The sequence below is a fragment of the Psychrobacter cibarius genome, from assembly GCF_904845955.1.
GTDB classification, from domain to species: Bacteria; Pseudomonadota; Gammaproteobacteria; order Pseudomonadales; family Moraxellaceae; genus Psychrobacter; species Psychrobacter cibarius_B.
In genome coordinates, this window is record NZ_CAJGYX010000002.1 from 57,672 (window position 1) to 173,014 (window position 115,343).

General features: G+C 42.9%; 99 protein-coding genes, 4 pseudogenes and 1 other annotated feature (2 of these 104 cut by a window edge). Of the genes and pseudogenes, 35 read left to right on the top strand and 68 right to left on the bottom strand.

Annotated elements, in window-relative coordinates; all coding sequences use genetic code 11:
* The 15 genes and pseudogenes from JMV76_RS03670 to fmt form a co-directional block, all read right to left on the bottom strand.
* Positions 1-515, bottom strand: the 5' end (the start) of a protein-coding gene (locus JMV76_RS03670) for a metallophosphoesterase (protein ID WP_201501683.1). Its footprint begins 628 nt before the window's first position; the window shows 515 of its 1,143 coding nt (coding positions 1-515); its start codon is at positions 513-515; the stop codon falls past the left edge of the window.
* 156 nt (positions 516-671) lie between these two features.
* Positions 672-1,745, bottom strand: coding sequence for a metallophosphoesterase (locus JMV76_RS03675; protein WP_201501684.1), 1,074 nt, complete (start codon positions 1,743-1,745; stop codon positions 672-674).
* Positions 1,746-1,893: 148 nt separating this feature from the next.
* Positions 1,894-2,355, bottom strand: coding sequence for a thiol-disulfide oxidoreductase DCC family protein (locus JMV76_RS03680; RefSeq protein ID WP_201501685.1), 462 nt, complete (start codon positions 2,353-2,355; stop codon positions 1,894-1,896).
* Positions 2,356-2,380: 25 nt separating this feature from the next.
* Complete coding sequence (locus JMV76_RS03685) at positions 2,381-3,232, bottom strand: fatty acid desaturase family protein (RefSeq protein ID WP_201501686.1); 852 nt, start codon at positions 3,230-3,232, stop codon at positions 2,381-2,383.
* A gap of 115 nt (positions 3,233-3,347) precedes the next feature.
* Positions 3,348-3,794 carry a hypothetical protein gene (locus JMV76_RS03690; RefSeq protein WP_045453899.1) on the bottom strand — a complete coding sequence of 149 codons (447 nt, stop codon included), beginning with the start codon at positions 3,792-3,794 and terminating at the stop codon, positions 3,348-3,350.
* Between the two features lie 83 nt (positions 3,795-3,877).
* The gene (locus JMV76_RS03695) at positions 3,878-4,843 is read right to left on the bottom strand and encodes a TIGR01777 family oxidoreductase (RefSeq protein WP_201501687.1); all 966 of its coding nucleotides are present in this window, start codon (positions 4,841-4,843) and stop codon (positions 3,878-3,880) included.
* A gap of 23 nt (positions 4,844-4,866) precedes the next feature.
* A complete protein-coding gene (locus JMV76_RS03700) occupies positions 4,867-5,367 on the bottom strand; it encodes a hypothetical protein (RefSeq protein WP_201501688.1) in 501 nt (166 codons plus the stop codon).
* Positions 5,368-5,484: 117 nt separating this feature from the next.
* Positions 5,485-6,438, bottom strand: a complete 954-nt coding sequence (locus JMV76_RS03705) for a fatty acid desaturase family protein (protein ID WP_201501689.1) — start codon at positions 6,436-6,438, stop codon at positions 5,485-5,487.
* Between the two features lie 152 nt (positions 6,439-6,590).
* The gene (locus JMV76_RS03710) at positions 6,591-7,109 is read right to left on the bottom strand and encodes a GbsR/MarR family transcriptional regulator (protein WP_194620509.1); all 519 of its coding nucleotides are present in this window, start codon (positions 7,107-7,109) and stop codon (positions 6,591-6,593) included.
* A gap of 122 nt (positions 7,110-7,231) precedes the next feature.
* Positions 7,232-7,862, bottom strand: a pseudogene (locus JMV76_RS03715) (L-threonylcarbamoyladenylate synthase).
* A gap of 344 nt (positions 7,863-8,206) precedes the next feature.
* Positions 8,207-9,442 (bottom strand): annotated as a pseudogene (gene dprA, locus JMV76_RS03720) (DNA-processing protein DprA).
* 76 nt (positions 9,443-9,518) lie between these two features.
* Positions 9,519-10,616, bottom strand: a complete 1,098-nt coding sequence (locus JMV76_RS03725; RefSeq protein WP_227690087.1) for a LysM peptidoglycan-binding domain-containing protein — start codon at positions 10,614-10,616, stop codon at positions 9,519-9,521.
* 372 nt (positions 10,617-10,988) lie between these two features.
* Positions 10,989-12,410 (bottom strand): threonine synthase, encoded by a 1,422-nt coding sequence (thrC, locus tag JMV76_RS03730; protein WP_201501690.1) that lies wholly within the window; start codon positions 12,408-12,410, stop codon positions 10,989-10,991.
* Between the two features lie 41 nt (positions 12,411-12,451).
* Positions 12,452-14,026 carry a transcription antitermination factor NusB gene (locus tag JMV76_RS03735; protein ID WP_201501691.1) on the bottom strand — a complete coding sequence of 525 codons (1,575 nt, stop codon included), beginning with the start codon at positions 14,024-14,026 and terminating at the stop codon, positions 12,452-12,454.
* Positions 14,027-14,096: 70 nt separating this feature from the next.
* Positions 14,097-15,149, bottom strand: a complete 1,053-nt coding sequence (gene fmt, locus JMV76_RS03740) for a methionyl-tRNA formyltransferase (RefSeq protein ID WP_374190046.1) — start codon at positions 15,147-15,149, stop codon at positions 14,097-14,099.
* A gap of 361 nt (positions 15,150-15,510) precedes the next feature.
* Between fmt and JMV76_RS03745 the strand changes: the two genes are divergently transcribed.
* Complete coding sequence (locus JMV76_RS03745; RefSeq protein WP_201501693.1) at positions 15,511-18,342, top strand: response regulator; 2,832 nt, start codon at positions 15,511-15,513, stop codon at positions 18,340-18,342.
* Between the two features lie 67 nt (positions 18,343-18,409).
* Here JMV76_RS03745 and JMV76_RS03750 read toward each other — a convergent pair whose 3' ends face one another.
* The 8 genes from JMV76_RS03750 to rpmH form a co-directional block, all read right to left on the bottom strand.
* Positions 18,410-19,084: a riboflavin synthase gene (locus JMV76_RS03750; protein ID WP_201501694.1), complete on the bottom strand. Its 675-nt coding sequence runs from the start codon at positions 19,082-19,084 to the stop codon at positions 18,410-18,412.
* Positions 19,085-19,504: 420 nt separating this feature from the next.
* Positions 19,505-20,560 (bottom strand): bifunctional diaminohydroxyphosphoribosylaminopyrimidine deaminase/5-amino-6-(5-phosphoribosylamino)uracil reductase RibD, encoded by a 1,056-nt coding sequence (gene ribD, locus JMV76_RS03755; protein ID WP_201501695.1) that lies wholly within the window; start codon positions 20,558-20,560, stop codon positions 19,505-19,507.
* Between the two features lie 37 nt (positions 20,561-20,597).
* Entirely contained in the window at positions 20,598-21,074 is a 477-nt protein-coding gene (nrdR, locus tag JMV76_RS03760; protein ID WP_045442876.1) for a transcriptional regulator NrdR, read from the bottom strand.
* Between the two features lie 134 nt (positions 21,075-21,208).
* The gene (gene mnmE, locus JMV76_RS03765) at positions 21,209-22,654 is read right to left on the bottom strand and encodes a tRNA uridine-5-carboxymethylaminomethyl(34) synthesis GTPase MnmE (protein ID WP_201502062.1); all 1,446 of its coding nucleotides are present in this window, start codon (positions 22,652-22,654) and stop codon (positions 21,209-21,211) included.
* A 192-nt stretch (positions 22,655-22,846) separates the two neighbouring features.
* Positions 22,847-24,544 carry a membrane protein insertase YidC gene (yidC, locus tag JMV76_RS03770; RefSeq protein WP_055125623.1) on the bottom strand — a complete coding sequence of 566 codons (1,698 nt, stop codon included), beginning with the start codon at positions 24,542-24,544 and terminating at the stop codon, positions 22,847-22,849.
* Positions 24,545-24,755: 211 nt separating this feature from the next.
* Positions 24,756-25,133, bottom strand: a complete 378-nt coding sequence (yidD, locus tag JMV76_RS03775) for a membrane protein insertion efficiency factor YidD (protein ID WP_201501696.1) — start codon at positions 25,131-25,133, stop codon at positions 24,756-24,758.
* 11 nt (positions 25,134-25,144) lie between these two features.
* Complete coding sequence (gene rnpA, locus JMV76_RS03780; RefSeq protein ID WP_201501697.1) at positions 25,145-25,504, bottom strand: ribonuclease P protein component; 360 nt, start codon at positions 25,502-25,504, stop codon at positions 25,145-25,147.
* Positions 25,505-25,704: 200 nt separating this feature from the next.
* Positions 25,705-25,839, bottom strand: a complete 135-nt coding sequence (gene rpmH, locus JMV76_RS03785) for a 50S ribosomal protein L34 (RefSeq protein ID WP_007394757.1) — start codon at positions 25,837-25,839, stop codon at positions 25,705-25,707.
* 624 nt (positions 25,840-26,463) lie between these two features.
* Here rpmH and dnaA point away from each other — a divergent pair.
* The 5 genes from dnaA to JMV76_RS03810 all read left to right on the top strand — a co-directional run bounded on the left by dnaA (position 26,464) and on the right by JMV76_RS03810 (position 34,460).
* Positions 26,464-27,909 carry a chromosomal replication initiator protein DnaA gene (gene dnaA, locus JMV76_RS03790; protein WP_045442885.1) on the top strand — a complete coding sequence of 482 codons (1,446 nt, stop codon included), beginning with the start codon at positions 26,464-26,466 and terminating at the stop codon, positions 27,907-27,909.
* 161 nt (positions 27,910-28,070) lie between these two features.
* Entirely contained in the window at positions 28,071-29,246 is a 1,176-nt protein-coding gene (gene dnaN / locus JMV76_RS03795; protein WP_201501698.1) for a DNA polymerase III subunit beta, read from the top strand.
* A gap of 169 nt (positions 29,247-29,415) precedes the next feature.
* Positions 29,416-30,633 carry a DNA replication/repair protein RecF gene (recF, locus tag JMV76_RS03800; protein WP_201501699.1) on the top strand — a complete coding sequence of 406 codons (1,218 nt, stop codon included), beginning with the start codon at positions 29,416-29,418 and terminating at the stop codon, positions 30,631-30,633.
* Between the two features lie 488 nt (positions 30,634-31,121).
* Positions 31,122-33,737, top strand: coding sequence for a DNA topoisomerase (ATP-hydrolyzing) subunit B (gyrB, locus tag JMV76_RS03805; RefSeq protein WP_201501700.1), 2,616 nt, complete (start codon positions 31,122-31,124; stop codon positions 33,735-33,737).
* 141 nt (positions 33,738-33,878) lie between these two features.
* Positions 33,879-34,460 (top strand): manganese efflux pump MntP, encoded by a 582-nt coding sequence (locus JMV76_RS03810; RefSeq protein ID WP_201501701.1) that lies wholly within the window; start codon positions 33,879-33,881, stop codon positions 34,458-34,460.
* A gap of 124 nt (positions 34,461-34,584) precedes the next feature.
* On the opposite strand, the gene rlmF is transcribed toward JMV76_RS03810, so the two are convergent.
* Both rlmF and JMV76_RS03820 read right to left on the bottom strand, forming a co-directional pair.
* Positions 34,585-35,622, bottom strand: coding sequence for a 23S rRNA (adenine(1618)-N(6))-methyltransferase RlmF (rlmF, locus tag JMV76_RS03815; protein WP_201501702.1), 1,038 nt, complete (start codon positions 35,620-35,622; stop codon positions 34,585-34,587).
* A 65-nt stretch (positions 35,623-35,687) separates the two neighbouring features.
* Positions 35,688-36,425: a LysE family translocator gene (locus JMV76_RS03820; protein ID WP_201501703.1), complete on the bottom strand. Its 738-nt coding sequence runs from the start codon at positions 36,423-36,425 to the stop codon at positions 35,688-35,690.
* Between the two features lie 216 nt (positions 36,426-36,641).
* Here JMV76_RS03820 and JMV76_RS03825 point away from each other — a divergent pair, with 216 nt between their 5' ends.
* From JMV76_RS03825 to drt3a, 4 genes are all read left to right on the top strand, one after another.
* Positions 36,642-37,457, top strand: coding sequence for a crotonase/enoyl-CoA hydratase family protein (locus JMV76_RS03825; protein WP_201501704.1), 816 nt, complete (start codon positions 36,642-36,644; stop codon positions 37,455-37,457).
* A 503-nt stretch (positions 37,458-37,960) separates the two neighbouring features.
* The gene (locus JMV76_RS14745) at positions 37,961-38,311 is read left to right on the top strand and encodes an IS630 transposase-related protein (protein WP_227690088.1); all 351 of its coding nucleotides are present in this window, start codon (positions 37,961-37,963) and stop codon (positions 38,309-38,311) included.
* Positions 38,312-38,324: 13 nt separating this feature from the next.
* A complete protein-coding gene (locus JMV76_RS03830; RefSeq protein WP_265090271.1) occupies positions 38,325-38,804 on the top strand; it encodes an IS630 family transposase in 480 nt (159 codons plus the stop codon).
* Positions 38,805-38,806: 2 nt separating this feature from the next.
* Positions 38,807-39,463 (top strand): antiviral reverse transcriptase Drt3a, encoded by a 657-nt coding sequence (gene drt3a, locus JMV76_RS03835; RefSeq protein ID WP_265090276.1) that lies wholly within the window; start codon positions 38,807-38,809, stop codon positions 39,461-39,463.
* Here drt3a and JMV76_RS03840 read toward each other — a convergent pair.
* Complete coding sequence (locus tag JMV76_RS03840; RefSeq protein ID WP_265090271.1) at positions 39,450-39,929, bottom strand: IS630 family transposase; 480 nt, start codon at positions 39,927-39,929, stop codon at positions 39,450-39,452. The two genes, drt3a and JMV76_RS03840, sit on opposite strands and share 14 nt — an antisense overlap.
* Positions 39,930-39,942: 13 nt before the next feature.
* Positions 39,943-40,293: an IS630 transposase-related protein gene (locus tag JMV76_RS14750; protein WP_227690088.1), complete on the bottom strand. Its 351-nt coding sequence runs from the start codon at positions 40,291-40,293 to the stop codon at positions 39,943-39,945.
* A 269-nt stretch (positions 40,294-40,562) separates the two neighbouring features.
* Here JMV76_RS14750 and JMV76_RS03845 point away from each other — a divergent pair, with 269 nt between their 5' ends.
* On the top strand, positions 40,563-41,003 hold the full coding sequence (locus JMV76_RS03845) for a transposase family protein (RefSeq protein ID WP_201501705.1): 441 nt from the start codon (positions 40,563-40,565) through the stop codon (positions 41,001-41,003).
* 11 nt (positions 41,004-41,014) lie between these two features.
* Complete coding sequence (locus JMV76_RS03850) at positions 41,015-41,395, top strand: transposase family protein (RefSeq protein WP_238069273.1); 381 nt, start codon at positions 41,015-41,017, stop codon at positions 41,393-41,395.
* Positions 41,396-42,478: 1,083 nt separating this feature from the next.
* On the opposite strand, the gene JMV76_RS03855 is transcribed toward JMV76_RS03850, so the two are convergent.
* Entirely contained in the window at positions 42,479-43,309 is an 831-nt protein-coding gene (locus JMV76_RS03855; protein ID WP_227690090.1) for a hypothetical protein, read from the bottom strand.
* A gap of 248 nt (positions 43,310-43,557) precedes the next feature.
* Here JMV76_RS03855 and JMV76_RS03860 point away from each other — a divergent pair, with 248 nt between their 5' ends.
* Positions 43,558-44,736 carry a MalY/PatB family protein gene (locus tag JMV76_RS03860; protein ID WP_201501707.1) on the top strand — a complete coding sequence of 393 codons (1,179 nt, stop codon included), beginning with the start codon at positions 43,558-43,560 and terminating at the stop codon, positions 44,734-44,736.
* 127 nt (positions 44,737-44,863) lie between these two features.
* Here the strand turns inward: JMV76_RS03860 and JMV76_RS03865 are convergent, their stop codons facing one another.
* From JMV76_RS03865 to JMV76_RS03875, 3 genes are all read right to left on the bottom strand, one after another.
* Complete coding sequence (locus JMV76_RS03865) at positions 44,864-46,426, bottom strand: FGGY-family carbohydrate kinase (RefSeq protein ID WP_265090272.1); 1,563 nt, start codon at positions 46,424-46,426, stop codon at positions 44,864-44,866.
* Between the two features lie 29 nt (positions 46,427-46,455).
* Positions 46,456-48,132 carry a glycerol-3-phosphate dehydrogenase/oxidase gene (locus tag JMV76_RS03870; protein WP_201501709.1) on the bottom strand — a complete coding sequence of 559 codons (1,677 nt, stop codon included), beginning with the start codon at positions 48,130-48,132 and terminating at the stop codon, positions 46,456-46,458.
* An 80-nt stretch (positions 48,133-48,212) separates the two neighbouring features.
* Complete coding sequence (locus JMV76_RS03875) at positions 48,213-49,970, bottom strand: FAD-binding oxidoreductase (protein WP_201501710.1); 1,758 nt, start codon at positions 49,968-49,970, stop codon at positions 48,213-48,215.
* Between the two features lie 599 nt (positions 49,971-50,569).
* On the opposite strand from JMV76_RS03875, the gene guaA reads away from it, so the two are divergent.
* The 3 genes from guaA (at position 50,570) to JMV76_RS03890 (ending at position 54,054) form a co-directional block, all read left to right on the top strand.
* Positions 50,570-52,165, top strand: a complete 1,596-nt coding sequence (gene guaA, locus JMV76_RS03880) for a glutamine-hydrolyzing GMP synthase (protein WP_201501711.1) — start codon at positions 50,570-50,572, stop codon at positions 52,163-52,165.
* A gap of 370 nt (positions 52,166-52,535) precedes the next feature.
* The gene (locus JMV76_RS03885; protein WP_201501712.1) at positions 52,536-53,222 is read left to right on the top strand and encodes a zinc ribbon domain-containing protein; all 687 of its coding nucleotides are present in this window, start codon (positions 52,536-52,538) and stop codon (positions 53,220-53,222) included.
* Between the two features lie 349 nt (positions 53,223-53,571).
* Positions 53,572-54,054 carry a hypothetical protein gene (locus tag JMV76_RS03890; protein WP_201501713.1) on the top strand — a complete coding sequence of 161 codons (483 nt, stop codon included), beginning with the start codon at positions 53,572-53,574 and terminating at the stop codon, positions 54,052-54,054.
* A gap of 43 nt (positions 54,055-54,097) precedes the next feature.
* Here JMV76_RS03890 and JMV76_RS03895 read toward each other — a convergent pair.
* Positions 54,098-55,262, bottom strand: a protein-coding gene (locus JMV76_RS03895; RefSeq protein ID WP_201501714.1) for an IS3 family transposase whose coding sequence is annotated in 2 segments (ribosomal slippage) — positions 54,098-55,001 and positions 55,000-55,262 — 1,167 coding nt in all. Because the reading frame shifts where the segments join, the coding sequence is not laid out codon by codon here.
* Between the two features lie 67 nt (positions 55,263-55,329).
* Here JMV76_RS03895 and JMV76_RS03900 point away from each other — a divergent pair.
* Positions 55,330-55,413, top strand: a pseudogene (locus JMV76_RS03900) (IS3 family transposase); the annotation flags it as partial.
* An 87-nt stretch (positions 55,414-55,500) separates the two neighbouring features.
* Here the strand turns inward: JMV76_RS03900 and JMV76_RS03905 are convergent.
* From JMV76_RS03905 to JMV76_RS03925, 5 genes are all read right to left on the bottom strand, one after another.
* Complete coding sequence (locus JMV76_RS03905; protein WP_201502064.1) at positions 55,501-56,505, bottom strand: oxidoreductase; 1,005 nt, start codon at positions 56,503-56,505, stop codon at positions 55,501-55,503.
* 92 nt (positions 56,506-56,597) lie between these two features.
* Positions 56,598-57,575, bottom strand: a complete 978-nt coding sequence (locus JMV76_RS03910) for a zinc-binding dehydrogenase (protein WP_201501715.1) — start codon at positions 57,573-57,575, stop codon at positions 56,598-56,600.
* Positions 57,576-57,716: 141 nt separating this feature from the next.
* Complete coding sequence (locus JMV76_RS03915; RefSeq protein WP_201501716.1) at positions 57,717-58,397, bottom strand: GDYXXLXY domain-containing protein; 681 nt, start codon at positions 58,395-58,397, stop codon at positions 57,717-57,719.
* Positions 58,394-59,602: a DUF4401 domain-containing protein gene (locus JMV76_RS03920; RefSeq protein WP_201501717.1), complete on the bottom strand. Its 1,209-nt coding sequence runs from the start codon at positions 59,600-59,602 to the stop codon at positions 58,394-58,396. Before JMV76_RS03920 ends, JMV76_RS03915 begins: the two co-directional genes overlap by 4 nt.
* Positions 59,595-60,647, bottom strand: coding sequence for a DUF2157 domain-containing protein (locus JMV76_RS03925; RefSeq protein ID WP_201501718.1), 1,053 nt, complete (start codon positions 60,645-60,647; stop codon positions 59,595-59,597). The genes JMV76_RS03920 and JMV76_RS03925 overlap by 8 nt, the downstream gene beginning before the upstream one ends.
* An 857-nt stretch (positions 60,648-61,504) precedes the next feature.
* Between JMV76_RS03925 and JMV76_RS03930 the strand changes: the two genes are divergently transcribed.
* From JMV76_RS03930 to oppF, 5 genes are all read left to right on the top strand, one after another.
* Complete coding sequence (locus tag JMV76_RS03930; protein ID WP_227690091.1) at positions 61,505-63,172, top strand: ABC transporter substrate-binding protein; 1,668 nt, start codon at positions 61,505-61,507, stop codon at positions 63,170-63,172.
* Between the two features lie 301 nt (positions 63,173-63,473).
* Complete coding sequence (gene oppB, locus JMV76_RS03935; RefSeq protein WP_201501719.1) at positions 63,474-64,394, top strand: oligopeptide ABC transporter permease OppB; 921 nt, start codon at positions 63,474-63,476, stop codon at positions 64,392-64,394.
* A 90-nt stretch (positions 64,395-64,484) separates the two neighbouring features.
* A complete protein-coding gene (gene oppC / locus JMV76_RS03940; RefSeq protein WP_201501720.1) occupies positions 64,485-65,390 on the top strand; it encodes an oligopeptide ABC transporter permease OppC in 906 nt (301 codons plus the stop codon).
* 12 nt (positions 65,391-65,402) lie between these two features.
* Positions 65,403-66,653 (top strand): oligopeptide ABC transporter ATP-binding protein OppD, encoded by a 1,251-nt coding sequence (gene oppD / locus JMV76_RS03945; RefSeq protein WP_227690092.1) that lies wholly within the window; start codon positions 65,403-65,405, stop codon positions 66,651-66,653.
* A 3-nt stretch (positions 66,654-66,656) separates the two neighbouring features.
* A complete protein-coding gene (gene oppF / locus JMV76_RS03950) occupies positions 66,657-67,685 on the top strand; it encodes a murein tripeptide/oligopeptide ABC transporter ATP binding protein OppF (RefSeq protein ID WP_201501721.1) in 1,029 nt (342 codons plus the stop codon).
* 481 nt (positions 67,686-68,166) lie between these two features.
* Here oppF and JMV76_RS03955 read toward each other — a convergent pair whose 3' ends face one another.
* The gene (locus JMV76_RS03955) at positions 68,167-68,421 is read right to left on the bottom strand and encodes a DUF2798 domain-containing protein (protein ID WP_045442930.1); all 255 of its coding nucleotides are present in this window, start codon (positions 68,419-68,421) and stop codon (positions 68,167-68,169) included.
* A gap of 260 nt (positions 68,422-68,681) precedes the next feature.
* On the opposite strand from JMV76_RS03955, the gene JMV76_RS03960 reads away from it, so the two are divergent.
* Positions 68,682-69,386 carry an aspartate/glutamate racemase family protein gene (locus tag JMV76_RS03960; RefSeq protein ID WP_201501722.1) on the top strand — a complete coding sequence of 235 codons (705 nt, stop codon included), beginning with the start codon at positions 68,682-68,684 and terminating at the stop codon, positions 69,384-69,386.
* Between the two features lie 25 nt (positions 69,387-69,411).
* Here JMV76_RS03960 and JMV76_RS03965 read toward each other — a convergent pair whose 3' ends face one another.
* The 6 genes and pseudogenes from JMV76_RS03965 to JMV76_RS03990 form a co-directional block, all read right to left on the bottom strand.
* A complete protein-coding gene (locus JMV76_RS03965; protein ID WP_201501723.1) occupies positions 69,412-70,455 on the bottom strand; it encodes an NAD(P)H-dependent flavin oxidoreductase in 1,044 nt (347 codons plus the stop codon).
* 280 nt (positions 70,456-70,735) lie between these two features.
* Positions 70,736-72,145, bottom strand: a complete 1,410-nt coding sequence (locus JMV76_RS03970) for an ATP-binding protein (RefSeq protein ID WP_201501724.1) — start codon at positions 72,143-72,145, stop codon at positions 70,736-70,738.
* Positions 72,146-72,515: 370 nt separating this feature from the next.
* Positions 72,516-72,893 (bottom strand): DsrE family protein, encoded by a 378-nt coding sequence (locus tag JMV76_RS03975; RefSeq protein WP_045442939.1) that lies wholly within the window; start codon positions 72,891-72,893, stop codon positions 72,516-72,518.
* 183 nt (positions 72,894-73,076) lie between these two features.
* Positions 73,077-73,619: an acyl-CoA thioesterase gene (locus JMV76_RS03980; RefSeq protein ID WP_201501725.1), complete on the bottom strand. Its 543-nt coding sequence runs from the start codon at positions 73,617-73,619 to the stop codon at positions 73,077-73,079.
* Between the two features lie 44 nt (positions 73,620-73,663).
* Positions 73,664-74,712 (bottom strand): annotated as a pseudogene (locus JMV76_RS03985) (YheT family hydrolase).
* Between the two features lie 113 nt (positions 74,713-74,825).
* Positions 74,826-75,437, bottom strand: a complete 612-nt coding sequence (locus JMV76_RS03990) for a YigZ family protein (protein ID WP_201501726.1) — start codon at positions 75,435-75,437, stop codon at positions 74,826-74,828.
* Positions 75,438-75,633: 196 nt separating this feature from the next.
* On the opposite strand from JMV76_RS03990, the gene JMV76_RS03995 reads away from it, so the two are divergent.
* Both JMV76_RS03995 and JMV76_RS04000 read left to right on the top strand, forming a co-directional pair.
* Positions 75,634-76,338 (top strand): pseudouridine synthase, encoded by a 705-nt coding sequence (locus JMV76_RS03995; RefSeq protein WP_201501727.1) that lies wholly within the window; start codon positions 75,634-75,636, stop codon positions 76,336-76,338.
* Between the two features lie 422 nt (positions 76,339-76,760).
* Complete coding sequence (locus JMV76_RS04000) at positions 76,761-77,825, top strand: disulfide isomerase DsbC N-terminal domain-containing protein (RefSeq protein WP_201501728.1); 1,065 nt, start codon at positions 76,761-76,763, stop codon at positions 77,823-77,825.
* A 137-nt stretch (positions 77,826-77,962) separates the two neighbouring features.
* Here the strand turns inward: JMV76_RS04000 and JMV76_RS04005 are convergent, their stop codons facing one another.
* On the bottom strand, positions 77,963-78,616 hold the full coding sequence (locus JMV76_RS04005) for a DUF2939 domain-containing protein (protein ID WP_201501729.1): 654 nt from the start codon (positions 78,614-78,616) through the stop codon (positions 77,963-77,965).
* A 442-nt stretch (positions 78,617-79,058) separates the two neighbouring features.
* On the opposite strand from JMV76_RS04005, the gene dnaJ reads away from it, so the two are divergent.
* The 5 genes from dnaJ to JMV76_RS04030 all read left to right on the top strand — a co-directional run bounded on the left by dnaJ (position 79,059) and on the right by JMV76_RS04030 (position 83,932).
* The gene (gene dnaJ / locus JMV76_RS04010; RefSeq protein ID WP_193012577.1) at positions 79,059-80,195 is read left to right on the top strand and encodes a molecular chaperone DnaJ; all 1,137 of its coding nucleotides are present in this window, start codon (positions 79,059-79,061) and stop codon (positions 80,193-80,195) included.
* A 182-nt stretch (positions 80,196-80,377) separates the two neighbouring features.
* Positions 80,378-81,226, top strand: coding sequence for a 4-hydroxy-tetrahydrodipicolinate reductase (gene dapB / locus JMV76_RS04015; protein WP_201501730.1), 849 nt, complete (start codon positions 80,378-80,380; stop codon positions 81,224-81,226).
* 38 nt (positions 81,227-81,264) lie between these two features.
* Positions 81,265-82,599, top strand: coding sequence for an AAA family ATPase (locus JMV76_RS04020; RefSeq protein ID WP_198331004.1), 1,335 nt, complete (start codon positions 81,265-81,267; stop codon positions 82,597-82,599).
* A complete protein-coding gene (locus JMV76_RS04025) occupies positions 82,600-83,097 on the top strand; it encodes a PIN domain-containing protein (RefSeq protein ID WP_201501731.1) in 498 nt (165 codons plus the stop codon). It abuts the gene before it with no gap.
* The gene (locus tag JMV76_RS04030; protein WP_201501732.1) at positions 83,081-83,932 is read left to right on the top strand and encodes a hypothetical protein; all 852 of its coding nucleotides are present in this window, start codon (positions 83,081-83,083) and stop codon (positions 83,930-83,932) included. Before JMV76_RS04025 ends, JMV76_RS04030 begins: the two co-directional genes overlap by 17 nt.
* A 92-nt stretch (positions 83,933-84,024) precedes the next feature.
* Here the strand turns inward: JMV76_RS04030 and JMV76_RS04035 are convergent, their stop codons facing one another.
* The 8 genes from JMV76_RS04035 to erpA all read right to left on the bottom strand — a co-directional run bounded on the left by JMV76_RS04035 (position 84,025) and on the right by erpA (position 92,878).
* Entirely contained in the window at positions 84,025-85,200 is a 1,176-nt protein-coding gene (locus tag JMV76_RS04035; protein ID WP_201502067.1) for a type III PLP-dependent enzyme, read from the bottom strand.
* 164 nt (positions 85,201-85,364) lie between these two features.
* Entirely contained in the window at positions 85,365-85,919 is a 555-nt protein-coding gene (def, locus tag JMV76_RS04040; RefSeq protein WP_201501733.1) for a peptide deformylase, read from the bottom strand.
* Between the two features lie 321 nt (positions 85,920-86,240).
* The gene (locus JMV76_RS04045; RefSeq protein WP_201501734.1) at positions 86,241-86,495 is read right to left on the bottom strand and encodes a GlsB/YeaQ/YmgE family stress response membrane protein; all 255 of its coding nucleotides are present in this window, start codon (positions 86,493-86,495) and stop codon (positions 86,241-86,243) included.
* Between the two features lie 369 nt (positions 86,496-86,864).
* Positions 86,865-88,388, bottom strand: coding sequence for a Mur ligase domain-containing protein (locus tag JMV76_RS04050; RefSeq protein ID WP_201501735.1), 1,524 nt, complete (start codon positions 88,386-88,388; stop codon positions 86,865-86,867).
* Between the two features lie 426 nt (positions 88,389-88,814).
* Positions 88,815-89,453, bottom strand: a complete 639-nt coding sequence (locus JMV76_RS04055) for a copper resistance protein NlpE N-terminal domain-containing protein (RefSeq protein ID WP_201501736.1) — start codon at positions 89,451-89,453, stop codon at positions 88,815-88,817.
* 488 nt (positions 89,454-89,941) lie between these two features.
* Positions 89,942-90,469, bottom strand: coding sequence for a disulfide bond formation protein B (locus JMV76_RS04060; RefSeq protein WP_045454815.1), 528 nt, complete (start codon positions 90,467-90,469; stop codon positions 89,942-89,944).
* A 104-nt stretch (positions 90,470-90,573) separates the two neighbouring features.
* Positions 90,574-92,148 (bottom strand): glutamate--cysteine ligase, encoded by a 1,575-nt coding sequence (gene gshA / locus JMV76_RS04065; RefSeq protein ID WP_201501737.1) that lies wholly within the window; start codon positions 92,146-92,148, stop codon positions 90,574-90,576.
* Between the two features lie 349 nt (positions 92,149-92,497).
* Positions 92,498-92,878: an iron-sulfur cluster insertion protein ErpA gene (gene erpA / locus JMV76_RS04070; RefSeq protein WP_045443732.1), complete on the bottom strand. Its 381-nt coding sequence runs from the start codon at positions 92,876-92,878 to the stop codon at positions 92,498-92,500.
* A 467-nt stretch (positions 92,879-93,345) separates the two neighbouring features.
* Between erpA and JMV76_RS04075 the strand changes: the two genes are divergently transcribed.
* Complete coding sequence (locus JMV76_RS04075) at positions 93,346-95,367, top strand: ABC-F family ATP-binding cassette domain-containing protein (protein WP_201501738.1); 2,022 nt, start codon at positions 93,346-93,348, stop codon at positions 95,365-95,367.
* Positions 95,368-95,478: 111 nt separating this feature from the next.
* Here the strand turns inward: JMV76_RS04075 and JMV76_RS04080 are convergent, their stop codons facing one another.
* Positions 95,479-95,841: a septal ring lytic transglycosylase RlpA family protein gene (locus JMV76_RS04080; RefSeq protein WP_045442968.1), complete on the bottom strand. Its 363-nt coding sequence runs from the start codon at positions 95,839-95,841 to the stop codon at positions 95,479-95,481.
* 572 nt (positions 95,842-96,413) lie between these two features.
* On the opposite strand from JMV76_RS04080, the gene JMV76_RS04085 reads away from it, so the two are divergent.
* Together JMV76_RS04085 and JMV76_RS04090 are read left to right on the top strand one after the other, a co-directional pair.
* Positions 96,414-97,397, top strand: a complete 984-nt coding sequence (locus JMV76_RS04085; RefSeq protein WP_045442971.1) for a DnaJ C-terminal domain-containing protein — start codon at positions 96,414-96,416, stop codon at positions 97,395-97,397.
* Positions 97,398-97,489: 92 nt separating this feature from the next.
* Positions 97,490-97,813, top strand: coding sequence for a chaperone modulator CbpM (locus JMV76_RS04090; RefSeq protein ID WP_060490155.1), 324 nt, complete (start codon positions 97,490-97,492; stop codon positions 97,811-97,813).
* A 92-nt stretch (positions 97,814-97,905) separates the two neighbouring features.
* On the opposite strand, the gene sstT (JMV76_RS04095) is transcribed toward JMV76_RS04090, so the two are convergent.
* From sstT (JMV76_RS04095) to JMV76_RS04115, 5 genes are all read right to left on the bottom strand, one after another.
* Positions 97,906-99,108, bottom strand: coding sequence for a serine/threonine transporter SstT (gene sstT / locus JMV76_RS04095; RefSeq protein WP_055123716.1), 1,203 nt, complete (start codon positions 99,106-99,108; stop codon positions 97,906-97,908).
* Positions 99,109-99,324: 216 nt separating this feature from the next.
* On the bottom strand, positions 99,325-100,527 hold the full coding sequence (gene sstT / locus JMV76_RS04100) for a serine/threonine transporter SstT (RefSeq protein ID WP_045442977.1): 1,203 nt from the start codon (positions 100,525-100,527) through the stop codon (positions 99,325-99,327).
* Positions 100,528-100,739: 212 nt separating this feature from the next.
* Positions 100,740-101,228 carry a DNA polymerase III subunit chi gene (locus tag JMV76_RS04105; RefSeq protein WP_201501739.1) on the bottom strand — a complete coding sequence of 163 codons (489 nt, stop codon included), beginning with the start codon at positions 101,226-101,228 and terminating at the stop codon, positions 100,740-100,742.
* Positions 101,229-101,264: 36 nt separating this feature from the next.
* On the bottom strand, positions 101,265-102,944 hold the full coding sequence (locus JMV76_RS04110; RefSeq protein ID WP_201501740.1) for a leucyl aminopeptidase: 1,680 nt from the start codon (positions 102,942-102,944) through the stop codon (positions 101,265-101,267).
* A 190-nt stretch (positions 102,945-103,134) separates the two neighbouring features.
* Positions 103,135-103,755: a cysteine hydrolase family protein gene (locus JMV76_RS04115; protein WP_201501741.1), complete on the bottom strand. Its 621-nt coding sequence runs from the start codon at positions 103,753-103,755 to the stop codon at positions 103,135-103,137.
* A gap of 564 nt (positions 103,756-104,319) precedes the next feature.
* On the opposite strand from JMV76_RS04115, the gene JMV76_RS04120 reads away from it, so the two are divergent.
* Both JMV76_RS04120 and lptG read left to right on the top strand, forming a co-directional pair.
* Entirely contained in the window at positions 104,320-105,615 is a 1,296-nt protein-coding gene (locus tag JMV76_RS04120) for an LPS export ABC transporter permease LptF (RefSeq protein WP_201501742.1), read from the top strand.
* On the top strand, positions 105,615-106,841 hold the full coding sequence (gene lptG / locus JMV76_RS04125) for an LPS export ABC transporter permease LptG (protein WP_201501743.1): 1,227 nt from the start codon (positions 105,615-105,617) through the stop codon (positions 106,839-106,841). The genes JMV76_RS04120 and lptG overlap by 1 nt, the downstream gene beginning before the upstream one ends.
* A 94-nt stretch (positions 106,842-106,935) precedes the next feature.
* On the opposite strand, the gene JMV76_RS04130 is transcribed toward lptG, so the two are convergent.
* From JMV76_RS04130 to recN, 9 genes are all read right to left on the bottom strand, one after another.
* Positions 106,936-107,544 (bottom strand): class I SAM-dependent methyltransferase, encoded by a 609-nt coding sequence (locus JMV76_RS04130; RefSeq protein WP_045454832.1) that lies wholly within the window; start codon positions 107,542-107,544, stop codon positions 106,936-106,938.
* 593 nt (positions 107,545-108,137) lie between these two features.
* Positions 108,138-109,357 (bottom strand): IS3 family transposase gene (locus JMV76_RS04135; RefSeq protein WP_193837136.1). Its coding sequence is split into 2 segments (ribosomal slippage): positions 108,138-109,081 and positions 109,081-109,357, totalling 1,221 coding nucleotides; the frame shifts between segments, so codons are not numbered across the junction.
* Positions 108,966-109,082: a sequence feature (AL1L pseudoknot), on the bottom strand. (Overlaps the previous gene by 117 nt.)
* A gap of 619 nt (positions 109,358-109,976) precedes the next feature.
* Positions 109,977-110,915 (bottom strand): site-specific tyrosine recombinase XerD, encoded by a 939-nt coding sequence (gene xerD / locus JMV76_RS04140; RefSeq protein WP_201501744.1) that lies wholly within the window; start codon positions 110,913-110,915, stop codon positions 109,977-109,979.
* Between the two features lie 24 nt (positions 110,916-110,939).
* Positions 110,940-112,142, bottom strand: a complete 1,203-nt coding sequence (locus JMV76_RS04145; RefSeq protein WP_201501745.1) for a methyltransferase — start codon at positions 112,140-112,142, stop codon at positions 110,940-110,942.
* Between the two features lie 120 nt (positions 112,143-112,262).
* Positions 112,263-112,589: a sulfurtransferase TusA gene (tusA, locus tag JMV76_RS04150; protein ID WP_201501746.1), complete on the bottom strand. Its 327-nt coding sequence runs from the start codon at positions 112,587-112,589 to the stop codon at positions 112,263-112,265.
* 60 nt (positions 112,590-112,649) lie between these two features.
* Complete coding sequence (locus tag JMV76_RS04155; protein WP_055123704.1) at positions 112,650-113,129, bottom strand: hypothetical protein; 480 nt, start codon at positions 113,127-113,129, stop codon at positions 112,650-112,652.
* Between the two features lie 92 nt (positions 113,130-113,221).
* Positions 113,222-113,749 (bottom strand): Holliday junction resolvase RuvX, encoded by a 528-nt coding sequence (gene ruvX / locus JMV76_RS04160; protein ID WP_055123746.1) that lies wholly within the window; start codon positions 113,747-113,749, stop codon positions 113,222-113,224.
* A 124-nt stretch (positions 113,750-113,873) separates the two neighbouring features.
* Positions 113,874-114,437 carry a YqgE/AlgH family protein gene (locus JMV76_RS04165; RefSeq protein WP_045443003.1) on the bottom strand — a complete coding sequence of 188 codons (564 nt, stop codon included), beginning with the start codon at positions 114,435-114,437 and terminating at the stop codon, positions 113,874-113,876.
* A gap of 147 nt (positions 114,438-114,584) precedes the next feature.
* Positions 114,585-115,343, bottom strand: partial view of a DNA repair protein RecN gene (gene recN / locus JMV76_RS04170; protein WP_201501747.1) — the 3' end only. 921 nt of this gene lie beyond the right edge of the window; only the last 759 of its 1,680 coding nucleotides appear in the window; the start codon falls outside the window, past its right edge; it ends in the stop codon at positions 114,585-114,587.

The window sequence follows — 115,343 nt, forward strand, 5'->3', positions numbered from 1 at the left end:
CTATCTATTGCACCGCTGCCAAACAGTCTCCCGATATGCAAATCGCTAGCGACCGCAATACGTAATGGCTTAGTCAAAGGTTTATCAATATCAATAGATAACTCACGTACTACAGGCGCATAAGCACTATATAAGGCGTAAACAAATAACCCGACAAATATTGCCAATGCCAATATGCGCAACCCAAAATCGACGGTAGCCGGTGTAGCGAGCGCATCACCAGTTAGCGATGTAATTAGCCAATAGCCACCATAAAATAGACTCGTAACTAAAGCCGTCAATAGCATGAAATGCATAACTAACATCCAACCACTGATCCAGCGATAGCTATTTTTAAATGCTCTATTGACACTGAGTAGCAGCAAACCGTTGGTAATAACGAATACAATAACCCATACCGAAGTTTGCAAACCTGCTGTCTGCCAAGGCTGTAACCACCATTGCACGCTTAGAGCAGCGCCAAAACTAAACAGCTGCAATAGCACAAAAATGGTGATAAAAAATGCGTAGCGCATGAAAAATCCTTGAGTATGATGGCAGCCATGCAGTATGTTTTTAGCTGACAATACAAGCAAAATAGCTATCAGCCAGCCTAACAGCAAATAAAAGCCTCTACCATTTAGATATAGTAGAGGCTTTATCATTAGGGTAACACTGTTTATTTAAATGGCTCATACACCAGACTGCAACGTAATTATCCAAATCTCAGAACGCGTTCCCAGTCTAAATGGTACGGGACCAATGCCATAACCAGAGGTCACCAAAAACTGCGTATCGGCTATTTTTTTACTACCATAGTTTAGTGGTGTCAACCAATCCATCAATAGCGTTAACGGAAATATCTGCCCGCCATGGGTATGTCCAGACAGATGCAAATCGACTGGCAGGGCGCTGACCTCATCCATCGCGCTAGGACGATGTTCCAAAAATATCACTGGTTTATCTGTGTCTACTTGCGTCAATAATTCCTCGGCTGACAGTCTAGTACGATCGATATCATCTGAGCGCCCCACCAGCCATACTGAATCATCTAATAGCACACTCTCATTATCAAGCGCTTTGATGCCAGCCTCTTCCACCGCCTGTGTGATCTGTTGGTCATAACCGAAATAATCGTGATTGCCTAAAGTCGCATAGACGCCAAGCGGCGCCTTTAGCTTTGATAGCTGCTCATGCATATTGGTATTATCGTAAGCAATGGTATTGTCATTCATAATGTCACCAGCGATAACCACGACATCGGGATGTTGCGCATCGATAAGGCGCACCATTTTCTTTATCTGCCGATTGCCAAACCATCTGCCCAGATGCGTATCAGAGACAAGCGCTATCTTCATTGGCTTAGCCAGCGGCTTAGCTGTAGTGACCGTCAATCGATGTACTTCGGGAGAGTAGGCATTAAATATAGCTAAGCCAACAATGGCTATATAAATCGTGACAGATAGAGCGCGCAAGAGTATTAGACGAGATTTTTGTTTAAAGAGCCGATAGACAAGGAGCGCAACTACAGCAGTTATCAAACCCGCATAAAACATAAAACCTTGCAAAATACTGATGACTAAATAGACATAAAAGCGTTCGTACCAAAACTCAGTCAAACCATAAATGAGAGCACTATTATTAATAATAAAGACAACAGCTATCAGTGCAGCTTTTGCAGCAGTCGTTTTTGGCTTTACAAACCAGCAGAGAAGCACGCTGGTCATAACAGCTAGCAACTGAGTGAAAACAATAAAGAACCACATAATCAAGTCTGCTTAGATAAAGATAACGCTATCTTACGTGAAAAATTTGATGCTCTGGATATAGCCTCATTTTTTCCACGAAAACTTCATATGCTTTACGCCCAAGGTGCTGTTGCCACAAAACTAAATGGTTGCCACAAAACGTACTTTAACTTTTATCTGGTGCTATTTTACAAACGCCGTTTTCACAAGCCTGCATCAGCGCTTTGCCATAGAGCAGCTTGGTCACCCAATTCGGGATTCTATAGCGATTACGCGCGATATACGGATAAGCGAAGTCACCAAGTTGTTTGACTACTGGCAAAAATAACAACGTTGACAATTTCACGCCGCCCGTTCTGTAGAGCAGCCGCACGGCATCCATATGCGTGTACCAATTGCCGTAGCTGTCTTGCATACACATATACGTCATCGCATCCTTACGGCTGAATCCTGCGGCCGCCAACTCATCAAGCCCCTCTTCCACAGGAACTAAGCGTATCTTCTCGGGCTGACGCACTTGCATATTGTGTGCCTCGGTACTGCATATGACGCAAGCATCATCGTAATACATGGTGATGGATAAATGTGCTTGCTCTCTATAACTGTTGATATGGTTTTGGATAATCATCTTACGACTCCTTTCTGAGTGATAACTAAATATCAAGGTGGCTGGCATTGGATTTTTGAGTCACGCTAGATTGTTGGTGCTCATTGGCTGCGGCTAAAAAGGGAATGACTGGCTGCTGCGTCCATTGCGGTGCGGCAACATCTAAGCGCTTCGCCAGTGTTGGTAAATGATTGGTCGGGACAGCTGGGAACAGATGATGCTCGATGTGGTAGAGCAAATTGAAAGTCAACAGATTAATCAATGGATGGCGCTCACTACGGGCATATACCACCTCATCGCAACCATGATGGACGCTCCATACCGCAAAGAATCCTACCATCGTATTGGCCAATATCATTACCAATACGTGATACATCAAAACTGGATGCATCGTGATAAAAGCGGTGGCGATCACTGCGAAAATGAGCAACAGATCAAAGCCAACGAGTATACGATTGCGGCTACTACCATGCGTCAAGCCAAACCACTGAATCATAAACGAAAAAATACCACCGCCTAATATCGCCTGATACCAAGGCAGACGAGCCCAATTACCCTCGACATCGCTGTCACCCAGTGGATCTCTATGATGATTGAGATGTGTGTGCCGAATAGCATGCGTGCTACAGAGCATCGTGATACTGAGAAAAAACAGCATGGTTTCAGTGGCAAGCTTCTCTACTCCCAACGTTCGATGATAACAATCATGGGCTTGTCTCAGTGCGGCAGTAAAAAAGAAAAATGTCGCCACAAGTGCAAGCAACCACCACCCTTGCCACGCGCTCCACCATGACAATAATAAAAAAGGCAAAGATAAGAAAATATTATAAACAGTCTCGCCAAGACTAAGCTGTCGCAAATCTTGCCATTCAATATTGGCTAACGAAGGATGACGCATGATGTTCTCCTTACTTGGTGATAAGCAGTAGCTGTCTAGCTGGCGCGACCGCTTAATTTAATCGGCTGTTTTAATTTACTTTATTTCTGTTAATAGTGAAATAACTATTTAAATTTTATTTGTATTTAGGTAGTGCGATAAGACCTGTAATTACAGCGCTGGCTCCACCTATCAAGCTAACAACCAATCCAAATATTATTTTCTCTAAAAAAACATCTGTTTCTATAATCCAAACTGCAAATATAAAAGTACTAAAGAATCCAATGAAGAATAATGGTACTATTTTTAGGATGGAATCAAAGACTATCTTCAACTTACATATAGTTAATCCAGCTACTAACGTAGGGAGCAAACCAAAAAAGAATCCGCCTACAATAGAAGCTAATAGCATTTTGAAAATATCTGTTAACTCTTGCCTAAAAATATTACCGTCAATTACAAGCATATATAAGAAGACAATCAAACCACCTATCGCACCTCCCGACAATCCATAAACTCCTATCACCTTACCTTTTGGATAGTTGGTTACAGTAACTGTATCGTTGCTATCAACTTTACTCATAAAAACCCCTCTTTAGGTTTCACATGAAACAAAGAATCCTATGATAAAAACTACGTTTCACATGAAACAACCTTCATAAGTATCTATGACTTCTGCTCTTCTAAAGCTTGCTTAATCGTTGGCTGTTGGAACTCATAACCTGCGTCCTGTAATGCTTGAGGCAATACTTTTTGTCCATCTATTAGTAGCGTCGACATTTCACCAAAAATTAGCTTAAGTAAGAAATTTGGCAAGGTAAAAAAGGTGGGCCGGTGTAGCCATGCTCCAAGCGTTTTGGTAAAAGTATGATTGGTCACTGGATTAGGCGCAGTGAGGTTATACACCAGCACTGGCGTATCATTGATAGTTTCTAACGAGTGCTCATCAGTAGTCTGAGTGTCCGCATAATTAGCAAGATACTTTTCAATGATGAATATCACTGCCCCAACCCAGTCTTCACGGCTGATCCAGCTCATGATTTGTTTGCCATCACCCAACTGTCCGCCGACACCCATTTTAAATGGGGTTAATAACTTACCGAGCATCCCGCCATCAGGATGGATAACCACACCCGTACGCACGATAGCCACAGGCACGCCATGTTCAGTGGCTTTGAGCGCTAACTGCTCCCATTCATGACATAATTGATGGGCAAAATCAGTTTCAAAACCACTGCTTTCGGTAAGAGGTTTATCGCCTTGTGCGCCATACCAGCCAATCGCAGAGCCGCTGACCATTAGCTTGGGCTTAATACTGGTGCGCTTAATAAATGCCAATAAGGATTCGGTAGGCTTGATACGGCTGGCGAGCAACTGCTCTTTGCGCGCATCGCTCCAGCGCGAGTCAGCAATGCCTGCGCCTGCTAGGTTTAAGATAACATCAAAGCTTTTATCCGAACTCGCTAGCTCATCGTAGGTCATCATGCTGATCGCGTCAGGATGCGTTTGGCTGTTATCGCGTGTTAGCCATGTAATGTGTAAGTCCTTATCCTGCGTACGATAGCGTTTGATAAGCTCGTCACTAAAAGCACTGCCTAAAAAGCCTGAGCCACCACTGATTAAAATATTCATGTTCTATTCCCTATATTTTTCGCTTATCGTTTAGTAAAACTTAATCCGTCATAGCCATCGTCTACTTTTTTAGTACTAATATCAAAATGACTTTTACGTACTTTTGGTAAAGCAATGCGGCTGGCAATCGCTGAATTGATTGCGCCAAACAATCCTATACCAATCATAAAGGCCAATAGCACGCCAACCTCTATCCATGAGTTGATGCCTAGATATAGGATGATTGCACCCATATAACCTGCTGACGTTATAAACCCCACTAAAAATGTCGTGCGTAGACTCTTATGATCACCGCGCCATATATTCTTATAAGCGACGATAACACCCGTTAATAAAGCAGGAATAAAACCAAGCAGACCAACATAGAGTAATGGCTGGTAACCAATTTGGGCAAAATCCGCATTCCTAAAAATGAACAATAGAGCCAGCTCTGCAATCAATCCACCAATCATACTACCAAGCCCTGCAAACAAAATAATCACTTGTAGATAAGGATACACACCTAACTCATTATTCCTTTTCATTCTATTTATCCTATTAACATTCGTCGTTAATTAAGTATAAATATGGCGTTGCCAAAGCCAATGAAATTCCTGTGGATAATTGGTGGATAAGTATCTTGATTTTATTTAGCCTACTGATTAAGCAAAACGCTTACGAATAGGACAGTCACTATCATTACTATTTTGAGATTTATTCTTTAATTTGTTCCAACGATGATTAATAAAATCTATGACGTTAACCATACTTGGCAATACATGTGCTTTGGTCAGATGTGGCGCTGCTGCATCTAAACGCTTGGCAAGCTCAGGTAAATGATTGGATGGCACAGCAGGAAAGAGATGGTGCTCTACGTGATATAACAAGTTAAAAGTTAGAAAATTGACCACTGGATTACGCTCAGTTCGGGCGATTGTCTCATCACAATCATGATGCACGCCCCACACCGCAATGATGCCAACGCTAGCATTGGCCAACGTCATGGTCAGTAGGTGATATATCAATACTTGCGCTAACATGGTCAGAGCAGGAACAGTTAAAGGAAATACGGTCAGTACGAAGGCAACCAAGACGACTAAACCAATCAAAGCAAACTCTAGCCACGCCAATTTTTGATTGCGACGGCTACTTAGACGCAATCCTTGACGATAAATATCCAATCGATAAGTTATCCCGTAGAGCAGCGCTTGCCACCATGAGCCTTTTGCTAGACTGCCTTCAATATCACTATCGCCCAATGGATTGCGGTGATGTTCCATATGGGTGGCTCGAATGCTGTGCAAACTGGTCATTAGTAGTACGCTGAGCAACAGTAATATTCCAGTAGTCGTGCTTTTAGCTGTCCCTAAACTATGATGATAACCATCATGGGCTTGGCGGAAAGCAGCAGCAAAAAATAAGTAAGAAGTCCCGCATGCTAAGACATACCATGAGTGGCTGGCGAACCACCAAGACAACAACAAAAATGGATAAGGCAAAATAACGTTGTAAGCGATTTGAGCGCGCGTTAACTGGCACAAGTCTTGCCACTCGACTGCAGCAACAGCCTTTTTAATGGCTGGCTCTTTATTAGCGTGTGTCTGATTGACTGTCATTTTACACATCCATTTGTTATTACTATTTTTTGTTGCTGCTATTTTATAGAAACTTATCTCACTTAAACTCAACTGGCTTTTATATTTATTACATATATTTCTGTCAAAACAGAAATTGTATTGCAAATTTTTTATTTTAAATTACACAGCTATTAACGTAAAACCTTTTTAATACTAGCGCCTAGTTTTAGGACTTTTTTGAGGATGCTTGTGGGCAGTTTAAGCATCTCAGATGACCATGTGGTTAGGGTACTAACGAATTCTTGGGTATCACGAATACGTGACTTTACCTCATTATTTTCATGTTCAAATTCAGGACTGTCCATCAATTCTTGTAAGAACTGTACTGTTGGCTCAAGCTCACGCTTTTGTCGTTCAACCACGATGATGCGTGCCAGCTCCCAAACATCAGTATTGGTTGTGAAGTGATCGCGACGATCACCCAATATAGAAACCTTTTGTACCAAGCCCCAATGCTGCAACTCTTTAATACTGTTTGAGACGTTAGAGCGAGCAACACCAAGTGTGTCGGTAATTTCTTCAGCATTTAATGGCTTACCAATGATGAATAACAACGCATGAATCTGTGACATGGTGCGATTGACGCCCCACTGCGAGCCCATTTCACCCCAATGTAAGATAAATTTTTCGGTCACAGGATTCAGTTTCATGATTAATCTGCACTCTATTTTATAAGTTTTGGTTATTTATTGACTTATCTTGCGCTATTCTTTTATTTCTGTCAATAGTGAAATCAACAGATAACACTCATCACTTGGTTGACTGTCATGCGCTAACGAATCACTAAACCCGTGGTTGCGTCACGCATTCGGCTCGGTAAAGTATAGCCTAATGTTTCAGCCTGCAAGTAGCTGATTTGCTCGCCAAAAATACCCATACGCATCAGTGAAAGTCATAGCAGGCGGTTGCCCTGATGGATTACAGCTTGTGGAAACCAATAGTCCAAATGGGTTTTGAACGTCGACCAGTTGTTGGCACAATTGACGAATCATAGGATGCGCAATAACTCTAACCGCCACTGTTTGATGCTGCCCCGTGATCCAAGGAGGGATAGTCGTTTCAAGTGTCTGAGGGATAGGCAGTAGCCATGTATGGGCTTGCTTACCTTGTAGCTCTATACTGTCAGTATCTGCCTGCCAACTCTTGATGATTTGTTGGCGCAGACCTTCTTCTAAAGGCTCTAGTAACGGCATTAAACGCTCAGCGCTGTCAGTAATGACGATCATGCCTTTGGCTTGTGGACGCTGTTTAATGGATAAAATACATTGAACGGCTGCTTCGTCATAAGCGTCACAACCAATACCCCAAACGCTTTCGGTGGGATAAGCAAGTAGCTGTCCTTCTTTAAGCCATTTGGCAGCTTGAATGACAGAGTCAGTAGTAAAAGATGTGTATTTTTCCATGGCTTGAAGGCTTCAAAAAGGTAGAAATTTAAGCACTCATCATAACATAAGACTAAGAAAAATTAGGGCAGCGAAGTTTAAAGCGACCTTATTAGCAGCTACCTAGGGCGTGTCATCAATTAGCACATTAGTACGTTTAGTGGTCTTAAAATGGCTAAATTTTTCTAAACATCGTCAGAAATTTTGTCAATATGTTCATATTAACGGCAATTTCTTCCTTGTTTATCTACAATTTTTCTCATTTTAAGCCTCACAATCTAATTGATGACACGCCCTAGATTGTACTGTCGTCAATCACTTGGCAGTAGATAGGTGAAAAGCCTAAAGCGATAGAAAGTACAATTTTAGACGCGCAAATACCGTCCGCCTTGCACACTAATGATGCCTAATAATTCAAGCTCCATTAACTGTCCAATCAGCTGCGGTGTGGCAAGTTTGGTAGCGATAATCAGAGCATCTAAATCCTGCCCGTGCCAATCAAGCTGCTCATACACAAGCATCAAATGCTCTGGTACGACGATAGCACTGGGAGAAGGTTTAATATTGGATGATGCTAGCTTGCCAGTATTTGCAGTAGAACTGCTAACGTTTTCTAAAGGGTTTTCTGTCTGACTACGATTCAATGTAGATAAGACATTTGATTGAAATGAATGACTGTTATATGGCAACTGACTATTGATATCCTCTAGCACTTGCTGCGGATGATAAATTAAAGTCGCACCTTCACGTATCAGGTGATGACAGCCTTCTGCATTGCTATTATCAATATGACTTGGAATGGCAAAAACTTGCTTACCCTGCTCCGAGGTTAAACGCGCGGTAATCAGCGAACCACTCTGAATGGTCGCCTCCGTCACAATCGTTGCTAAGCTCAATCCAGCGACCAAACGATTACGCCGTGGAAACGTATGCTTATGTGGCATTGTATGCGGCAATAGCTCACTAATAATACAGCCGCCTTGCTCAATTATTTGGGCAAACAATTTATCATGATGATTGGGATAATTGACCTCAATACCCGTACCCATTACCCCAATCGTTCGACCTTGATATTCAGCGTCTGCCTGTGCTAAAGCGCCTAGATGTGCGCGCTTATCGACACCCATGGCAAGACCACTGGTGATGATATAACCAGCTTGCGCCAAATATTGTGCGATATCAAAGGTGATTTTTTGGGCATGGGCAGTGGGTTTTCGGCTACCGACGATCGCGATTTGCGCTTGACGCAAACGCGATTTATTGCCTCGGTAAAATAATAAAGGCGGTGGGTCATAGATTTGCGAGAGCTGGGCGGGATAATCAGGCTGGTCAGCAAATAGCAGACCGTAGCGCCCTTCGATGAGCGCTTGCTGTATTTTATCGATACTGGCTTGCGTTTGCTCTGTCTGTTAATGACGGGCAAGATGGCTATGATGAATACCCAATTGCCGCCAAGCATCTACTTTGGCGTACCAAGCAAGCTCTGCTGTGCCAAAAGAAGTAATGAGCTTATGATAAGCAGATAATGATGCATTCACCTCAGTCCACAGCGCCAGTACTGCGCGCTGCTCATCTGATAAAGAAGAAGTAACTGCCATCATAATCATCTAGCTCGTATATGCTAAGTTAGTATATCCCGTCCAAAAATAAGCATGTTCTCACTTATAGTGTACTCATTTATAGATATGGCGGTGGTAACAGCTGATCGCCGACGTTTAATGGTAGCTCTGAATCAAGCACATAAGCATAGCTAATATTATCGAAAGTATTGAATACCATGACCATACCGCTTGGCTCATTTGGTAAGCGTACTGGCGTGTCATTGTCTTTGGTATCGCGGATCAAGGCCCCTTTTTGATAGACAGTCAATACATCACCAGGCTTAGCACCATGGGTACTACCTAAGTTGATAGCAACGACACTACCCTTCGCCGCTGAGCTGATTGAGTCCATGACTCGGACAATCATGCCACCACGACTGACAATTGCAGGGGCTGGATAAAACACAGGTGGAATAGAGTTATTCAACTCAACGAATACGCGATCACCTTCACGCACTTCTTTGTCGTAACTGTCGGTGAGCTGCAAACTGCTGACGCCGTTGGTTTCTGTCGAAGTAACCAAACCCGTCGCAACTTGCGTGACCTCTAAACCGATAACTTCTTGGGTTTTTGGCTCAACATATAGCTCTCCTTCACGGTAAATACCATAACGCTGACCGACAATCAGTGGCACACCTTTGGCATACACTTTATCGCCGCTAGCGGTAATTAAGTTGCCTTTTTTAGAGGCCAATATATAAGGCGTGGTATTAAAATCTTGTGGATTAACGATGACTGTCTTATCTAACCAGTGTTGAATAGCAGACCACGGAAGCGGTGGAATACTGTTGGCTGTTGAAGTGACTGAGACTGTGCTAGATACCACGTTACCCGTTAACTGCTTTTCAACCCCAGCACAACCTTCGCCAGTATCAACACCAATCAAGGTTTTACCTTGAATCACACATAAGATAAGGATGTCGTTAGGATAAATAAGATTGGGGTTTTTGATTTGCTTATTGGTTGCCCAGATTTCTTTCCAGCGCCACGGACTGTCTAAATAACGTCCTGATATGTCCCACAACGTATCGCCTTTTTTGACGATATAGCGATTGGGCGCATCCGCTTTGATGGCTGGTGGTGGATTGTTAGCGTGGGCAGCACTCATTAGCATTGCACTACTAAATGTCGTGATTAACAGTGCTTTTGCTATCGTTTTTAAGCTCATCTTCATTGTTATATCCACAATATGTACCGCTGTTGTCGCCACAATTAGTACCATTTAGATCTATTACTTAACCTTAATCTTTGACTGTCATTAAAATAGTGACAAGCAATGAGGGTCGTAAAAGGACTTAACCGTACGATTATCATGACGCTTATAGGGCAGCTGTTCAGTGTAATTGGCTGGTATGATTACTAAAAAAGCGTCTAGCAAAATGATGAGTCGCCGACGCTATTTCTAATACTACAATTATATCTACAATAACACAATCATAAACACTTTATTACAATGGCGTAACTTTTATATGAATATTATTTCTACAGTTCGTCATTGAAATTTATAGAGTTCCTCATGAAAATAAGCATTAAAATCAACTCTGATTTATGCTGGATTTGGTATCACATGCTGACGAATTTGCTCAGCGACTAGCTCAGCGTTGTTATCAAGCACCACCACATGCTGCGGTAACGCTTCTAAGCCTTCGGTATGGGCTGGGCGTGCGATATCTATTGAACCAATGGCTTCAACGATAGTATCTGCAAATTTGACTGGCAGCGCGGTCTCAGCACAGACAATCACCTCGCCTTTGCGCTGTAATTCTTTGGCAACCTTGATGCCATCAGCAGTGTGCGGATCAACCAGTTCGCCATGCTGCTCATACAGCGCTTTAATGGTTTGTAGGCGGTCGCTATGGGTAGATTTGCCCGCAGCAAAACCATAGCGCGTGTTGACCGCATCCATTAGGTCAGACAAATCAAAACCTTGACCAGATTTCACACCTTCAAACAATTCATGAACGCGGGCGCTGTCTTTATCTAATAAGAGATAAACAAAACGCTCAAAGTTAGAGGCTTTAGAGATATCCATTGAAGGACTTGAAGTAATATAGGTTTTTTCAGTCGGACGCGGCTGATAAGCACCTTGATTAAAGAAGTCGTTGAGTACATCGTTTTCGTTGGTTGCGACGATTAAACGCTCAATCGGCAGACCCATCTCTCGTGCTATATGACCGGCACAAATATTACCAAAGTTGCCTGATGGCACGCTAAAGCTCACCTTTTCATCGTTGTTTGAAGTGACGGCAAAATAGGCTTTAAAGTAATAAACGATTTGCGCAAGGATACGACCCCAGTTAATAGAGTTAACCGTACCTAGATTATAAGCCGCTTTAAATTCAGCATCTTGTTGTAATGCTTTGACGATATCTTGGCAATCATCAAACATACCGTCGATGGCAATATTATGGATATTTTTATCAGTCAGGCTATACATCTGCGCGCGCTGAAATTCGCTCATTTTGCCGTGCGGTGACAGCATAAAGACTTCGATATTTTCTTTACCGCGTAGTGCATATTCTGCCGCACTGCCCGTATCGCCACTGGTTGCACCAATAATAGTAATACGCGCGTCTTTTCTCTTGAGCACATATTCAAAGGCGTTGCCCAAAAACTGCATGGCAACATCTTTAAATGCCAGCGTCGGACCATTCGACAAGCCTAAAATATATAAATTGTCTTCAAGTTTGCGGACAGGAACAATCTCGTCAGAGCCAAACACCTCAGTGGTATAAGTGCGTTCAATAATATCCTGCAAATCAGCCGCAGGAATATCCGTGGCAAAGCGCTGCATAATCGCCATCGCAAGCTGTGGGTAGCTCAGCGCACGCCATTCAGTCAGCGTCATACTATCAATATTCGGATAGTGCTCAGGCAACATCAAACCACCGTCTGGTGCAAGACCCATTAATAACACATCACTAAAATCCATCGGCGCTGTCTGACCACGGGTACTGATATATTTCATTAGATTGTCCTGTCTACAATGAGATGATTAATTAAAACAGTTTATTCAGCAGTTTTGTGCAGCAAGGCATAATAAAAACCATCACCGCTCTTGCTATCAATTGGCAAGCACTGGCGACCAATCGCTTGTTTGATACCCCACTTGCAATCGTCGCTAAATTCAATGGCTTCTACATTATTATAATGAGTCATGAAATCCTGCATCTGCTCGACGTTCTCTTGCTTTAGGATAGAGCAAGTAACATACAACAGGTAACCGCCAACCTTAAGTTGCGGCCAAAGGTTATGCAAGATATCGGCTTGCAAAAGTGCGGTTTGTTCGACGTCTTCTTCAGTACGCAAGATACTGATATCAGGATGGCGACGAATCACGCCAGTCGCCGTACAAGGTGAGTCTAATAATATAGCGTCAAACACGAGCTTGCTCTTTTTCTTACCAGCCCCTTGCCATGTCGTCGCGTCAGCACAGACAATATTGAGCTCAATATTTTTCTCAGCTTGCTGTAAGTCGTGCTGACTTAAATTCAAGCGCTGTAAATTATCGTAAATACGCTCGATACGCGGCGCTTCATTATCTATCGCAGTTAGCTTCACTTTCGAAACTAGAGAAACAAATTCATCGTTTTGTTTCACGTGAAACAAAGGCGATTGCTCATCTGAGCTGATTAATTCTAACCAATGAGCAAGCTTACCACCCGGCGCTGCACAGGCATCTAAAATGCGGATCTCGTTGTTGCTCGTATCCATATCGCCGTCTGCATCATCGTTTTTAACACTCAGTTTATTGAGTAGAGCGCTATGGATAAGCGGTGCTGCAAGCTGAGCATGCATATCTTGTACACTAGCCGCCCCGTGGGCAAATTGTGGTAAGGCATTGACTGCAGTGCTTTGATGTAGTCTAAGACCTTTGGTTAATATACTATTAGAAGTGGCTGTATCCGATGAGTTGTCGAGTTGTAAGCCACTTGTTAGCTCAACTAAGTCTACTTCAACTTCAAACTCCACCAATGCTTGCTGGTAATCTTCTACCGAGGTAACCGCTGTATTCACTCGCAAAAACATTGGCGCAGGTTGACGTAGACCCTGCATCAAATCGTCATACTGCTCACTCCAATCTTGCTTAAGCTGATAGGCAAGCCAATTGGGTAAGCTGTGCTTTTTATCACACTTTTTACGGAATTTACTTGGGTTCTTAGCAACCTTACGCAAGATGGCATTGATTAAACCCGTCGCATGCGCAAATTCGATTTCTTTTGCTGCTTCAACCGTTTCATGAATTGCCGCATGGTCAGCCACTTGCAAATAGAGCAGCTGCGTCAAACCTACTTGAATCGTCGTACGTACTTCTTTTTCATCAATCGAGTTATCAGCCAGACTATCGAGTAGACGCTCAAGGGCATACCACTGGCGCAACGTCGTTAGCAATAACGCATGAGCAAAACCTTTATCCCCATCATGCAGACTATTTAGTAACGGATCAAGGACGCTTGCTAGCGACTGACCATTTTGAATGGCCAGCAAAGTGCGAATCACGCGAACGCGAACGCTACCATTCATGATAAGGTTGCTTGACGGTTTGAGCTTGTTATTTCTTGGTGCAGTGCTGGTTTGTCTCATTAAATTGAATTTCCTTGACGTCTAATAGTTAGCGTCTTGTGCGATTTGGATTAGGTATATCTAAATGGAGTTATTTCGTTTCTTTACTAAACTGGTCGCCATCATTAAGCTGATTGCCATGGCAGATTTGTTCGGCGCTCACAGGTTTGCTGCCTGCAAACTGTAGCTGAGTGATCGCTAAAGTACTGGCTTGCGGTTTTTCAACGCCATTATCAGTATCCATATTAACCTTACTGTCATGACCACAAGCTACCAATATCGCTTTGCGTCCAACGCTAATAACTGTACCTGCTTGTTTATCGGTTGGTTGCGATGCATTCACAGGTAAACTGGCTAAAATTTTGACACGCTGACCTGCCAAAAAGGTATAAGCACCAGGCCAAGGAGTTAAGCCACGAATTTGTCGTTCAATCACAGTGGCAGACTGCGTCCAATCAATTTCGCCTTCAGTTTTGACCAGTTTTTCAGCATAATTGGCTTGGCTGTCATCTTGTACTATAGCCTGATCTTGATAGTGTGGTAAATCTTGTAGCACAGTAATAATGGCGGTCGCACCAAGCTCAGCCATTTTATCATGTAGGCTGGCAGCCGTATCATCAGACTCAATACTAGCACTGACTTTATAAAGCATGTCTCCAGTATCAAGCCCTTTATCCATCTGCATAATAGTAATGCCAGTCTCGCTATCACCCGCCAATAGCGCGCGATGAATAGGTGCCGCGCCGCGCCAGCGTGGTAATAAAGACGCATGAATATTGAGGCAACCATAAGTCGGTGTGGTCAATACACCAATCGGCAATATCAAGCCATAAGCCGCAACAATCATCACATCTGGCTGATAACTACGCAGAGTCTCACGTGCGATCAACCCTTCACTACTAGATTTTTTAAAGGTGAGAGGCTGCTCAACGGCAATATCATGCGCCAATGCGACTTGCTTTACTGCAGAGGCTGATAATTTTTGACCCCGTCCTGCCTTGCGATCAGGTTGCGTATACACAGCGACGATGTCTATATTCAATGCTTCTTGCTGGCTGATAAGCGCCTCAAGACTAACGGCGGCAAACTCAGGAGTGCCAGCAAACGCAACTCTTAAGCGCTTACTAGATGAGCAATCTTTCATCGTAGATGGCATGGATAAATCGGAGGCAGAAGCAATTATAGTCATAAACAGGCATTATATAGGGTTGATTGACTCATTATAGGTGAGTTTGCGATGTTGTGCCATGGTTGTAATAACGGTAATCGAGCGTTACCAATGATACGGTTTGTCTTTATAATAGAAAGCAAGCAGGGCGCTCTTATTGATGAGTTTATTTACAAAACAATGCGTGATTGAGCGATATTCCACTGCCATTCACCATTTTTTTCTAGATAATAGCTGTACAACCGTAAAAGACAGAACGGCTTGAATAAACCAGCTACTTTGCCAAACTGATTACTTACTCACTATGTTTCTTGTGTCGATATAGGACCACGCTTTCATGCAACAGTTTCAGTCCTTACAGCGCTTACTCATATTTTATGCACTGACCTTGCTGGTCATGTTGTCTATCTATTATTTTGCGCTGTTTCACGAGATAAAAAAACACAGTGAACAACACAGTATCGATACTTTCCATACATTGCAGTATGAAGTTACTGAACGTGATGATCTTCTAAACCCTGACATTAAAAGGATTTTAGAAAAACCCGTATTTGAAGACATAAGCTATCAGCTGGTTTTTATGATGCCCTCTGGGCAGACTTATATCCATCGCCATACTCAGCCCAATGAGCGTGCTTTTGCTAACGTTACGTTTCCTATCATTAGCTCATCCCCTTCTAATAATGGCAGTCATAGTGCTTATACGCTTAATAATCGCAACTTAACCGGCACCATTAAACTCAAAAGTGGTCATCAGCTTTATATTATATTGCGCCATAAGCCGCTTATCATTGACTGGATATCTTATCGCTACTGGTTGCCATTGATGGCAGCGATCATACTTTTTATTATCGCTTTGCTGTATATGCTCAATCGTCGCACCAATTGGGAACAGCTGCTGATTTATACGGACAATCTAAGTAGCCACGCGAAAGAAGCCTATAGTCCGCCGCCTTTTTTGCAAAAAAAATCTACGCCTGAGTTTTTGCGTTTAGGCCATGCGCTGAGCCGTGTCAGCTACCAGCTGCATAATGACTATCGCCGCATTAAAACCCTAACACACCGTCTTGAACGTTTGGTTGATCAATCCCCTTTACCGATGCTAATGATCATGCGTCATGGTCAAATCAGCTTTTTCAATAAACGCTTTGAACAAATATTCATGTCTTTACCGCAAAGCGATAGCAACTATGAACTGACGGATTTTATCGCGGGTAAAGATGAATCCACGCAACGATTGCTGCAAACGTTATCCAACCTACGCGTCACTCGTACCTTAACAGTCTATGGGTTAGAAAATGAACAGACTTACCAATTGCACGTTACGCCATGGTTTGGTGAACATGGTCAGGTTCACGGCTTTACCGTACTGCTGAATAATGTTAATGAATTTGCCAGTCAAATAGGGCAATTACAGCAACAAAATCAACGGCTACAACGCCAAATTGATGAATTTAATACGATTAAATCGACGATGGGTCATGATTTGCGCCTGCCGTTAGAAGCAATGATTGACACGCTAGAACCGATTGATCCTGAGACATTAACTGCTGCGCAGAATGACATTTTAATATCCTTAATTAAAAGCAGTCAGAGCATGCTAACGACACTTAATGATGTGCTAGACATTGAGGAGATAGCGGTAAGAAAAACCCGCCTAAGCATTGAGCCTGTCGATATTTATAGACTGGGGCAACAGGTCAGTCAGTCATTTATAGAAAGAATAAGGCAGCAAGGACTTGAGCTGCTGTATTTTTTTACACCCGACAGTCCGCGTTGTATTGATACAGACCATCAGCGCCTACAGCAAATCTTGTACGACTTATTAGATAACGCGGTGAAATTTACCACTTCTGGCTATGTATCACTGACCATCGAAACGGTCAGTAATGCAGAGCTACTAGCAACAAAAAACCGAAGCTTAGTAAATCTTAATAAAGACCCTACACTGATTAAAAATAGTCAAATCAATAAAAACAATCCCAATCATGCCTCACACGACTGGATTCGTTTTAGCATAAAAGACAGCGGTATGGGCATCGATATAGCGAAGCAACATCAACTGTTGGTTCAGCTTAATAAAAGCAGCAATCAAAACACCCATCGAAACGTTAATTACATTCAAAAGAATACGACTGGGCAAGGCCTAGGGTTAAATAACGTCAATAGTTTTGCGCGATTATTGGGTGGTTTCATTGAAATAAAAAGCACGATGACTAAAGGCAGCAGTCTGAATCTTTATCTGCCTTGCAGACGTCCAAATTATCAGCCTATTTATCATCATAGTCAGCATTTGACTCATATCCATCTAATAGCAGTGATTAAACAACCACTACGTGCCAAACATCTGCGCGATTTTTGCGCATATTTATCGATGCCAGCTACTATCTATACTTCTATAGATAAATTAGATCTACAACAATTAAACGCAAAACTGGCGCAAGACGAGCAAAGACTCGCCCCTATCTTGCTATTAGATTATGAATATTATGAAACCCTGTCTATTGCTTCCGCAAATCAGGCAATAGGGAATGATGACAGACAACAGGCATTAAATACCCTACTCGATAATCCGTCGCTACCAAAGATACTACTTAGTATGAAACCTGAGCGCCGTATTCCCTCTATATTATTAGATAAATATGAAGGATTCTTGAGCAAACCATTAGATGCGACTTTATTGCTCTCTGAATTACTGCGCTTAACCTTACCAGCGAGACAGAAGCTGGTTCAAGCCATAGAGATAAAAGAAGAGAATAAGCAGCTAGCAAACGAAGCAGATAAAGCTGCCAACGAGAATGTATTGCCACTTATCTTGGTAGTAGAAGACAGTCCAACCAATCAGAAAATAACGTGCAAGATATTGAGTAAACTTGGTTATCGCAGTGTGGTCGCAGAAGATGGTCAGCAAGCGTTAGATATGCTACAACAACAGCGTCAAGATATCTCACTGATTTTGATGGACTGTCGCATGCCTGTCATGGATGGGCTACAGGCTACCCAAGCGATTCGTGCGCAAGGCGATAAAATTGCGATTGTGGCGCTGACTGCGAACAATACCAAAGAAGATCGCGATGCTTGTATAGAAGTAGGAATGGATGAATTTTTAGCCAAACCGATCAACAAAAAAGAACTAGAGTCGGTTTTACAGAGCTTCATAAAATCATGACAATCTGTAAAACCTACTTTTTAGGTTTAAACCAATTAATTCATAAATCAGCTACTTCATAAATCAGCTATTTCATAAAACCATTATCTGCTAAAAATGCTTCTGTAATTTGGCTTTGCGGACTTGGCGTATTCATACCACTGGTTTGCGACTTATTTAACAAACGTTCTAAATAGCGCGCGACGATATCCACTTCGATGTTGACCTTATTTCCAACCAGCCAATGCTTAGCGATATTGGTCACTTGTGCGGTATGCGGAATGATGTTTAAAGAGACAATATTGTCTCGTACAAGGTTGGTCGTCAGACTAATACCATCAACCGTGATAGAGCCTTTGGTCGCTGTATAATGCGCCAGCTCTTGTGGTACCTCAATTTCGATATAGATAGAGCGCGCATCTTGTTGCAGCTTACTGACCACGCCAACGCCATCGACGTGACCCGCGACGATATGACCACCAAAACGCGTGGTTGGTAGCATCGCTTTCTCTAAATTCACTGTGTGACCAGCTTTTAAAGTTTCTAATGCGGTACGAGCGATAGTTTCACGTGAGACATCGACCGAGTAATGATTACTACCTAGGTCTACGACGGTTAAGCAGATACCATTGGAGGCAATAGAATCTCCTAGCTTCACATCACTAAAGTCCAAACCATCAGATTCTATCGTCAAACGTATATCACCGCCCGTAGGCTGCATGGACTTAACCTTTCCAACACTCTCTATAATTCCAGTAAACATATCGACCTCATTTCATTATGATGTTGTCTTTATAGACAATATATTTTGATCTATTAATATTGTGCTAGCATTTGTCTAAGCCAGTTTTTTCAGTGCAACTTGAGCTTAATTGAGCCTATGATGGGATAGATTGTGGATAAGTACTGACAAATCAACTCATAACGTATTAAAACACGCATTTCCGTCAAGTTATCCACAGAAAACAAGATGTTGGCTAATATCAAGAAAGATTAATAGTAAAACCTAAGTTACTGATTACATTAGATTAATATAAATATTTTACAAAAGACCTATTTTTATGTTTCATGTGAAACAAAGTTATACACAGTTTCATGTGGAACCTTGTAAGACACTGGCTGCTTATCCACACTTAGCAAAAATTTAGCCCAAACTGTGGATAAGCTGTTTATAAATAACCAGTTATAGCGGTAATAAAGTCAATTTAAGGTCAGGACTTAATGTTTCATGGCTGAAAATATTAAAACGCAACTGCTGAGCTAGAGACAATGGGTTAAAATCGACCATCGGTCTGGCTTGCGCGCCCAACAAACAAGGCGCCTGATAAACAATCAACTCATCTACCAATTGTTGGCTTAAGAAACTACCAGCAACACTAGCCCCTGCCTCTACCAACACGTCATAACACTGATGATCACGGACTAATTTTTTTAGCAATTCAGTCAAGTTATCTTCGCGCCAATAAATCGTATCCGGTCGACGGCATAATTGATAGTCAGACTGTAAGCTGTGTTCTAAGCGCTGACGCCTATCGAGTATGACAACCTTAGGAGCAGGAACTTGTTCAGGTGGCACAGCTAATTGGTTGGAACGTACATTAAGCTGTGGATTATCCGCGATAACCGTTTCACTGCCGGTAATAATCGCGCCACTTTGAGCACGTAGCTTCTGCACATCTTCGCGGGCAGCCGCTGAGGTAATCCATTTTGACTCGCCAGATGCCATCGCGGTACGACCGTCAAGGCTGGTGGCAATTTTGAGTCGTACATAAGGCATTTGGGTGCGCATTGCCTTTAAAAATCCACGATTTAAAGCTTCTGCTTGTTCAGTTAATATACCGACTGTCACTTGAATTCCAGCCTGCTCTAACAGTTTTACACCGCGTCCTGCCACTTGCGGATTGGGATCAAGCCCTGCGATTACGACACGTTTCACACCGGCATCAATAAGGCCCAAAGCACAAGGTGGCGTACGCCCCGTATGACTACAAGGCTCTAAAGTCACATAGGCGGTTGCACCTAAAGCCCTCGCACCCGCTTCTTTTAGCGCAAATACTTCTGCATGAGGCTGACCAGCTTTCGGATGAAACCCTTGACCGACGATCGCTTCTGCTTGCACGATGACACAGCCTACCGCTGGATTAGGTCTGGTAGTATATATACCCTGTTTGGCTGGTTCGATCGCGAGCATCATAAAGTAGCGGTCTTGCGCATTCTGAGTATGGTTTGAGAGCGTCATAAAGAGATACACTTAATAAAAAAGCAGAGGGTAAAAACTATTTAACGTTATCGTCAGCTTTTTCATTTGGACGAATATTAGCAATCTCTTGATGGAAAGCATCAATATCTTGAAAGTCGCGGTAAACACTAGCGAAGCGCACATAAGCAACATCATCTAACGTTTTAAGCTCACTCATGATAATCTCACCCAACACCTTGCTACTGATTTCGCGCTCACCCATCTGTCTAACACGCTTCTCAATACGGCTTATCATCGCTTCTTGTTCATCAATGGTGATAGGGCGCTTTTGTAGAGGTAATAAGATAGAGCGGCGCAGTTTTTCGTTATCATAAGGCTCAATCTTGCCGCTAGACTTGATGATTCTAGGCATCACAACTTCTACCATCTCAAAAGTAGTGAAACGCTCTTGGCAGCTATTGCATGAGCGGCGACGACGGACTTGCGCACCTTCTGCCGCCAGACGCGAATCAATAACTTTAGTCTCTGACGCGTTACAATACGGGCAATGCATAGCGTTTCCTTATTTCAATATTAGGCGCAAGAATCACAGTCACTATTTATAAGACCGAATGATAAGACCAAACTATAAGACCGTAATTTCTGAGAATTAACGAGCTGTATAAGACAATTCAAAAAATCGGCTGATTATTTTCCAATACAGAAACTACCAAAGATTTTGCCCAACAAGTCATCCGCACTAAACGCTCCCGTAATCTCACCCAAACTGTTCTGAGCTTGGCGTAAGCTTTCAGCGACTAACTCTCCTGCTTGAAAGACCGTTAACTGCTCGTGCGCCTCTGCTAAAGAGTCGGCTGTGCGTCTAAGTGCATCTATATGACGTGTGCGAGCAATTAGGCTGTTTTCTGGCGGATGAAAACCGACCTTAGCACATAAGGCTTCGACTAAATTATCGATACCAGCACCTGTTTCACATGAAACATTAACTTGTTCATAACCACGTTCTTTTATTGCGATTTGCGAGACAGAGGGTATTTGACTGCTACTATCATCTAGTAAATCACTTAACAAATCACTCTTATTAGCAATAATCAATAAGCGTTTATCCTCTGGTAACTCACCAAATAATTGTTCTGCAAGCTGTAACGGTGTATCTTCTTCTTCAAGATCACGAGTCACATCGTAGACCATCAGTAGCATATCAGCTTGGGTAATGGCGGTACGCGCGCGTTCAATCCCAATACGCTCTACCGTGTCTTCTGTGTCACGCAGACCCGCCGTATCGGTAAGATGAAGTGTCAAACCATTGAGCACTACGGTCTCCTGTAGCGTATCACGAGTCGTACCTGCAACGTCAGTAACGATAGCGCGCTCTTGCCCTGCCAGACGATTCAGTAAACTTGATTTACCCGCATTTGGTCTACCTGCTAGGACCACATGGATACCATCACGTAAGAGCTGACCCTGCTTGGCAGTCGCCAATACTTGCTGTATCTTGTCTTGCGTTTGCTCAAGTTTACTTTGTATAACACCGTCTGATAAAAAATCCACGTCTTCTTCGTCAGGGAAATCAATCGCCGCTTCAACATACAAACGCAGATGAATAAGCTGCTCTAATAGTTGATTAATCTTCTTTGAAAACTCACCACTAAGGGAGCGAATGGCACTGCTAGCAGCAGCGGCACTGGTCGCATCAATGGCATCAGCGATAGCCTCTGCTTGTACCAAATCCAATTTATCATTATCAAAAGCACGATAAGAGAATTCCCCAGCACCCGCTTGTTTTGCGCCCAGCTCAAATACCCTTGCTAACAGTTGGTTTTGTAGAATCATACCACCATGCCCTTGCAGCTCAATCACATCTTCCCCTGTGAACGAATGCGGGCCTTTAAAGTACAGCACTAACCCTTCATCGATGACTGTACCATCAGCCTGATAAAAACGACAAAAACTGGCCATGCGTGGCGTAAAAGCAGACTTACCTGTTAGTGTACAGGCAATGTCATAAGCACGCGCACCAGACAGACGTACAACACCAACGCCACCTCTTCCAAGCGGTGTGGCAATAGCCGCAATCGTGGCCAAGCCAGATGCTTTAGGTGGTTCAGATGATTTAGGTACGGTTGACGCCATCTCTAGGGAATCCACAATTACTCTCAATAGCTAAAAACTCCATTATAGACGGCTGGACACAGACTGACAAAGCAAACTTTAAATAGCCATGCTTTGCGCTTATTTTATTTCAAATCAGTGAGCGATAATAGAAATGTCACGCATAAAAAAACCACCGCCGTAGCGATGGTCTTTTATCAATTGATGAGCTACTTAGTCCAATACTTTAACAGTACGACGCTTTTGCTCTTCTTCGACTTTTTTATTGACAATGTATTGCTGAGTCATACTGAACAAGTTGTTGACTGTCCAGTATAGTACGAGACCCGCTGGGAAAAACAGCATGAAAGCAGTAAAGATGATTGGTAAAAACTTCATCACTTTCGCTTGCATCGGATCAGCTGGCTGTGGATTTAGCTGCTGCTGTACAAACATCGAGGCACCCATCAGCAATGGTAAAATAAACCAAGGATCCATCGCCGATAAATCCTGAATCCATAAAATCCAAGGTGCATGACGCAGCTCAACACTCTCAACCAACACCCAATATAGCGCTAAGAAGATAGGCATTTGCATCAAAATAGGCAAACAACCTGCCATTGGATTGACTTTTTCTTCTTTATAAATAGCCATCATTTCTTGCGACATCTTCATTCGATCGTCGCCATGCTCTTCTTTAAGTGCGGCTAATCTTGGCGCAATCGCACGCATCTTCGCCATCGAATAGTAGCTCTTATTCGAGAACCACATCAGAGCAATTTTAACTAAAATCGTCAATACAATGATTGACCAACCCCAGTTACCGATGACTTTATGAATACCGTCCAAAATGGCAAATAAAATTTTCGATATTGGCCATAACAACCCATAATCGACCGTTTTATTAAGGCCTACTGCCACATCTTTTAGCTCAGATTGTACTTTAGGACCAGCGTATAATGTGGCATCTAATGTTACTTGTTTATTCGGCGCAACATTGACAGGTTGACTGTTGAAACCGATGAAGTAATCATCGCCTGTTTCACGGCTAAAGAAAGTAGCGGTAAAGTTTTCAGGTATCCATGCTGATACAAAGTAATGCTGCACAACACCAACCCAACCTTTATCACTACTAACAGCTAGCTCACCATCATTAAAGTCTTTAAATTTGAGCTTGTTATAGGGATCATCAGGGGTACCCCAAGCGCCGCCTAAGTAAGTCGCCATACTAAGCGCACCTTTATCAGACATACCTGGATCTTTACTGTCATCACGTTTCAACTGGGCAAATAGCTGACCTTGCCACGGTTGTGTAGAAGCATTTTGTATTTGATAGCTAATATCAATCGGATATTTATTTTCAGTAAAGGTAAAGGTCTTAGTAACGGTCACGCCATCTTTTTTATAAGTAAGCGGTACTGACAGCGTCTGTTGCCCGGCTTCCATGACGTAATTATTAGCAGTGTGGCTGTATTTGGCACGACCTTCTGCAGTATCAATACCGTTAGGACCAATAAGACCAGACTGAGCCACATACACGCGATTACTATTATTCTCTAGCAATACGAAAGGCTTATCGCTATCGAGTGTTGCGTCATACTGCTTAAGAGCAGCATAAACAATATCGCCGCCTTCTGGGTTGATCTTTATATCATAGCGATCGGTAGTGACCGTGATTAATCCCGTGTCTTTAGCAGGCGTTGCCGTCACAGCATCATTAGCGACTGTATTGTTATCAACAGGCAACGTCTGTACCGGAATATCACCTGCGGCACCAGTTGTCGAAGGGATGTCAGCACCTACTGAAGTAGTGGTTTCTGACACCGCATCTACAGCTGGCGCATCGGCATAATCATCTCGCCATGCCAAAATCAGCAGATAAGCGGTGATTAACATCGCAATGATGATCATCACCCGAAATATCTTTTGCATAAACCTTTCCTAGATTAAAAAATTAGGGAATGAAAAATTAGGGCATGTGTCATGACCGTACAATTATCATCATATGTGACAACAGTATTGCCAGTCATTTACATAAAATGTGCATCATTTTACTAAAAATCTGCCTTAAATGATACCAAGAGTGTGGATAACTTGTGGGTAACTAAATAGATATCCACAACTTCTCAGTCGATGACGAACGCTATGTTAGTTTCATCATATGGTTTAAGCGAGACACATAGCCTTTATTATCTCTAAAAACATATAAACCTTGAACTTTGACACTAGTAGCTAGTTCGCTAAAAGGTACATATTGATAATGATAAGAGGATAACGGTAGCGGCACAAAATCAATGCCGTGTCCACCCAAAGGATGACAACTGCTGATACGTTTTAATAATAACCAACTGCCTGCTCGGACTCCATGCCATGCCAAAGCTTGTTTACCATAATTCGAGCACGTAGGGTAATAGCGGCAACGAGCAGGTAATAGTGGACTTATTAACTTTTGATAAAAAACAATAAAATAATAAATAATTTTATAAAGAATATTATTTAAATTAATAAATAAAAAATTCATTTTATTTTTTTCTACTTTTTAATAATGTTAATTATTTGATTCTTCAATTCTTTATTGTCTATATCTTTTATAGATTTTTTGACAATAAAAACAATATCTTTGTTTTCTAAAGAATGAGCCTTTACACGAAAATGTTCACGTATTTGACGCTTGATTAAATTTCGCGCGACAGCCGTAGGAACTTTACGCTTGGTAATGGCCATCCCGACTCGCGGCTGACCAAGATCATTGGTACGCACAAATGCCATTAGATGGCTCTGATGAAGCTTACGCTCAGGTGCATCAAAAACCTCACGGAAGGCTGCAGGCGTGAGCAAACGCTGCTCTTTAGTGAAGCGGGCATTAGCTGCCGCTGAAACAGTATTGGACATAGCACAACCTAGTATAAGAGCGAATAACGGTAGCGGAAATAATAGCGCAGAAATAACAACAAAGTACAGAGACAAAAAAAGCGCCGATGTGGGCGCTTTTAATATATGGCTAAGTGTCAGTTGTGGTGATTGACTATCGCAATCTATAAATAATAGAAACACAACAAGCACTATAAGCCATGCTTATCGCAATCTACTGATTATACAGTAAGACGATGACGTCCTTTAGCGCGGCGACGAGCTAAGACCTGACGGCCTTTTTTAGTTGCCATACGAGCACGGAAACCGTGAGTACGTTTACGCTTGATCACGCTTGGTTGGAATGTACGTTTCATAACTCACCTATCAAAATAATGGACTAAATTCGTAATAACGGAGGATTATACCACCGCATAGAATCTTGGTCAATGAACTAATTTAATCTATGTCGATGCAGACAGATATTTTGACAGAGGAAATATCATTTTAAATGATTCATCGTGTGTAAATTTCATATTCATAACTAAAAAATAACGACTCAGTTAATTAATTCAGTGATGGATTCCCAAAAGTTACCCACAGTTTTTGTCGAAATCTATAATAATTAATTATTAATATATATAAGTATTGTTGTTATTGGGAGCTCGATTATCTGTGGCTAAGTAAGTTTTCCTTTTTATTATCAACATATTGTACTATGGGTAAACCTGTGGATAACCCTGTGGGCTAAATATGGATAACTCAACTTTTAAAGTTATGCACAAAAGTATCCACAGCCTTATCCCCAAAAAACAAGGTTTTATCCACAGGGTATTTGTGTTAGATTAGCCCCTACTTAATATGTGGCTTCGTATAGTTTATCAACGTAACTTCCAATATGGTTTCCAACGGAAATAATTGCGGAAAATATTAAGGGCTACGCAACAGATCACACTGCTAAAACACAAATATTATTTCAAATTATAGGGTTAGTATTTTTCATGATAGACACAGCAAATATTTGGGATAAATGTCTAAATGACCTACGATATAACGTCAAAGACAACGTATTTACTATGTGGTTGAGACCATTGTCAGCTCATCAAGAGGCGCAAACGCTGACTATACTTGCTCCTAATGATTATTTTGTGACTTACATCAAAAAAAATCACTTGCAAGAGATACAGCAGCTGGTTGCTAAGCACAGTCAGGGAAGTATCGAAGAGGTGGTTGTGCGTGTTGATAACGCTGGCCGCGATAACGAAGACAATCGTCAATTGCAATCAGGGTCTTTGTTTGATGAAGATAAACCCTCCCCTACCCCTGCAGACCATCAGTTTGAAACCATTCATCATAACAATGCAAAAGCAGATATTGATGCCAATATGCGTCACGCAGAATTGGTTGATTCAGCTGATGCCAAGTCGTTAAGTTATCTAAACCCTGACTTTACTTTTGAAACTTTTGTCACTGGCAAATCTAACAATCTGGCTTATAAAGCCTGTTATGAGCTTGGTAAGCGCCAGTCAAAAAATCGACACAATCCTTTATTTATATACGGACCTTCTGGTTTGGGAAAAACGCATTTAATGCATTCTGTAGCACATCGCTATTTAAAAAATAATCAAAGTTTTTATTATTTCACTTCTGAAAAATTTATTAATCAATTGGTTTATTCATTAAGAAATAATAAAATAGAAGATTTTAAAAAGAAAATTAAAAAAGTTGATTTATTGATTGTAGATGATATTCATGTATTGGCAGGAAAAACCAAAAGTAGTAATGAGTTTTTGACATTATTTGCAGATTTTACCAGTGGTGATAAACAACTGATTTTGGCTTCAGATCGTCATCCTTCGCAAATGACCGAATTTGATGAACGTTTTAGATCGCGATTTTCTTGGGGGCTTACTGTAGCAGTTGATCCGCCTGAGATTGATACTCGTGTGCAAATTTTGCAAAAAAAAGCAGCTTCATATGGTATGACACTGCCTAAAGAATGCGCATTATTCATCGCTCAAAACGTGGTTTCAAATGTTAGGCGTTTAGAAGGTGCTCTAAATCAAGTTTTTGCCAATGCTAACTTGACGGGTGCACAGATTACTCTTGAAATGGTGCAATATGCGCTAAAAGACATCGTCGCGATGCGTGTGCAAGCTGTGAATATGGATAATATTCGCAAAGTGGTTGCTGAGTACTATGATGTGACCATCAAAGAGATGATGGGTCGTAAACGCACGCGCAGTATTGCTAGACCGCGTCAAATAGCGATGGCATTATCGCGTGAGTTGACTGGTGATAGTTTTCCTGAGATTGGTCAATCATTCGGTGGTCGCGATCATACAACGGTGATGCATGCTTGCGATAAAGTTAATGAGCTACGAGCAGCAGATCCTGCTTTTGATAAGGATTACAAAACACTGGCATTGATGCTGCAAGCGGGTTAGCAGGTCACGGTATCACTATGTTTTAGTGGATTGATATGGTTTATAATATTAAAAATACGAGTAGACAGACAGCGAATGGATTATAGTCAATAGACAGGGTATGATTAAGCCATTATTGTTAAGTTTTATAATAAAAATCATTTAAATAAGAGTAACCAAGCATGCAATTATCGATTAATCGAGAGTCGTTACTAAAAGCCATTAATTTGATCGCCAAGGCTGCTGATAAACGGCACAATATGGTTATTTTGGGCAATATCAAGCTACAGCTATCCGAATCAACGCTTATTTTGACGGCCTCTGATTTAGAAGTAGAGCTGACATCGACGTTGAAATTGCCTGCTGGTGCTTGTGTTGAAGCTGGTACCACAACTTTACCTGCAACAAAATTAAAAGACATCTGTAAATCATTGCCTGCACAAGCTCAAATTAATTTGGCCACTCAAGAAAATGAACGCTGCTTATTAACCAGCGGCAAGAGTCGCTTCACCTTAGGCACATTACCTAGCGAAGATTATCCGAGTTTAGGTAATCCCGAAAATATCACGCCATTGACCATCAGTCGCAATCGTCTTATCGATTTGATTCATAAAACGCAGTTTGCAATGGCGATTCAAGATGTTCGCTATTATTTGACTGGCATGTTGTTTGACGTGTCGCAACAGCAGCTGACGACGGTTGCAACCGATGGGCATCGATTGGCTTTGGCGCGCAGCGTTATCGATGTCAGTGCTGATTTAAATATGCAGGCTATTTTGCCCCGTAAAGCTGTCATTGAGCTTGAGCGCTTGGCCTCTGAGCTAGGAAAAATGCTTGGTGAGCAAGACAATCAGGTTACCTTGAGCTTCGGTCGTGAGTTTTTGCAAGTGAGCTTACCCTTTGGTGACGTTGATAGTGCAGGACAGGTCAATCAAAACCTGATGGTTATTTTCACTGCGCGTCTGATTGATGGAAAATTCCCTGATTATCGCCGAGTGATGCCAAGTAATACGGATAAACTGGCTTTATTTAATCAAGAAAAAATGACGGACGTACTGCGCCGTGTCGCGATTTTAAGTAATGAAAAATCTCGCGGTGTGGTGTTTAATTTTGCCAGCGATGGCATGGTAGAAGTGCGTGCTAATAATGCAGAGCAAGATGAAGCGGTGGAGATGATACAGGCAAAGTATCAAGGTGAGCCGATGGAGCTGTCTTTTAATGCGGCTTATTTACAAGATGTGCTTGGCGTTATTCAAGGTGACTTGCAAATGCACATGAGCCAATCGAATGCTTCAGTGTTGGTAAACCAGCTGAATGATGAGTTCCATCAGTATGTCATTATGCCAATGCGTATATAGTTTCTGTATGTTTTCAATAGGCTTGAGCACAGAGGCTAAAGACACTCAGTTTGCACTAAAAAATTAAGGTAAGCTGAGTGTCTTTGATTAAAATCCGGTATTTTAAATTCAATAATTATTAAACTTTTGCCTATTTTATAGGTAGCGTCAATAGGCGGCTGTCGGCATTATGATTGAACGTCTACAAATATCGAACCTACGCAACCTGACGGAAGTCAATCTACATGCAACAGCTTGCAACGTCATTATCGGTGCCAATGGCAGTGGAAAAACTTCATTACTCGAAGCCATATTTCTGCTATCAAGAGGAAAAAGCTTTCGTCATCACCAGCCAAAACGCTACATTCAGCACCACCAAAATGCAGTGACTGTGTACGCTAGACTCAATGATAGTAGTACTCTTGCTATCCAAAAACAAGCTGACGCGACCACAATTCTACGTCTGAATCAAACCACTGTCTATAACCAAAGCATCTTAACTGAGCAGCTACCAACGCTACTGATAGATCCATCGACGATGGATATGTTAGAGCAGGGTAGTGCTAGTCGTCGCCAGCTGCTAGATTGGCTAGTGTTTCACATGAAACAAGGCTTTCATCCGCAATGGCTCGCCTATCAGCGTCTATTAAAACAGCGCAATAGTTTACTAAAAAAGACACGTCATTTGACCCAAGTGCAGCTCGCTGAACTAAAATCGTGGGACAAAGGACTTAGCAATCATGCGGCACTGATTCATCATTATCGTGAACGGATATTTGCAGAATGGCAGCCTTGTTTTGCTGAAAGTATCGCGCAGTTATTGCCTACTTATGCGGAGCAATTGAGCCTTAGTTATAATGCTGGTTACGATACGAATGTTGCGCTGCATATACAGCTTAACGAGCGCTTAGAACAGGATTTGCAACTGGGATATACTCGTATCGGTAATCACCGTGCTGATGTTCATGTGCATTGGCGCTCTAATGACTCGGCAGCGTCGAATAACAATCTCTCAGATACAATGCGTGAAGCGGACACTAACCTCAAAGTAGCTGTGATAAAAGAGCAGGCAGCCAATGTATTGTCGCGTGGTGAAAAAAAGCTATTAATTACAGCACTGCGTTTATCGCAACTGCCATTACTGCTAAATACTCAAAAGACTAATGATCTATCAAATGATCTATCAAATGATAGCGCTCATGCTCAGGTGACACCAGTGGTATTACTAGATGATATTACTGCAGAGCTTGATGATAGGGCGATAGATATTCTATTGTCGACGTTAGCGCAGCTGCCATGTCAGGTATTTATGACCAGCTTAACCGATGATATTTTGCCTTTAGTGCATCAATATTGGTCAAAACCCAGTACGTTTCATGTGAAAAAAGGTCAAATCTTTAGTCCTTAATTATCTCCTTTCTCCACGGGCTTTCATATCGATACTTATCTACCTGTCGTTTCGTAATGATATAGGCTATCTTTGCGAGCTGGTTTTATAGGCATAAAACGCTCAGTAAACAGTGACTTAGAGGCAAAAAAATGCTAAAATAGGGCTTTATTTTTGTCCTGTTCTCAGCAAGTTGTTTGATGACGTTATATAGGTGTTTTCCAATGCCTGTAAATTTCTAAGTATTTGATAAATAGGTGTTTTATTTGCTCTCTTGGTTTTTATAATGTTTAAAAAAAGAAGCCGATGTTAGAGAAAAAAAGCGCGGACTTGAAACTCTTTTTAAGTCGCTATCAACACTCAAGAATTTTCAGCTAATTGTGTTTTAGCTGGTAATGCTTATCAAAGGTTTTGACTATAAAAATTAAGTCTAAAATAACGTTATGAGGCGTCATCGTAGTGGTGCGCTAATAACAAACGGCTGATTATGGCTAGATTAAGGAATGCACATGAGTGATTCATTACCTACCGACCACGAGCAACTGACGTCAGACAGCATTGCTGAAACTACGGCACCAGCGGTGGTTCCTGAAAGTTTACCTTCTGATTATAGCTCCAAAGATATTCGTGTATTGCGCGGGTTAGAAGCGGTACGCGTACGCCCTGGTATGTACATCGGTGATACGGATGATGGTACAGGCTTACATCATATGGTCTTTGAGGTGGTGGATAACTCTATCGATGAGGCACTCGCGGGTCATTGTGATCAAATCGATATCATTATCCACGAAGACGAATCTGTGAGCGTCATGGATAATGGTCGCGGCGTGCCTGTCGATATCCATCCAGAAGAGGGTGTATCTGCGGCGCAGGTCATTATGACTGTCTTGCATGCAGGCGGTAAGTTCGATGATAACAGCTATAAAGTATCAGGCGGCTTACATGGTGTTGGTGTCTCGGTCGTTAACGCCCTATCGAAAAAGCTTGAAATGAATATCTGGCGTGAAGGCTATCACTATCATCAAACCTATACCGATGGGGTGCCTGATGCAGACATTCAGCAAATGGAGCCAACCGACAAAACCGGTACGCAAATTCGCTTTTATCCCAGTAGTGATGTATTTACTGGTACCATTTTTGAGTACGATATTTTAGCGAAGCGTTTGCGTGAGCTATCATTTTTGAACTCGGGTGTACGCATTGTTTTAACGGATGAGCGTATTGATAAGCGTCATGAGTTTGAACACAAAGGCGGCTTGTCAGAGTTTGTCAGCTATATCAATGCTGGTAAAGACGGCATCAATGAAGTCTTTCATTTTGTGAGTGAGCAAGATGACGGTATCAGCGTCGAAGTGGCATTACAGTGGACAGATACTTATAACGAAAAAGTGTTTTGTTTCACCAACAACATTCCACAGCGCGATGGCGGCACGCATTTATCTGGCTTTCGCTCAGCGTTGACGCGTTGTTTGAATACCTATATGGATCGCGAGAATCTCTTTAAAAAAGAGAAGGTCGTTGCTACTGGTGATGATGCGCGTGAAGGTCTAACCGCTATCGTATCCGTTAAAGTTCCAGATCCTAAGTTTTCGAGTCAAACCAAAGATAAACTGGTATCAAGTGAAGTAAAATCTGCTGTCGAATCAGCAATGCATGATAAGTTTAATGATTATCTGCAAGAGAATCCAAGCGCTGGTAAGGCTATTGCTGGCAAAATCATTGATGCCGCTCGTGCGCGTGATGCCGCTCGTAAAGCCCGTGAGATGACGCGTCGCAAGACCACGTTAGATATCGCTGGTTTGCCTGGTAAGTTAGCAGATTGCCAAGAAAAAGATCCAGCATTGTCAGAACTTTACATTGTGGAGGGTGACTCTGCAGGTGGTTCAGCAAAACAAGGTCGTAGCCGCAAAACCCAAGCGATCTTGCCATTGAAAGGTAAAATCCTAAACGTAGAGCGCGCACGTTTTGACAAAATGCTTTCTTCTGCTGAGGTTGGTAACCTCATCACTGCGCTTGGTTGTGGCATTGGTCCAGACGAATATAATCCGGATAAAGTACGTTATCATAAAATCATCATCATGACCGATGCGGACGTTGATGGATCACATATTCGTACCCTGTTGCTGACTTTCTTCTTCCGTCAAACGCCTGAGTTGATCGAACGTGGTTATATTTATATCGCCCAACCACCGCTTTATAAAGTGAAAAAAGGTCGTCAAGAGCTGTATCTAAAAGACGACGAAGCACTCAAAGCGTATTTATTATCATCAACGATTGATAATACTAAGCTGCATATCAGTGCCGATGCTCCTGCTATTACGGGTCAAGCACTAGAAACGCTACTAAATGACTATAACCAAACGCAGCTGATAAAGGCACGTTTGCAGATTCGTTTCCCAGCGGTGTTATTGGATGCGCTGACGCATACGCCGAAGCTTAGCACTGATATGACTTATGATTTTCCTGCGATGCAAGCTTGGAAAGAGGCGATGCAAGCTCAGCTTGAGCACTTCGGTAGTGACTTGAGTCCGGAGATTGAACTGGTCAATATCCATGCGCCGCAGCCTAAAAATATGGATGCTGCTGCTGCTGATTTACTGGGTATGAAGCCTGCGGTAGAAACTGAAGAAGGCGCGGCGTCTGATAGTGAAGCGTTATCTGCTAAAGCACAATGGTTGCCACGCATCACGGTGTATGTGCACCAGTTAGCCCATCATTATCTGCTAGATGCTAGCTTTATCAATTCGGGCGAGTACAGCAAGTTGCTGCGTTTGTCTGCTGAATGGAATACCTTGCTTGCAGAGGATGCCTTTATCCGCCGTGAAGCAACGACTGGTACGACCAAAGATATCCCTGTACGCGACTTTGATTACCTCTGGCAGCAGATGATGCTTGATGCGCGTCGTGGTCTAGCAATTCAGCGCTATAAAGGGCTGGGTGAAATGAACGCAGATCAGCTCTGGGATACCACGATGGATCCTGAAAACCGTCGTATGCTACGCGTGACGATTGAAGATGCGATTGCGGCGGATCATATGTTTACTTGCTTGATGGGTGATCATGTTGAACCGCGTCGTATTTTCATTGAAGAGAACGCATTGACGGTGTCTAATTTAGACATCTAGGTTGGACATAAAGAGTTGCGAAATCATTGTTAATTAATTAAAAAAACCACCGCTTTGGCAATCAAGGTGGTGGTTTTTTAATGTTAGAATTGTTTCACGTGAAACTTAGTTTACTAATTGCTTTAGATAATGGATATAGAAATGATCGAAGTTTTTTTACTTGCGATAGCCTTGGCGATGGATGCATTTGCCGTCTCGATTGGGTTAGGGGCTAAATCGCAAAAGAAATCATCTGCTTATGTGTTGCGTTTAGCCGTTTATGCAGCACTGTATTTTGGTATTGCGCAAGGTGTGATGCCGCTGATAGGTTATCTATTGGGTGCAGTATTGCTAGGCTGGTTGGCGACTGCTGCACCGTGGATTGGTGGTGGGATTCTTATTGTGCTTGGCGCTAAGATGTTATATGAAGCGTTTAATGGTGAGATTGAAGCGGTGTTAGCAGACAGTTTCGATGGAGACATACAAGAAAAAATCAATCATCGTATGATGTTTACATTGGCTATCGCTACCAGTATTGATGCGATGGCAGCAGGCTTTACTTTGAATTTACTAGCAGTTAATGCGTGGCTAGCGTGCTTCATTATCGCTATTATCACCGCTGGATTTGGCTTTTGCGGTAGCTATTTAGGTAAGTCTTCTGGAACTTGGCTCGAGGATAAAGCTGAGATACTGGGTGGATTAGTATTGATAGCCATTGGTATAAAGGTGATGTTTATCCGTTAATAAGCATCATTATTTGAATTGATTCTCTACAATAAAAAGCACCCCTTTGATGATCAAAGGGGTGCTTTTTATTGTAGAGACTTTGTTTCACGTGAAACAATAACTATTTTATATTAACTACTATTTACTCTTCGTCAGTATCAAAACGCCAGGCGAGTATACGCGTGCTTTTTTGACCTTGGCTCATCTCAATGATGCGCATTTGGGCAACACCAAGTTGTTTTAATAGCAATTGCATAGGCTTCACGTTTTCTGATTTTGAGACTAAACTTGTGAACCAGCCAACATGCTCAGCGAAATCTTGACTCTCTTTTGCCATCTTGGTTAAAAAGGCAATCTCGCCACCCTCAGACCATAGCTCTTTATGCTGACCACCAAAGTTTAGGTTTTGCGCGGCATTGCCAGACTTGGTTGAGCTGCGGCTGATTTGTGCGTTCTCATTCTTACCGCGATGCCGTTGCAAATTATGCTGCTTACGACTATTGGCTTCCATCGCTTCTTCTAATGAGGCATGGAATGGCGGATTACAGACCACCACATCAAAGTAATCTTGACGACCGATGATATTTTTAAAAATAAATTTAGGTTCGGTTTGTAGTTTGACTTTAACGGCACTTTTTAGCTTTGGATTGGTCTCACAAATAAGCGCGGCAGTATTGACCGAAATAGGGTCAATATCTGAAGCCGTAAATCGCCAACCATAGCTTTGGCTGCCAACAATCGGATAAATCGCGCTGGCACCCGTACCGATATCAAGGGCGTGGATTTCTTTACCAGTCGGCGGGGTATTCTCTTTATTAACATGCGTCGTTTGCGCGAGTAAATCGGCAATGTAGTGAATGTAATCGGCACGTCCCGGAATCGGTGGGCAGAGATAACCTTCCGGAATATCCCAAAATTTCACCCCATAATAATGCGCCAGTAACGCCTGATTAAGGACGCGCACGGCGACACTGTCGGAGAAGTTAATCGTCGACTCGCCTTTAGGGTTGGTAATGGTGTGCTTAGCAAGCTCAGGCAAAGCGCGAGTCAATACTTCAAAGTCATAGCGACCTTGGTGCGGATTGCGCGGATGTAGCTGCCCTAATTTTTTGGCAGTTTCAGGCGATCTGTTTCGGTGATTATTGGCGGTCGGGCGACGGTTCATAGGCTTACTGGTCATAGTATCGGGCTTTGATGTTTGAATATAATGCACCATTTTAGCAGATTTCACGAGTCACTAGCGTCTTATCGACTACGTAAAATCAGATTTAATCCCAATATTATCATCGCTGTACCCAATACGCGGTCGATCCAATGTTCAAAACGCTGAAAGCGACGATGAATGGCAGGAATAGACAGTAACATCACCACGGTACTAAACCATGCCATCTGCAAGACCATCATCCAGACACCATAAATAGCCAATTGCCACAGTGGTATATCGGGTGAGAGTACGAGTGTAAATATCGCGACGAAATAGACGGGCGCTTTGGGATTAAACACATTGCAAAAAAAGCCACGGCGTAGAATGGAAGCGGTCGATTCAGTGTCAGTAGGCGGTTTTTTGGTCGAGATGGCTTTATCAGAAAGCTCGGCATCACTGGTAGAAGTCGTTTGCTTAATAAGCATATCTTGTGAAACGTGAACACCTGAATCTATTAGCTCTACTGGATTTGCTAAATCTGATGCTTTTTTCGGTTTGGCTTGAATACCTTGCCAACCTAAATAAATAAGATAACTGCCGCCCAACCATTTAATAGCGGTCAGTAATGGCTGCGAATGGGCGATGAGCGTTGCCAGTCCTAGCACCGAATAGATAATGTGTACGGCAAGACCTAAGGTAATACCAAGACTACAAATCAAACCCGTGCGTCTACCTTTTGCCAAAGTTTGCTGTGAGACTAATACAAAATCAGGACCCGGGGAGGCGGCAGCGAGTAGATGGACGCTGGTGATAAGCAAAAAACCGTGCCAAAATTCCATAAAATGCTCTGATTCATTTCTTGAGTTAGATAATAGTTGCACATTAGCGCAAATGAGGTCAACTGATATTGATACCAGCTATTGATACTCATGCTAAAACGATGATTGCGTTGCACGTAGCGTATGTCTATATTGAAAGTAAGTTACATGATTTTTAGCAGTGTTAATTCGCCATAGGACAAACCATAAAACGATCGCTCTAATAAGGATAAAAACATGACTACGGAAAGTAATAATAGTAATTCCACTAGCAGTGACACTCGCATTACCTATGACGTCCAAGATTACATCTGTTTGATCGGGCTCAATCGCGCGGATAAACGCAATGCCTTTGATAGCCATATGATTAAGCAACTGTCTGAGGCACTCACTAATTATGAAAACGATGCCAATCTTCGCTGTGCGCTGATATTCGCTCACGGTAAGCACTTCACCGCAGGGCTGGATTTGATGGAGCTACAAGATAAATGGGATAAAGGCGCGTTTGAGTTTGCTGCCGACGAAATCGATCCGTGGGGAATCGGTGGCAAACTGCGCACCAAACCTGTGGTCGTGGCGATACAAGGAACGTGTTTCACTGCTGGTATTGAGCTGATGTTAAATAGCGATGTCGTTATCGCTAGTGACAACTGCAACTTTGCACAAATGGAAGTTCAGCGCGGTATTATGCCGTTTGGTGGCGCGACTGTACGCTTCGTAGCAGCAGCTGGCTGGCAAAAAGCCATGCCGTATCTACTCACTGGTAAAGCATTCGATGCGCAAACGGCTGATAGGCTGAATTTGGTCAGCGAAGTGGTAGCAAATGGAGAAGAATACGAGCGCGCGCTAACTATCGCTAAAGAGATTTGCAACGCTGCACCGCTTGGCGTACAAGGATTATTATCATCAGCACAAGATGCCAGTCGTAATAGCGCAAAAGCAGCACTCGCCAACATTCATGGCTATCTGCCGCATTTGTTTCATTCAGAAGATGCCAAAGAGGGTGTGATGGCGATGGTCGAGAGAAGGGCGGCTGAGTTTAAGGGGCGTTAGTGGTTCTCGATTTTAGATTAATCATATAATGAGGCTTATTTAGAAAATAACTATAGATGATATGTTTAAACATATGTAATCTAACAGCCTTGAAAAAAATATTGAGTTTAATATGACAAAGCAGGCAATTACACACAAGACTCTTGATAAGCATATCTATAGTAGTGATATGTCTGAACATACTAACTCAATAAACCTGAGAGAAAAAAAGGAAATACTAGATAAGTCCTTCAATTGTTCTAACTCATTGAACGAATATTTTGAAATCCAAACAGTCATTAAAAATCACAAATCTTGTTATACTTTGAAGCACTTTCATCAAGTAACACTAGCTCGTAATTTAACATCCAATATAAGGTTAATGTTAAGGAAAACTAAAAGCAGAAATGAAATATCTCGTCAGCTTGTACAACATTTAAAAGAAGGTACTAGCTATAGAATATAGTCTAATCCAAATAAAACCGATACAATCCTATTAACAATTGCATTTAATGAAATAAACGATGACTTATTCAATAGACTATCGCAAGCAGGTACTTTCTAGCATCGCTAATGGTATGACCATACGTGAAGCTTCCCTGTTTTATGGACTTAGCACCAGCACCATTCACAGCTGGCAGCAGAATTTAGCCCCTAAAACAACCAGAAATAAAGCACCGACTAAAATACCTGATGACGCATTGATTGAAGACGTAAGAAGATTCCCTGATGATTATAACTACGAAAGAGCTCGTCGATTAAATTGTAGTAAAACGGGCATCTTCAATGCTCTAAAGCGTCTTGGCATCAGTCAAAAAAAAGACACTGGAGCATCCAAAAGCATGTCTGATAAAGAGAGCTCAGTATCAGAGTAGGCTTAGTAGCTTTATGCAGCAAGGTTATCCCATAGTATATATGGATGAAAGTGGCTTTGAGGCTGAAACTATCAGACCTTATGGCTATGCACCGATTGGAACCCCTTGTATTGATAGCTACAACTGGCAAGCAAAAAAACGTACCAACGTCATCGGTGCTCTCTATGAGAAAGTACTGTTTGCGCTTGATTACTTTGAACAGAATATCAACAGCCATATATTTTATGACTGGTGCAAGTTCACGCTTATTCCAAGTCTCAAGACTAAATGCGTGATTGTCATGGATAATGCTCGGTTTCATAAAAATAAGCGTATTCAGAGATTACTGAACAGGCATGGCCATCGCATTCTATGGCTGCCACCCTACAGTCCTGATCTCAACCCCATTGAAAAGAAGTGGGCACAAGCAAAGTTTTTACGCCAAGGTTGGATGGAGAATAATCTGCCTAAACTATTTCATGATATAGGCTGTATCGATTTTATAACGACTTAACTATATATCGCTTAGACATCAAATCATTCTTTGAAAGCATTGATATTAAGACCATAAAACAGACTCTAACTCACCAAAATATTAGTAATCAGACTAAAATATTGATTGAAAAAATTATAGACGATGTGCATAGGACTCAGGCAACTGGTCTACCGAGAGGGCTTGAATTTAGCCCGTCACTCGCAGAACTCATTCTTCAAGAATTTGATAGTAAGGTTCGTGCGCAAAATGATATTTTTTTCTACTCAAGATATGTAGACGACATAATAATTATCTCATCGGGAGTTGAGAATAGAAAAAATTTCCTAAGGCTTATCAAGTCTTTCTTACCTGATGAGCTTGCCTTTAACTATAATAAGCAAAAAGTAATAGATGTATCAAAAAGGCACTATAATCTTTCTGAGGTTGCAGTGTTCGAGTACCTAGGGTACGAATATAAAGTTATAGATAGCAAGATTGAAGGCAGAACTACAGATAATAAGAAAAATATACGTAAATCGAAGTTTAGAGAGGTATCAGTTTCTCTATCTCAATCAAAGATTAAGAAAATAAAAACTAGAGTTTATAGAGCTGTTTATAGTTATATACATACTGGTGATTATAGACTACTAGAAGACAGGTTAGCTTTTTTAACCTCGAATATAGTTAAGTCGTTATAAAATCGATACAACCTATATCATGAAATAGTTTAGGCAGATTATTCTCCATCCAACCTTGGCGTAAAAACTTTGCTTGTGCCCACTTCTTTTCAATGGGGTTGAGATCAGGACTGTAGGGTGGCAGCCATAGAATGCGATGGCCATGCCTGTTCAGTAATCTCTGAATACGCTTATTTTTATGAAACCGAGCATTATCCATGACAATCACGCATTTAGTCTTGAGACTTGGAATAAGCGTGAACTTGCACCAGTCATAAAATATATGGCTGTTGATATTCTGTTCAAAGTAATCAAGCGCAAACAGTACTTTCTCATAGAGAGCACCGATGACGTTGGTACGTTTTTTTGCTTGCCAGTTGTAGCTATCAATACAAGGGGTTCCAATCGGTGCATAGCCATAAGGTCTGATAGTTTCAGCCTCAAAGCCACTTTCATCCATATATACTATGGGATAACCTTGCTGCATAAAGCTACTAAGCCTACTCTGATACTGAGCTCTCTTTATCAGACATGCTTTTGGATGCTCCAGTGTCTTTTTTTTGACTGATGCCAAGACGCTTTAGAGCATTGAAGATGCCCGTTTTACTACAATTTAATCGACGAGCTCTTTCGTAGTTATAATCATCAGGGAATCTTCTTACGTCTTCAATCAATGCGTCATCAGGTATTTTAGTCGGTGCTTTATTTCTGGTTGTTTTAGGGGCTAAATTCTGCTGCCAGCTGTGAATGGTGCTGGTGCTAAGTCCATAAAACAGGGAAGCTTCACGTATGGTCATACCATTAGCGATGCTAGAAAGTACCTGCTTGCGATAGTCTATTGAATAAGTCATCGTTTATTTCATTAAATGCAATTGTTAATAGGATTGTATCGGTTTTATTTGGATTAGACTATAGATATAAGAGTGAGAGACGTAAAGGGTACATATCTATTGAAAAGCTGAATGTAGTGCTGATAACAAGTAATTTTGGTGATCACTTCAGACTTCCTCCTGATTATTTTGAAGGCTTAATTAATAGTAGTGATTATCTTAATTAGACCTCTTGCAAAAGTAGTTTCAAGACTCAAAGACTATAACTGAACCCTAAATATTTAAAAGATATGCCAAATATAGCCAAACTACTTGAACAGAGCGATGCAGGTTTTAAACGTTATACTGGCATCCACAAAGCCACTTTTGAGAAAATGCTAGAAGCCATGCAAGAGCATGAAGCTTCCAAGACCAAATCAGGTCGTCCAAGTGAACTTAGCTTAGAGGCGCAGATTTTACTCGCACTGACCTATTGGCGTGAATACCGAACCCTTTATCATATTGGTGTGGACTTCAACGTTCATGAGTCCTCTGCCAGTCGCATTGTCAGAAGAGTAGAAGACATCCTTATCCACTCAGGCAGATTTGATTTGCCACGAAAACTGCCACACGGTAAGCCTGAGGATATCAATTGGTCAGCAGTCATCATTGATGCCACCGAAACGCCCATTGAACGGCCAAAAAAAACCAAAAACAGTACTACAGTGGAAAAAAGAAACAACATACCTTAAAAGCGCAAGTCATCGTACATTGGCAAACAGGACTGATATTGGATGTGCAAACCTGCAACGGTTCAGTACATGACTTTAGTCTTTATAAACAAACTTGTCCTGATTGGCTGCCTAAAAACACCAGCTATCTAGCAGACAGCGGTTATCAAGGTATAGCCAAGCTACACGATCAGACCTTTATCCCCTTTAAGAAACCAAAAGGCGGTGAGTTGCTAGCGCTTTGCAAACAGGCCAATCAATATTTGGCAAAATGTCGTATTCTGGTTGAGCATAAAATAGGGCTGATTAAGCTATTCAAAATTGTGGCTGAACGCTACCGTAATCGACGTCAACGTTATGATTTAAGAATGAAGCTGTTCGCAGGACTGGTAAATCTTGAGCTTAATATCTGACTTTTGCAAGAGGTCTATTATTTTGAAATAATTTCTTTGCTTTACTATTTTAACAATCATAGTGAATACACGGAAATTAAAGGTAAAGTTATTAATATAGCTATGAGTAGACTTAGCTCATATAACGTTATTAAAGATGACTCTGAGTTAGTTCATTTATTGTTAGATGTACTATGCTGTCCATACATTCCTTTTGATATAAGGTTAAATGCTTTGAACTTAGCTAATAATGGTACAAAGCAATTACCCGATACGATTGAATCTTGCGTTAATGTGCTTGAAGATACCTACTGGTTCGTAAATTGGAAAGATTTCAATATTAAACGACTTATAGAGCGTAATGAGTTGAAATTACAGTACTGATGAGTTATCTTTCTAGGTGCGAAGGGGATCGTGCCAATATTACTTTCCCTCTAAAACAGCTTTATTTATAGTGTTTGGATTGAGCTTTCGAGCAATTCGGACAGTTGTAAACAGAAATAAATTATCTTTATGGTAATTTATGTTGGTTTGCCGACCTTTCATGAGCAATTGCCTGAGTGCATACAGTAGTAATGTTGTATGCCACACACCTGATGTTGAGGTACCCCCCTTCCACTCAATATATCTTCAAGAAATTCTATTTAATACTCTTCTAGTTAAAATAAACTAATAAATATTCCATATTTTTTAATTTGGTTATAGTTGTCTTGAGGCGCGTTTTAGCCCTAACAGTAGCGGTTATCCTGCTTGAATAGGCGTGTTGCGAAGGCTAGGTTTTGGGGTAGTATCGTGACCAAACCTAGCCACAGAAAATCATAGATTTTCTCTTGCGTCAGGGCGAAGCAGTACTTCGCTTGATCCATCCTCACACCTAGATAAGCAGATAATAGCGAATGGCAGGATCGGCTTCAGCTTCATAGTAGCTCTGATAACCACGCAATCTAATGCAGCACTTCAAAATACTACCAAGCAAACTAACCATACCAACCAAAAAAACCTCGCAATCGCGAGGTTTTTCGTCTTATCTAGTATGATTAGCTTATCGAGTATAACTAGTGATAACTGCACCAGCGTTAGTAGCTTGGCACTGATTGACTACTATTATTTAGCTGATTTTTTATAGTAGTCAACCATCATAGTGCCTAATGTGCCGTTGTCATCGATAGTGACTATTCTAACCGTACCGGACTGTGATGCGGTACTAGATTGCACTTGTCCAGCATTACCTAAGACGACTTGGTTGTTTTTGGTCGCTTTTGCCTCGTTACCGATAGCGATGCTGTTCATGCCGCCTGCCATAGATTTATTGCCTAGCGCTACCGAGTTTGCACCTTGTGCGGCTGCCGCTTCACCAACTGCGGTAGAGCGTACACCACTAGCATCGGCTATATGACCAAAGGCTTGCGCGCGTTCAGCAGTGGCTTTTGATTGCCAACCGATAGAGGTTGAGCCTAAACCTGCGGCATTGGCTTCCCCGCCAACAGCCGTTGCGGAGTTTAGACCTGCATTGGCTTTATTGCCGACAGCGACCGTATCGTTAGTACCACCAGCGATTGCCGCTTCGCCGACTGCGGTAGAGCGAACACCGCTAGCATTGGCTAAATGACCGAAAGCTTGCGCGCGTTCAGCGGTGGCTTTTGATTGCCAACCGATAGAGGTTGAGCCTAAACCTGCAGCGTTGGCTTGACCGCCGACAGCGGTTGCTGAGTTCAGACCTGCATTGGCCATATTACCGATAGCAACCGTGTCGTTAGTGCCGCTAGACATAGCACTATTGCCTAAAGTAATGGCAGTACTGTTCGTAGTGGTTTGGGTATTTGAAACTTGGGAGTCAGCACCTGTTGCCATAGCAGTGCATGCAGAAGTTGCGGCAATGGCGAGAGTAAGGGAACTGATTTTGAGTGCTAATTTTGATAGGGAATCCATTTTCATCATGCTAAATCCTTTTAGACAAGCCATCTTGGCTTAGTAGGGGGTTTGGGTAAAAGCTGATAGATCACAATCCTTGCAATATCAGCATACTCTGGCATAAATAACTTGATCATATGTAGAGTCCGCAACATTAATGTAACACTAATTTTTAACCATTATTCAAATAATGATAGCATTATATTTTCAAAGGTCATTTAAGCCGACGAATGAACAGTTATAATATAAAACTACCGTAAAGGAGAGCATCGGTGCAGTACAACTTTGATGAAATAATAGACAGACGTGATACGGGATCGTTTAAATGGCATTATACCGATGACACCATTCCGCTGTGGGTCGCGGATATGGACTTTAAGACCGCCCAGCCTATTTTAGCGGCGATTGAGCAAGTAGCGCAGCATGGCATATTGGGTTACACCGTGCCGACCGAGCCGTTGTATCAAGCGATTATCGACTGGCATGGCAGTCGTTATGACTTGTGGCTGGAGCAGCAGGATATCCTGTTTTCTCCGGGTGTCGTGCCAAGTTTGGTGATGATGATGAAAGTATTTACCGAGGCAGGGGATGCGGTACTCATTAATGATCCGATTTATACGCCTTTTATGACCAAGGTTTTGGACAATAATCGTAAGCTGGTGACTTCTGCATTACAGGAGAATGAGGGGCGATACTATCTGGATTTAGCTGATATAGAAGCTAAAATTATCGAGCATAAAGTTAAGCTATATTTATTCTGCAATCCGCATAATCCGGGCGGACGTGTATGGACAGCAGATGAGCTTGAAGCGCTGCTTTTAATCTGTAAAAAGCACGATGTGGCAATTGTGAGTGATGAGATTCATCAAGATTTGACCTTGAGTGGGCATATATTTACGCCTTTTTTAACCCTAGCAGAAGGCTATGAGCACAAAGTCGTCAGCCTAACCTCGATGACCAAAACCTTTAATATTGCCGGTATCAAAGGCTCTATGATCTTTGCTAAAGACAGCGCATTACTCAGTAAAATGAACCAGCAGCAGCGCTTGAGTGACGAGCATGAGCTAAATTTATTTGCTTATACGGCTATGCGTCGTGCTTATGAAGAAGGTGGTGAGTGGTTGGCGCAGGCGCTGACTTATATTGAAGCCAATATTGACTTAACGCTACAGTTTTTAGAAAAGCATTTACCTAAAATTAAAGTGATGCGTCCAGAAGCTTCGTATTTGATTTGGCTAGATTGCTCGGCATATGCGCAAGACGATCAACTGCTCTATGACAAATTGAGAGCCGTTAAGGTTGAGCTGAGTGCAGGAATTAAATACGGCGCGGAGGGCCATCTTAAAATGCGCCTTAATGTAGCGTGCCCTAAAGCGCTGCTGATAGAAGGGCTAAACCGTATGCATACTGCATTAAATATTGATGATTTTAATATAGTCGATTCCATTTAAAAAGAATGCAGTACTGCTGGGATAAATTTTGCGAAGCCTCTGGAGTGCGAAGTGCACAGCAAGCGAGGAAAGTTTATCCCAGCATAACGCTATTTTTAACGTACCTCTTTATATTGAAATGACTATATTATTTAGCTGGGTAACCAGTAATATCTTGAATACTTTGGTATAAAGGTTTTAAGCGCTCATACATTTTGAGATAAACCTCATTGTATAAGCGCTTGTAGAGCTGGACGTTGGCGTCAATAGGCAAGAATTCATCGCCCAAATGTACCATTGCCTTAGTGGCGGTTAAATGGTCGGGATAAACGCCAAGCCCTACTGCACAATTAATAGCCGCGCCTAAGCCTGAGGCTTCATAAGTATGCGGCCGGTATGCAGGCATACCAAAGATATCAGCCGTAAGCTGCATGGCTGAGTCACTTTGAGATCCGCCACCAGCGACACGCAAGTGTTTGATGGGTTTGCCTATACGCTTCTCAATAGTATCAAAACCAAGTTTTAGCTCATAGGCAAGCCCTTCTAGGATAGCGCGGTAAACATGCGCTCGCGTGTGTACGTCGCCAAATCCAATGAGCGCACCCTTGCCTTCAAGACCCGGATGCCGAACGCCGGGTGACCAGTATGGCTGCATCATTAGCCCCATACAGCCCGCTGGAATGTCTTTTACCGCTTGATCGAGGAGTTTTTCGGTATCGATGCCCTGCGTTTTTGCCAGCTGCTCTTCATAGTGGGCAAACTGCTCTTTAAACCAGCTAACCATCCAAAAGCCGCGATAAATCATATATTCATGGTTGTAGTAATTTGGTGCGGCGGCGGTATAAGCGGGCATGTGCTTGAGTATTTCAACATAATTTTTTGAGGTGGTATTGACGGTCGCGGTAGTGCCAAAGCTTAAGCAGGCGGTATCGGCGGCAAGTCCAGCAGAGCCCAACGCTTCACAGGCTTTATCGCTGGCGGCAGCAATCATCGGTGTGCCTTTCAGAATACCAGTGACAGCGGCAGCTTTGGCGCTGATAGAACCGAGTGGCTGTCCCGGCGGAACAACTTTAGGCATCTGCTCAGGTGTACAGCTGAATAGCCGCCATTTAATATTATCGGGCTTAAACCACGCTTGCGCTTTATAGTCATAGGGCAGATAGCCTAGCGCATGACCAGTGGAGTCGATAAGTTCATCAGTAAGTTGATAGGTTAAGTACGCTGATAGATTCACATAGTGTGCTGTTTTCGCCCATATTTCTGGTTCATGATGAGCAAGCCAATTACAGCGGGCTTTTTGCTGCGCCTCTTGTACCAGCTCGCCCATACCGATGACTTTGGTGAGTGGATTGAGCAAGCCTATGTCATTAATTTCGCCGCGACGCAAATCCATCCAGACGATAGCGGGACGTAGCGGCTGTTTGTCTTTACCTAGACATATCATGGTATAGCGCTGAGTGGCGAGACTGACGCCAGCAATTTGCTCAGGCGTAATATCACAGCTTTGCCATAACTGCTGGCAAGCCTCGCTTAGTTTTTTCCAATAGTAGTCGGCATGCTGCTCTGCAAAATTGGGCTGCGTTGAAAAATACGGCTCGATAGGGACGCGGGCTTTGGCAATCTCGGTTCCAAATTGGTCAAAGATAAGTGCTCTGACGCTTTGGGTGCCATTGTCTATGGCTAAGAAGTAAATAGAGTCATCAAAAGTCATAGTCATCCTTAACTATGTAGTCATATAAATTAAGCAGCGGGCAAATGATAATAGCGTTGCCATAAGGCTTGATAACGTTCAACTTCTTGCTGCCATTTTTGCTCATCCCAACCCAGTTCCTGCTGGCATATTTGTTTGAGCCTATCGCTAATCAATGGCGTCATTGCGCCATGTGGCAGTATCAACCCTAGGCGCGTGCGTCGCAGTAACAAATCGTCCAAGTGAATGACTTGCTCATAATGCGCCGCAAAACGGATTTCCGCCCAAATGGTGTTGCTATCGGTCACATAAGCCAAATCATCGTCATGCGCTAATTCTAATAAGGTATCAAGCTGTAGACCGTAAAACCCTTGCAAGCGTTGTTGCAATAGTGGTGTTAGGGTTGAAAATTTGGGATTGGTTGGCGGTTGATTACTAAAGACTTGGCTGCTATATGAGACATTATCTTGAGTAGCTGACTCATCAAGTTCGAGCACCTTTTGACAAACTTTCAGTACATCAAGGGCGATTAGGCGAAAGGTGGTTAATTTTCCGCCACTGACGGTCACTAAATTATTATCCAACCAAACGCTATGGTCGCGTTTTTCTTTACTCGGGCTGACGCGCTTACCATCACCGCCATCAGAAATCAGTGGACGCACGCCTGCCCATGAGCTGATGACATCCTTACGGCTAATGTCTACATTACCAAAGAGATTATTGGTCGCTGCCAATAGGTAATCCACCTCTTCATTAGTGATACCGACTTCGTTATCGTCTAATGGCGGATGATCCAAATCGGTGGTACCAAGGACGGTACGGTTTTCCCATGGAAAGACAAAAACGGCTCTTTTGTCGATAGGGTGCAAAAAAGTATAGGCTTGTTTGATTGGTAGGCGCTCTTGGCTGACCACCAGATGGCTACCACGCGACGGGCGAATTTGTTTATGAAAGGTTTGTTCTGTTTGTTTGCTTGCCTGCATTCTTAGAGTATCCGCCCAAGCACCCGTCGCGCTGACCACCACTTTGGCATGAATATCGTAAGTATGATTGCTATCTTCAGCAGAAGTATCTAATAGAGTAGCGCCAACGACCAAGCCTTGCTCATTAGTAATTAACGACTCAGCTTTAAGGTAGTTAATCGCCTGCGCGCCGTCATTAATCGCCTCATCAAGTACCCGCATAACAAGGCGTGAGTCATCGGTCACTGCATCACTAAACTGACTGGCTCCTAAAAACTTATCTTGTTTGATGTGCGGATTAAGCTGTAAAAAAGCGTCTTTTTTAACGTATTTAGAGTAGCGCTTGCCAGCCAAGCCATCGTAGACGCGTAGCAAGGTATTGAATATCCATGGCGGTGGAAACTTGCCTTTATAATGCGGCATGACGTAATGCATCTCGTTGACCAGACCTTTTGCTTCGCTTAGCATGCGCTCGCGCTCACGGACGCTAAGCAAGGTCGTCTTATAATCACCCGAAGCAATATAGCGTAGCCCGCCATGTACCATTTTACTTGAGCGGCTGGACGTGCCCCAAGCAAAGTCTTTTTGCTCAATGAGTAACACCGCTAAGCCGCGCCTTGCTGCCTCGCGAGCAATCCCAGCACCAGTAATGCCGCCACCGATGATAAGCATATCCCATGGTACTACTTGAGACGAGCGACGAGATAAAGGTGCTAATGCTTGCTGGCGTTGCTTGTATTGATCATGTTGATTGGCTTGGTTCATAAACGACTCATCTCAAATGACACTCAGGTTAATCAGTGACTCAATATGTTTAAGCCACCCAGTCAGGCGACCGCTGCCTTTTACTCTTTAATTAAAACACCCGGATTCATACGCTGCTCAGGGTCCAAGCTTTTCAGCATATCATGGGTTACTTGAATACCGAGCTTACCTTTTTCGGCAGCAAGATAGGGTGCATGGTCACGACCGACACCATGCTGATGTGATATCGTCGCTGTACCATTAGTCAGACTTAAACTGGCAGCATGTTTGATTTTCTGCCAGCGGTTTAAGGTGCTGGCGTGATCTTTGGCTGCTCTAAAGAAGTAGGTGGTATAAAGACTGGCACCTTGCTTGTAAACGTGTGAGATATGAGTAAAGGCCATCACTTCTTCGCCTTCATCTGCCAAGGAAGTCTGAACGGCTTGTTGCATTTGCGCCATTTGTTCGTCGATATAATTCCAGTTGGTCGCGGTCTCAAAGGTATCAACCATGATGCCTTTTTCCCACAGTGTGCCGCGCAAATAAGGGAATTTAAAGCGTCCATGCGCCCAGACACTGCCCATGATATCGGTTATTTTGCCCGTGACACTGCCTTGCTGTTTTAATAGCTTATTAAACTGCGTCAGCGCTAGTTTATTCTGCGCTTTATCCCCTGAGACGCCATAAGTGAGCATGACTTTTTCTGAGCTGAGTCCGCGCGCTTTTAGATAAGTACTAATGGCCATAAACTGGCTGGGCGTCGTACCCAAATGCAAGTGTGCATCGGTCTCGACCGCATTACTTAGACGCAACATCGATAGGCGAACATTTTTTTGCACGGCTTGTCTAAGCACTTCTTTACCCGCTTCCCAGTTTGGTAAAAAGGCGACTTTAAATAGCTCTTCTTCTGGTTGCGACTGCACCCGCATTTTAACTTCGGTAAAGATACCAGCGCGACCTTCCGTGCCCATCATCATCTCGCGCAGATCAGGCCCTGCTGCTGACGCTGGAATATCCGCAATATTGAGCACGCCTTGTGGCGTCACCAACGTACCACCAGCAAACATCTGCTCGATACGCCCGTAGCCTAATGACTGCTGACCACTAGAGCGCGCGGCAATCCAGCCGCCGAGCGTCGATAGCTCCCAAGACTGGGGGTAATGTCCCAAGCGGTAGCCGTGTGCGTCTAATTGTGCTTCGACTGCTGGCCCTTGTGTCCCTGCGCCAAAGGTAGCAATTTGGCTCTCACTGTCTAAGTCAATCAGCTGATCCATCTTGCTCATGGCGATGGTCACTACGGGGCGTGAACCCTTTTGTGGATTGATATGACCCGCTACTGAAGTGCCGCCACCAAAAGGAATGACGATAAGGTCGTGCTCGCTTGCCATTTTCAATAAAGTTTCGACATCAGCGGTCGATTCAGGAAAAGCGACCCCATCAGGAAAGACTTCAAAGTCGCCACCATGCATGGCTATCCAGTCTGGAAAACTTTGCCCACGAGCATGTCTAAGTCTCACTTCGTTGTCGACAGATACAGTATCAAGCTCAGTCATAGCAACAGGCAAGCGGGATTTGGGGACGGTTTTAAGTACTTGCTGTAAGCTCACTGATGATAGTTTTTTGGTTTTACCAATGTGCGATTTGATCAGTTTCGCCCCGTGCGCTGAGACTTTTTTATTAATATTGATATTGCCCCAGCCATTCCAGCGCGTTTGCTCGATTGGGGTATTTACCGTATGACCCTTTGAGGCAGCATCAATACTGGTGTTATTGGTATTTTGATTATCAGAATTTACTAAAATAGCTTTAGACGGGTCAGATTTAGGGCGTTTTCGGATAAGGGCTTTGATTTTGCTCATAGGGACATACCTGTCAATTTATTATGATTATCTGTGACTATAATAAGTAACTGTTTTCTGTACATTAGTCAACAACGATTGGTGTGCTGTTCCGACTTGCTAATTCTTTATTCTCCACCAAAACCATCAGTCTATGCGCTAAATAGTGCCAAATAACGCCAATAAACCCTAATATATAAAAATACCAATGCGGTGAGACTAAGCTTGCGAAGATTTCAGATGAAGTCCATGTGTTGCCGAATAATATGCGGTAGTCATAGGCGACATTGATGCCAGCTTCTCTGTAGAATGCTATATAAAAAAGCATAATGGCTGCTTTGTAATAATGCTTGAACCAGAATTTATGCGTTGCCTATAGAAGTATTAGGTCAATTAATCGCATTTTTATTCTGTTGATTACTCTACAGTGCCTTCTCATCGCTACCTAGATGTAGAAAAATATAGAAGAAATGCATTCATTAATGAAATAAAGTAGAGGTTTATACTGATGAGCTATAGATTTATATACCAGTTGGTAGATTAGCGTATTTTTATAACCAATAGACTGCTCAAACTTGTTAAAATAGCGCACCAATTTATTTATTGATGGACACTACGTTATGACAACTGCTGCCAACGTTCCTACTATTAAAGAAGATCGCATCTTAATTCTCGATTTTGGCTCACAGTACAGCCAGCTTATCGCCCGCCGTGTCCGTGATTCAGGCGTATTCTGTGAGATGTTTCCTTATGATATCGACACTCAGCGCATTATCGATTTTGGCGCAAAAGGCGTTATCTTATCTGGCGGTCCTGAGAGCGTGCACGCTGATGACAGCCCACGCATCAATGATGCTGTATTTGATCTAGGCGTACCCGTATTGGGTATCTGCTATGGTATGCAAGCGATGGCAGAGCGCTTCGGTGGTAAAGTTCATGCCAGTGATATCCATGAATTTGGCGCAGCAACCATCAATATCGATGGCAAATCAACGCTGACTGATGGTATCGAAGACGCAGCAGCGAAGCTAAATGTGTGGATGAGTCATGGCGATAAAGTGGTCGACGCGCCACAAGGTTTCGATATCGTCGCTAGTACGCCAAGCTGTCCGATTACGATTATGGCTGATGATTCGCGCCATTATTATGGTTTGCAGTTCCATCCTGAAGTCACGCATACCGCGCAAGGTTCTGCATTGCTAGGACGTTTCGTCCATGAAATCTGTGGCTGCGCGGGTAGCTGGACGCCTGACAACATCATCGATATGCGTATCGAACAGCTGAAAAAGCAAATCGGTGATAAGCAAGTATTGCTCGGTCTTTCAGGTGGTGTGGACAGTTCAGTCGTCGCGGCATTATTGCATAAAGCCATCGGCGATCAGCTGACGTGCGTATTTGTTGATACTGGTCTCTTGCGTCTGCATGAAGGCGACCAAGTTATGCAAATCTTCGCAGAAAATATGGGCGTAAAAGTCATCCGTGTCGATGCTGAAGAATTATTCTTAACGGCATTGGCTGGCGAGTCTGACCCTGAAGCCAAGCGTAAAATCATCGGTAAAACCTTTATCGATGTATTTGCTAATAGTGCCCGTGAAGTGAGCGAGCAGAGCGATGATAGAGTCATCGAATTCTTAGCGCAAGGCACGATTTATCCAGACGTCATTGAATCAGCCAAGTCGCATCAAGGTAAAGCGCACGTCATTAAGAGTCACCATAATGTAGGCGGTTTGCCAGATGATTTGGCGTTTGAGTTGGTTGAGCCGTTACGTGATTTGTTTAAAGATGAAGTGCGTAAATTGGGTATTACCCTTGGTTTACCAGCAAAAATGATTAACCGTCATCCGTTCCCAGGACCGGGTTTGGGCGTGCGTATCCTTGGTGAAGTTACCAAAGAATTCGCTGATATCTTGCGTTCTGCTGATGCTATCTTTATGGAAGAATTAGAGCGTTCAGGCTGGTATGAGAAGACCGCGCAAGCATTTGCGGTATTCCAACCAATTAAATCAGTCGGCGTGGTCGGTGATGGTCGCCGCTATGCGTGGGTAATCGCGCTACGTGCTGTTGAAACCGTAGACTTTATGACTGCGCGCTTTGCGCATCTGCCGTATGATTTGATCGAGACGGTATCGAATCGCATTATGAATGAAATCGCTGAAGTTTCACGCGTGACTTATGATGTATCTAGCAAGCCACCAGCGACGATTGAGTGGGAATAGACCGTTTAAGTATTCTAAACGGTAACGGTGTTAACCTAGCTAGATGTACAAACACGTACTATCTGCGCTCGGTTGCCTTGTTACCATTTTAGACTACGTAAACTTATCTAAATAGCTTTTCAACTCAAATTTTTTGAATTGATATACGACTAATCGATAATTAGATTAGTTCAATATAGCGATAAAAAAGCACTCAACTTGGTTGGGTGCTTTTTTTGGTTAAAACAAACAGGCAACTAAGAATCCTCTAATTTTTCATTGAACATTTGTCTTTATTATCTATAATGTAGTCAACTTTAATTGGCTATTGTTTATTAAAGTCGAGATAAGCCTATCAACAGTTCAGTATTTAGTAAAATTAAGGGATAAGATGTTTTGTAATAACTGTAATCAAGAAAATTCAAGCGAGGCAGGATTTTGTTCAAAATGTGGGCATCAGTTCTCTGACGTTCAAGCACAAACACCGCCACCATTAACGCCAGTTAATATTTCTAAAGATGCGCAAATCCCGCAAAACCATCCAGCTTCCAGCGCTGAACATACCGATACTTTATTGGCAGCTTTCGTTGGTAAAAAGTATGATGATTTTTATCGTGATAAATGGTTTAAGGACAGCGAGCCACGCTTAGAGGTTAATAATGATGGCTCTAGTATACACAGTTTTAATTTGGCTGGACTTCTCCTGGGAACGTCTTGGTTGTGCTATCGTAAAATGTATCTAGTAGCCTTGTGTATTGTACTTGGCATTAATGCAGTTGATTTAGTCTTAATGCATCTGCTCGGTATGGAGGCGTATAGCTCTATAGGTCAAACCAGCTTTTTTGTCGCATGGGCAGTACTGACAGGACTTTTAGGTAATTATTTTTACTTTAGTCACAGCGTCAAAAATATAAAAAAAGTCATGAGTAATACAGCTGACCCAGCGACGGTCGAACAGGAGTTAGCGGCAAAGGGTGGTACGTCATGGGTTGGCGCCATTGTGGGTAGCATATTATCAGTATTGCTATCTATGGGTATGTCCTATTTGTTTGCGCCTGATCGGTTTTGGTTAGTATAAGTCACTTAAAAGTCGGCCTAATTAAGCTAATGGTGTTCTTTGTATGACTTTTAATTGTGGAATTTATTCATAACCTTCCCACCCTTATTTCATCTTACTTATAGCAGACTCACGCTAAGATATTATCAATATTCAAATCCAGTATGAGACTGTTATGACGCCAAAAAATAAAAAATACATCACATATTTTGTCCTATTTATTCTCTCAGTAAGCTTACTGAATTCTCCCTACTTTGGCAGTTTTGGACCGATTTTGAGTTTGCTGACTCTGCTATTTTTTCTCATTGCTGGGTTATTATTTTCGGTGTTAAATATATTCAGGAAAGGATATAAAAAGCCATTTTCTTATATGCCATTAGCGATATTTCCCATAGTTACTGTGATTGCATTTTATCTTTCAGCAATCGGTATGGGTAATCAAGCGCATTTTTTGCTGAATAAAAGCAATTTGCAGGCTATAGATACCCTCAGCCAAGATGCCAACGTCTACCAAATAAGTAATATGCGGCGTCACCATAAGATACTAAATGATCAGCTTATCTCCAATGATGACAGCTATACAACTGAACGAGAGATAGCGGCAGCTTATGCTGGAAAGATAAGGGCAGATGAGTTAGAGGTAGAAAAAGTCGCTTTACTACGTAAGAAGCTAGATCGCTCAGGTATCGTTAGTATGGCACGAGAGGACGGTTATATCGTGCTAACGATGGGCGGCTTTTTGGATAATGAATTTGGTTACCTAAAAGCGCCGAATAATGATATTGAAGTTGGTTATATGATACCGCCCTATGCCCTTACGGTAATATCTCTCACGGAGCTGCATGATGGTTGACCCCTGCCGTCAAATCCGTACAGTTAAACTTGGGAGATTTTAGTTACGCCGCTTGACGATAATAGTCAAACCACACCTGTCTTGGCGATTTATAGCCTAAACCCTTTTGAATTCTCGTTTGGTTGTAGTACAACTCGATATATCTAATGATATCGGTAATAGCGGCAAATCTGGTCTTATAGTCCTGATGATATACCAGCTCATTCTTTAATACACCCCAGAAGCTCTCTATGGGTGCGTTGTCATAACAATTACCTTTGCCACTCATTGAGCCTATAAACTGATGCTGTTTAATAATCTTATGATACGCATGGCTACAATACTGACTGCCTCTGTCAGAGTGAACAATTAGTCCCTTGCTTGGTCTCTTATTCTTAATTGCCATGTTCAATGCTTTGCAAACTAAGTCAGCGGTCATACGTTTGTTGATGGCATAGCCAACCAGCTCTTTGGTATACAAGTCTTTAACGCCTGCTAAGTACAGCCAGCCCTCGGTTGTCCAGATATAGGTGATATCACTGACCCATGCTTCGTTAGGGCGGTTGACGTCAAACTGCTGATCGAGCACGTTGTCATAGACCAGCTTGTTGTGGTTTGAGTCGGTAGTAACTTTAAAACGCTTATGACGACGGCATTTGATACCGTGTTCTTCCTTGATGCTTCTGACCATGTATGGGCTGATATCATATCCTTGCTCATTTAGATGCGCATGCAGACGCTCAAAGCCGTAGCGCTCCTTTGTTTCACTGTGTGCCGCTTTGATTAGTAGCTCAGACTGGTTACGATGTATCTGCTGAGCGCTGATGTCACGACCCAGCCAGTCGTAGTAACTTGAGGGTCTAATATGTAGTACACGGCACATGCTACTGATGCGAAAGAGTTGCTGGTTGTCTTTAACAAAGGCGTACTTTACTAGCTGTGTTTGGCGAAGTACGCCGTCGCCTTTTTAGAATTTCGCGCTCCTCTTCGGCAACTTTCAGCTGTCGCTTGAGGCGCTTATTCTCTTCTAGCACGGCCATTAGCTGTGGGTCATATTGCTCAGTCCCTGCAAGCTTGCCTTGAGTGGCTTTGTTTTGCCAGTTAGATAGCGTTTGCATGGCTATGCCAAGCTGCTTTGCAGTCGCTGAAACATTACCCTTATTGTCTGCTATATTCTTAATAGCTTCGGCTTTAAATTCATCGCTGTAGGTTCTTACTTTCTTGACCATGGTAAACTCCTCTTTGAGTCGTTAGTTTACCAAGTTTAATTGTACGGTTTCTTCAGCATAGCTCAATATGCATTATTATAATCATGAGCGTATTCAACTTAAATTAAAAGGACTGAGTCCTGTGCAATACAGAACTCAGTCCTTGTTATAAACTAAACCGTCCAACATTTGGGGTTCAGTTCACACCTCAAAAGAGATGCTGCCTTTTTTATAATGCTTAACTACTAAGCTAAAAAACCTAACCTTTCACATTCACCACATAACGCCCAACTACCTTACTAGACATAAAGCGATCTAAGTATTCTGGCGTTTGCTCTAGCGTAATCTCTTCGCCATAGCTCTCAAGATTAGGCAGTTTCATATCGGTGGCGACACGCTGCCAAATAGCTTCTTTGTCTGCCAGTGGAATATACACCGAATCGATGCCCAATAATGACACCGCGCGGGTGATAAAAGGTATCACCGACATCGAAAACTCAGCGCCGCCTGCTAAACCACAACTGGTCACCGCACCGCCAGATTTGGTTTGCTTGAGCAGGTTGGGTAAGTAGTCGCCGCCAATAGTATCAATGGCATTTGCCCACAGCTCACGACCGATAGGCTTGTTCCCGATTTCATTGATGGTATCGCGATGACGCACTTCGCTCGCGCCCAATGCTTTTAAATGCTCGCTTTGCTCTGGCTTACCTGAGAAAGCAATCACCTCATAACCCAGCTGACTCAAAATAGCGATGCTGATCGTACCGACGCCGCCTGTTGCACCAGTTACCGCGACTGGACCATCACTGGGTTTTGCACCCATTTTTTCTAGTTTTTGGATACTGAGTGCTGCGGTTAAGCCGCCCGTACCGTAAGTCATTGCTTGTTTTAACGTCAGCGTTTTTGGGCAGGGCAATGCCCAATCAGCAGGGATAGAGATCATCTGACCCAGACCGCCATCCGTATCCATGCCCAAATCATAGCCAAATACCAATACTTCTTGCCCTGCGGCAAACGTGCCTGATTTGTCGCTGACGACGACGCCTGCTGCATCAATACCGGGGGTATGCGGATATTGTCTGGTGATTCTTTTATTGCCTGATGCCGACATCGCATCTTTGAAATTTAACGAGGAATAATGCACTTCTATCAACAAGTCATTTTCTGGCAAGTCACTGACGTTGCGTTCTTGAATACTTTTGCTAAAGGTGCCGTCGGTATGTTCTTCGACGACTAAGGCTTTAAAGGTTTTATTATTAGACATCATATTATTCCTAGTGAGGTTGTTTGGTGCGTGTATTCATTTGCACGGACATCATTTGCAACTACATCGATGTATGTAAGACAGTCATTTATTTATGCTTTTAACAACACCTTACCATTCTTACTTGCCTGCAATTTGCCATCGACCGCCTTGACGATATCTGCCAAATCAAACGTCGCTTCAACGGGCAGTTTTAAATTGCCATTGTTAGCGCGTTCGATCAGCTCATCAATCAAGCGCTGTTTGTTTTCAACGCTCATTTCTTGACTGATTTTGCTGCCCCAAAAGCCTTTGATCGTTGCTTGTTTAAAAATAATATGGGTTGGATCTAGCACCATTGGTTTGCCTGACATGATGCCAAACGATGCCAATGTGCCACCGTGACCCAGTAACGCCAGCAGATCATTACTCGATTCACCACCGATAGAATCAACTGCGGCACTGATTTTCTCATCACCAAGGATGGCTTTTACTTGGTCTTTCCAGTCGTCATCTGAGGTGTTGATATTATGCTTGATACCCAGTGCTTCTAATTCCTTGATAGCATCGTCACTTCTCACGACATTAATGGTGTTAATACCACGCGCGGCGGCTAGCATGGCGAGCGATTTGCCGACCGCGCCATTGGCAGCATTATGAATCACCCACTGACCGCTTGTTAGTGCTAAAAACTCAATCAGCATCAGCGCGCTGAGTGGCATCGCAATGAGCTGCGCCGCCATTTCGTCCTCTAAGCTATCAGGCATGACGAATACCATGTCTTTTGAGGCGACAAAATACTCTGCCCATGTCGCTTGTACGCTAGCTGCCGCCACGCGCTGACCCACTTTTAAGTCTTTGACATCTTGACCGACGGCATCGATAATGCCGACCGCTTCGCTACCACCAATCGCTGGCAGCTCAGGTTTAAAGCCGTATTGACCGCGAATGGTTAATAAATCATGGTTGTGGATAGAGGCGAGTACCATTTTGACTCGGACTTCATTGGCTTTTGGTTCAGGAATAGGCGTGTCACCTAAACTGAGGACGTCAGATGGTTTACCGAAGGTACTATAAGTTGCGCTACGCATAATCATTTCCTTTATTTATTTTTAGGTTGTGAGCAACAGTAACAAGTTTGTCTCAGTACCCTCAATGTTACTTTAGTTAAAGAATGTTATGCGTTGCACGTATCGCGTATAGTAATGCATAAGTAGTCGCACGATTAACGTTTACTGAGAGGCTTTATTCTCTTCACTTAAGTCGCCGACAATGACTGTAAAATCACCGTCTACCATCTCTGTGAGTAATGGCTCACCTTTGTCATTGACGCGGAATAGTCCATATTCAGCCGCTTCAAACGCCTCAGCATGACCTTCTTGAAAGAAGAACGCATTGGTCGCCAATTGCACACTGCCGTTACGAATGCGGTAATAAATGGGCAGCTCACTTTTAGTTAACTCTTCACGACTATTACTATCAGCTAAGCGGACAAAATATCCCACATTATTGTCATCGATTTTCACAATGACATAACCATCGCTTGGCTCATAAATACGAAAATCTGTATCAAGCTCGTCTAATTCTACATCTAGTTCTGAGCCTAATTCGTCTTGTGTTGAATGAGGGTGGTTTGGTCGCATGGCATCAAAAATATCGCGCTCTAGCGCATAGCTTAACGCCATATAATCGCCTTGCATAAAACCGCGTGGATCGACAGGTGCCAGCGCTAATAATACCGTTTTGCCATTACTAAGATGGTTTTCGTATTTGATGATATTCATGGTCATTACGACCAATATCAGCGCCAATCCAAGTAAGGCAACAGTGATGGTAACGGCTCGTTTTTTTAGCCAATGCGTGGATGGTGACGTGTCATCAATCAAGCGCTTGGTCAAAATTTTATTTTTCATGAGTGGCGCTCCTGATGATCGTTGGCGCTCATTGTCAAATCAGTATCGTTGATAAAGGGGTTAGCGAAATAGCGTTTAATCAATAGCCAACGCCCCATCAGCATGGTCAGTCCGACGATTAGCATTGAGAGAGATTTGATTAGCAATGAAGTATCGAGCTGATAGTAATACCAAAATACATAGCTGACCAAGGCGGTGACGCCCAAACCTAATAGCACTCGTTGGCTATTGGCGATCGCAATGACGATGATAAGGCTGGTCGCGAGCAGTCCTGATACGTAAATCGATATTATCCCAAGCAATACAATCGCACCACCAATGAAGAGTCCCGCTGCCGATAGTAATTTAACGTCGTAACGTTTTAGAATCAGATAAGTGGCATAAAGGCTGGCAAGTGTAAGCAATCCTTGCGCCAAATAGTAATTGTAGCGAAAAGTGTCGCCATAATAAGTAGCAAGGCTATGACTATGTTCAGCGGCGATAAAGTACACAGAAACGCACAACAGCATCAGCGCACTGGCGTAACCAATGGCTTTAGTAATATCAAAAACATCCGCTCGCCATTTATTAGGTATACGCTGCAATAGAGAATTGCATGATAGGTTGCTGCCAATCGTAATCAGCGCCAATAATCCCAAGTTGAGCTCAGGTAGATGATAATAGTTAAGCAAATAAACCGTCAAACCTAGCGTCATTATGCTACCCAATAGGCGATAGATACGGTTGGGCATAATGACCGTCATAACGATTTGTACAAGTAAAAATAGCCAAACATCTATAGGATGTGACAAATTATTATCAAATAACGCAAAGGCAATGTAGGCTTGCCCAGCCGAGCTAATAGCCAAGGCTAGGCTACTGATAAAGGCATTATCACGGCTTTGTTTATTTCTAAATAGCACAAAACCCGCCGCGCTGAGTACTAGACCTGTAATTAACAAGGCAATCACGCTATCAAATCCATCGATGCCGAACAATAATAAAGACAGAAAGGCGATTAGAAACAGACTCGCTACAATACCGCTAAGACCAAAAAGTATTTGTATAAACCAAGGAGTATCGTTTTGAGAGTGATTATTCGCTATCGTTGCCTTAGCACTTGTCTCACCAGTACGGGCATCAACCGCATTGCCGTCAATCAATCCAAGCTGTTGCAGCTGTAAAAGAACATTGTCCGAGTGTTGATTATTCATATCATTACTCATAATTACCTCCTTTGACGACAGCAGTGGGGAGGTTGTTTTCGCTGTTTAAACGTGCCGCATGACGCAGCCAAACAACCGCTGCTGAACTCATGCCAATCAATAATAGGGCTAAGATGAGAAAACCACCCATATCAAAATTGTCTAAAAACAACTTACCCGCCCAAAACATCACCACGACAATGACAGAGCCACATAAATAGGTCAGCATTAATAGATTGATGCGATACCAATAAAATCGCCAAACCATAAATCCGCACCAGCTCATCCATAGCAATAAAGTGATCAGCGTCATTAAAATATTGGCGTCATCAAAGACATAAAGAATGGCAAGGTAGGTAATAAAATAGCTGCTGAGTAAACCGACGACATAAGCGCTCCAATCCAGCTCAGAATTAAATCGGCTGCGTGTGACTGATGGTGGTTGACGGTCGATAAACGCGAGCCACAAGTTTAGCGCCACAAAATTAACAGCGGCAAGCACGCCTATTTGTAAGACACCTTCATAAAAATAGCTAGCAAAGGCAAAATCCATAACGCCGAAATATAAGACGAGACCAGTATTGATTAGCCCAAGCCATAATAACCATAGCGCAAGGAAGCGGGCGATGATTACCCAAGGAATAATCAGTACGGCCCAGCCAAAAAACAGCTGCCACGTATCCGCACCCGTTTGATAAACCTGCCCAAATAGCGCCAATAAGCTACCCGTAATCACGCTAGCAATTAACAATAGCATCTGCCGAACCAGCTGAAATTTCTGTCTAAAACAGAGCACAACGTAAAGGGCAATCGTGATAACCAAGGCCCCTTCGACCAAAGCGAACTTGCCCATTTTGCCCATATTTATCCAGTTATAGGCAATAAAAAACACCAGCGATAATACCAGCGCTATCGCCCCGATAATCAGCATGGCTTTATCAAAAAAGACCAGCCATGAGCGTTTGCTAGGATAGACTTGCAAATGAATCGCTGCATCGTTGGCATGCGTCAATGGCAGTATGCCTTGCTTGAGTAAATGCTCGATAGTACGCCGTGGTTGGCTCATAGCGTCCTCTAAATAAAAAGATGATGTTGCTTATCTTAGCTTTTTTGTGAGAGGTGGGTGTACTAAAGTTTATAGTTTTTTACTCAATAAAACTCAATACGACTGAGCAAATGCTCTTGGATGAGATAGGCGCAAATATAAGCGCTCGGCCACGCGACTACAAAATCAAAATTTCATCAAGAGATCAGCGTTATTAGTTTTATAAAAAGGAATTAATAGTGATATTGGTAGGTATCTATTCTAAATTTAGTGATTTTTATCATGAGCTTACTCAGCTATTACAAAAATAAGTAATTGCAAAAATCAAAAAATTGCACGATTTTAAGTAGCGAATAAGTCTGGTTTTGAGTGTCGAAAGTACCACACTATTATTCATCAGCGTCGGCTTAAAAAATCTATTAAATGATTAGTTATTAACAATAGTCTTATAAATAAAACTCATCATATCTACTAGAGTTTTATCGCTTGATAGCATTGAGTTCATTCACTTGACAGTGATAATTAGTGATTTAGAAACTGAGATTTGTAGTAATAATACAGGCTTCGAATGAGCGGTAGTATATTGCTGATGAAAGGTAATAAGCAGCTATAAAAGTTACTCGATTAATAGTAATCACATCTAATTTTTAGTCGTCGAAACTGCTTTGACTGCAAGCTTATTTTGCTTGTTAGTATCAGGGAGGAATTAAAACTTATTGACATTTGTATCGTTTTTAATTACTAATAGTTGTCTACAATATGACCAATAGTTAGTTAAAGTATTGTTAATAAACGTAGTCAATATACGGATATATTAACTCGAATCACTACTATTTAGTTGATCCGCCCAGCCACTGACCAGCAAGGATAGCTATTACATGATGCGCACTCCTAATCACTTTTTGTCCTCTATATTTCTGCCTACCTCTCTTGCGCTCGCCATGTCTATGACTGGCTGTAGTAGCGATAAGTCTGGCACTGACAGCCAAGCAGCTGACGTTGATCCTAATGTACTGGCTGATACTCAAGCGCTCGTCGTCAATAATGGTACTGAGCCTGAATCACTTGATCCACACAAAGTATCGGGTGTACCAGAATCTACCCTTGGCCGCCAGATGTTAGAAGGTTTAACCAATACGGATGCCGAAGGTAAGACCATTCCAGCAATGGCAACCAGTTGGGAAAGCGAAGACAATAAAGTATGGACCTTTAAGCTGCGCGATGCTAAATGGTCAAATGATGATCCAGTAACGGCAGAGGATTTTGTCTACAGTATGCGCCGCTTGGTCGATCCAAATACTGCGTCGCCGTATTCAAGCTATTTGGTCGATGCCAAAGTAGTAGGCGCTGATCAAATAGTTGATGGTAAGGCTGGCATTGAAACCCTTGGCGTAAAGGCTATCGATGATAAAACCTTACAGATTACGTTATCAGAGCCCGTGCCTTATTTTCCAGATATGTTGATTCATAATTCAGTCAAGCCCGTTCATAAAAAAACCGTTGAAGCCTTTGGTGATAAGTGGACAGCTCCTGAGAACATCGTAGTTAATGGTCCTTACAAGCCTACCCAGTGGCAAATTAACGACAAAATCGTTTTAACGCGCAACGCTTCTTATTACGACGATGCCAATACGACTATCGATACCGTCACTTTCCTGCCGATTCCTTCTAGTACGACTGACGTCGCACGCTATCAGGCGGGTGAAATCGATGTGACCTACAATGAGATTCCAACCGAGCAGTTCGCTTCGCTTAAAGAGCAAGTGGGCGATCAGCTAACCGTATCTCCTTATCTTTGTACTTATTATTACGAGTTTAATACGGTCAAGCCACCGTTCAACGATCCCAACGTACGCCGCGCTTTAGCCTTAGCTTTGGACCGCGACACCATTGCGGATAAAGTTATCGGTCAAGGACAGACGGCCGCTTATCAGTTGACACCCCCTGCCACCAATGGCGATATTGCAAATAGTCCAGAATGGTCGACTTGGGATCAAGAAAAGCGGGTTACTGAGGCCAAAAAACTGCTCACTGAAGCAGGCTATAGCGATAGCTATCCGCTGACTTTTGAGCTGCTATACAACTCCAATGACAATCATAAAAAGACTGCGGTCGCGGCTACTTCACTATGGAAGCAAGCGCTCGGCTTCGTCGATGTGACTTTGACCAATAAAGAATGGAAAACCTATTTGGATACTCGCCGTAATGGTAATTATCAAATCGCGCGTGCTGGCTGGTGCGGTGATTATAATGAAGCGTCAGCTTTCTTAAATATTGCCAAATCTGACAATAGTGGCAACTACGGTAAATACAATAATGCTAACTTTGACAGTTTAATGGCGCAAACGCTGAAAGCTGGCGTTAGTCCTGAGCAGCGTGCCAACCTATACAAGCAAGCTGAAGCTCAGCTCGATCAAGATATGGGTTTACTTAACATTTATCATTACGTCAGCCCGCGTCTAGTGAAACCTTATGTCATTGGATTTCCAACTAAGGATATATTAGACAATTGGCAGGTAAAAAATCTCTCAATTGCTAAGCACTAATCGTTTGACTGAGCGCTGAATAATTCTATCGATTGAATGTCTGAGAGCGGTAAAAGCAGCTGGTTTCATTTATCGCTCCTATCAAATAACGCTGATAGCGTCATTAGTTTCATTTTTCACGGCCACTCTTATTAGGCGTGTTAGATGAAACTTTTGTTATTTATAAACGACGATTATAGATATTTTAGTTAAAACCAAGTCATTGAAGATTGCTAGTCGAGTGATAACTGGGCGTTAGGTTTGTGCTAGTTATCTCATTTTAATTTAGCTGAAAAATAAGCATCATTATAAAAGAGGCATTATGCTAAAACTGATTTTTCGGCGTATCTTAGAGGCCATTCCGACCTTATTTGTATTGATCACGGTCTCCTTTTTTATGATGCGTTTGGCGCCAGGCAGTCCGTTTACGGGTGAGCGTAGCTTGCCACCTGCGGTACTGGCCAATATCGAGGCCAAATACAATCTCAACGATCCTATGTGGCTACAGTATGTTAATTATCTAAAGCAGCTAGCGGTAGGCGACTTTGGACCGTCTTTTAAGTATAAAGATTATACGGTTAACGAGTTGTTGTCGCAGTCGTTTCCTGTCTCTATGGAGTTGGGTCTATACGCTTTTATATTGGCATTGGTCTTAGGACTTATCTTCGGTGTTATCGCAGCTCTGAAGCAAAACTCATGGATAGACTACGTACTGATGGCCTTTGCTATGACAGGTGTTGTGATTCCAAGCTTCGTTAAAGCGCCATTATTAGTGCTGATCTTTGCCATTATTTTGCAATGGCTACCAGCTGGTGGCTGGAATGATGGGGCACTCAAAAACCTTGTATTACCAGTCGCCGCTTTAGCGCTCGCTTATGTTGCGAGTATTGCTCGTATCATGCGCGGCTCGATGATTGAGGTGATGAATAGCCAGTATATCCGAACGGCTAAGGCGAAAGGTTTGCCGATGCGCCAAATAGTGATGAGGCATGCGCTGAGACCCGCACTACTACCCGTTATCTCTTATTTAGGTCCAGGTTTTGTCGGTATTATTACAGGCTCTATTGTGATTGAGACTATCTTTGGTTTACCTGGTATTGGACAGTTATTCATTAACGGCGCACTCAATCGTGATTATGGGGTAGTGCTTAGTTTGACCATTTTAGTCGGGGTATTGACCATTGCCTTTAATGCTATCGTCGATATTTTATACGCGGTAATTGATCCAAAAATTCAGTATTAAGACGACCGTTTAAGCGCATTATCATTCCAATACGGTTTGATGGGTATCATTCATTATTATTATGCTAAATAGATTATTAAAAGGACGACTATGAGCCTTACCGCAGACCAGACAACTGACCTAGCAGACATAGGGGCTCAGGAAATCAAAGGCCGCAGCCTTTTGCAAGATGCTAAGCGCCGTTTTTATCGCAACAAGGCCGCCGTAGCCAGTCTTTTTATCTTGCTACTCGTGGCTGCCTTTGTCATTTTTGTACCGATGTTAGCACCTTTTGGTTATGCCGAAACCGACTGGAACTTTATGCAGTCCGCGCCAGCCATTGATAATAAGCACTACTTTGGTACTGATTCACTCGGTCGTGATTTGTTAGTGCGAACCGCAGTAGGTGGTCGTATCTCCTTAATGGTAGGCGTCGCCGGCGCTACGGTTGCAGTGATTTTCGGTACGATATACGGTGCAACGTCAGGCTATCTTGGTGGCAAAGTCGATACTGTTATGATGCGTGTATTAGAAATTTTAAGCGCCTTCCCCTTTATGTTTTTTGTGATTTTATTAGTCACTATCTTTGGTCGTAACCTTATCTTAATCTTTGTGGCGATTGGACTGGTATCGTGGCTGGATGTTGCGCGTATCGTTCGCGGGCAAACGCTAAGCCTGAAGAGTAAAGAATTTATCGAAGCTGCGCACGTAGGCGGCGTATCAGGCTTTAATATTATCTTACGCCACATCGTGCCCAATGTACTCGGGGTGGTGGTGGTTTACGCCTCTTTATTAGTGCCAACGATGATTTTGTTTGAGTCATTTTTAAGCTTTTTGGGACTTGGTGTTCAAGAGCCGATGACCAGTTGGGGGGCGCTGTTGCAAGAAGGCTCAAAAACCATGCAGGTAGCACCTTGGCAGATTTTGATTCCTTCAGCTTTTTTGGTCATTACTTTATTTTGCTTTAACTTTATTGGCGACGGTCTGCGTGATGCGTTTGACCCTAAAGACCGCTAAGAGGGTGACATCATGAAAAACCAAAGCATGAAGGATAAAAGCATGAAGGATAAAAGCATGAAGGATAAAAGCATGAAGGATAAAAGCATGGAGGGTAAAAGTATGGAAGATAAAAACATAGCAACTCAAAAGATTCATAACGCCGCCAACGCGTCTAGTGCTCCTGAGAAAATAGAGTCTACTACCTTTAATATAGGTACTGATTCAGCGCTCGATAAGCCACCTAACGCAGAAAACACCTTGTTAGCAGTCAAAGATTTATCGGTACAGTTCACGACCGAAGAAGGTCTAGTAACGGCGGTTAATGGCTTAAATTTTAACCTGCATGAAGGCGAAACCTTAGGTATCGTTGGTGAGTCCGGTTCAGGTAAGTCGCAGACAGCGTTTGCTATTATGGGGTTATTGGCAAATAACGGTTATGCCAAAGGTTCGGTACGCTTTGAGGGTAATGAGCTACTAGGATTGTCACAAAAAGCACTAAATAAAATTCGTGCCGAGCAGATCGCGATGATCTTCCAAGATCCGATGACCTCATTAAATCCTTATATGAAGATAGGCGACCAGCTCGCTGAAGTATTGATTTTACATAAAGGCATGAGTAAAAAAGACGCTTGGGCCGAATCCATACGAATGCTAGACGCGGTTAAGATTCCAGAAGCCAAGAACCGTATTGGCATGTATCCGCATGAGTTCTCAGGTGGTATGCGTCAGCGGGTTATGATTGCGATGGCATTATTATGTCGGCCTAAGCTGTTGATTGCTGATGAGCCAACCACCGCGCTCGACGTGACTGTTCAGGCACAGATTATGGTTCTATTAAACGAGCTAAAACGCGACTTTGGCACCACCATTATTATGATTACCCATGATTTGGGGGTTGTGGCGGGTATCTGTGATCGAGTACTGGTGATGTATGCTGGGCGTACCATGGCGTATGGAGAGACTGAAGAGATTTTTTATGCCCCAAGTCATCCATATACTATCGGGCTACTAAAAGCGATTCCGCGTTTAGATAACGATATGGGCAAGCTTGAAACCATTCCAGGTAGTCCACCAAATTTATTAGATTTGCCTGCAGGCTGTCCTTTTTATGAGCGCTGTTCTCATGCTATGGAAATCTGCCGAAATACACCGCCACCGTTGGAATTTTTACCGAACGAGCGTCAACGCGCTTGCCACTGGCACCCTGAAACACCCGTTGATCACTCACTAGATAGCTCAGCAGATATCGATGCCAATAATCAATCAGGGATGGAGGGCTAGCTCATGATGACACAGAATTTAAATAGCGCCAAAAGCAATAATCCAGCACCGTTATTGCAAGTAAAGGAAATTCATACCACTTTTAATATCAAACAAAAAGGTACTTACTTTTGGCAGAAGCCTGTCACTCTAAAAGCAGTTAATGGGGTATCGTTTGAGCTATTTGCTGGTGAGACTTTAGGGGTGGTGGGCGAATCAGGCTGCGGCAAATCAACACTCGCTCGTACTATCATCGGATTGATACAAGCTGACTCTGGCAGTATAAAGTTTTGTGATGAAGAGATGGTTGGTGCGTCCAAAAAGACCATGAGATTAAAGCGAAAAGACATTCAAATGATCTTCCAAGATCCGCTGGCATCACTTAACCCGCGCATGACTGTAGGGGATATTATCGCCGAGCCTCTTCGCACTTATTATCCCGAAATGAAGAAGCCTGAGGTGCAAAACGAGGTACGCGCCATCATGAAAAAGGTGGGGCTACTGTCCAATCAAATTAACCGATATCCGCATGAGTTTTCAGGTGGTCAGTGCCAGCGAATAGGCATTGCTCGAGCACTGATATTAAAGCCCAAAATTATTATCTGTGATGAGCCAGTCTCCGCCCTTGATGTCTCGATTCAGGCGCAGGTCATTAATTTATTGCAAGAGGTGCAAGAAGAGATGGGGCTAGCGCTTATCTTCATTGCCCATGATCTTTCTGTGATTAAGCACATTGCTGATCGAGTCTTGGTCATGTATTTGGGCAACGCCGCCGAACTGGGTTTGAACAAAGCCGTATACGGCAATCCGACTCATCCCTATACCCAAGCACTGATGTCTGCTGTACCGCTACCTGACCCTATTGCTGAGCGTAACAAGGTCATTCAGTTATTAGAGGGTGATTTACCCAGTCCAATCAATCCACCGTCAGGTTGCGTTTTTCGCACCCGTTGCCCACTAGCTGATGAAGAGTGCGCACACATTAAACCCGTGTTAGAAGGCACCATAAATCACCGAGTGGCTTGTTTAAAGAACAAGGTCGAGGTGGCTTAAAAGTGGTTTTTGGTTTATGAGTATTGACTGTATTAAAAGCAGGCGGACTTATTCAAATGCTCTTAATACAATCTAATGTTTTTGCTCATTGGTTTTAAACGTCAGCAGTTAGCATCAATCAATCAGTTTCACCGATATCAATAGCCATTTCATTAAGTAATATTAAGTAATATTAAGTAATATTAAGTAATATTAAGTAATGTTATTAGCTGACCACGAGGATGGGCTTGGAGATGGCTTTATTACGGGAGTAATTAGGAAGGTCATTAAAGCCTCTTATCCAGATCCAGTCACTTATCATAAGATGACTCAACGTCCCTAATATCCAATCAAAAAATACCTTTTTATCTTCGAATAAAATACCTTCAGCAAGGCTGTGTATACGACCACAGATTTCTTAATTCATAGCGGCATGATGATTTACCATCAGTACACAGCAATGCTTCATCATGGCATTCTCATACTTTAACTTCTAGCTGGTTCAATAAAACTCAATACGACTGAGCAAATGCTCTTGGATGAGATAGGCGCAAATATAAGCGCTCGGCCACGCGACTATAAAGGCATATTTCCATGAGTGAAACAGCGTGATAAAGAACCCATCGACGAATCCTACATTGATCAGCAGCAATGCAGTTGAGATAATCGTGGACATTAGCAGTGCCATTAAAAAGGTAAAAATAAGCCGGTAGTACTTGCGCCGTGTGCGTATTCTAATGGTAGGGAATTTTGCCATAGTGTGGAGGTGTCCTACATGGTGATGGTGGCGTTTGATGAACGATGAACGATGTTGCGTAGCGTCATGAGTCGTCATTACCAACCATGATATCGTATGTTGATAAGTGGATAAAATCGTTATTATCAATGGCGACATTCGTTATATTTTAATGACTGTTGTCCCATGCATAAAAATAAAAATTCCCAAAAAATAACAAACTAAAGATGATTAATTTTGCTACGATAAAAGCGATTACAACCTACAAATAAGGCAATAAAATGACCGTGCACAAGCAGCGAACATTGGGCATCATCGGTGGTATGAGTTGGGAGAGTAGCGAAAGCTATTATCGGCTGATAAATGAGGGTGTCAAGGATAAGCTGGGTGGATTACATTCAGCAGATTTATTCATACATAGCGTAGACTTTGCGTTGATTAATAAGCACCAAGAGCAAGATGAATGGGCAGCGCTGGGTGTAATCATGGCCAGCAGTGCGCAGCGTTTGCAAGCCGCTGGCGTACAAGGGCTCATGATCGCCTCTAATACAATGCATAAATTACTCGATGATGTGCAAGCCGCGACGCATTTACCTGTTATTCATATCGCTGATGCCACTATTGCCGCCATCAAAAAACAGAATCTGTCTAAAATTGCCTTGCTGGGCACTCAGTTTACGATGACGGAAGATTTTTATAGGCAGCGTTTGGTGGATGCAGGGCTTCAAGTGTTGATACCAGAGAGTGATGCACGAGCAGAGGTACATCGAATTATCAAAAAAGAGCTATGCGTCGGTGAATTTAAAGACAGCTCGCGCCAGTATTATCAGCAGGTGATTAAAGATTTAGCGGATCAAGGCGCAGAGGGCGTCATCTTAGGCTGTACAGAAATTGGACTGCTCATTAAACAAGCAGATAGCCCAATTCCAGTATTTGATACCACTTTGATTCATGCAGCGGCAGCGGTGGATTTTTTATTAGAGTAGCGCGGACTGATAAAAGTATTTAAGCCTATAACGTTTTGACCAAGCGCTCTAACAGCTCAAGCGTGCGCTCCTGTCTGACCAAAGCGACGCCTTGTCCTGCCCATAAAGACTGATACTCTGGGTCAAGATTATTGGTCGCATGACCACGAAAAGATTTGGTCATCGCATTTAATTGTGGATAGGGCGGTAGCTCATGCGCACTTTCAAATTGAGCAAAATCATGCAAATAATTATTTAATAAACCACGAGCCTGCTTACCTGAAAACAGTCTCGTTAAGCGTGTCTCAGTGCTGCGCTTATCTTCACTGGCATCGAGTAGCGCTTGCTTATAAATGTCATTAATACCGCATTTATCTGTGGTCAAAAAAGCCGTTCCGATTTGCGCCAGCTCAGCGCCAGCCGTTTGCACTGCTTTGATATCTTGCCCAGTCATGATGCCACCTGCTGCAATTAACGGAATATCGGTACACGCGCGCGTTTGACTAATCAGTGTCAATAATCCCAATGGATCGTTTTCACTTTGCGGGAGCCAGCCACCACGATGTCCACCCGCTTCGACCCCTTGCACACATACCGCATCAGCACCAATATCGCTCCATGCTTTCGCTTCTAATGGATGATTTGCCGTCCCGATGACGCGCGTGCCTAGACCTTGCAGATGCTGAACTTGCTCGGCACTGATAATGCCAAAGGTAAAACTGGCGACAGGAACGGGATTGTCATAGAGCACTTGTAGCTGATCTGCAAAGCTTAGCGCAGGGCGTTCAGGCAGCGCAAACTCGATATTGTTTTCTTGATAGTAATGACTTAGCCAAGCAGGGATTTCGGTATCAAAGGTACTCGACTCATGCTCAGACAACACCATTAGATTAATCATAAAAGGGCGATCAGTGAGCGATTTAATGGTGTCAATATGGCTATGCAAAACCTCTGGCGGCGTCATGCCCGATCCTAATGAACCCAGCCCACCAAAGTTACTCACCGTCGCTGCCAGCTCAGGGGTGGTTGCGCCTGCCATCGGCGCTTGCACGATAGGATAGGTCAAATTAAGGGTATTCAGTAAGGTCATGACGGGCTTCCTTTTTGTTTTGTTAGGTTTTTTATCTCACTTACTTTAACAGAGGTAAGCAATGAGTATGTTGGATAGTGTTTATTTAGTTGCTGAATATGGGGATGGATTTTGACTACGATTTTGTAGTTAAGTAATTTGACTACGGCTTTGTAGTTAAAGGCTTTCTACCTATGCCACTACACTACCTTGATTAGCAATGAAATGAGAAGGCCTATATAAATCAATACATTCAGGTATTTCAAAGTGTTTTATTGATTAGCAATGTAATGAAAATCACCTAGGCCCAAGAAGGAATATAACGAGCATACCTTTTTGATTCAGGAGCATTAGGGTCAAGTTTGATTAGATTTTGCTCGACACAGTTATTGATTGTTTGTGACACTGAGTTACTACTTGCAGAAGAAATACCAAAACGCTCTCTTAAAGACTGATTTGTCATCTGTTTTCTTAATACATATTGTAGGGCACAGTGTTGATAGCAAGCTCTAACTCTATCGGATCCTTCCATATCTTTATAAGCTTTGGGTCCATAAATAATTGCAGTAGTCCGTATGTGGCCAGTTAGAAATTCGGGTGCAGGTAGCTGCATAAATTCTGCTGTCTCTACCACTCTATCAATCCCACTACTTTTCTCTTCACAAATCCCAAAACGTCGCATTAAATCAGCCAATGATTCATTTCGAGATTGGTAGCTATCAATAAACCTATCAACAGGTACTAATGGTAGTCCTGGATTTGTAATTTCTACACGATTATTATATATCTCTACAAATGGTGATGTACCTGAAATTTGAAAATCTTGATGAATTAAAGCATTAGCAAGTAGCTCTCTTAAAACTACCTTTGGTAATAGCTTGGTTTCTTTACGCAGCGCATTTTCGATTATTTCATTTTGTGGTAACTGGCTCATGACATAGTCTACCAGTCCAGAAAAACCTACGGCATAGCCTTTATCTCCTGTTAAATCGGAAATGGTCTGAAGTTTAGACTCGCCACTGTAAAGAATAACTCTAATAGCTTTCCTTTTGACTGTGTCGAATCGCTTTAAACTTTTAGCAAGCAGAATAGCGGCCATATTTGATATATCATAACCTTGGGCAGTTCTTTTAATCAACGAATCACTAATAAGTCTATTTATTACACCTGCTTGATTGGTAGGATAAGGCAGGTTAAGTAGCTCAAAATAATTCTGAGTATCTAAGCTATTTACTACTTCTTGAGCTGAAGCATTTAAGTATGCAGTTTCTTCTAGCCAGATAGGTTGACCTTCATTAAATATAGTTCGTAACCTATCCTCACTCATAGCGACTAGCTGCTCGCCAGATCGCATCCAATAACCACCTTGGTATTGATATGCAGTACCTTGAGGTCGGCTAGGTATAACAAAGACAATAATCCGTCCATCTGGATGAGTCACTTCATTAAGATCTACCCTAAAACCAAGAACGCTGAATATTTTCCCCACAACCTCGTTAGCATCTTGAAAAGCTGATGTTCCACAGATAGTTCTCGGAAGTTTGTCGGTAATGCCGAGTACCAGATGACCACCGCCTTCATTAGCGATGGCTACACAATACTTATAGAGCTTCGTAGAGTCAAATTGGTTCTTCGCCTCTTTAAACTCGATGATCTGTGTTTCTTTAGGTAGCAAAAGCCAGAGATTAATTTGTTCAATGCCGATAGTCATATTTTTCTCATAATCACTTTAGTTATATTATCCACTATAATTAATTTTACTCAAATTATTAACAAAAATTCATAGATAGTAGTTTATGAGTGAAGCTAATGAGACATTACATACCTTCATAAATGCAAAACCTGTGAAATAATTTTATGATTAGCTAGATTAACATATTAAATAAAACTCAAAGAATATGTTCAACCCATCAGCAGCCAATAATGGTCTCTACTAACCTCTATCCAATCAATGATTAATCAATAGTGCACTCAGAAAACATAATAAAAAAGGGAAATTCTATCTAAAGAATTTCCCTTTGAATTTTTAGAGCTTCAAACAAGCTTTGTTAGCGAAGCTACACCAAATGATCTGATGCTTCTTAGTTCAACTGCAAAGAGCCCTTCGCATTCATCAACAGCTCAACCACATCATCACCGCTAATCACTTCAAAGCGTTTGTCGATGGCAGATTCTTCCACGCCGTTGTGCTTCATGCAAGCGCCGCAGACCAGTACTTGACCGCCTTTTTCGATAAAGGCTTCTAACAATTCGCCCGCAGGTTCAAATGGTGCGCCAATATTGACGTTATCTAACGCATTGGGCAATGCCAAATGTACCGCGTCCACCATCAATATCACTGAGGCAGAATGACCTTTTTTAAGTGCGACACCTGCCATAGTAAATGCTAAGGTGATTTTGCTTGGATTTGATTCACTATTATCAAATAACGTACCGACATAATCCGTCGTGTTAGCCATATTATTCTCCTTATAAGACTGTTTTAATTAGATAGTATTTAGTTGAGCTGAGTATGATGCTCACTACTATCCTAACATTTAATATATGTATTTATATAATGTATTGTTAGGAAATAGTAGTTATAAGGTTAACTGATTGTGAATAGGTGTTTGTGACTTATGAATAAAGTTAAAAAATAAATGCTAACTTTGCGGTGGCCACGGACGATCAGCATCACTGATGATCCATTCTGCCACATAGCCACTCGGTGGCAACTGCCAATCTGCTTGCCCCAATGAGGTTAGTACACGTGCTGTTTCTATCACCTTACCTTTTTCAGTCACGCCCGTCCGCAGTAGAGCAGAGGAGCAAGGTTTGCCCTTTACCCACATCGACTGCTCGATATATATCCAACGCTCATCGAAGCCGACGATATGCGTTTTCATGGTGACTTTATCAAAGGCGCGAATGCGTTTGCGATATTGAATGGTACTGCCAGCGACGACCAAACCCCAACGCTGCTTGAGCAGTTGACGTCCAAGCCCGCTACGCACCGCGAAGTCAGTACGACCCATATCAAAAAGGGTAAGTACGCGACCATTATTCATCTCTAAGAAATTGTCGATATCTGTCAGACGACAGCGAAAGCTAATCTCACTCGTATCTTTAAACGTTAAGGTATTGCCTTTTTTGACTTGTAGCGCGGCGTGGGCGATGGTGCTGGCATAACGGATAAAGGGATACATAGTGCAATCTCAAAAGAGTAAAAGGTAAGGTGAGTATTCTTATTTTAGGGCTTATTAGATGCTACACCGATATGATTAAAATAAGCACTGACAGTTTCAGGTATCCAGTTGATATCAAATCTTGATTTTTTATAAAGATGCGGCGATTTGTCTTTGTCAGAGCGATAACGAATAAAACCCACATGCCCGCCATGCTCAGTGTCTAAGATAGTGACACTGTTAGACACATCGTTTGGCGTGGCGGTAAAACCAAGGAAGGGGTCGTCTTTGGCACTAATTAACAATAAAGGTTTCGTTACTTTTATTAAATAAGGCAGGGCTGATGAGGCTTGATAGTAGTGGTTATTAGAGCGGTAGCCATGACGCGGCGCGGTAAAGATATCGTCAAAGTCACTGATGCGATTGACCGCTTTGATCGAGTCGATCTCCTCTTTGCTGATATCATTGGCTAAGGCTTTTTTGATAATCGGGTTGAGCAGATAAGGGGTGTAGATACGATGGCTCAAAAAGCTGTGCATACTAAGCGCCGCCGATGACATATCAACTGGCGCAGAAAGCACAGCCGCGCCTCGGCAGATTGCTTTATGACCATATTCGCCCATGTATTTCGCCAACGCGTTACCACCCAGTGACACCCCAACTGCATAAATATTGGCGTACTGTTGACTTAAATTTTGCAGTGCATGATGCACCTCATCGGTATCACCCGCATTATAAAAAACTCGGCCATTAGCAGGAATGCCGCCACAACTGCGGAAGTGCGCCACCACAAAGTGCCAGCCCTGAGCGTGCATCTGATGCGCCAAAGCACGTGCATAATGGCTGTCGCTGCTGCCTTCCATACCGTGGAATAGCACGATTAATGGCGTTTGTTCACGCTCGCTGTTTTCTACGGTGGCGATAGGATGTGCATCATAAAAGTCATAAGCAATATCACTTTCATCCAACGAGTCTTTTCGACCACACGGCGATAAGTAGGCGTTTTGGGCGCAAAAAACTTAGGCAAGATGCTTTGCAGATGCGGATTGGCCAGCCAAAAGGGTGGTTTAAAAGGCGCTGGAGAGAAGGGTTGGCTCGGTTTTGAAGTTGGCATAAAGGTATCTTATTTAATGGGCGTTAAAATCATCTTTAACAATCAGTGCCTTATCATACCCATGGCAGTTATCAAAACCAATAAGATTTAGTGAATGCTCAGTGAACGCATGGTTACTCATTCTCTTTTTCCGACGCATTTAATACCCGTCCATCCATCGCCAGACGTTCTTTTAAATGGTCGATATCTGCGTCAGCAATCGTCACGGTCAATGTCACTTGTTTACTATAAGCGACTTCATCGATATTGCCATTTAAACTGTCGACCACATAGCGGCATTGTGCTTCGGTCGCAAACTCTGCCAATATCTGCCCTTGTGCCATTGGCACATAAGGGCTTAAATCCATCTCATCAACGACTGCTTGCGCTGCGCCTGCATAAGCACGGGTTAGACCGCCTGCGCCCAGTTTAATACCACCAAAATAACGCACGACGATGATAATGACGTTACCGATCGCTTTATGCTGCAACACATTTAATATCGGGCGACCTGCCGTACCATTTGGCTCGCCATCATCATCAAAGCCAGCACTGGTAGTGTTATTAGGGTCACCAATGATATATGCCCAGCAGTGGTGGCGCGCATCGGCATATTGCTCACGTAGTTGTTCCACGTGAAACATTGCCTGCTCACGCGAGGTTACAGGATAAGCGTAAGCAATAAACTCGGATTTTTTAATTTCTAAGCGCGCAGTGACAGCACGTTTTAGCGTTTGATAGCTCATATTTCATCAGGTCTAGGTTGGATATGGTAAACTTGTCTAACTTTCACTGTCGTCCGTATTGGGTGCAGTGTTCATTTAATTTTTTATTATAGTACCACTTCTGACCCATGAAGATAGCGGACAAGCTCAGTGCGAGTGCTGGTGTCGTTAGCTGCTACGGTAAAGTAGGTATCATCAAACGAATGGTAGGCAATATATGCGTCTAGATAAATTTTTGAGTAAAGCCACTGAGCTATCGCGTAAAGAATCCAAAAAAATTCTGCACGCCGGTGAAGTGACGGTAAATGATCAGGTCATCAAAGACCCAGGCGTCCACGTCGATGTGGTCAATGACGACGTGATTTGGGCAGGCGAGCCATTATCGGTCGCTGCGGGCAGTCGTTATATTCTATTACATAAGCCTGAAGGCTTTGAATGTACGCTGAAAGTGAAAGAGCATCCAATTGTCACTGAGCTGATTGCGGTGCCAGAGCTTGGTAGCTTGCGCATTGCAGGTCGCCTTGATGTTGATACCACCGGCGCATTATTAATGAGTGATGATGGTAAATGGTTGCACCGTGTCACCAGCCCTAAGCATGAACATGCCAAAATTTATGAGCTGACTTTAGCAGATGCGATGGATGAAGCGGCGCAAGCCAATGCCGTCAAAGAAGTCGCTGAAGGCATCCTTTTAGAAGGCGACCACGAAGAAACAAAACCTGCTGTTCTCGAATTCATTGATGAGACGCATGCACGTTTGACGCTTGAGCAAGGTAAATATCATCAAGTAAAACGGATGATGGGTTACTTTGGCAATCGAGTGGTTGAGCTGCATCGCGCTAGTGTCGGTCATATTACTTTGGAAGGGTTAGAGAAAGGCGACAGTCGCTTTTTAACACCTGAAGAAGTCGATAAGTTCTAAGTTTTTCATCTTGAAATGAACTCGCAAGCACTTCTTTACAATCAGCAGCCACTTCACGTGTGCTGCTTTTTTTGACCGTAGTGTTTGACCATGGTTTTTAACTATCACTTTTACCCTGTTATGTCTCGCGTGTCCACTGTGTTGCCTATCTCTTAAAGCTCAGTAGCAGTTTTGCAAAATTGAACCGTTAAACCTTTGCAGAAGTATTCCTTGTGCTAAAGTCTGCCTATCTTTTTTAATCTATTTTTTTACATAATATCGTTATCTTTATTAAAGGTAGCTATTGTTAGAAGCGAGTATTATTAGAAACAGCTATTCTTAAGATTGAGTGTTGTTAAAATTAAAGGTTATTAAAAATTGTTGTTACTGAAACGCGCTGTTATTAAAAGCTGTTTTTATTAAAACCAGATAGGACTGTCTCTGTGAAATCATCTCTATTAAAATCTGCCAGTTTAATTGGCGCCATGTTATTGGCAACCACCGCTTGTGCCCAGTCTAGTGATACTGCCGCTACTAACCAAAAAGCGAGCCAGAGTACTCAAAATACAAAAGCCGCTGGCACTGTTAGTAAGTCTGTTGACAGTCGCTTGCGCCAATTGCTCACTCAGGCAGGGATCAAAACACAAATTAGCTCTATTGTGCCGTCCAACTTACCCAATATGTATCAAGTCAATTTGGCGGGACAGTTGCCTTTGCATATCACTGAAGATGGCAAATATGTCATTCAAGGCGAGCTACAAAAGAATCCAAGCAAGCGTGTAGTCACCAAGACGCCAGCGCGTAGCACCAGTGCGCAGGCAGGCAAACCTGTCAGTGCGAGTGTCAAAGCTGATATATTGGCAAATATGGATGCGCTGAAAAATATGAGCACTAAGACGCCGTTCTTTTATACCGCAGTGCCAGGTGTGATTTGGGGTGCGACATTAGAAGGCGTGCCTTTTTTACTATCGGATGATGCACAATATATTACTGATGGCGAGATTTCTGTTATCGAAAATGGTCAATTCATCGGACTCGATGAGCAGTTTGAAAAGCGTAAAAATCAGTCTGTGTTTGCGACTTTAGATGACAGCCAGCTGATTAATTATCCAGCGACCAGTCCTGAGAGAGCGGTTATTTATGTGGCCAATGATGTCAACTGTCCTTATTGCCGCCGCTTGCATCAGCAGCTACCGATGCTTAATGCCAAAGGTGTGACGGTCAAAACCATTGGTTATCCGATATACGAGCAGTCCCCTGAGCAAATGCGTGGCATTTGGTGCCAAAGTGATGAGGACAGCCGCCGTAAAGCTTTTGATAAAGCAATGTTGCAGGGTGAAATGACACCTGCACCAGCAAGTTGTACAGCCGATCATGTGACGCCCAATCGTGAAAAAGCAGCAGGGCTTGCGGTGATGGCAACGCCTGCTATCTACCGTGAAGATGGCGTGTTGTTTCAAGCGAGCTTTGAGAGTCCTGAGTTTTTAGAATTTTTGGGTGTGCAGTAGCTCATATAGATGTTTAATAAAGTTATGAATAAAAAATGTATTAAGAGATGATATTCCTTAATATTGATAAAAAAACCGCCACATAAGTAATCTATGTGGCGGTTTTTTATTGCTTCTAACCGTTAGAGGTAGCAAGTCTATTGTGGCAACACGATATCAACGATTTTCCAATCAATTAAGCCGTTACGCTGCATCTCGATGGTGAGCGGATAACCTTTTACCTGACCGCTAATAGTAAAGCAATTAATACCGCAATAGCTTAATTTTGGCTTGTCACTGTCCGACCCTTGCGCTACCTGTTGCTCCAGTTCAGCGGCTTGTTTTTCCATGATTTGCTGCATTTGGCTTTTGACCACTGCATCCACATCACCGCGCTGGATGATAAGATTTTGAATCAAATTTTTGAGATCGACCTGATTACTGGCGATTGCCCATGCAGCGGCCAGCTCTTTGGTCGCGGTATTGGCCTGACCTTGGGTATTGATGGCTTTTTCGATGTTTTGTGGGGTGATAGCACCATCCACCGCCTGCGTGATAAAGCTATTGGCGGCTTGGGTCAATGGTTCGCCGCCCAGCTCAGCGACCAATGGATAATTGGACATAGTCGCCGTAAACTGACTGGTGAGTTGGTTTTGGATACTAGGTCGCACTTGCTCATAGTCGATCGCTGCTGCGATGGTCGCGCCGTCTTTGGCATCGTAGGCATTTTTAAGCTGATAAGCGCTGTAATAGGGCGAGCCTGCATAGACAGCGACTGCAATGACGATTAATAAAATAATCAGCTTCTTCATAAAAATCAAACCCTTATCGCAAAACAAAAACGTAATGATGGGCAGATTTAAGACTAGTGAGTATAAATCTAAAACCCCAAAAATATAACGATAAATATTAGCATGGCTGAGACTTTTTAAGGTATGAAAACCTTTGTTCATTCCTTAATAAAACCTTTTTGTATGGCCAAGCGCACTATAGTGGATACTTTCCCTGCCTAAGCGCTTGATAAATCACCATAGCATCTCCATAAATAGCGCAAACTTTTAATAATTGATTTGGCTAAGCAGCATCCCGCCGTATTCGCTTGTAAGATTCATAGCAGTATCACCTCTTTTCTCTCACTATTTATGATGTTTCATGTGAAACCTCTGAGTGCCATAGTGAGTCGTATTAAGGTGGTGGTTGACTAGAACTACTGAATCGACTGGCCGGTGGACTGTAAAGACGATAGGAGAGCCCATGAGTAAGCGCGATTTTTATGAAGTATTAGGTGTGAGCAAGACCGCTGAAAGCAAAGAAATTAAGCGAGCTTACCGCAAGCTGGCTATGAAATATCACCCTGACCGTAACTCTGATGATCCAGATGCTGAGGATAAATTCAAAGAAGCATCCATGGCTTACGAAGTACTAAGCAGCGAAGAAAAGCGCTCTGCGTATGATCGCATGGGTCATTCAGCCTTTGAAAACGGTATGGGTGGCGGCGGCTTTGGCGGTGCAGGTGGTGGCAACTTCCAAGATATTTTTGGCGATATCTTCGGTAACTTTGGCGATATTTTCGGTCAATCACGTGGCGGCGGTGGTGGACGTTCACGCCGTGGCTCAGATTTGCGTTATGTGATCGAGCTGACTCTAGAAGAAGCGGTACGTGGCTGCAAAAAAGAAATCAGCTTTACTGCGCCTGCGCCTTGCGACACCTGCGATGGTAAAGGGGCGAAAAATGCCTCTGATATCGTAACTTGTCAGACCTGTCATGGTCAAGGTCAAGTGCGTATGCAGCAAGGATTTTTTGCCGTGCAGCAGGCTTGCCCACATTGCGGCGGCACTGGTAAACAAATCAAAAATCCATGCTCTGACTGTCATGGTAATGGCGTTAAAGACAAATCACGTACGCTAGAAGTGTCTATCCCAGCGGGTGTTGATGATGGTGATCGCGTCCGTCTAGCAGGCGAAGGTGAAGCAGGCGGCGCGGGCGTCCAAAACGGCGACTTATACGTTGAAGTACGCGTAAAACCGCATAATGTCTTTACCCGTCAAGGCGCTGATCTATATATGGACGTACCCGTTAGCATCACTGATGCAGCACTGGGTAAAGAGGTCGAAATACCAACTCTAGATGGTAAGGTGAAAATCAAGGTTGCCGAAGGCACGCAAAGTGGTAAGTTGCTACGTGTGCGCGGCAAAGGCGTGACGCCAGTACGCACCACCATGAAAGGTGATTTGATTTGCCGTGTGGTTATCGAAACCCCAGTGAACTTAACTCGCGAGCAAAAAGACCTGTTGCGCCAGTTCCAAGATACGCTCGACGGTGATAGCAAGCATCAGCAGTCGCCACATAAGAAGTCATTCTTTAAAAAGATTGGTGACTTATTTGATTAACTGAGTTGTTTTAATCACTCGTTTGGTTAAATGACTAGATACAAAACCCCCAGTGTTTCACATGAAACACTGGGGGTTTTTATTGACGCTATAAAAAACCATTCAGGTGGTGATATTTGCTAAACTTAGCATCATAACATTTAAAACCTTTCTTATTAATATAGAGCTTTTAGGGTAAAAATATGAGCCAACAGATAACAGCGCAAGAAAATACAAATAAACAAGCCATCAAAGTCGGGGTTATTGGTGCTGGTGGTCGTATGGGGCGCATGCTAATAGAAGCGGTACAAGATAACTCGCAAACGGCATTAAATGCCGCGATAGAACGTCAAGGCTCAAGCCTTGTTGGTGCGGATGCTGGCGAAGTCGCCGCTATCGGTCGCTTAGAGGTACAGATTGTCGATGATTTAAAAGTTGTCATTAATGACATCGATGTACTCATTGACTTTAGCTTGCCTGATGCTACTGAGCAAAATATGCAGATTTGTGCGGCAAACAATGTCGCGATGGTCATTGGCACCACAGGATTCAATAAGCAGCAAGAGCAAGTGTTGGCAAAAGCCAGCGAGAAAATTGCGATTGTCTATGCTGGTAACTATTCAACAGGTGTTAATCTGTCATTAAAGTTGCTCGGCATGGCCGCGAAGGCATTTGGCGAGGATGCCGATGTGGAAGTCATTGAAGCCCACCATAAGCATAAAATTGATGCGCCATCAGGCACAGCATATATGATGGCAGAAGCCGTGGCAGAAGCTCGTGGACAGAATCTAAAAGACGTTGCTGTTTATGGCCGCGAAGGACAAACGGGCGAACGCAAAGCAGGTACTATTGGTATTCATGCCATTCGCGGAGGTGAAATCATTGGCGATCATACCGTGATGTTTATTGCCGATGGTGAGGTGGTTGAAATTACCCATCGTGCCCGCGCGCGTATGACTTTTGCCGCGGGTGCCGTACGTGCCGCGACTTGGGTTATCAAACAAGAAGTAGGGCAATATAATATGCAGGACGTGTTGGGTTTGAATGAGTAAGGCAAGATTTAGATAATCTACTTATAAGCGAGATGGCAATGACAGATAACGCTAGTATCACTATTAAAAACTTTAAGAGCTATAAAGAAGCCACCTTACCGCTGTCACCTTTGACTTTACTGATAGGGGCGAACGCGTCAGGTAAAAGCAATGCTATTGAAGCGTTTCGTTTTTTAAGTTGGGTGGCTGGTGGTGAGCGCTTATCTACGCTCAAAAATAGGGTTAACGATAGTGATAAAGTCGTTCGGGGTAGTATTAGAGACTTGTCGTTCAACTCAACAGAACAATTCGCACTACTATTTAAATTTGAAGCAGGTTTTGAATATGAAGGCATTTTTGAAGTAAGCTCAAACAGTATCGAACTTAGGAGCGAGATTATACATTTACAAGAAAATAGAGTTGTTATATTACAAAATTTGAAGCCTCCTTATTTTTCGCAACTTTCAGAGCTTCATAATATAGATTTAATAAAAAAAATAGATGAATTTGCAAAAGGTAATACTGGCCTTGATGGTTTTATAAATTCTCAGACAGATGATAAAGTTACTTTTTACAAAACTAATAATAGCGACATATCTGCATTTCTTATGATTGATACATTCATAACCATGAAGAAGAAAAAGCCTTGGACTAATTTTAATGTTATTCGCAAGTTTTTACAGCAATCTTTTTTCTTTGATTTTGTACCAAATAACATGCGTATTGATAGTATTTCAGATAATATTTTAAGACCAGATGGCTCTAATATCGCTGGAGTTTTATATAATATCTGCGAAGAAGCAAAGAACAAATCTAAGTTATTGTTATTAGTTAAAAGCTTACCAGAACAAGATATTCTAGATATTAAATTTTACAAAGATCATCGTGATCGTATTGAGTTTGCTCTAGTTGAAAGCTTTGGGAGTACTTCTGTTGAACGTACAATGGATTTACTATCAGACGGTACGTTAAAAGTATTGGGCATTGCAGCTGCCCTCCTTTCTGTGCCAGAAGGTTCAACAGTAGTCATTGAAGAGATTGATAATAGTATTCATCCCACACGAGCGCATATTATTTTAAGCTTACTGCGTCAGTATGCCGAAGAACGTAAACTTAATTTGTTACTATCGACGCATAATCCTGCGCTAATGGATGCCCTACCAGATGAAGCCCTCGCAGATGTTGTATTTTGCTATAGAGACCCGCAAGAAGGTGATAGCAAGTTGATGCGCTTAGGAGACTTAGATGATTATCTTGGCTTAGTCGCTCAAGGAACGCTTGGCGACTTAGTTACTCAAGGTATTGTCGAGCGCTTTGTAAAACATCCAATCACATCAGAGCAGCGTAAAAAACAAGCATTGGACTGGCTAAATCAGCTACAGGGGGCTGATTAGATGGCAGATATTTGTATATTAGATACCAGCATAATATTGAATATATTGAATGTTTCTAATAAAAATCAGAATAGAGTTAAAGTTATAGATGAGTTTGAAACCTATGCTGAATCGAACTGTCGATTTATTATTCCTTTAGTAGTGGCAGTAGAAGTCGGTAATCATATCAGCCAAAATGGCAATGGAGATACACGCCGAGAAATTGCTAAACAGTTCGTTGATATGATGCAAAAAACGTTTGATGGTAGCTCGCCATTTGAGATTAGCAATTTTGACCTAAAGTTAGAATGGCGTAATTGGATTAATGAGTTTATTGATAAAGCTGGACAGAATAAAACGCCCGACAAACCCAATGAAGGTATGAGTTTGACAGACTTGTCTATTATCAAAGAGTATGAAGATATTCAGGCCAAGAACAAAGCAAATAAACGTAAACACGTAAACGTATTTATTTGGTCACTTGATTCGGACTTAATACATTATGGTCACTCCTACTAAAGCAATAAAAGTAGTTCTACTAAGCGTTATTGTGTTCTCAACGCTCAATATCTCAGCACAAGCAGCTACTTTTCAAACATACGTCATTGATACCTATGGCGGTGATGCATTATTACCTGCTGTTCGTCAGCAACTGAATAATAATCGTGACGGCGGTACAGTTACTACCTATCAAGACAAGTTGGTGTTGCATACGACAGCCGCTAACTATCAGGCGGTACAGCAGTTATTGACTCAGATTGACGGTCAGCCACAGGCATTGACGGTCGCTGTGCGTGTTGGCAACAATAGCAGCGTCCAAGGTAATATTCAGCAAGGGCAGGTCATTATTAGCAATCGTGGTATTCAAGGGTCAGGGATTATTCATCAGAGCAATAGCCAACAGCAAACAAATAATTTATACCAAGTACAAACCTTGTCAGGTAGTGCCGCCAGCATCAGTACAGGGACGCTTTATGCGCTGAATCAAACATACGATGTAAATAGTTATACAAATTATAAAAGTTCCTCAGTACAGATTGTCATTCAGCAGCAGGTATTGCTACCAACGACGCAAGGCATCACGGTTACGCCAAGATTATTACCGACTGGTCAAGTCGAAGTAACATTGTCACAAGTTGAAGAAAAACTCGCACGCTCTTATTCGGCTTCTCAGAAAAATAGTAATCATGCCATTCAAGGTCAACGATTAGACACGACCATTATTATCCCACGTGGTCAATGGGTAACTATCGGACAAATCTCTCAAAGTAGCCAAAATCAACGCGCAAGTTATGGTAGCAATCGTGCCATTGATAGTACTAAAAACACACCAATTTGGATAATGGTGCAGTAGCCTTGCATCGATTACTATTATCTTTGGTATAAAAAAGCGCGATACTGTAATGAGCAGTATCGCGCTTTTTATCGACAATAATCTATTGCAGATTAGTCAACGTAGATCACTTCTAACGGTGGAAAACCATTGAACTCAATAGATGAGTACGAGTTAGTATAAGCACCCGTGGTCAACCAAAAGATTTTATCACCAATCTCCAGCTCTTCTGGCAATTGATAGCCCGCTTCTTCATACATGATATCGGTCGAATCACAAGTAGGACCGGCCAGTACCACAGTGCCTTTGCTGGTTGATGTTTCCATCTTAGGTGTATAAACCGGATACTTGATGGCCTCTCCCAACGTCTCGATTAAGCCTTGGAATAAGCCCACATCGGTATAGACCCAACGCGTTAAATCCGTGTGCGACTTACGCGAGATAAGCACCACATCACTGACCAATACGCCCGATCCACCAACCAATGAACGACCTGGCTCAAGGATAATCGCTGGCATGTCTTCTTCATTATAGTCGTCTGTCAAATAACGAGTGATCTCTTCAGCGTAGACTTTTATAGGGTTCACTTCACTGATATAGTTGGCTGGAAAGCCGCCACCCAAATTGATCATTTGTAGCTTAATATCTTCTTCGTTTTTCATCCAGTCAAACATGTATTTGACCTTGGCTAGCGCATCATCCCAAGCGGCAACGTCTTTTTGTTGACTACCGACGTGGAATGAGATGCCATAAGGCACTAGACCCAAATCACGAGCTTGAATCAACAGCTCAATCGCCATATTGGGATGACAACCAAACTTACGAGACAATGGCCATTCAGCGGTCTCAGAACCTTGTACTAAGATACGCACAAAGATTTTTGAACCAGGGGCGTGCTTGGCAATATTTTTTAGATCCGCTTCTGAGTCGGTCGCATACAAGTCAATACCTTTTTCAAAGGCATATTTGACATGCTCCGCTTTTTTGATGGTATTGCCATAAGAGATACGCGATGGCTCAACGCCGCAGTCTAGTACGCGATCAAGCTCATAGATGGAAGCACAATCAAAGTTCGAACCAAGATCAGCAAGCAAGTTAATCACTTCAACAGCAGGACTGGCTTTCATTGCATAATGGATTTTAGCATTGGGAAAAAACCCAACCATTTCATGATATTTGGTTTTGATACGGCTAAGGTCCACGACCAAAAATGGCGTCTCGCGACCTTCAGCAGCTTGAGTGAATTTCTGCCAGCCGGCAGGGTCAAAATATTGGTCAATTTTGATCATGGTCATGGTAGGAAACCTTTAATAAAGACAGTAGGTGTTAAAGAGTAAATGCTCGCATCACGTCATTGTCATCTCACATTAGTGTCATCACGCATCTCACAGGTAATGAAACCTTGCGTCCATGCTGATTAAATGACGTAAAAATAGCTTAGATGATGAATGGACTAAGAATGGCTGGGCTGTGGCTGTTTATCCGCCGTTTGTTCGCCTTGTTTTTCGCGTATTTTAACGATTTTACGCACTTTATCGCGAGCACGAGTTTGCTTGAGACGTGATAGGTAATCGACGAATATGACCCCATTTAAATGATCCATTTCATGTTGGATACATACCGCGAGTAAGCCTTCTACTTCTTCATCGATTTTTTGACCATTCTCATCTAAGGCTTCAATGCGCACTTTGTTTGGGCGCTCGACACTGTCATAGACTTCAGGTACGGACAAACAACCTTCTTCATAGGGCTGTTTCTCTTCTACCAATGGTGTCACCTTTGGGTTGATAAAAACTCTAGGGCTATTTTTATCTTCAGACAGATCCATGACGATGAGCTGAATATGACGATCCACTTGGCTTGCTGCCAAACCGATACCTTGTGCCTCATACATCGTCTCAATCATATCAGCGATTAAGGTTTTGATTTCAGCAGTCACTTCCTTAACAGGCGTAGCAATAGTACGCAGGCGCGGGTCTGGGTAATTTAAAATAGGGAGTAAAGCCATAACGCTCACCTCAATGATAGGGATAAAATAGGGTTGATATTATAGGATAAATGGGGACAAAAGTAATGCTTATCAATACTTTCGCACAATTATTGCTTTTTATCATCGTAAAAAATGAGGGAGGTCGCTTTTATTATAGGCATAAAAAAGCCCTGCAATTCGCAAGGCTTTTTGATTTATATAAGCTAGATTAGATGTAATCTGACTTGCATAAGTAGAGTTGCTTTTTAGTAAATTGAGTTTAGTGAATAGTGAATCAAGTCATTTCTAAGTCATTAAAGTCGTTTTGTACAACTAAAACGTCTAACCAAAAGTGCAAAGTTATACACCACGTTTGCTCATAATCATCTCATAGATAAATAACAGGATGATCGCACCGATTACTGAGAATATCAAACCAGTAAAGCCGCCATCAGCATTGAAACCGATAAGACCAGCTAAGAAGCCACCTAATAAAGCACCGACGATACCCAATACAATTGTCATTATCCAGCCCATCGGGTCGCTACCTGGCTTGATAGCTCGTGCCAATAAACCTGCAACCAGACCTACAATAATCATCCAAATAAAGCTCATATTATTCTCCTAATTTATTATCATTTATAATAGTTAATCAATTTTGATAAGCTCATTGTAAGCACTGTATAGACGTAAAGGTAAGCGCGAAATGTTACCAGTGTATGAGCTATGTGAGGAAAATCATAGATTTGCTAATATGCAGGTAGAATAGGTAAATGAAAGGTTACAAAGGTAGTGAAGTCGAAAACGCCATTTATATATTAAGGCATTTTTGGATATCGACGCTCCCTAATACTGATACTTTCTATAGTAATCGCAAGTAGTCAGAAAAAGTTGATCATAAAAAAACGTTGCTCATTTATAATAAGCAACGCTCTTATTTGACACCAGAACTAGACCAGCTAGATTATTTGTTGCGTAGCTTTATTAAGTGGCTTTATTACGTAGCGCAGTTAATAAGCGTTGATGAATACCTTCAAAACCGCCATTCGACATAATCACAATGGCGTCACCCGCTTTTGCGTGCGTGTCGATATGCTTGATGATAGCATCGATACTAGAGAGCACCTGTTGGTTGCCCATGTTAGGATTTGCGCTATTGGCATTTTCAATGACTTCTTTTAAACCCCACTCCAGTCCTGTCGGCTCATACCATAAGGTATGATCGGCGAGAGCAGCAGACTCAGCCAAGCTGTCTTGATGAATGCCCATTTTCATGGTGTTACTACGTGGTTCAATAATCGCCCAAATGCGTCTGTCCGCCAGCTTCTTCTTGGCACCGTCTAAAGTAGTAGTAATGGCTGTAGGATGATGGGCAAAATCATCAAAGACTAAGATATCATTGACATCGCCAATCAGCTCCATCCGACGTTTAATGCCAGCGAATGCTGATAACGCCGCGCAAGCAGTTTTAACACTGACGCCGATGTTATAAGCCGCTGCGACAGCAACCAAGGCGTTATTCACATTATGCATGCCGCTCATCGACCAATCGACGACTCCCGTGGCTTCTTTATCAGCAATATCAGCCGCAAAACTAACCGCAAATTGACCACCATCTTCGCTGATAAGTTCAGCTTGCCAATCACTACTATCTTTTACATGCTTATCTTTTGCGTGGGTATTATCTGTTGCATAGGTATTATGTGCCGCTGACTCCAATACGGCTGTCCGCCAAACGGGTGTCCAAACCCCTTTCGCTAACGTCTCCTCTAAGCTGGCAGTCGCTGTGGGCATAATGATTTTGCCCGTACTTGGAATCATGCGCACCATATGATGGAATTGGGTCTGAATGGCCTCAAGATCCGCAAAAATATCCGCATGATCAAATTCTAGGTTGTTTAAAATAGCCGTACGCGGACGGTAATGAACGAACTTTGAACGCTTATCAAAAAATGCAGAATCGTATTCATCCGCTTCGATAACGAAATAGCCAGTATTTACCGAATCGTCATTATCAATTTTATCCGCACCCAAATAACTGCTGTGAGCGAAGACGTGCTGTAAATGCTCATCAGTGGTATCAACCAGTGGCACACCGCCGATTAAAAACCCAGTATCGATACCCGCATAGTGCAATATCCAAGCGAGCATAGTCGTCGTCGTGGTTTTACCGTGAGTACCGGCAACGGCTATCACATGACGCGATTGTAATACCTGCTCAGATAAAAACTGTGGTCCTGAGGTATAGCGTAGACCTGTATCCAGCATATATTCGATGACATCCATACCGCGCTTCATGGCATTACCGACGACGACTAAATCTGGTGCTGGTTGTAAATGCTCTACCAGATAGCCTTGCTCAATGGTCACGCCCGCGTTTTCCAGTTGGGTGGACATCGGCGGATAAACGTTGGCATCTGAGCCCGTGACCGTATGCCCAAGCTCGCGCGCTAGCAATGCCAGTGAGCCCATAAAAGTACCACAAATACCAAGAATATGAATATGCATAGACGTTCCGTACGAGCTTAAATTAAAAGAATAAAAATGGAGCATTATCCCAAAAGTTACCGATATTAACTGTGGTGTATTCTAGGATACGCTCAACCTAATGATCATCAGTCTTGGCTATAATTAAAATATTATAAATGGTGACGATGTTAACCGTGCTTCATGTACCAAACGTACTATTGACGCCCGCTTGCCTTATCTCTACTTTATATTGCTTCGACCCTATATTCTGTCACAAAAACAGCATAGGTTCGCCAAATAGCAGCGTCGAAAATAAGCACTTATTGTAAAGTAAACACCGCATGATGACCAATAAAAAACGCCCAACAAGTAGGCGTTATTAAAAGGATGGTTTGGCTCATTGAGCATCACTATATTCAGAGCTTCTAAAATTTAGAGCCTCTAAATGTTTATGCCGCTATTTTATTATTTACGCGACAGGGTGTAGTCATTGTTAGGTTTTTTATGTTCATCCATTAAGACAAGATGATTGTCTTGAATATGATACGCTTCAATGTTTTTGTCTTCATAGACAATCGTAATCATATCATTGTCTTGACGATAAACACCAGGCTCAAACAGGGGTGTATTCGGCATTTCGGGGTTGTTATCTATACTGGTTTTTAGCACTGAACCATCAGCGAATAAATTCAATGTAATATCGGTGCTATCACAAGATTTACAGGGTACTATGCCACCATAATCGCCCATTAACGTGGCTTGTAACGTGCCATTACCCGGCTCTGAGCGTGTCAGCGATTGATGTGGATATGCACCGTTACTCGATTGGGCAGCCGCAATCAGCGATTGTCCTTCTGACACTTTATCTAGCTCACTACCCGCATTTAATAGATTGGTCTCTGACAAGTTCTCTGCGCTGGCTTGTGCGCTGTTCTCTTCTACATGATCGATAGGGGCGACCTTAGTCGTCATACCTTTATCGCCGCTAGACGAGGTACTATCACAGCCGATGAGCAGCACACAGAGGGGCAGCGCTAGCAAACAACGACCACCGCGTTTGAGGATAGTTAGCGTGTTAGAACAAGTAGGCAAAAAATATATCATGGTCACACCAAAAAACAGTTTTTTAATAGTCATTCCAAAGATTATCGACACTATCGACAACTCAATACATTGTCAAAAAGGAAAGATAATAGGAAGGATAAATGTTTAAATGAGAGTAGAAGACTACGAGACTACAAGTGCTATCTGAGGCTAGGCGGCGAGAAGAAGCTATCGGTAGCCTATCGCCAATCAGTCAACAGTGATGGATATTTAAAACGCTATTTTACCCATCAAAAAGCAAATAAACTGTGTCAAGATATCAAAGGTTAAAGATATCTCTGTGGCCTTTTTGTTATGATAGGTTTAGCCATGAGCTAAGAATAATGTTTTAACATTGATAGATATGATGAACCAAAATTATCGGAGATATTTAATAGTGGCTCATTAAAGAACAGACGTTTAGTAATAAACACGCCTGTTCGTTTGGAAAAATGGATATAGCAAAAACGAAGGATATAGCAAAAAGCAACGTATGTGCTAATTCGCTATCAAGCAAGGCGGCTAGGGGCAACAGGTCGTAAAATGCGCCATAATATCAACCCGTGTACCACCAATAGCAGACTAAATAGAATCAAAGATTGTTCAGGAATGCTCAGTCCCATAAATGTCCACTCAACAGAGGCACATTCGCCAGAACCTGCAAAAACTTCTTTAAATACTTGCAAAATGGGTAGCGTATCTAACCAATAATCCAGCCCTGGGCCACAAGAAGGTACTTGATCGGCAGGTAGATGTTGTAGCCAAACATGACGTCCAGCCACGGCAGTCGCCCAGCCGATACCTGCTAAGCTACCAAGCCATAATACCAGTCTAACGGCCTTAGATTTAGGGTTGAATAATGCGGCTATCAAAGCAAAACTGCCCATGATTATGAGGCCAATACGCTGAAAAATACACAATGGGCAAGGCGAAAATCCCATATAGCGCTGTAAAAAAAACAGCGCAAAACTCATACCTATTACGGCTATTATCACCAAAAATATTTGCAAATTGCGGTAAGTGGTCAGCTTTAGCATCGGGCAGTTACTCTTATAAAGTAGTCATCTATACACATTAAGTGGCGGTCAGAAATCAGAAATCAGAAATCAGAAATCAGAAATCAGAAATCAGAAATCAAAGCTTAGCGATATTGCTGTAAAAATTCCATAAAATCTTCAGTTTCGGCTTTTTCAATCTCAGCTTGCTGTAATATCGACTTTTCTGCCAACACTTCGTATTTGGCTTGGGTGTTCGGACTAAGCGTCTGCTGTAATAAAGACTCACGATGCTGCTGCGCCAAGGTAAAGCCAAGCTGCCATAAGCTGCCTAAACGCTGACTATCAGAATTTACTTGTGCTGAAATGGTCGATTCAGAGTGCCCTGCTTTGCCTTGCATTAACGCGACTGCTGCACGGTAATCGTTGCCGCCATAATGCGCATCAAGTAGCGCGGCAAGTGGTTGCATACGTTCTAAATGCACCAGCATCCAGCTCTCAAGCAGTTGCTCTTCGCCGTTGTTTATAATGTGTAAGCCTTCGCGGCGACCTTCGTTTACCACGCGCTCAAGATTGATGGCTAAGGTCTCTTCTTCCTCAGGTAATAGATCAGGTGAGTCGCTCAGCAGACAGTACAGTGCCATGACCTCTAAGAAACAAGCGCTAGACAGACGAATACCGACATCGCTATAAGGGTCTAGATCGATTGCACGGAACTCAACATAGGCGATACCGCGGCGCTCTAATGCTTCGGTCGGTGTCTCGCCGCTCATCGCGATTTGTTTGGGACGAATAGGGCTATAGTATTCATTTTCTATTTGTAAAATATGATTGTTGATTTGGATAGGGTTGCCATCGGCATCATCTAAGCCAAGCTTGGCAAAGCTTTCGTGCGGAGTCTGAATCGCACGGCGCAGTCCATCGACATACTCTGGCAGATAGTTATAACGAATATCGAGCTGTTCTTGCACACTATTGGTATAACCAAGCTTGCCCATACGTAGGCTGGTGGCAGCAGGCTTATAGTAGGTTGAGTCGTTTAGTAGCTCTAAATCATGCTCACGACCAGCTAAGAAACAAGGACAAACGCTAGGGCTAGCACCCAGTAAATACAGTACCAAACTGGTCAGACGCTTAAAGTTACGGATAAGCCCTAAGTACTTTTCGTTTTTAAATTCTGTCAGCGTTTGCGCTTGTGCAGCAGGTATTTCAGCTTGCCAGACTTCAAATAACCCGTCGCCAAAAGACAAGTTATAATGCAAACCTGCAATCGTTTGCATGCGCCGACCATAGCGAATACCAAGCCCGCTACGGTATAGTGTCTTGAGCTTACCCGTATTAGAGCTGCCATAATCAGCCAGTGGGATGTCTTCATCATTCGATGACAGCATACAAGGCATAGACAGCGGCCACATCAGCTCACCTTCAGGCATGGCTTGATAGACCAATACATGCAACTGACGCAGCATGTTTAGCGTCTCTTTTGGTGAGGTTTTGGGGTCAGTAATTAGCTCAAGTAGGCTTTCTGAATAATCAGTTGTGATAAACGGATGGGTGAGCTTTGAGCCAAGTTTGGCTGGATGCGGTGTCTGAGCCAAGTAGCCATCGGGTCTTAAGCGCAGACCTTCTTTTTCGATACCGCGGAGCATGCCCGTTAGATGCTTGCTATCAAACCAATTAGGAATGTCAAAATTCACAAAGCTACTCGCAAAATTACTCATAATAGTCATCTATTGTTATTTATTATGGCGGCTCAAAACACGACTGGCGTTTGACCATAATGAAGGTAAATATTGGATTAAGAATGCCGTCAGTTTAGCTCAAAGCTGCCCTGAAAACCACGGACAATTACAAATACGATAAGCTTTACAGGCGCTCATTCATCTTGATTTTAATAGGTATTTCAATAAAAAATTTTATGAACAGCGCGTTACTTTTTTCTAAAAAACGCATAAAACAAGAAGCATCTACCTACGAGATAGATGCTTCAAAAGTACGACGTTAAGCGGTTTATGATAGCGTTGACTAACGAGGAAGGTATCTTGATCAAAAGTCATGCGTCTTGCCAACTTAAATAGAGAAGGATGAGCCACAGCCACACGTGGTGGTGGCATTTGGATTGGTGACGATAAAGCGTGCGCCCTCTAACCCTTCAGTATAGTCAACGGTAGAGCCTTGTAAATACTGATAGCTTAGTGAATCGACGACCAAGGTTACATCGTCATTGTCAAAATTGGCATCGTCTTCATTGAGCTCATTGGCGAAGTTAAAGCCGTAAGAAAAACCTGAGCAGCCGCCGCCCGTCACATAGACACGCAACATCAGATCGCTGTCGCCTTCTTCTTCACGTAGACGGCGCACCTTTTGTGCAGCGCTATCGGTTAAGCTTAAAACAGTTGGGTCTACTGGCTGGCTGGCGCTTGGATTAAATTGGTTGGCTGATTCGTTCATATCTACCTCAGTTGCTAGGATCAAATGCGGTCGTCCAGTTAGGGTTTGCAATGAAATAGCTGCAAATAAAGATACGCACGGCGTTTGATTCAATTGGGTGCTGTTATTATGGCGCGGCTATTGGTATGACTAATGGCGCATTATAAATATGATATCTGTGTCATTACAACGATTTGGTTGATAACGGGCACTTATCTCATCGCAGTATATCATAATGGGGGTATTGATTCGTTTGTCAAGAGTGACGCTACTGGCTGAAGGTGGCTGATTGATACTAGCAGTTATTGTCCCCATAAACTCATGCTAAGAGAAAGACTTTTTGTGCGAATAAACACTTGGTTTTGAAATAGTTATTTAATCGTTTGCCTATGGGGCAAGCGTTTGAAATAATAGCCGCCAGTTAACATGCCAGATGTGTGTTTTTTATTGCCTTATATTTTATATTACTGTTGAGTTGAAGAGATTATATGATCGAATTTAAAGACGTTGGTGTTCGCCGTGATGGTCGTGAGTTGTTTGCAGGGGCAAGCTTCCAGCTACATCCGGGTCACAAAGTTGGCTTGACGGGCAACAACGGCACCGGCAAATCTACCTTATTTGCCTTATTGTTGACGCGAATGGGCAGAGGAGATACTGAGGTCACGCTTGATAGAGGTGAAGTCAGTATTCCCGATAGCTGGCATGTGGCACACATGGCTCAGGAAGTCGGCGCTACAACGCAGTCTGCGATTGATTATGTATTGAGCGGTGATGAGCAGTGGTATGAGATTAATGCTTCTTTGAATGATTTGAGTAGCGTCAGTGATGAACAGATCGGGGTATTGCATCAGCAGTTTGATGAAATTGATGGCTATCGTACGCCGACTAAAGCGGCCCAAATTATGGCAGGTCTTGGTTTTAATACCAGCCAGCATGAATTGCCAGTAGAAGGGTTTTCGGGTGGTTGGCGCATGCGTTTGAATCTCGCCAAAACCTTGATGAGCCGTGCGGACTTAATGTTACTCGATGAGCCGACCAACCATTTGGATTTGGATGCGATTTTGTGGCTTGAGACTTGGATCAATGCCTATACTGGTCTGGTTATCGTCATCTCGCATGACCAAGCTTTTTTGGATGCCACGGTCGGTCATATCTTACATGTCGAACAACAAAAAATCACCCTTTATACCGGTAACTATCAGCAGTTTATTCGCACCCGTCACGAGCGTATGGCGCAGCAGCAGCAAGCGTTTGAAAAACAAGAAGCGACCAAAGCACATTTGGATGACTTTATTCGTCGTTTCCGTGCTAAAGCCAGTAAAGCTAAGCAAGCACAAAGCCGTATCAAGCAGCTTGAGCGCATGGCTGAGCTGTCACCGATGATGGCGGACAACCCGTTCTCTTTCCGCTTTTATGAGCCAGCAAATATGAGCTCACCACTGATTGAGCTGACCAAAGCGGATATTGGCTACAGCGATACGCCACTTTTATATAATGCCAATGTGCAAGTGACGCCGGATACGCGTCTTGGCTTGCTGGGTATGAATGGCGCAGGTAAATCAACACTGATTAAAGCGCTGGTCGGTGAGCTTGGCGTATTAACAGGGACGTATCGTGTTTCGGATACCTTAAAATTAGGCTATTTTAACCAGCATCAAATGGATATCTTGGATGCCAAGGCCACGCCTATAGAGATGTTGCGTCGTCTAGCCGGTAAAACCTCTGATGCGATGTTACGCTCGTTTTTAGGTAGCTTTGACTTCCGCGGTGAGCGTATCGATACGCCGAGTGAGCTATTCTCTGGGGGCGAGCGTGCGCGTTTGACGCTGGCATTGATTGTTTGGCAACGTCCGAACGTTCTGGTACTCGATGAGCCGACCAACCATTTGGACTTACAAATGCGCCAAGCGTTGACCATCGCCTTGCAAGGATTTGAGGGGGCAGTGGTACTGGTTTCGCATGATCGTGAGTTGATTGCCAACGTCTGTGATGAGCTGTTTTTGGTACATGATGGTCAAATCGAGGAGTTCGATGGTGACATCAGCGACTACGGTAAGTGGTTGGCAGAGAAGCGTAAACAAGAGAACTCATCAGATAAAAGTACCAGTAAGAAGAAAAGTAAAAAAGAGAGTAAGAAATTCGTTTCACGTGAAACAGATAATGGTCAAGTGAATAATAAAGCACCTGATAATTCATCAAAAAGTAAAGCGACGACGCCTACGCTTAGTAAAGATGCGCAGCGCAAATTGGCAGCTGAACAACGCAAACTCACCGCGCCTATTCGCCGTGAGATAGAAGAGATAGAAAAAGCATTGGCTAAAATTGATGGACAGCTCGTGACGCTTGAAGAAAAACTGGCTGATACGGATTTGTACGAAGAAAGTCGCAAGTCTGATTTGCTGTTATTACTTAATGAGCAAACGGCATTGCAACAGCAGCACAGTGACAATGAAGAAAAACTATTGCTTTTGATGACGACATTAGAAGAAATGGAAGCGGGTTTTGAGTAGAGAGCTGTTCGCTATAGTAAATAGCAGGTTTTGATTGTTTTTTAAGCTATTTTTACTTGATAAAGACAGTCACAAAAAAGGGAGAGCGCTGGCTCTCCCTTTTTTATTACGTTATTCCTTACGGTATTTACCATCACCATAAGACAGTATTTCCATCGTGGTCGTACATAACTGACAGTTTATTTGACCAGCAGCGGCTTTCGATAAATCCAAAATACGACCCCGAATGAAAGGGCCTCTATCGGTAATTTTTACGATTACACTCTGCTTTGTCTTCTTGTTGGTCACTTGTACCTTCGTACCAAACGGCAACGTGCGATGCGCAGCGGTCAAAGAGTTCATGTTGAAGATACTACCACTAGCAGTGCGTTTACCGTGGAACTGACTACCGTAATAACTGGTGTTTCCAGCAAAAACGGTGGTACTCAGCAATAGTGATAATGTGATAACCAAAGACTTGATTAAATAAGACATTTAATACCTTTAAGCAATTTATAAAATAGACAGATACACTTGCCTATGTTATTCATACTCCCTATGAGTATAAATAATATATTCATTTTACAACACATACTTTGTCATATTCTTACGGTTCTGTAAAAGAACTACCAAGGTCAAAATGCTCATTTAGGCACGCTAGCTAGTGAATACCAGTGATCTGTATGTAATTGTTTTAAATAATGATTTACATTGTTAATGGTGTTTTTGGCTTGACTCTCTATTTTTTCATTAGGGCGAGTGTTAAATTGATATGACGTCTGTGGTTATCAAAGAATAATAATGCCAGAATCATAGAGAAATATGCCAATGCAGTGACAAAGGCGAATCATAAAGTATTAAGTGCCTCAAACAACTTAAACACTGCTGTTGTTCGGCATTATTACTGGTAATATTTGTATAACGGTATTGAATTTTTATATTACTATCATTATTAGATAGACTATCGTTACCACCTGTTATGTCGCAGTTGAATAAATTTCCGTACCATATCGTTTAAAATGGGCATACCAGTATCATTAACATGCTTTTATGTTGAGGACAAAAACATGGCAGAGAAAAATTACTATGACATTTTAGGGGTCAAAAAAGACGCGTCAGCTGCAGATATTAAAAAAAGATACCGTAAGCTTGTGCGTCAATATCACCCTGATGTGAGCGATGATCCAGATGCAGACAATAAGATTGCTGAGATTAATAATGCTTACGAAACCATTAGAGATAAAGAAAAGCGTGCCGAATATGACGCCATGCTAGACAATCCCTTTGCTGGTCAAAGTGGTGGTTTTGGTGGTCAATCTGCAAGTGGCGGGCAAGGCGGCTATCGCTGGGAAGATATCAAAGATCAGTTCGGTGAAGGCGAAGCTTATGGCGATGGTGGCTTCCGCTTCGATGACATCTTTTCGGCATTTGGTCGCGGTGCACGTGGTTCAGCGGGAGGCCAATCGCAGCGTGGTGGTTTTGGCTCGCAAGATAGTAAAGGTCAAGATCAACATGCAGAGATTACCGTTGATTTGGCGTCCGTTTATAACGGCGATGACTACAGCATTAAGTTGAATGTCCCTATTCGTCAACCGAATGGCAGTGTCGAGTATGACAACAAAACGCTGAAAATTAAAATCCCTAAAGGCATCACTGATGGCAAGCAAATTCGCCTAGCAGGGCAAGGTGCCGCTGGTATTGGTGGCGGAAAAAATGGCGATTTATTTTTAAAAGTAAAAATCCGTCACGCAGACAATATCCGTATCGAAGGCGCTGATGTTTACCAAACCGTCAATATAGCGCCATGGGAAGCGGCGTTGGGTGAAAAAATCAACGTCAGTACGCCAGCTGGTACGCTTGCTGTGACTGTGCCTAAGAACAGCAAGTCTGGTAGCAATTTACGCCTAAAAGGTAAAGGTATCCCTGCTAAGCAAGCGGGTGATTTGTATCTAACCTTAAACATCGTGAACCCTGATATCAGCACTGAGGCCGCGACTCAAGCTTATGAGCAACTAAAACAAGCCTTTGCCGATATCAATATTAGTCGTTAATGGCCGCCAGAAATTACTCACATTGAAACACTGTAATAGAGATGAAGACCATACGATAACGATGAAATAAAGAGCAAACGAGGATAATAGCTATGAAACACTCGCCTGAATTTACCGACATTATCATGAGCTTGGATGAGCTGGTATCTGCCTGTGGCCAAGAGCGCCAATGGGTCATCGAATTGATTGAAGAGGACATCATCGAATATGATGTACCAGAACGTGAGCAGTTCACTGGTTATCAGCTGACGACAGTGCGCCGTGCCTCGCGCCTTAGCCGCGACTTTGAAGCCAGTGTTCCTGCGATTGGCTTGATACTTGAGCTATTGGATGAGCTCGAACAATTACGCCAATTTAAACGCCAATTAGACATGCAGACACCAGTGATTGAAATTGAAATCGATCCTTTAAAATAATTTATTTCCCCTTTATTCAGTACATAAAAAATCAGCACAAAAAAAGGGTCTCTAAAATGAGACCCTTTTTTTGCAAATAATATATTTAGCGTTTAACGCGCATATTTTGGATCAGCTGCTGCGGTAAACAGTACATCCGTTGAAGAGTTCAACGCCGTTTCTGCCGAATCCTGTATCACACCAATAATAAAGCCAATCGCTACCACTTGCATAGCGATATCGTTTGGAATGCTAAATAAGCTTGCTGCCAATGGAATTAAGAGTAATGAACCACCAGCGACACCAGAGGCACCGCAGGCACTAATGGTTGCAACCAAACTGAGTAGCAGTGCTGAGGCAAAGGTCACTTCAATACCGAGTGTATGCGCGGCTGCAAGCGTTAAGACGTTAATCGTAATCGCCGCGCCTGCCATATTAATGGTTGCACCCAGTGGAATCGTCACCGAATAAGTATCTTCGTGTAGACCCAGTTTGCGGGCAAGGTTCATATTGACGGGAATGTTGGCAGCCGAGCTACGCGTAAAGAATGCGGTAATCCCTGACTCACGCAAGCATTTGAATACTAGCGGATAAGGGTTTTTGCCCGTTTTGATCAGTACAATAATAGGGTTAGCAATCAAAGCGATAAATAACATACAACCAACCAGTACCATCAAGATACGCGCATAACCTGCCAAAGCCGCAAAGCCTGTCTCAGCGACGGTGTTGGCGACCAAACCCAAGATACCAAAAGGTGCTAGGGCAATGACCCACTTCACCACTTGGGAGATGGCGTCAGAAAAATCACCGACCACAGTGCGTGTGGTATCACTGGCTTGGCGCAGTGCGAAACCGATGATAATTGCCCACGCTAAAATACCAATATAGTTGGCTTCAGCGATGGCATTAACAGGATTGGCAACCAGATTTAGTAGTAGATTGGTCAGTACTTCTTTGAGGTTGGCTGGTGGGACTTGCTCAATCGTGGCGTTGACCAATACCAGTTCTGTCGGAAATAAAAAGCTCGCACCGACAGCTGTCAGTGCGGCTAAAAAAGTGCCAAACATATACATGATAAGCACAGGCTTGACGTAAACCTCATTACCGCTGCGATGCTGGCTAATGGCCGCCATGACCAACACAAATACCAGTATCGGTGCGACGGCTTTTAGTGCTCCTACAAATAAAGTACCCAATAATCCTAAGGCAATACCGATATCTGGTGCCAACCAACCTATCAATACGCCCGCTATCAAACCGATAATAATAAGTGGTACTAGACCAATGCGCTTATACATTGCAAAAAATGAATACATCCTTACCCCGACAATCTAATGAATAATGAAAGAGAACAAGCCATTTTATGTTTTTTGCTTTACTAGTCTCATACTCATATACAGGTAAGATTCGTAAAACAGAATAAAAATGGGTAAATTATAACCAAAAAAAGGGCAGTTAAGCCCTTTTTTTATTTTTATACCTATCAATTTAAGGTGATTGGTTTGTTATGGTCGTCTTTAACACACCCAACATTAGCGTGCATATTTTGGATCAGCAGCGGCAGTAAACAAGACGTCTGTTGATGAGTTCAATGCGGTCTCTGCGGAGTCTTGCAGCACACTGATAATAAAGCCAATAGCCACCACTTGTAGCGCAATATCATCAGGAATATTGAATAAACTGGCCGCCAAAGGAATGAGTAGTAATGAGCCACCAGCGACGCCAGAGGTACCGCCAGCACTGATTGTAGCGACTATACTTAGCAGTAATGCTGAGCCAAAGGTCACTTCAATACCGAGTGTATTCGCGGCTGCAAGCGTTAAGACATTAATAGTAATCGCTGCACCTGCCATATTAATAGTGGCACCTAATGGCAGGGTGACTGAATAAGTATTCTCATGCAACCCTAATTTGCTGGCAAGGTTCATATTGATAGGAATGTTGGCAGCAGAGCTACGGGTAAAAAACGCAGTAATACCAGATTCGCGTAAGCAGGTGAATACCAGTGGATAAGGGTTTTTACCCGTTTTGAAATATACAAGGAGCGGGTTAGTCACCAAAGCAATAAACAACATGCAGCCTATCAGTACTAGCAAAATTCGTGCATAGCCCAATAGCGCAGCAAAGCCAGTATCAGCGACGGTATTGGCGACTAATCCCAAGATACCAAAAGGTGCTAGCGCGATGACCCATTTGACTACTTTTGAGATGGCATCTGCAATGTCATTGACAGTGCTGCGAGTCGTCTCGCCAGCTTGTCGTAGCGCAATGCCGATGATAACGGCCCAAGCTAATATACCGATATAATTAGCATTGGCTAGTGCAGCAACTGGATTGGCGACGAGACTGAGTAATAAATTATTCAATACTTCTTTTAGGTTTGCTGGCGGTACTTGCTCGATGGTCGCATTCACTAACGTCAATTCGGTTGGGAACAAAAAGCTGGCACCAACAGCGACCAAAGCGGCTATAAAAGTGCCTATCAGATATAAAAACAGCACCGGTTTTACATAGACCTTGTTACCGCTACGATGTTGACAGATAGCAGCCATCACTAAGAAAAATACCAGTATAGGGGCAACGGCTTTTAGGGCACCTACGAATAGGGTTCCCAAAATCCCTAAGGCAATACCCACACTTGGCGCCAGCCATCCTATCAAAGTACCTAGTACTAAACCGATAACAATCAGCGTTACCAATCCGATTCGTTGGTACATCGCTATTAATGAATGCATTTTTACCCCTTTAGTCCATTTGGAAATAAATATTAGCTTAACAATCGTTAGCTTAACGACCGAAGGATGTTAGCATTTTTTGTGATAAGCGCCTACTGACAGATTTTATAACGCAGTAGGCAATAACGTACTTATAAGCCTCTAAGAATTTTAAAAGTCGATATTTAAGCAAAAAAAACGCCATGACTGGCGTTTGATTTTGCAATAGAAGACTAAACTTTGAAATGGGTAAGCTCATAGCCGAGTTGCTGGTAGTGCTTATATTTAGCGCGTCCTGCCTCAGTGCTGACTGTATCAGGTTTGATAAGCTCTAAAATACGAGTTGGCAAAGTATTGCTGGTAGCATTTATAAAGTTATTAACGGGACGTATCGTAGTATTAAGTACGATACCTTTAAAATCGGCTGGCATATAGCTGGCAAGCAACACTGGTGCTAATAATTGATTATTAATATCAGTATGAACACCGTCAATATCGGCGCCTTCAGGATTAGAATCTAAAAGGCGTTGATGCGGTATAAAGCTCGTATCGTCTTGTGCCCAAAGGGCTTCATCAAGCGTCGACAGCAATTCATCGTTTTTTTCGATAAGAATCAATAACGACTGGCTGCTTTTATTGAGCGCCGTCTGGGTCAGCTGACAAATAAAGCCCAAGAAATCTTGGGCTTTATTCTCAGTTAATACATAAAAGCTAACTTTCATAGAGTGGTTTTCATTGAGTGATGATTCATCAATAGATTATGCCATATTTGCACTATTTTTTAGGTATTGCATGAATAATGGCACAGGACGACCAGTCGCGGCTTTGTCTTGGCCTGAAACCCATGCCGTACCAGCGATGTCTAAATGCGCCCATGCTTGACCTTCTTCGATGAAGCGCGATAAGAAACAGGCAGCAGTCACAGCGCCAGCACCTTTACCACCGATATTTTGAATATCAGCGATAGGCGAGTCAATCTGCGCTTGATATTCGTCATCCATCGGCATGTGCCAGATAAGGTCGCCTGATAAGTTACTGGCGTTTTCTAAGTCAAACAACACGTCTTCGTCATTACTAAAGACTGCCGAGCGTACATGACCCAACGCAACCACACAAGCACCAGTCAAGGTTGCGACATCAATGATGGCTTTTGGCTGATAATACTTCTGCACGTAGCACAAGGTATCACACAATACTAAACGACCTTCAGCATCAGTATTTAGGATTTCAACTGACTTACCGTTCATTGCTCTGATGATATCGCCTGGACGCGTCGCCTCTCCTGATGGCATATTTTCAGCACAAGCGAGTGCACCGACAACATTGATAGGTAGACGCGCTTCGCATAGCGCTTTTAGAGTACCGAGTACCGCAGCAGAACCGCCCATATCAAATTTCATCTCATCCATCGCCGCACCCGGCTTGATTGAGATACCACCTGAATCGAAGGTAACACCTTTACCGACTAAGACGATAGGCGCATCATTATTTGCAGCATTGGCATTGTCTTCGCTATTCTGTTCAGCATTTTTAGCGGCTTTTTTGCTAGCAGCTTTGGTTGGTAATTTATCAGCCAAGGCTTTGAGACCGCCAGCTACTTTTGCGCTGTTGGTAATGGTTTTGTTAGTATCACCATCAGTATTGACGCTAAAATTAGACTTGCCACGATACTCCATCAGTACCAGTTTGCCTTCTTTGGTAGAGCCTTGCGCGACCGATAAGAAGCAGTTCATACCCAGTGCTGACATCTCGTCTTCGCCAAGTACCGTTACTTTTAATAGGTCAGGATAAGTGGCTGCCAATTCCTGTGCTTGCTCAGCCATATATGCTGGGAAACAGATATTACCCGGCTCATTGGCAACATCACGGGTCAAGCTTTGACCAGTAAAGACCGCTTGTGCAAAGTCTAATGAGTCTTCTAAAGACGACTCTGCCAGTAAGTAGATATCCGTTAAAACAGGTGTTTGCTGCTCAGATTTGTACTTGTCAAAACGATAGCTTGCTGCCAGTAGGCTCAGCGCAAATTGGCTAAACTGGTTTTCTTCTAAGCTATCGCCCAGCGCAACAGTGATAGAATTGACGCGTTTTTGGGTGCTCTTATAAATGGTATTGGCAATTTTTTCTAGAACGCTATGACGCAATTTATCAACATTACCCACACCGACCAATAATAGCTGTACTGGATTTTCTTTGGTGGTTTTCTTATCACCCGCTAGCGCATAGTCAGCGACGGTTTCGCAAGCTTTGCCGTTAAAGTGTGATACTTCAATCAATTGCTCAATGCGGGTTTGATAATCGCTCAAGACTGACTCAGCTAAGATATTTTTCTTATCATCGATCAAAACGACAAGGCAGGCCGCGTCTTTACTTTTGGCTTCTTTTTTGAGGATTTTTTGCGTATGGGTTTTTGGCAGTGTTTGGGTTAATTTAATATTCATATATTTATCCTTATTGGGGTTATGACATTATAGTTATGACGTTAACGCTATGAAAATGGCAGATTTTTTTAATTGCTGATACCTGTTAAATTATCAGATTGTTTGGCCAGTCAAGCAATCGCAATAGTGTAGCATATTGCGAGGTGAGTGCGCAGTGAGCAAGGTTTAGGTCATGGATTCGAACCGTTTACTAGCTATTAACTAACTCATCGGTTGCTACTAAAGCGGCAAATCTATCTTGCAGTGCTGCCATCGCGGTAGCATGCATGATATCAGCGCTGATTTTCCCTTTTTTATAGTCAGGCAGATCACGAGTGGCACAAGCATCATGGCAAACAAAACTGTCAAAGCCTAAATCAAAAGCTGCTCTCACGCTTGAGCTAACACACATATGACTCATAAAGCCTGCAAAAATAATTTGCTGTTTTTGTGCAGCTGAAACAAGTGCTTGCAGCTGGGTATCATGGAACGCATTGGGATTTTTTTTGACGATGACGGTTTCGCCATCCTTTGGTTGTAATTCAGAGATAATCTCGACGTTAGATGATAAGGGATCAAAAACGTTGCCATTATCTGCGCCGTGATGGGCGATATGGAAGACAGGAACGTTCTGTTTACGAGCTTTGTCTAGCAATAGGCGCGCATTTGCAATGGCGTTCGTACCAGCTTGCCCCAATGGCATCGCACCATCGACATATTCGTTTTGATAGTCAATAAAAACCACGGCGCAATTTGACCAATCGAGCGTATCAAATTGACCGCCAGCGATTTCAAGTAAAGTAGAAGGGGTAGAACCGAGTTTATTTGTCATTAGTATTCTCCATTGGGCGAGCTAATTAGGAATTTTTAGTTTTCTCAGTTTAACAAGTAATCCTAACGGTGCGAGGGCAGTGATACGAATGACACACAAAGGTTTCCAAATGACATCAAGTAAAAATGTCATACAAAGACTTAATAAAAAGGCTTCTTAGATAAGACAAACTAATGAGTCAAGTTCTCATTATTCTTTTCATATCTTATCTATTATTAGTGAGCCATACAGCGTTATAGCAAGATGGACGCAATGTTTGCAAACACATTTCACAGCCATTTTTGAGCAAAATATGCTAGGATTAGCGGTTATCTTTACCGCTAATTTTTACAGCATGTCGCTAACCCGTCTCGCAGATATTTTCATATCTTTTGCCGTTGCTTTTAGGGCTGTTTAAGTATTTGATTGAGCAGCACGGTCTTGTGTTTCTATTGTTCAGTTATCGGTATCAGCTATGGTATTTAGAGCTATCCATAATTGTCAGTGTTTGCCAATAAAGCTGCGATAAATCGTGCGACTATCAACCTTTTTAAAAGAGTGCCCATTGTGATATTACGCCGCTATATGACTCAACAAGTTGCCTCAACGACCGCATTGGTCTTGGGGTTTTTAGTGGTGATGATGCTGGGCGGTCGTTTAATCCGTTACTTTGGTATTGCCGCAGAAGGCAATTTAGATATCAGTTTGTTATTTACCATCATTGGTTATAATTTGCCGTACTTTTTAGAGCTTATCCTGCCATTAGCATTTTTTATCGCTCTAATGCTGGTATTTGGGCGGCTGTATGTCGATCAAGAAATGGCGGTGATTAATGCCAGTGGGGTGTCGCGTGGTAAACTTGCCCGTTTTATGACGCCTTTAATCCTGGCGTTGTTTGTTGGTGAAGCGGCTTTATCCATCGTTGGTAAACCGTGGGGCGTACGCTCATCGGAAAGTGTCTGGCAACAGCAGGCATTGACCAGCGCTTTTGATTTAATTCGTCCCAATGAATTTATTAGTAGTGGCAATTATCATTTGTATGTGGGCAGCTTGAGCGATGATAAAAAGCAATTGCAAGATGTGATATTAATTCAATCTGAGCCTGAAAAAAAGGGCAGTGCCGCTAAAAACAACACTGCTAAAGAGGCTGCCGTCGATGTTAAAAACAGCATCGATCCCGAAACAGCTGAGCAATTAAATATTTCAGACATGCCAAATATGCCAACTGCGATTACTAATAATACCAACATCAGCAAAGATACTATTACGTTGGCTAAGCGTGCCGAGCAAGTAGACACGGGTAATAGCGGTGTGACCCAATTGGACTTGTTCCAAGGGCGTCGTTATGAAGTCGGTGCTGGCAGTCTGAAATACAATCAAGTGGGCTTTGATCGTTACCGCATTACGTTGACAGAATCCTCAGAAGAAGTCATCACTGAAGATAATATCGAAACGCAAGCGATTGGACCATTATGGCGAGCTGCGACGGGTGGTACGGCAAGTAGTGGCAACTCGCTGCGTGTGGCACAAAGTGAGCTTGGCTATCGTTTGGCATTGCCGTGGTTGATGATCATTGCACCAATGCTCGCTGTACCACTGGCGCAAGTACGTCCGCGTCAAGGTCGCTGGTTGCGCCTATTTCCTTCTATTTTATTGTTTGTCAGCTGTGCGCTGGGTATTATTTCACTCAAAAATGCTGTTAGCAAAGGCAGCGTGAGCGTCTGGGCATATGCGTGGCTCATTTTAGGGTTTATGGCATTGGCGCTTTATATGAATTGGGGTAGCCGTGTGCAGCATCGATTACGCTTTCGCAAACCGAAGAACACGCCTTTAACGGTTGCCGATCATCAGAGCAGTGGCTCACAAGGAGGGCAGTCCTAATGAGTGTCTTATCTTCTAAACCATCTAATCCTGACTCGAAAAATGCTCATGCTAAGTACGCTCGCAAACCTGCCAAACTAAAAGTGCTGAGCCGTTACGTCAAGCTGAACGCTTTGCTCGCAATCGTCGGAGCTGTCATAGGCTTGTGGGCATTACAGCTGGTATTCTCTTATTTGTCTGAGCTGGATTCGTTAGATGATAGCTATACGATGGGCGAGGCGATTAAGTATATTTTTTATCGCTCGCCTTATTTTTTAGAGCAATTTATTCCCACTGGCGCATTGCTAGGTGCAGTGGTCGGCTTGGGCTTGCTTGCCAATAAAAGTGAGCTGGTCGTGATGCGTGCCGCTGGCGTCAGCGTTTATCGTATCGTCGGTTGGGTGTTGCAGCCTGCTTTGATTTTTGTGTTGCTCGCATTGATTATCAATCAGTTCGTGCTGCCACACTCTAATCAATTGGCAAAAGAAATCAACGATGAAGACAGCAGTTCATTGGTCACATCGGTACGCGGTTATTGGACGTTGCAGCCACGCTTTGAGAGTACAAAAGACGGCAGTGCCAAGCCAGATGGTAGCGATATTTTGTATATCGATTATGCTGATGTGCAAGGCAATATCGGTGAAGTTAAACGCTGGCATTTAGACAATAATGGCAATCTGCAAACGGCCATTCACGCTGAGGGTGGCAAATATATTGGTCGTGAACCTGTTAATCCTGCCAGCAGCAAACCGAGCGAGCAATATCGCTATGAGTGGCAGCTGAACAACATGACCAAGCTGATGATTAATCAGGGCTTTGAGAGTAGCCAAGCCATCTCACCGTCAGATACTTTAAGTCTGCCTTTTGCCCCTGAATCGGTATATCTGCTTACCCGTAAGGCCGAAGATTTGTCATTGACTCAGCTGTATGAGCATCGTCAATTTATGCGCCAACAAGGCACGCGCTCGCTAAGTCATGAGCTGGCATTTTGGCAAAAACTGCTCTCACCGCTATCGATTTTATCGCTAGTGATTGTTGCCTGCTCATTCGTCTTTGGCTCACTGCGGACGCATAGCTTAGGCTTGCGTATCGTCGTAGCATTATTGTTTGGATTGCTATTTAGTTACGTGCAAGACTTGGTTGGCTTTGTCTCATTGGCGACTGGATTTTCGCCGTTATTAATGGTGATATTACCGATTATCGCCAGTGCGATATTGGGTGGTTATTTGCTTAAACGGCAGATGTAATTTTAGAAATTTAGCCATAAAAAAAGCCCGCTAGATCATGACGATTTAGCGGGCTTTTTGTTTATGCAGCTTTTAATACATAAGCTTTTAAAGCTTAGTCTTTGGTCGCCATGGTAATCGTATAGGTTTTGCCTTGTTTGATCTTTTCGCTGTTGCCAAACACTTCGGTAAACGAGCGCTTCATAAACTGACGCAAGCCATTGATGGTGACCACGTAAAAACGCCCACCTTTACGCATACGGGCATAGGCATCGAGGAAATATAAATAATGCTGCTCTTTACCTACTTTGGCTGGCAAGTTTGACATCACCAAGCTAAAGTCTTTGTCTTTTGCCACGTGATTGAAGCCATTTGATAAATGCACATCGACATTTTTTAGACCGTTTTTCTCACAGTTACGGCGCGCATATTCGACTGCCATAAAATCTTTATCAATCAACGTATGCAGACCATTTGGACATTCACGCGCTGCCGTCATACCGAGTACGCCATAGCCACAGCCCAAATCAATCGAGTCGTCATCCGCTTCAAAATCAATATAATCAAGCAGCATCAAGCTACCGTCATCAAGCTTTTGCGGTGAAAAAATGCCCCACGTGGTCGAAAAATCAAATGGCTTACCCAGTACGTCTTGGCGAAAATTAATGTCTTCGCGCCAATGTTGGGCGTTTTTTAATAGGTCAGCAGGTGGTCTATGGCTCATGAGCTTCTCGGATAATAGATAGGTAAAATGTGGTGTGTTGCTCAGTCATGCAGCATGTATATCATGACGCACTTTAATAAGGGTATTGTAACGAGAAAAGGGCAGGTTTGCAGCATGCTATTGTGGGAATTATATGGAAGCCATCACCTGCAACAGCATAGCATTACTATCAGGGCGAAAAATTAGCTTGATTCAGGTATTCTTGTTGAACTGTAATAGTAAAAATATAGAGAAATTCAGGGTGCACCCATCGCATTTTAGATAAGTTAATGTCTAGCATCAGTGTGTATTTTACAACAACCAATATAAGATATAGTTGGAAAACCGCACAAAAATAGGGTTTTATACATACCCCAAGGAAGATTTTAAATATGTCGGAATCTTACCTTAGAACACATTAAAGGGATGCACTATGAAAAAAATATTTCTAGTTTTTTTACTATTAAGCCAAGTTAATCCAGCATATTCATATAGTGATGGTGAATTAAGCGAAAGAATTAAGGCATTAAACTATACCTTTATGCTTCAGTCTAGCAACTTTTTTAGCGAGGCTGTGAACCGCCCCGACTATATCGGAGAGTGATTTACTTGAGTCAGGCAGCCATGCCTGACAGGATTAAATTATCATAATACCGCTTTTCAAACTCAAAGGGTGACACATAACCAATCGTGCTATGCAGTCGTATTTTATTAAACCAATCCACCCATTCAAGGGTTGCCAGTTCAACATCATTGATACCAGTCCAGTTCTCCTTTAAATAGTCAATTACCTCAGATTTATAGAGTCCATTGACCGTTTCAGCCAGTGCATTATCGTATGAATCACCAGTCGTGCCGACAGAAGCGATGATACCAGAGTCACACATTTTGTCAGTATAGCGAATGGATAAGTACTGAACCCCTCGATCGCTGTGATGAATCACATCTTTGGGATGGTTCCTATCTGCTATCGCCTGATTTAGCGCAGCCATAACCATATCGGTATTCATGCGATTAGATACTTTCCAACCGACAATACTACGGGCAAACACGTCAATAATAAAAGCGGTATATACCCAGCCGCTAGTTGTTTTTATATAGGTGAAGTCAGCTACCCAAAGCTGATTGGGTTGACGTGCATTAAAGTTACGATTGACTAGGTCATCAGCGCGCTTTTGGTCGTCACGGCTGTTGGTGGTAATCTTGCTTTTGCCACGCCAGACACCTTGCATACCATACTGCTTCATTAAACGCTCTACGGTACACCGAGCAACCTTTAACCCGTCAGCTTTCATCTGCTGCCAGACTTTGCGCGCACCGTAACGGCACTTGCTGTCCCGCCAAATACGTTTAATCTCACCGATGTAATAGGCGTCATGCTGACTGCGCAGTGAACGCTTGTGTGGGTTGTCGCTTAAGGCTTGAACACGATAATAAGTTGACGGGGCAATCGGTAGGACTCTACAGATCAGCTCGACCCCATAAAGGTGTTTATTGTCGTCGATGAAGTGAATCATGATTTTAGTCAGCGGTCGAGCTCCGCCTGGGCGAAAAAAGCCGCAGCCTTCCTGATGATTTCATTAGCTTGCTTAAGTTCTTTATTCTCGCGTTCAAGCTCTTTGATGCGTTCTTTATCACTTTGCGCTTGCACTGAGGCAGGAATGGTTTGATCGATGTGCTTTTTATGCCATGAGCGCAGGGTTTCAGGCGTGCAGCCAATCTTAGGGGCGATGGCTTGAATCGCTGACCAGGTAGAGGGGTAGTCGCCTGCCGCTTCAATGAGCATGCGAACGGCGCGTTCTTTAATCTCAGGAGTGTAGGTTTGTCTTTTCATTGTCGTATTCTCTCAGAATGTTGAGTCTCCGACAATCCCGGGGCGGTTCAGCTGATAAGCTGAATAATTTAGCAGAAAATCCTGATGCAAATCCAGATAATCTTTATATGCTGTATATAACATCTTCCCAGTCACTATGCATATCAGTACTATCTTTAGAAAAGACTCAGAGTCTTATTCAAGAGAACTCATATGACATAGAAAATATTTTAACGAGGGGTGATATAAAAAATATCAACGATACAGCAGATATATTCAATAGATATTTAGAGGAGTTTGAGTTAGATCATCAACAGTGTAAAGACATGGTGCCAAGCGCTTATCAATCTATTATTAATACTTAAAGTAATAATAGAATCACGGTAGATAATGCATTAATTCACCACATACTTATTTGGTTCAAATGATAGATTATGCTATGACTACTCTTCCTGCTAGATTTTTTTAAGTTTAGCCTTGGTCTATGCCACTATTTAAAAGATTGGCTAGACTGAATATTTGCAGTTTGGTTTCAATCAGCTGAAGCTTAGATATGGTTTTTCAAATATTATATAGACAATCCCCTTCAAGGGATTGTCTCTTGCGAACCTAACGAAGCAGTGCTTCGTTTTAACGGTTTTCACCCACGCGGATGATGCTCAGCATGCAATTTCTGCAATCTCGCCGTAGCCACGTGGGTATAGATCTGTGTGGTTGATAAATCACTGTGCCCAAGCAATAACTGCACGCTACGCAAGTCCGCGCCATGATTCAGTAGATGCGTGGCAAAGGCATGGCGTAAGGTATGTGGTGATAGCTCTTTATCGATACTGGCGACTTTGGCGTACTTTTTGAGCAAATACCAAAAATTCTGCCGCGTCATATAGCCACCTTGCGCCGTCAAAAACACCGCTTGGCAATTTCCTGATTTCAAGTGTGCAATCAAATCACCACGAGCATGCGTTAGATAATCTTCTAGCGCATCGCTTGCATATTCGCCGAGTGGCACCAGTCGCGTTTTATTGCCTTTCCCCGTGATTTGTAGCCAGCCAGCGTTTAGATTCACTTGCTCTAATGAGAGATTAATCAACTCGCTCACCCGCAGACCGCAGGCATATAACACCTCTAACATGGCTTTATCACGCAGTCCGAGCGCCGTACTGGTATCAGGCGCAGCAAGGAGATTATCGACATCTGCTTCGGCTAAATCTTTCGGTAACGGTCGTCCAAGCTTGGGGCTTTTGATACGCTCGCAAGGGTTGTCTTCACGCAGATTACTGGCAATCATCCACAGATAAAACTGACGCAAGCTTGAGAGCATGCGTGCTTGGGTACGTGGTGTTTTGCCTTCTTGAGTAAGCGTTGATAAGCAGTGCAGCACGTCATTAGGTTGCCAGCGTGTCAGGGCAATAAGATTGGTCAGCTCGCAAGAGCGCAGGTCGCGGACATAAGCATTACGAGTACGCGTTGCTAGACCACGTGCCAGCATGGCTTGACGAAACTCTGTCATATAACTGGGTTCGTCATCTACTGCCAGCGCCTTAGGTTGGCGCTGTTGCACGGCACGATCACGGCTCATAACTCAGTACTCGATGGGTGAATGTTAGATAAGCGTTAGACACCATAATGAAGTGACTTCAGCACTGCGAGCGATATGTAGCGGGTCTGTATCATCTTGGCTGCGACCATGTTTAGGTTGGGTATCCAAACGATATTTTACGGTCAATCCAGCATCGGCAAACAAGCCTAATAACTCATAACGAGTGCGTAGTTGCAGGTGCTCAGCTAAGTCCGACATTATCAACCAGAGCTCACCGTGCTCAGCTAAGTGCTGTTTGGCACCTTGCAACACCCCACGCAACATCGCGCTTTTGGCATCATAGACGGCGTACTCAAGAGACGAGCTTGGCTTAGCAGGTAACCAAGGCGGATTACAGACAATCAGATTGGCGAGTGGTGCATCAGTCGGATATAAATCCGCTTGCTGCAATTGTACGGCAGGTAACTCTAAGCGTGTAAAGTTCTCATTGGCACAGGCCAAAGCACGTGGATTCAAATCCGTTGCTATCACTTGCGGAACACCGCGCTGCGCCAAGATAATAGCCAGCAATCCCGTGCCGGTACCGATGTCATAGGCGACATCATGGATCGCTGGTAGCGGTGCATCGAGCAATAGCTGCACATACTCATGACGGGTTGGTGCAAAGACGCCATAATGCGGGAAAATTGATAGCCCTAAGCTGTCTATTGGGACGCCTTTTTCGCGCCATCCTGCTGCGCCAAGTGCGCCTTGCAAGTCACGAAACGACAGCACGCAAGACTCATCCATCGCCTTATCTAACGGGCCAAAAGCTGCTGTGCAGGCCGCACTCACATCGGGCGCGCGGCGTAGTTGGCTAATATAATTGGCATCAAGCTCTAGTAGCAAACGGCTTAATATGCGCGAACGTTGGGCTTGTAGTTGGCGCTGCTGATGAAATAGATTAGGTATTTCTTTAGAGTTGCTTGAATCAGATTCTGTTGTAGATTTAGCCGCTTTTTTTGCTTTTCGCAGCTCAGAGCGCTCATTGGTACGATCTATGCGACGACCGAGCGCTTGTAGCAACTGGCGTGCATTATGAAAATCACCGCGCCACAGCAGTGAGCTGCCTTCGCAAGCTAAGCGGTAAGCGTCATCTGCGGTCGTTGTATCATCGACCAATACAATGCGCGCAGGTGGCATATGATTGCTTTCAGACAACCAAAGAGCATTATGTAGAGTTTCGTTTTCTTGCCATTGTACATACTGCTTTTCTGTTTGTAACACGTAATAGTCTACCTTTTGTGAAAGATACTTCGCTTAAAATGCAAAGATACCTTTATATTGTTTATTGCGCTGTCAATGTTGTGCTGTGATCAATGCTTTGATGCGGTAACTTGAGTGCATTTAAGCGCTTTTTTTCTTAACCAGATAACGATAAAGTGTGGCGCTGATTGGTGCATCCTCATCGCCAGTGACCATTATTTCATCGGGATCGACGTTTAGATTTATATTTTCAGCAAGCGTTTCTTGCTGCACAAGCTCATGTCCCAAATGACGACAAAAATTAGGAATGTCACGAGTGGTGGCTGGGTCGGTGGCGAGTATTTCAATCACCTCGCCAGCATCAGCGTTACGGATGGTTCGATGCAGCATCATGACAGGCTCAGGGCAAATCAGCCCTTGCGTATCTAAATGATGATTGATCGTCGTTTGCGTGGTAGAAGTGCTCATAGTAGTCATTTAAATCGATAATATAAGGTGAAAGTTTTTTGCGTCATTTATAAGTATGCTTTACGCTTCTTCAGCGATGTCAGTGTCTTTTTCTGCTTCTAGAAAATTAAAAAAGCGCTTAAAGCTCACTTTAAATAAAAACGCCACACCTAGCCAACAAGATAAGCCTAACCAGGCGGTATCAGCGAATAATAAGCCACCAACCAATATGATGGTCGATACGCCAATGCTCATGGCAATCATCGACGCTTGGTTTAATCGATAACGATAAATTACCAGCGCATCATAAATAGTAATAGGAATCGTAAGCGCAACCAAGGCATAGGGCAAGTTATAGAAAAGTTGATAAAGCAGTTGATTGTCATGAAAGGCTTTGATACTGGCAATGGTGCCAAAGACCATAAAGGCGAGAATAGCAGCATAAATGAGATAAATCGCTATTTGATTCGCTCGCTGTGCGCCTTTAATACGGGCGATGGCAAGCGGCGCAAAACCATGTTGCGATTTGTTTTGCAGGGAGTGGTCTGAGACAGTGGTCATAATAATCAGGTATTTATCCGTGTAGAGTGGCGATATGTCAGAATTGGCAGTGTTTTAATTAAGAGTGTTTTAACAGCAGGTTTGTCGCTGATTTAATCGGCTTTGATAGCGTCGATGGCGATACTGCTACTGGGATCAGCGAAATAAGTCGACATAAGAATGCAGGCAGAGATATCATCAATCGGGTCGCGTTCATGCTTAATCCAACCATTATCCCACGCGATCTCGCGCGCTGCCACTGAGGTTAAACGCTCATCACACAGGCTCACGACCACTGGTAGATGCTGTTCCATGACTCGATGCGCTAGGCGACGGGCAAATTTGTGCGCACGCTTAGACAGCATTGAGCTGCTGCCATCCATATTAAGTGGCAACCCAACCACCACTTTTGCCACGCCCCAGACTTTGATAATACCGAGCAGGTTATCCCAATCAGGCTGACCATTATTCATCGCTAAAATATCAAAGGCACGCGCAGTCTCGGTAATGGTGTTACCTAGCGCCATGCCCATCTTTTTTACCCCGTAATCGAGCGCCAAAATAAGATGAGGCTTAATAGCGGGTTCCGCCACAGTAGTGTCAGCAGTTTCGATTTTAATGCTCGTATCAGACTCTACCATCATTATGCATACTTCCTATTTCTATTGGGCATGATTCATTTAGCTTAACGGCTTTAATTTGAACGCGACTTTGATTTAAATGCGGTTTTATTTAAATGGATAATTTAACTATCATAACCAATCATTAAGCATGACCAATATCGCTACTAAGGTAATCAAAGTTCACCCCAATCTTATCCGCGGCAATTTGCCAGCGTTCTTCGAATGGTGTATCAAACAATAAGTTTAAATCAGCAGGACAAACGAGCCAGTCGCCGTTGTTAAGTTCCTGATCGAGCTGTTTTTTACCCCAGCTGGCATGACCCAAGCACAGCTGATAATGCCCAACGCCTTGACCTGCGGCGATACGCTTAAGGATATCTTGACTGGTCGTGATGCAGACGTTTTCTGAGATTGCAAAAGACGATGCCCACTCAGGCTGCCCCGTATGCAGCACAAAGCCAACCTCTGGATACATCGGGCCACCCTCTAATGCTACATCTTCCATCACTTGCGCATCCGTCACTTCAATGTCTAAATCTTCTAGCAGTTTACCCACGCGTGCCTGCTCTAATGGACGATTGACCATCAGACCAAGTGCGCCATGTTTATCATGACGGCAAATATAAATCAGCGCCTGCTCAAACCGTGGGTCTGACAGCTCGGGTGCCGCGATTAAAAAATGATGGGTCAAATTGGCTTTAGACATAGAGACAAACGCACCCTAATATTGAAGGTAAAATAACAGAAATGACACACCACTATATGGCGATACTGAGGTAAAAATCAACCAAAGCAAATATTTAGCAGTGATGAGACACAGCGCTGCACAACTGGTTGATGAATGACCAAGACTTTATTTCACATCGGTCAATAAGCTACGCGCATGGTCGCGGGTGACGTCAGTGATGATTACACCGCCAGACATGCGTGCCAGCTCGTCGACTTGCGCGCTATCAGTCAGTATTAATAGCTCGCTTTCGGTCTGCTCGTCATGATGTTTTTGTACCAAAATATGCTGATGCGCTTGCGCCGCGACTTGTGCTTGGTGGGTAATAGCCAGTAGCTGCTGCGTCTGCCCAAGTGCGCGCAGTAGCTCACCGACCACTTGCGCAGTACCGCCACTGATACCGACATCGACTTCATCAAAGACGAGCATCGGCTTAGCGGCATTATTATCGGCATTGGTCGCTTGCAGTACTTGCATCACCAGTGCCATTCGTGACAGCTCACCGCCTGAGGCAATCTTATGTAATGGCTGCATAGGCATACCGACGTTGGCGCTAAATAATAAATCGATATCATAGCAACCTTGCGCACTATATTGGCTGGCATCGGCTTTTTTGGTAAAGACAAACTCGCAGCGGGCATTGGGTAGCGCGAGTGGTTGTAGTTGCTGCATTAATTGTTTGCTGACGATCGGCGCGGCTTTCGAGCGCTCTTTATTTAGCTGAGCGGCCAGTGCAAGATAGTCTTGCCAAGCTTGTTCAATTTGTGCCGCCATCGCATCACTGCTTGGCTCGTTTTTTAGCTGCTCTAATTGCGCTTCCCAGCCCTTTGCTTCATCGATTAAATCGCTCGTTGGCAAGCTATGTTTACGTGATAAACGATGTCC

Coding starts and splice junctions, on each gene's coding strand:
- JMV76_RS03675 (WP_201501684.1), bottom strand. CDS start 1,745: ATGTGGTTCTTTATTGTTTTCACTCAGTTGCTAGCTGTTATGACCAGC.
- JMV76_RS03680 (WP_201501685.1), bottom strand. CDS start 2,355: ATGATTATCCAAAACCATATCAACAGTTATAGAGAGCAAGCACATTTA.
- JMV76_RS03685 (WP_201501686.1), bottom strand. CDS start 3,232: ATGCGTCATCCTTCGTTAGCCAATATTGAATGGCAAGATTTGCGACAG.
- JMV76_RS03690 (WP_045453899.1), bottom strand. CDS start 3,794: ATGAGTAAAGTTGATAGCAACGATACAGTTACTGTAACCAACTATCCA.
- JMV76_RS03695 (WP_201501687.1), bottom strand. CDS start 4,843: ATGAATATTTTAATCAGTGGTGGCTCAGGCTTTTTAGGCAGTGCTTTT.
- JMV76_RS03700 (WP_201501688.1), bottom strand. CDS start 5,367: ATGAAAAGGAATAATGAGTTAGGTGTGTATCCTTATCTACAAGTGATT.
- JMV76_RS03705 (WP_201501689.1), bottom strand. CDS start 6,438: ATGACAGTCAATCAGACACACGCTAATAAAGAGCCAGCCATTAAAAAG.
- JMV76_RS03710 (WP_194620509.1), bottom strand. CDS start 7,109: ATGAAACTGAATCCTGTGACCGAAAAATTTATCTTACATTGGGGTGAA.
- JMV76_RS03725 (WP_227690087.1), bottom strand. CDS start 10,616: ATGAAGATGAGCTTAAAAACGATAGCAAAAGCACTGTTAATCACGACA.
- thrC (WP_201501690.1), bottom strand. CDS start 12,410: ATGAAATATATCAGTACCCGTGGTCAGACAGCGCCGATGGATTTTAGT.
- JMV76_RS03735 (WP_201501691.1), bottom strand. CDS start 14,026: ATGAGACAAACCAGCACTGCACCAAGAAATAACAAGCTCAAACCGTCA.
- fmt (WP_374190046.1), bottom strand. CDS start 15,149: ATGAAAGATTGCTCATCTAGTAAGCGCTTAAGAGTTGCGTTTGCTGGC.
- JMV76_RS03745 (WP_201501693.1), top strand. CDS start 15,511: ATGCAACAGTTTCAGTCCTTACAGCGCTTACTCATATTTTATGCACTG.
- JMV76_RS03750 (WP_201501694.1), bottom strand. CDS start 19,084: ATGTTTACTGGAATTATAGAGAGTGTTGGAAAGGTTAAGTCCATGCAG.
- ribD (WP_201501695.1), bottom strand. CDS start 20,560: ATGACGCTCTCAAACCATACTCAGAATGCGCAAGACCGCTACTTTATG.
- nrdR (WP_045442876.1), bottom strand. CDS start 21,074: ATGCATTGCCCGTATTGTAACGCGTCAGAGACTAAAGTTATTGATTCG.
- mnmE (WP_201502062.1), bottom strand. CDS start 22,654: ATGGCGTCAACCGTACCTAAATCATCTGAACCACCTAAAGCATCTGGC.
- yidC (WP_055125623.1), bottom strand. CDS start 24,544: ATGCAAAAGATATTTCGGGTGATGATCATCATTGCGATGTTAATCACC.
- yidD (WP_201501696.1), bottom strand. CDS start 25,133: ATGAATTTTTTATTTATTAATTTAAATAATATTCTTTATAAAATTATT.
- rnpA (WP_201501697.1), bottom strand. CDS start 25,504: ATGTCCAATACTGTTTCAGCGGCAGCTAATGCCCGCTTCACTAAAGAG.
- rpmH (WP_007394757.1), bottom strand. CDS start 25,839: ATGAAACGTACATTCCAACCAAGCGTGATCAAGCGTAAACGTACTCAC.
- dnaA (WP_045442885.1), top strand. CDS start 26,464: ATGATAGACACAGCAAATATTTGGGATAAATGTCTAAATGACCTACGA.
- dnaN (WP_201501698.1), top strand. CDS start 28,071: ATGCAATTATCGATTAATCGAGAGTCGTTACTAAAAGCCATTAATTTG.
- recF (WP_201501699.1), top strand. CDS start 29,416: ATGATTGAACGTCTACAAATATCGAACCTACGCAACCTGACGGAAGTC.
- gyrB (WP_201501700.1), top strand. CDS start 31,122: ATGAGTGATTCATTACCTACCGACCACGAGCAACTGACGTCAGACAGC.
- JMV76_RS03810 (WP_201501701.1), top strand. CDS start 33,879: ATGATCGAAGTTTTTTTACTTGCGATAGCCTTGGCGATGGATGCATTT.
- rlmF (WP_201501702.1), bottom strand. CDS start 35,622: ATGACCAGTAAGCCTATGAACCGTCGCCCGACCGCCAATAATCACCGA.
- JMV76_RS03820 (WP_201501703.1), bottom strand. CDS start 36,425: ATGGAATTTTGGCACGGTTTTTTGCTTATCACCAGCGTCCATCTACTC.
- JMV76_RS03825 (WP_201501704.1), top strand. CDS start 36,642: ATGACTACGGAAAGTAATAATAGTAATTCCACTAGCAGTGACACTCGC.
- JMV76_RS14745 (WP_227690088.1), top strand. CDS start 37,961: ATGACTTATTCAATAGACTATCGCAAGCAGGTACTTTCTAGCATCGCT.
- JMV76_RS03830 (WP_265090271.1), top strand. CDS start 38,325: ATGCAGCAAGGTTATCCCATAGTATATATGGATGAAAGTGGCTTTGAG.
- JMV76_RS03840 (WP_265090271.1), bottom strand. CDS start 39,929: ATGCAGCAAGGTTATCCCATAGTATATATGGATGAAAGTGGCTTTGAG.
- JMV76_RS14750 (WP_227690088.1), bottom strand. CDS start 40,293: ATGACTTATTCAATAGACTATCGCAAGCAGGTACTTTCTAGCATCGCT.
- JMV76_RS03845 (WP_201501705.1), top strand. CDS start 40,563: ATGCCAAATATAGCCAAACTACTTGAACAGAGCGATGCAGGTTTTAAA.
- JMV76_RS03855 (WP_227690090.1), bottom strand. CDS start 43,309: ATGAAAATGGATTCCCTATCAAAATTAGCACTCAAAATCAGTTCCCTT.
- JMV76_RS03865 (WP_265090272.1), bottom strand. CDS start 46,426: ATGACTTTTGATGACTCTATTTACTTCTTAGCCATAGACAATGGCACC.
- JMV76_RS03870 (WP_201501709.1), bottom strand. CDS start 48,132: ATGAACCAAGCCAATCAACATGATCAATACAAGCAACGCCAGCAAGCA.
- JMV76_RS03875 (WP_201501710.1), bottom strand. CDS start 49,970: ATGAGCAAAATCAAAGCCCTTATCCGAAAACGCCCTAAATCTGACCCG.
- guaA (WP_201501711.1), top strand. CDS start 50,570: ATGACAACTGCTGCCAACGTTCCTACTATTAAAGAAGATCGCATCTTA.
- JMV76_RS03885 (WP_201501712.1), top strand. CDS start 52,536: ATGTTTTGTAATAACTGTAATCAAGAAAATTCAAGCGAGGCAGGATTT.
- JMV76_RS03890 (WP_201501713.1), top strand. CDS start 53,572: ATGCCATTAGCGATATTTCCCATAGTTACTGTGATTGCATTTTATCTT.
- JMV76_RS03905 (WP_201502064.1), bottom strand. CDS start 56,505: ATGTCTAATAATAAAACCTTTAAAGCCTTAGTCGTCGAAGAACATACC.
- JMV76_RS03910 (WP_201501715.1), bottom strand. CDS start 57,575: ATGCGTAGCGCAACTTATAGTACCTTCGGTAAACCATCTGACGTCCTC.
- JMV76_RS03915 (WP_201501716.1), bottom strand. CDS start 58,397: ATGAAAAATAAAATTTTGACCAAGCGCTTGATTGATGACACGTCACCA.
- JMV76_RS03920 (WP_201501717.1), bottom strand. CDS start 59,602: ATGAGTAATGATATGAATAATCAACACTCGGACAATGTTCTTTTACAG.
- JMV76_RS03925 (WP_201501718.1), bottom strand. CDS start 60,647: ATGAGCCAACCACGGCGTACTATCGAGCATTTACTCAAGCAAGGCATA.
- JMV76_RS03930 (WP_227690091.1), top strand. CDS start 61,505: ATGATGCGCACTCCTAATCACTTTTTGTCCTCTATATTTCTGCCTACC.
- oppB (WP_201501719.1), top strand. CDS start 63,474: ATGCTAAAACTGATTTTTCGGCGTATCTTAGAGGCCATTCCGACCTTA.
- oppC (WP_201501720.1), top strand. CDS start 64,485: ATGAGCCTTACCGCAGACCAGACAACTGACCTAGCAGACATAGGGGCT.
- oppD (WP_227690092.1), top strand. CDS start 65,403: ATGAAAAACCAAAGCATGAAGGATAAAAGCATGAAGGATAAAAGCATG.
- oppF (WP_201501721.1), top strand. CDS start 66,657: ATGATGACACAGAATTTAAATAGCGCCAAAAGCAATAATCCAGCACCG.
- JMV76_RS03955 (WP_045442930.1), bottom strand. CDS start 68,421: ATGGCAAAATTCCCTACCATTAGAATACGCACACGGCGCAAGTACTAC.
- JMV76_RS03960 (WP_201501722.1), top strand. CDS start 68,682: ATGACCGTGCACAAGCAGCGAACATTGGGCATCATCGGTGGTATGAGT.
- JMV76_RS03965 (WP_201501723.1), bottom strand. CDS start 70,455: ATGACCTTACTGAATACCCTTAATTTGACCTATCCTATCGTGCAAGCG.
- JMV76_RS03970 (WP_201501724.1), bottom strand. CDS start 72,145: ATGACTATCGGCATTGAACAAATTAATCTCTGGCTTTTGCTACCTAAA.
- JMV76_RS03975 (WP_045442939.1), bottom strand. CDS start 72,893: ATGGCTAACACGACGGATTATGTCGGTACGTTATTTGATAATAGTGAA.
- JMV76_RS03980 (WP_201501725.1), bottom strand. CDS start 73,619: ATGTATCCCTTTATCCGTTATGCCAGCACCATCGCCCACGCCGCGCTA.
- JMV76_RS03990 (WP_201501726.1), bottom strand. CDS start 75,437: ATGAGCTATCAAACGCTAAAACGTGCTGTCACTGCGCGCTTAGAAATT.
- JMV76_RS03995 (WP_201501727.1), top strand. CDS start 75,634: ATGCGTCTAGATAAATTTTTGAGTAAAGCCACTGAGCTATCGCGTAAA.
- JMV76_RS04005 (WP_201501729.1), bottom strand. CDS start 78,616: ATGAAGAAGCTGATTATTTTATTAATCGTCATTGCAGTCGCTGTCTAT.
- dnaJ (WP_193012577.1), top strand. CDS start 79,059: ATGAGTAAGCGCGATTTTTATGAAGTATTAGGTGTGAGCAAGACCGCT.
- dapB (WP_201501730.1), top strand. CDS start 80,378: ATGAGCCAACAGATAACAGCGCAAGAAAATACAAATAAACAAGCCATC.
- JMV76_RS04020 (WP_198331004.1), top strand. CDS start 81,265: ATGACAGATAACGCTAGTATCACTATTAAAAACTTTAAGAGCTATAAA.
- JMV76_RS04025 (WP_201501731.1), top strand. CDS start 82,600: ATGGCAGATATTTGTATATTAGATACCAGCATAATATTGAATATATTG.
- JMV76_RS04030 (WP_201501732.1), top strand. CDS start 83,081: ATGGTCACTCCTACTAAAGCAATAAAAGTAGTTCTACTAAGCGTTATT.
- JMV76_RS04035 (WP_201502067.1), bottom strand. CDS start 85,200: ATGATCAAAATTGACCAATATTTTGACCCTGCCGGCTGGCAGAAATTC.
- def (WP_201501733.1), bottom strand. CDS start 85,919: ATGGCTTTACTCCCTATTTTAAATTACCCAGACCCGCGCCTGCGTACT.
- JMV76_RS04045 (WP_201501734.1), bottom strand. CDS start 86,495: ATGAGCTTTATTTGGATGATTATTGTAGGTCTGGTTGCAGGTTTATTG.
- JMV76_RS04050 (WP_201501735.1), bottom strand. CDS start 88,388: ATGCATATTCATATTCTTGGTATTTGTGGTACTTTTATGGGCTCACTG.
- JMV76_RS04055 (WP_201501736.1), bottom strand. CDS start 89,453: ATGATATATTTTTTGCCTACTTGTTCTAACACGCTAACTATCCTCAAA.
- JMV76_RS04060 (WP_045454815.1), bottom strand. CDS start 90,469: ATGCTAAAGCTGACCACTTACCGCAATTTGCAAATATTTTTGGTGATA.
- gshA (WP_201501737.1), bottom strand. CDS start 92,148: ATGAGTAATTTTGCGAGTAGCTTTGTGAATTTTGACATTCCTAATTGG.
- erpA (WP_045443732.1), bottom strand. CDS start 92,878: ATGAACGAATCAGCCAACCAATTTAATCCAAGCGCCAGCCAGCCAGTA.
- JMV76_RS04075 (WP_201501738.1), top strand. CDS start 93,346: ATGATCGAATTTAAAGACGTTGGTGTTCGCCGTGATGGTCGTGAGTTG.
- JMV76_RS04080 (WP_045442968.1), bottom strand. CDS start 95,841: ATGTCTTATTTAATCAAGTCTTTGGTTATCACATTATCACTATTGCTG.
- JMV76_RS04085 (WP_045442971.1), top strand. CDS start 96,414: ATGGCAGAGAAAAATTACTATGACATTTTAGGGGTCAAAAAAGACGCG.
- JMV76_RS04090 (WP_060490155.1), top strand. CDS start 97,490: ATGAAACACTCGCCTGAATTTACCGACATTATCATGAGCTTGGATGAG.
- sstT (WP_055123716.1), bottom strand. CDS start 99,108: ATGTATTCATTTTTTGCAATGTATAAGCGCATTGGTCTAGTACCACTT.
- sstT (WP_045442977.1), bottom strand. CDS start 100,527: ATGCATTCATTAATAGCGATGTACCAACGAATCGGATTGGTAACGCTG.
- JMV76_RS04105 (WP_201501739.1), bottom strand. CDS start 101,228: ATGAAAGTTAGCTTTTATGTATTAACTGAGAATAAAGCCCAAGATTTC.
- JMV76_RS04110 (WP_201501740.1), bottom strand. CDS start 102,944: ATGAATATTAAATTAACCCAAACACTGCCAAAAACCCATACGCAAAAA.
- JMV76_RS04115 (WP_201501741.1), bottom strand. CDS start 103,755: ATGACAAATAAACTCGGTTCTACCCCTTCTACTTTACTTGAAATCGCT.
- JMV76_RS04120 (WP_201501742.1), top strand. CDS start 104,320: ATGACTCAACAAGTTGCCTCAACGACCGCATTGGTCTTGGGGTTTTTA.
- lptG (WP_201501743.1), top strand. CDS start 105,615: ATGAGTGTCTTATCTTCTAAACCATCTAATCCTGACTCGAAAAATGCT.
- JMV76_RS04130 (WP_045454832.1), bottom strand. CDS start 107,544: ATGAGCCATAGACCACCTGCTGACCTATTAAAAAACGCCCAACATTGG.
- xerD (WP_201501744.1), bottom strand. CDS start 110,915: ATGAGCCGTGATCGTGCCGTGCAACAGCGCCAACCTAAGGCGCTGGCA.
- tusA (WP_201501746.1), bottom strand. CDS start 112,589: ATGAGCACTTCTACCACGCAAACGACGATCAATCATCATTTAGATACG.
- JMV76_RS04155 (WP_055123704.1), bottom strand. CDS start 113,129: ATGACCACTGTCTCAGACCACTCCCTGCAAAACAAATCGCAACATGGT.
- ruvX (WP_055123746.1), bottom strand. CDS start 113,749: ATGGTAGAGTCTGATACGAGCATTAAAATCGAAACTGCTGACACTACT.
- JMV76_RS04165 (WP_045443003.1), bottom strand. CDS start 114,437: ATGTCTAAAGCCAATTTGACCCATCATTTTTTAATCGCGGCACCCGAG.